The sequence below is a fragment of the Halovenus aranensis genome, assembly GCF_900100385.1.
Classification (GTDB): Archaea; Halobacteriota; Halobacteria; order Halobacteriales; family Haloarculaceae; genus Halovenus; species Halovenus aranensis.
Genome location: NZ_FNFC01000004.1, coordinates 1 through 113,708 on the forward strand (window position 1 = coordinate 1; position 113,708 = coordinate 113,708).

The window sequence follows — 113,708 nt, forward strand, 5'->3', positions numbered from 1 at the left end:
CGCTCAGGCGGGCGACCACACCGAGACCCTCGCACAGGACGCTACCACGCTGCGGGCACTGATACCGACCACAGACGACCGGCTACTCTGTTTCGAAACCGACGACGAGACGGTGACGACAGCGCTCGATACGGACCTCACAGCGCGGTGGGAGGCTGCCCTTCCGTACTCGGTAGACGTGCCGCCATACTCGCAGTTGCTTACGCTGACCGGGCAGTGTGTCGGCGAGTCTGTCGAGGCCGACTTCGAGGCGGTCATCGAACAGATGGCGGCGTTGCCTGCCGACGAGCAACCGCGACCGGTCCCGGTCGCTGTCCTTCTCGGTGCGAAGCACAACCTGTTGTTAGCGGACGTCTTCGAGTGGATGGAGACGACGACGCTTGCAACCCAGGGCACAGTCTCGAAGTTCAAACTGCAACTCGAAGAGGAGGGCTACATCCAGACCGAGGCCGAATCCAACGGTGTTGGCCGCCCACCACAGCGACTCAGACTCGGTGATTCGGACGGCTCTGCGCTGACACCTGCGGACGTGATTTCCATGGCGATGGTCTCGTCCACCTGAGGTGTCATCGCTGGCTGGGTCGTGTTCGGGACGGTGACACGATGGACAGCGGTCGCAGGCAATAGAACCGGACACGTGTCACGGTGTTGTTCTCGCTCTCGTCGGGTTGAAACGGCTCCAGTCCTCACCCCCGATATGAAGCAGGAATGGACAAAACAGCGTGTCCGCCAGCTACACGACGACCTCGTCTCGCTGTACGAGCCAGTCGACCGCGAGGAAGCACACGGAGCCGACCCCGAGGCAGAACCCGGCGCAGGGGTCCGCCAGCTCTTGACAACAATTCTTTCACAGAATGTGGCCGACGAGAACACCCGGCGAGCCGCAGAGAGTCTGTTCGAGACCTACGAAACGTACGCCGACATCGAGGCCACAGACCAGGACGAACTTGCCGAGACGATTCGCGTTGCCGGCTTACCCGACCAGAAATCTGCGCGCATCCAGCGCTCGCTCGAAGCGATTCGCGAAGAGACAGGCGGGGCGTACTCGCTTGCCTTCCTCGATGCGATGGCGACAGACGAGGCCAAACGCTGGCTCACCGACATCAAAGGCGTCGGACCGAAGACGGCAAGCGTCGTGTTGAACTTCCATTTCGGGAAGCCGACGATGGCAGTCGACACCCACGTCGAGCGTGTCTCGAAACGGTTCGGGCTCGTTCCCGACAGCGCCACCAACCAGCGTGCACACGACGTGCTCGGGGAGCAGATTCCCGACGAACTGACCTATCCGCTGCACGTTCTCCTCATCCGTCACGGTCGAACGTACTGCACGGCCCGAAACCCGGACTGTGAGAATCCGGTGTGCGAGCGGTACTGTAGCTGCGAGACCTGTTGAACACGGCAGTCACGAACCATTTTGAGAGAGGGGCCCAACAGAGAGGTATGCGCGCAGCAATCTACGGCGGACCCGGCGACATCGCCATCGAAGAGGTGCCGAAACCGACCTTGGAGACGCCTACCGGCGCGATTATCCGAGTCACACACACCGCAGTCTGTGGCTCTGACCTCTGGTTTTATCGCGGAGATAGCGACCGAGAGACGGGGTCGAGAGTCGGCCACGAGCCGATGGGTATCGTCGAGGAGACCGGCGAACAAGTCACCAGTGTCGAGCCAGGCGACCGCGTGTTCGCGCCGTTCGTGATTAGCTGTGGCAGGTGTGAGTTCTGCCGGCGAGGCCTCCATACCTCGTGTGCCAACGGCGATTCCTGGGGTGGCGACAACGGCGGCGCACAGGGCGAGCACGTCCGCGTCCCCGAGGCAGACGGCACGCTTGTCCGCGTTCCCGACCGGTACGCCGACGACGAGGACACCCTTCGGTCTATCCTCCCACTGACCGACGTGATGGGAACAGGCCATCACGCGGCTGTCAGCGCCGGCGTCGGCCCGGGTGACTCCTGTGTCGTAATCGGTGACGGTGCGGTCGGTCTCTGTGGGGTTCTCGCGGCGCGGCGACTGGGGGCCAGACGAATCGTCGCGGTCGGCCATCACGACGACCGGCTCGCTATCGCCACAGAGTTCGGCGCGACTGCGACGGTCAGCGAGCGCGGGGACGCGGCTCTCGACCGGGTGCGAGAGCTGACAGACGGGGGTGTCGACCACGTTATGGAATGTGTCGGCGCCGCGTCGGCGATGGAGATGGCAATCGAACTCTGCCGACCCGGCGGCACCGTCGGCTACGTCGGCGTCCCACACGGTGTCGACGAGGCGGGACTCGACGTGTTCTCGCTGTTCAGCGACAACATCACGCTTCAGGGAGGGGTTGCACCCGTCCGTGCATACGCAGAGGAGCTACTCGCAGACGTTCTGGGTGGCACACTCGACCCCTCGCCGATATTCACGAAGACAGTCGACCTAGCCGGTGTCCCAGAGGGGTATCGTGCGATGGACGAGCGAGAGGCCATCAAAGTGCTCGTCAGAATCGACGGCCACTCGGAGTAACGTAGCCGATAAAGTTAGCGCGTCGCTTTTGTGGATATTCGAGTGAAAAACGGGCCGGGCGCGATTTGAACACGCGGCCATCTGGTTAAAAGCCAGACGCTCTGCCAAACTGAGCTACCGGCCCTCACCCTTTCGTCAGGGGGTCAGCGATTAAGACCTTACGATTTCCGGAACAACTCGGCGATTGTGTCACCGGGCGTCTGTCCGTTCCGTGAGGCCTCCTGTCGCAACAGACAGTACGTTCTGTTTGGCAGTGTGACCGTCATCTCGCCGAGCGTGTACCCCCGCTGTTCAAGCGCCGCATCGAGCGAGTTGCCGTCGTGTACGTCGCCGACCACATCCCGCACCTCCCGGACCGACAGGTCGTGGTCTATCACCGCCCAGGCGAGGTGTAATCGGGGCGTACCCTGCAACCTGGCGATGTGTTTCGCCGTCGATGGAGCAATATCACCAGTGGCGACGTGTCGTCGCACAGCCTGTGGGAGGTCGTGCACCCGCGCCCACGTCCTGATGAAGGAAACAGTCACGTCCTCCCCTGCGCGCTCTGCCGCCGCCCTGTACGAGCCCATTCCACGCACCAGAACGGCACAGGCGGCCGCGCCACGCAGCATCGAGAGATGCGTCGCATCGTCGGGGTCCGTGTCGGCGAAGGAGCCGACGAGTTCGGCGGCGGCGTCGAGACTCTCCTGGTCGTCCGGGTCGAACTGGACCGGCTGTTCCCCGTCGGTCACCTCGCCCCGGACAACGGGGTCGCCGACCGGCGAGTTTCGGTCGGTCGGAACCTCCCCGCTGCGTTGCTCGTCGGACATGAAACGGACTACGTAGGCCAGCCGCAAAAGCGCCGGTCCTTTCGCGAATGTTGACGGGAGTTGCGACATCACGCCATCGGAGGCCAATGACCGGTAGGTGTGCTGTATTGGACTGCTATCACGAATGACCCAGCCATGTCACCCTCGCACCGCTGTCGCCGGGTGGATGTCAGTACTACTTAGTCGGAGGACGGTGATGGGCGTGGCATGCAGACAGTAATCCTTGCGGCAGGGCAGGGCACGCGAATGCGCCCGCTCACGGAGTCGGTCGCGAAACCGATGTTACCGGTGGCTGACTGTCCTCTGGTGGGACATACGGCAGATGCGGCCGTCGATGCTGGTGCGTCCGAACTCATCGTCGTCGTCGGTTACGAAGCCGAGGACGTACGGGAGTTCTTCGGCGCCGAGTACCGCGGCGTTCCCGTGACCTTCACGGAGCAGGAACACCAGCGCGGAACCGCCGACGCTGTCAGGGCAGCCCAGCCCAACCTTTCGGGACCGTTTGCGGTGCTTAACGGCGACAATCTCTACGAACCTGCCGACATCGAGGCGCTCTTCGAGGCCGGCCCGTCGATTGGGGCAATCCGTGTCGACGACCCCACCAGCTACGGCGTGCTTTCGACCGAGGACGGTCGCGTCACCGACATCGTCGAAAAGCCGTCTGACCCACCGTCGAACCTCGCCAACGCGGGGGCGTACGTCTTTCCCCCCGACGCCGCGGAGTCCCTCAATGTCGAGGAGTCCGAGCGTGGTGAGTACGAACTGACCGATGTGGTCGCCCGAACCATCGAAGCGGCGTCTGTCACGCCGGTCGAACTCGGCCAGTGGCTCGACGTCGGTCGTCCCTGGGAGTTGCTCGAAGCAAACGAGTGGAAACTCGACGAACTGGACCGTTCGGTTCGGGGCGACGTTGCTGCGTCCGCCGAAATTCGCGGCCCGGTCGTCGTCGAGGAGGGCGCAACCGTCGAATCTGGTGTCGTCATCGAAGGGCCTGCACTCCTCCGAGAGGGCGCTACCGTTGGTCCGAACGCCTACGTTCGCGGACGGACACTGCTCGGCCCGGACACCAAAGTCGGCCACGGCGTCGAGGTCAAAAACAGCGTGTTGATGACGGGAGCTCACGTTCCACACCTCTCGTATGTCGGCGACAGCGTCCTCGGCAGACATGTTAACTTCGGAGCCGGGACGAACGTCGCCAACCTCCGCCACGACGACGAACCTGTCGAGATGACCGTCAAAGGCGACCGGGTCTCGACAGAGCGCCGAAAGTTCGGTGTCGTCGCCGGTGACAACGCCAAAACGGCCATCAACACCACGCTGAATGCGGGCGTGAAACTCGCTGCTGGCGCGACAACGACACCAGGTGAGACTGTTCTGCGGGACAGATAGCTGCTCTATCGGCCGAACACGCCGTCCAGACGCCCCCGATACCGCTGTGAGAGTTCACCCACGATGAGACGGTCACGTTCGTCGAGACCGAGGAGACGGAAAGTCAACAGATACCCGCCGAGACCCAGGACGGTCCCGAGTCCGAGTGCCCCCAGCCCATGCAGGAACACGCGAACCACAAGCATCACCGCGACCATCACGACGCCTGCTGCAAGGGGCTTGAGGAAGGTCCGGTCATACGGCCACAGCCCTTCGAAACGCCTGAGTAACAGTACTTGAATCCCGTTCTGGACGGCGATAGCAAGCGACGTGCCAAGCGCTGCGCCGGCCAGACCGAACGTCACGACGAACGTGTAGGTCAACACCAGATTGAGTACGGCAAGCAGCCAGTCGAGTGCCATCCGGGCGTACTGGTGGTCTGTCATCATCAGGAGCCAGCCGGTCGCACCGACAGCACTCCCCACGAACACGCCGGCGAGATAGACGACAAGCGGCAGATACCCTTGGGTGTACGTCGACCCGAAGACGGCGAGCAACGCCTCACCGTAGACCCCGAGGACCGCAATCACGGGTAGGACCGTTATGACAATCAGACGCGTAGCGGCGGTATAGACCGCGTTGAGTGTCTGCATCTCGTCTGCCGCGTACAAATTCGAAGCGATCGGCGGGAGCAACTGATTGAACGAGAGCAACGGAATCCAGGCCACAGAGACGAGAACGAGCACGACGTTGTAGACGCCGGCCGCAACGGCTGTGAGCAGTCCACCGACCAACAGCAGGTCGAGTCGGTTCTGGAACACTTTGCCGAGACTACTCAACGCAACCGGACCAGCGTGGTTGTAGAAGCCACGAATCTCGGAGCGAACGCCACGGGCCCGTGGAACGATACCAGTCGCTCTGACCGACAGAGGGAGCGCCACGACCACGAACAACAGGGCACAGACCAGAATCGCCCCGGCAACACCGACCACCGAGTAGCCACAGAGGAGAGCGATTCCACCACCGACGAGTCGAACCCCCGGCCTGAGGAGTTTGTTTATGACCACCTCGCCGCGGGCCGACCCCGTGGCACGGAACACGCCTGCTGCAACCATCAAAACCCCCAGCAGGCCGATTAACCCACCGAACAACCGCATCGCGGGCAGAAAGGTCGCGCTCTCGACAGTTATATCGTTAATAGTCGGTGCAGCCACCCAGACGACGAGACAGAGTACAAGCCCGAAACCGACGGTTGTCGCATACCCCAAGGCGACGAGCGCGGACTGACGCGTGTCGTCGTCGCCCGACTCCGGCAGAAATCGCTGTAGCGCCGGCACGCTCCCGAAGGTAACCATCCGCATCAACACCTGGGTAATCCGCCAGGCCAGTGCATAGATGCCGTAGGAAACCGGTCCGAGTCCTCTCGCGAGGACGAACTCGGCCGCTGTCGAGAGCGCCCGCTGTGTGGAGACACCGCCCGCGGTCACGACAGCCCCGTGAGCCAGTGTAACGAGTGCTTCGCGCTCGTCGTCGTCTAACTCGCTGGGAGACTCCTCGGTCACAACACGTAGTCGGTCCCGAACGCTGTCCCAGTCTTAAAAAGCTCGATTATACAGCAGTCCTATTCGAGTGGTCTAACGGCCCGACTGACTCTCGTTTCGCGCCGTGGCTTCCTCCGCCGGGACGTATTTTATCGATGGGTTGTCACCCGGCTTGATTGGTATTCGCTGAATTACTGTCCCGTCCTCGTCCTCGATGACAATGTAGTACTCGACAGTGTCGTCGTCAGGAGCTGGCTCTGTATCGATGTCTTCGCTCCCGTTTGGCTCCTCGCCGCGGAGGAACTGCTTCACCTCGGCTGTCGAAGTGAGTGATACCGCCTCTTTGTTTGCCGAGTTCACGAAGACGTGCCGTGTGATGTCGGTACTGTCTACCGGGACTACCTTCGAGTGCCACCAGAGTTGTCCATCGACGAACACCGGGATTGGCTCGATGACGACGAAGTTGTCTCCCCACCCGGTCTGAGAGTCTTGGCTCCTGACGATTCCCATCGCTCGCTCTGGCCCGGTTAAGGTCCGATTTTTGCTCTCGAAGTACGTCGGTTTGCCGGTTCTGGAGTCGATAAACCAGACCTCGTCCAGACCGCGGGTGTCCGCCCCGTAGGGCTCCATCGCAGTCACATACGACATCCGCTCGCCCTCGAGGTCGATGACGAACGGCTGTTCGTTGCCCGCTCCCGACGGAAGGTTTGCCACTTCGACCTCGTTCTCGTGAGAGCCAATAGTACTCATCTGATTGATAATTCCCTCGCGATAGCCGAGTGATTCCATTCTCCGTTCGGTGTTGTACAGTGGATAGAGTCGCTGTCCTTCGAGAATCTCACTGTCTCGGGCTTCCTCGGGGCTGAGTTGTTCGATTGTCCCGTCTGGATGGACCAGTGCGACACCTTCCCATGTTGGTGTCGTGTGCGGAATCGGCGTCAGATGCCACTCGTGGCCCGTCTTCGGGTAGGCCATGTAAGGCTTCCCGTCGTGGACGAACTCGATTGCATCGTCCCTGTACTGCGCCCAGAAGTCAGATTTACGCAGGTTCCACGACGACCCCCGGTGTAGCAACATACCTTCACCGATGGCGAACGGCGTCTCGTCGAAGGCCTGTATCTCTTGATCATCCATACTGGTCATATCAGACAGCAAGACCCCCTGCTGGTTCTCGAGCAGCATGTTGCGAAAGCCGTCGGGCTGTATCGGATACGACCAGGCTAGCCGACCGTCTTCGGTCCGGGCAATATCGCTTGTACCGAGCCGATACTGCCGGTAGGAGACCGAGCCACGAGTCTGCACGTCAGCGACAGGCCGAGGGACGATACGCGCGTTATCGGCGTTCATCTCGGGGAAGGTATCGACCGGTTCCCCGTCGGCCATTGTCTGTTGTGCCAACGTCCGTTCCTCAACTGCATTCGCCGGCACCGAGTACAGGCCTGCCAGGACGAGCGCAACAATCACAACCCCTCCGATAACCGAGAGCTTGACCACCACCGAAGAGTTTATCTCGCCGCTGTCTGACTCCTCGAACAGCGCGGAAACGGCCGCGGCAGCCCTCGACGTGTCCGTATCGAGCGGCGGCATGAACCAGAGGACAGTCCCTGCAAGCAGCGTCAGTGTCCAGAATATCAGCGCGCCCGGTGAGTTGAGCATGTCATAGAAGATTGGATGAAAGAGCGGGCGCAATAGATACACGACAACGAGAACGATGACGAACCCGACGCCTCGTTTGAGCAGGTGACTGCGTAACGATGCGGCCATCTCAGGGACACCTCCAATTGCGTGACATGATAAAGATGTTCGAGCCAAGCTTTTCTCCGGGTATATTTAACTGTAGCTACTCGATTCAAAACATCTGATTAGAAACACGTGGCCGTGACACGGCGGGTCGGACCGGTCAGACGAGGTCGCGAAACGCGCGTGCAGGGTCGTCGAACTCTGCGACGACATCGTCGAGGTTTGCTTCTAGATTCTCGACACGCCCCTCGAGTTCTGCAACGTCTTCGTTGTCTTCGAGTTCACCGGCAGTTTTCTCAGCTCTGAGTAACTCGAGTTTCGACGATACCTCCATGTATTCTTGGACTTGGCTGTCGTACTCAGAGACAGAGAGCTGTTTCTCGATAGCTCCTGTGAGCGTATCCCTGTCGGCGGGTTTACAGATGTAATCGTCGAACGGCATCTCGACGATGTCGAAGTCGGGGTCGACGGCGGTGACCATCACGACAGAACAGTCTATGCCGCGGTCCCGGATTTCTGCCAGTACCTCGTCACCGGAGAGGTCCGGCATCCGTCTGTCTAACAACACCACGTCCACATCGTCGTCGATTTTCTCGAGCGCGGCCTCGCCACCGTAAGCTGTCCGTGTCTCGTAGTCTAACTCCAACTGGACAGCGTACGCATCGGCGACATCGCTCTCGTCGTCGACAACCATGACAGTCGTATCTTCAGGCGACGGTGGCATCTCTGGAAATTCTCCCGTATAATATGGACTTCTGGACAAAAGTTAAGCCTTGCGTACGGCCAGCATAATACGTGAACCAAATCTGCCGTTCCCGACCAGCTGTCCGTATCCGCGGTCGGCTGTGGCGGGCGCCGCGTGCCCGAATCCGTCCGCACTTAGGGCTCACACGGAGTCGTCACTCTCGTCAGAGTTGGTGACGTCGCCAGTCGTCTGCCCGCTTTCTCCCCCGTCCTCGGTGGGCCAGGTAACTCCTTCGAGAAAGGGAACACCGACCCGCTGTGCAGCCCGCGCAATCATGTGCGCTCCCGTCGGGACTGTTAAAAACAGAAACACGATACCGACGAGCGACGTGAGTCCGGCCCCGCCGGGCCCAAACTGCACGAAACCGGCGAGGAACATGGCGGCGGTACCGAGCGTCGTCGGCTTGCTGGTGGCGTGCATCCGGTTGTAGACGTTCGGGAGACGCAACAGACCAATCGTCCCCACGGTCAGGAAGAAACAGCCCACGACCACCAGACCGAGTATCGTCAGCTGGCGCGCGGTCTCGACGACACTCATGGATGCCTCCCTCCGTTGGGCAGTTGTTCTGTCACTGTTGTCTCCGTGTGATGATATCGCCTTCGGTGATGTATTTTGCGACGGTAACCGTCGAGAGGAACCCGATAATCGCGAGGACGATGGCCGACGAGACGAACAGTCCCCTGTCTGTTTTGAGCGCGAACAGCATCGCGATGGCGATGACGTTCGTGGCAATCGTGTCCAGCCCGACCACGCGGTCGGGGACTGTCGGGCCACGAATCACCCTGTAGCCACAGAGGAGACACAATCCGGCGACAAGGACGAGCGCGCCATCGACGACGAGTGTGACAGTCTGGTCAGTCATCGGTGTCCTCCCCCTGGTCGTCTCTGTCGATTTCGGTGAGGCCACCCTCCGGAACAGTCTTTGGCTCGGGCGGGTGGCCCGGCGGATGGACGGTAATCTCGGGTGCAGGCTCGGACGGCGCTGCCTCCTCGTCGAAGATGACAAGCGCGTAGTCCTCCCACTGTCGTATCGGTTCCACGATTTCCTCCGGATGTCTGCCGTCGATTGCGTGGACGTAGAGCGCGTTTTCTTCGGGGTCGTGGTCGAGCGTTATCGTCCCAGGCGTTATAGTAATACTGTTCGAGATAGTCGTGATACCGACTTCGGTTTCGACACGCAGCGGGACCAGAATCACCTGGGGCCGTAGTGGCATATTCGGCGCAAGCACCCGGTAGGCCACGTCTATGTTCGCTATCACGACCTCTTTGAGGAAGTAGCTGATATAGAGGAGGCTGTACGGAAGCGCAATCAGGATGCCACCGACTTTGACGGTCTCGGAGTAGAGCCGACGAAACACGTACGCAAGCGGAAGGCCAACAGCGAGGCCGATAATAAACGTCGCGAGTACAGACCTGGGACGGAGAGCCGGTCCCTCGACGAAGACCCACACGCCCGCAAAGAGCAGGCCGGCCGCGAGCCACCGTCTGATTTTCATTCGTCTGCACCCCCAAGGACGGCGTCGACGTAACCGTCGGTGTCCAGTGCGCTTTCGGCGGCCGCTTCCGCGAACTCATAGACCGGTTCGAATCCTACGCCGACCGCAACCACTATCACCGAGAGCGTCGCCAGTATCGCCACTTCCCCGGCGTCGACGGTGCTCGTCTGGACCGGCTCTGTCTGGTCGCCCCACACGGCACCCATCCAGGCGCGCGTCGAGTACAGTATCGTCAATAGCGCGCCGACGAGTAGGACCGCAAGAAGACAACTGGCACCTGTGACAGCCCAGAATCCGCCCGCGGTCTGGGTGGCGAACTGCCGTCCTGCGGTGTCGAAGACGAGGAACTTCCCGAAAAAGCCCGCGAGCGGCGGAATTCCGACCAGCGAGAGACTGCCGACTAGGAACACCGATGCGAACCCGGGCGAGCGCTCCCCGAGACCGCCGAGTTCGGAGAGCTGTGTCGTGCCCGCCGTATCCCGGATAACACCGGTCGCAAGGAAGAGCAATCCCTTCGTGAGCGCGTGATGCAGCGCGAAAATCAGCCCCGCAAGCAGCCCAGTCTTGCGAAGGGTTTCCGAGGCCGTCGCCGCCGCGATTCCGATTGGGACGGCAATAAATCCGATTTGCCCGATACTGGAGTACGCGAATAGCCCTTCGAGCGAGTCCCGCCCGAGTGCGCCGAATCCACCGACGACGATACTCGCCACTGCCATCACGAGCAAGACCGGTGCGAGGAAGGCAAGCGGCGTGTCACCGGCGACACCCGGCACATCTGTCGGGACACTCGCCGTCCCGAAGACAGTGAAATAGAGGCGGATTATCGCGTAGATGCCGACCTTTTTCGTCACGCCGACGAACATCGCGACGACCGGCAGCGGAGCCGCGCGATATGCGCCCGGGACCCAGAACTGGAAGGGGACCAGCCCGGCTTTCAGCGCGAAGGTGACGAACACGAGCGCAGACACGCCGACCACGGGACGCATCGCTACGCCGCCGGCCGCGAGCATCCGTGCCATGTCCGCCATGTTGAGCGTGCCAGTCGTCGCATACAGACCACCGACGCCGAGTAACATCAGCGCACTGCCGACGATGTTGAGGACGAGATATCGCATCGCAGACGCGGTGTGTATTGCGTTTCCGTAGAAGGCGACGAAGACGTAGCTCGTCATCAGCATGACCTCGAACCAGACGAAGAGGTTGAACAGGTCGCCGGTCAGGAAGGCACCGGTCGCTCCGAGCAAGAGGAACTGGAACAAGGGGTAGTAGTAGACCTGCTGGTTGTGTTCGTCGATAAAACGCACCGAGAAGACAGCGGCGTACACTGCGACCACCGCCGTCATGGCGAGCATGAACACCGAGAGGCCGTCTGCGACGAGCGTGATGCCGAATGGAGCGCGCCAGCCGCCGACCTGGTAGACAATTCGTGCCCCGTCGCTTGCGAACACGACATCCCAGCTAAGCGCGCCAACCACCCCGGCATAGCCGAGGGTGCCGGCGACGACGACCACTCGCTGTAGGCGTGGCCAGCTTCTGGCAAGCAGTGTGAAAATGCCCGTACTCAGGGCAACGAGCACCGGCGCGATTGCGGGCAGTTCGGTCATCGGTCCCACTCCGTGACGTTCATCGTCTCGTTTTCCTCGTAGGCGCGATACGACAGCGCGAGCGCGAAGGCTGTCATCCCGAAGCTGATGACGATTGCCGTCAACACCAGCGCCTGAACCACCGGGTCAGTCGTCGCCGGGAACGGCTCGTGATGGTCGGCGAGTACCGGCACAGAGTCGGTTGTCCCCTCGACGACGCCGCCCATCGTGACGAGATAGACGTTCGCGGCCTGCGAGAAAATCGCCAGCCCCCAGACGACTTTCACCAGGTCGTCCCGGAGCAACAGAAAGGTCCCGAAGGCAAACAGCGCGCCAATCGTCACCGCGAGTGCAAGCGTCACTCTGCACTCACCACCGAGAACACGGTCAGGAGGCCGCCGACGACGACACAGAAGATGCCGATGTCGAACACGAGCGCACTCGCAAGCTCTATATCCCCGAACAAGGGCAGATGGAGGTGGACGAACGACTGTGAGAGCACCGGCTGGCCGAAGACAACACCGGCGAACGCACTTAGTAGGATGACGACCAACCCGAGCATGAACAGCCGCCTGTAAGCGGCCACGCTCCGGTGTTGGCCGATACTCGCCTCTCGTTCGACCTCCCGACCGAGGACACCGGATTCGAGATAATCCAGGTTGTACGCCACATACACCAGCGCGAACGCGGCGACGGTCAAGACGCCACCGATGAAGCCACCGCCAGGCAGGTTGTGTCCCTGCAAGAACAGCGAGAACGCGACGACGAGGACAATCGGGACGACAATCCTGGCCGTCGTCCGCATGATGACCGTCGTCATCCCGTCTCACCCCAGTCACGCATCGTCAACAGGACCAGCACAGACAGCGCGGCAATAACGATAACGATGGACTCGCCGAGTGTGTCGAACGCCCGGAAGTCGGTAAGAATGACGTTGACGACGTTCGTGCCGCCGCCGCCCTCGACAGCATGGTCGATGTAGTACTGGGCAGTCTCGGTGAGTCCGTCGCTCTCGTCTCGTGCAGTGTAAAGGACCGACAGCGTCGCCGTCGCCCCGACAACTGCCGCCAACACCCCGTCCCGGGCAACGCGTCCCCAATCTGTGTCGCTGTAGAACGCAGGCATCTTTTCGAGGACGAGCAGGAAAATCAACAACAGGAGCGTCTCGACGACGAGCTGTGTGAGCGCCAGGTCGGCCCCACTCGACAGAATGTAGAATATCGCCACCATGAACCCCAGAATGCCAAGTGTCAGCACGCCGGTCACGTGGCTCTCTGTGGTCGTCACGGCGACTGCTGCGACTATCGCTACGCCGAGAACGAGCAGTATCGACAGCGGCGTGCTTGCCCCCGAAAGCGACGGCAGTCCGCCGACCGCCACAGCGTAACCGGCAACCGTGAGCGAACAGGCCGACAGCAACACCCACCAGACGTAGGTCCGAATCAGGCCGTTGTGGACGGTCCTGTCTAGACCGTTACTCAGTCGCCCGGCCAGCGCCAACACGTTGTCGTAGACGACGTTCGGATGCACTCGATGACTCAGCGTGTAGATGGTATCGAGGCGACGTCGGATATCGTCATAGAACGGGAACGATGCGAGACCGAGCGCGATTGTCACGCCGCTCATCGCGACCGGCGGAGAAAGCTCAGTCGGCAGGCCAGCGTGAACGTCGACGCTCTCGACGGCCGCGGCGGTTGCCGCATCTTCGACGACGAAATCGAGTGCGTACGCCGGTGCGACACTGACTACCGCGACTCCCACACCCAGAACGAGGGCAGGAACAGCCATCGATGCCGGCGCGCGCGTCACCGGGTCGAGGTCGTCGGGCCTGTCTCCGAGAAAGAGCCACAGGAAACGCAGCGAGTACAGCACGGTAAAGACACTCGCGAGCACCGCAGTCACTGGGTACAGCCACGCGAGCCCGCCGCTCGTCTCTCCTGCGTGCCAGGCGGCCTCGAACATGATTTCCTTGGAGTAAAAGCCCGCAAACGGCGGCAGACCTGCCATACTCAATGAGGCGACCACGGCAACAACAGCAGTCACGGGCAGTTCTCGCCACAGCCCGCCCAGTTCGTCAACGTGCCGAGTGCCGGCCTGATGTGCGAGGATGCCGGCGACGAGAAACAGCCCCGCTTTGAACAGGGCGTGATTGAACAGATGGAAGGCGCCGCCTTCCGCGCCGTAATGTGACTGAAACCCGAAGGCCGCGACCATCAGTCCGAGATGGCTCGCCGTCGAGTACGCGAGTAGTTCCTTGATATCCCGCGAGATGACAGCCAGGAGGGCACCGACGAGCATCGTCACCACGCCGAGGGTTGCGACGACGAGCGTCCACTCTGGGCCGTGATAGAGCGGGCGGAGCCGACCCAGGGCGTAGACGCCGACCTTGACCATCGTTGCAGAGTGGAGAAACGCCGACACCGGCGTCGGCGCGACCATCGCACGCGGCAGCCAAAACGAGAGTGGTACCTGTGCCGACTTCGCCGCCGCAGCGACGGTCACGAGTACGAGTGACGGGACGAAGAGCCCGTTCGCTCGGAGTTCCTCGGCGACTGTCTCACTGTTTGTAAGCACCTGCGCCAGGTCGAACGACTCCTGACCTGCCAGCCCGGCCCCCAGGGAAATCAACACAGCACCAAGCAACAGACAGAGTCCCCCACCGACAGTAATCACCATCGCCATCCTTGCCGAGTACCGCGAGGCGGCCTCGTCCGTGTGGTACCCGATGAGAACGAACGAGCAAACGCTCGTTAGCTCCCAGAACAGAAAGAGAACGACCAGGTCGGCCGCGAACGCGACCCCGAGAATCGAGCCCATGAACGCGAGCAGAGCCATATAGAACCGTCCCAGGTCGGGCTTGTCGTGCATGTACCCGCTGGCGTAGACGAAAATCAGGACGCCGATGCCGCTCGCCAGAAGCGAAAACAGGAGCGCGAGCCCGTCGACTCGGAGGCGGAGCACAATATCCAGCGACGGTATCCACGAGACCGAAACGGTGCCGTGTGTCCCCGCCTGCGTGAGAATGAGCCCGAACGAGGTGGCTGCGACGGCTACGCCGACGTAGCTGACCCGCTCGCCGACGAGTCGGTATATCCCCGGCGTCACACCTGCGGCGAGAAAGGGAAATGCGATGGCAGCGAGCAACACCCAGATGTCCGGGGCCATTACATAGACTCAGACAGAGACTTCCCTTAAGCGGTCCGGAGACTGGCTAGCTGTCTCCTCTCAAATCGGTGTCTGGCCGTCACGAACGACTCTGGCGGTCAGTCTCGGCGTTTCCGGCCGTCACAGCGCCTGCATCCTCGCCTCGGCACGGTCAGGCGACGTTCTGTTCTGTGAGCGCGTCGCCGCGCTCGAACCGGTCGTCATCGAGCATCGACACGTCAACCAGAGACGGCTCGCCGTCGACGACGAGTTCTGCGACTACCTGCCCGGTGGCGGGAGCGTGCTGGAAGCCGTGGCCCGAGAAGCCGGCCGCGGTGACGAGACCGGGGGCGCTCTGCTCGATAATCGGGTGGTGGTCCGGTGTCACCGCGTAAAGCCCCGCCCAGCCGCGTCTGATACGCGTCTCCGGGCCGAAGTACTCGGTGTAGGCTGCCGCCCGCTCGACGGCCTCGGCCGCCCAGTCGATGTCCACGTCCTCGTCGAAGCGGTCTGGGTCCTGTGGTGGGTCTGGTCCGTCGAAGTGGCCGCCGACGAGCGCGATACCGTCTCGTTCGGGCCGGAAGTACGACCCAGTTTCGAGGTCGATAGTCAGCGGGACCGACTCCCCGACAGCCTGCGAGGGGTCGACTACTGCGATCTGTCGCCGACGGGGCGAAATCGGGAGGTCGACGCCCGCCATCGCGCCGACCCGCCCGGCCCAGACGCCCGCCGCGTTGACGACGAACTCGCTGTCGTGGCGCTCAGTGTCTCCGTCGTCCTCGACGCAGACGCCGGTGACCTGCTCGCCGTCGCATTGCAGGTCGGTGACCGCTGTGCCGGTCCGAATATCGACGCCTGCCTCCCGCGCAGCACCGGCGTACCCCTGTACGGCGAGGTTCGGGTCGGCGATGCCGTCGTCGGCGTTGTAGGTGGCTCCGACGAACGGGTCGGGGTCGAGCCCCGGGCAGTACTCGGTGGCTGCATCCGGTGTGAGGAACTCGCTGTCGGCGCCACAGCGCTGTTGCATCCGAACGTTCTCCTCGAAGCGCTCGGCAATCGCCTCACTCCGTGCGAGAAAGAGATAGCCGGTCTTCCTGAGTCCGATATCGACGCCAAAGTCGGCCTCGAAGCTGTTCCAGACGGATTTGCTCGCCAGCGAGAGTTCGACGTTGACAGGCGTCGAGAACTGCGCGCGGATGCCGCCCGCGGCTCTGGCGGTACTCCCTGCGCCGAGAGAGCCCTTCTCGAAGAGAGTCACATCCGCACCTCGCGTCGCGAGATTGTACGCAGCCGAGAGGCCGACGATGCCGCCACCGATGACGCTGACGTCCATGACGGCGTATTTCTCCGGAACGGTATAAAACCTCGACCCCGTCTGGTAAACAACTAAGACCGAGCCACCCGGGGCAATCCGTATGGTGTTGTTACTGACCGAGGCCGAGGTGGAGGCGACGCTCGACGTAGGGTCACTCGTCGACGTCGTCGACGACGCACTGGTGAAACAGGAACACGGCGGCGTCGAACGGCCCGAGCGACCACACTTCGAGGTGGGTGCCGGCCTCGACTCCGAGCCGGGAACCGGTATTGCGATGCCGGCGTACATCCACGGTGACGAACAGTACGCGACGAAACTCGTCGGCGTCCACGAGGCAAACGCCGACCGCGGCATGCCGACTATCCACGCCCAGATTGTTCTGACGAGTGCACGAACTGGCGTCCCAGTCGCGTTCATGGGCGGCACGACAATCACAAACGCTCGGACCGGCTGTATCGGCGCGCTGTCTGTTCGCGAACTCGCGCCGGAGACAGCTACACTGGGCGTCATCGGAGCAGGTGCTCAGGCGCGCTGGCAGTCACGGGCTATCGCAACAGTCGCGCCTCTCGGTTCGGTCCGTATCTATTCCCCGAGTGACTCCCGTAAAGCGTGTGCCGCTGACCTGCGCGAGGAGGGTCTCCCGGCCGAGGCTGTCGACACACCGGCGGCGGCCGTTGAGGGGGCCGATACGGTCGTGACCGCGACGACTGCGACAGAGCCAGTCTTCCCGGCGTCGTCGCTGGGACAGGACGCGTTGGTCGTCGCCGTCGGCGCGTTCACGCCGGAGATGCAGGAACTCGACCCGGCAGTACTCGACCGCGCTACCGAGATAGCTGCCGACGTGCCCGAGGAGGTGGCAGAGACCGGCGACATGCTGGCTGCCGGCGTCACTGCCTCGGAACTGGTCCCGCTGGGCGAACTCGTCGCCGAGGGACGAGAGGACCACAGCGGCGTCACTGTCGTCGCAAGCGTCGGCTCCGCGACGCTCGATGCCGCTGCCAGCACGACTGTCTACGAGGATGCCCGGGACGCCGGACGCGGGACAGAACTGTCGTTATAAGGTCGTCTGGACCCGCCATGCGGTGTCTTCGAGCAACGGAACGTCGTCGGTGAACACTTCGATTGCGACCGTTCCGTCGAACCCACCGAGGTAATCGCCGAGCAGGTGGTAGTCGATTTCGCCCGCGCCGAGGGGCATGTGGGTGTCGCCGCGGCCGCGGGCGTCGTGGACGTGGAGGTGTGAGACGCGGTCGGCGTGATTGCCCAGGAAGCGGTCGACGGCGTCGTTGCCACCCTCCATGTAGGCGTGGCCGAGGTCGAAGCAGATTGGCGCGTCGACCTCGTGTGCGATATTGCCGACGACAGACAGCGGCAGGCCGCGGCGCTGGTGGCCGACGTTCTCGACGACCACCTCGACGCCGGCTTCGCGACCAACCTCGACGATTGCCGAGAGCTGGTCGGCAAATGTCGGCCGCAGGTCCGTATCACTCGGGTTTCGAACAGTGGCGTGAAGCACCGCCTTGGTCGCGCCCATCTCGCCAGCCCACGAGAGCAGTCGCCGCTGGTAGTCGAGGATACCCTCGTTGAGTTCGGGGACTGCTGTCGCGACGACCTGCTTGAACGGGAGGTGGATTGCAAGCCCTACGTCGTGGCTTTCGCAGGCCTTGCGCAGGTCGGCCTCGGTTTCCTCGGGGACGCCCGTCGACTCAGCGAGGCCGAACTCGACGAAATCGAACGAGTCGCCTGTTGCCTCGATACGGTCGACCGCGCCGCCGACGGTCACACCAAGCTCCATACGAACGCCTTCGTGAGGTGGTGTAGAAAAGTATTCGCCTCACTCGTGTCTCGGCGAGGCAAGCGCTGGTGCGCTCGCGTCGAACCCCTCCTCACGGAGTTCAGACGCAAATCCCGGACAGTTGTCGCCGTGATTGACCAGTATCGACGACTCGCGGTAGTCGTCGAGGAACGCCCGGAGCCCGTCTCGGTCTGCGTGTGCCGAGAAGTCGTACTGCTCGACCTGTGCGCTGACCGGAAGCACCCGCCCGTCGAACTCGGCGCGGCCGGTTTCGAGCAGTTCCCTCCCCGGCGTTCCCTCGACTTGATAGCCGGTCATCGCCACCTTGTTGGTCGGGTTCTGTCGAATCTCCGGGATGTAGGAGACGACCGGCCCGCCGCCCAGCATGCCGGCAGTGGTCAGAATGACCGTATTCTGCTGTGCGATGCGCTCGCGCTGGCCGTCGCGCCCGGTGACGAATCTGGCGTTCGACTTCGCGCGCCGGAGTGCGTCTGCGTCGCGGACGAAGCCGGGATACTGGCGCAGTGTTTCGGTGATATCTCTGGCCATCCCGTCGAGATAGCAGTCGATGCCGTTTGCCGCACAGACCAAGAGCAGTTCCTGTGCTCGGCCGATTGCAAAGACTGGCACCACGACAGTCCCACCCTCCCAGAGGGTCGTCTGGACGCTCTCGACGAACGACTCCTCGACGCGGGTTCGCTCCGTGTGTTCGACATCTCCGTACGTACTCTCGGCGATGACCACGTCGGCTTCTGGCCGCGCAGTCGAGCCGTCGACCAGGCGTTGTGTCGGTTCGTTATCAGGCAGCGGTCCGATATCGGCCGTATACAGTAGCGTCGTCTCACCGTCGTCGACGTGGACGTGTGCGCTGCCGGGAATGTGGCCGGCGTTGTACAGCGTCACCTCGTGGCCGGCGGCCTCGAAGGACTCGCCGTAGCCGTGTGTCTGTGACACCTGCGTCGCCCGGCGGACGTGCGTTTCGGTGAACGGGCACTGGAGCGTGTTCCCGTGGAGTTTGAGCGTGTCTTCTGCCAGTGCGAGCGCGAGGGCACGCGTCGGCGGCGTCCAGTGAACGGGCGGACGCTCCGCTCCGGTCAGCAGTGCCGGGACGGCCCCAGCGTGGTCGAGGTGGCCGTGGCTGACGACCACTGCCTCGGGGCTCGCGTCACCGACCGGATACTGCAGTGGTGTCGACGTTTCGAGGCCGTAATCGAGTAACAGCGAGTCGTTGACGAGAATCGCGCTTCTGCCGACTTCGCGCGCGCCGCCGAGAAATTCCAGCTTCATCGTGCCGGCGTCACTCGGGTGTCTCTTCCAGGTCCGGACGGACTCGGAAGCGCTGGTAATCACCGAAGGAGAGTTCGAGCGAGCCAATCCACCAATTCCACCGCTCGACGAGTGAGTGGTCGTCGGGCGCGTCGTCGAGATGCGAGATGACCGCCTCGACCGTGAGCGTGAGGTCCATATCTGCTTCGAGTCGGCCCGAGTCGGCGAGGTCCCGCGCCTGTCGGGAGACTGCGCGGTGCGTGCGCTCGGTTCCGCCGAACTCAGCTTCCAGTTCGTCGACGAGACGGGTGCGGTCCACGAAGGGAGGTGAGAGAGCCACCCTCTTGAATGTTAGTCCCGGAGGACGCCTTCGAGTTTCGCTTCGGCGATGTTTCGCCCGGTGACCGGCAACACGACTGTCTGTCCGCGGACTCGCTCGCGGTGTTCGAACGCGGCCGCGAAGACGGTCGCACACGCGCCTTCCATGATGATTCCCGACCGAACCATCATCTGTCTGAGCGCCTCGAGTGTCGCCTCGTCGTCGACGAGCGCGAAGTCGGCGAGTTTCTCGCGCAACACCTCCATCGTCATCGCGAACGGGACACGGGTCGCCAACCCCTCGGCGACGGTCTCCATCTTCTCGTGGGGTTCGAGGTGTCCCTGTTTCCAAGCGCGGTGTGCGGCCGGGGCCTGTGCCGACTGGACGCCGATGACATCGGCGCCGAGGATGTCGCCAATCGTCATCGCGAGTCCGGAGGCACAGGTGCCGCCGCCGACGGGAGCAAACGCCAGGTCGACGTCCGGCAGTTCGTCGATTATCTCCAGCCCTGCGGTCGCGACCCCGGCGACGAGTTCGGGCTCGTTGGCCGAGTGGACGTACCGGTACCCCTGTTCGGTCGCGAGCCTCTCGGCGTGGGCCCGTGCTTCGTCGTAGTCGGACCCGTAGTATTCGATGTCAGCACCGTAGCGTTTCATAGACCGCACTTTGGAGGGGTTGGCGTCCTCCGGAACACAGATGGTGACTGGGTGGTCGAACTGCATCCCAGCGAATGCGACCGACTGCCCGTGGTTCCCGGTGCTGGCCGCGATGAGGCCGTGTTCGTCGAACTCGTCGCCGAGTTGTGAGCCAAGCGCGACGCCGCCACGCACTTTGAACGCCCCCGTCGGGAGCGTATCCTCACGCTTGAGATAGACATCGGCGTCGAGTTCGGCAGAAAGCCAGTCAGAACGGACGAGCGGCGTCTCCGGTAGGTACGGCGAAATGCGCTCTCGGGCCGCGTAGATATCACTTCTGGACGGCGGTGTCAGGTCGTGATACGGAAACACCGTTGTCTCGTCCGGCGACTCGACCGGTTCGTACCCTTGTGCCATATCCACGTTCTCGGCGCTCGTTCGTATAAATCTCGGGGTGTCGTCTCGCGAGGGGAAGCTAACGCTGGTCGCGATGCTCGGCGAGTGCCTCTTCGATTGTCAGCTCACCGGACGCGACCCGTCGTGCGAGCGAGGTGCCGATGGCTCTGTTCTCGGCGCTGTGTTCGCGGGAGCGCTCTTGTATCCGCTTGAGTTCGCCCGGCGTCGGCTCCACGTCGCGACTCTCGATTTGCTCGCCTTCCATTCGCGCGATGTTGACCGCCGCAAGAATATCAGACATCCCGCGCTCGCTCGCCCCCGTACCGAGATAGGGCGTCGTTCCTGTCTCGTCGACGAGTTCGACGGGGACAGCGTCGAGTTCCTCGACGATGCGTGCGCCGATGAGTCTGGCACCGTCGCCGATGCGGACGACCGGGTCCGGTGTGTCGGCCGTCTCTTCTCGGACGATGTCGGCCACGTCGTCGGGCGCCACCTGATAGGTCGCGACCACCATCTCGCCCGAGAGGACGGCGATTCCGGGCATCTCCCCGGGGTCGATGCCGACGACTCGCCGGCCGTCCCCGCCGCGGATGACGCTGACAATCTCCTCGATTGCGCTCCGTGGGTCGCTGGGCCGTGCTCTGATGACGGGTAGTTCGGTGTCGGGCGCTGTCTCCTCGACACTCTGGACCAGAGCACTCGCCCCTGCCGGAAGGTCGTCGCCAGGCTCGACCGTGGTGAACGAAATATCGCGCTCGCGTAGCTCTGTCACCACCTCGTGGTACAGTTCGAAATCCTCGGTCGAGACGACAATCACGACCGGTTCTACAGGGCACGCGCACTTACCTGCCACGGTCACACTGGCTCGACAAACCGTAACCGTTCTATTCGATGCCCACGGGGAACGTAGATATGAGCGGAGGAGCCGCCGACCCCGCCGACGGTGCCCCCCCTGACGGCGAGGGTCCAGAGCGTGACGACGCCTCGTCCGAGCAAGACGCCGACTCGGACGAGGCGAGCGAGTCGGTGTTCGACAGGTACCAACAGCTGACGCCCGGCCGCCTCGTCGCCGCGATAACGGTCGTTGCAGTGGTCGTCCGACTCGTCACACTCGGCGAGCGGCCTGCACACTGGGACGAAGCACGAGTGGCCTACTGGGCGCATTTTTACGAGGATACCGGCTCCCTGGCGTACTACTGGGAGGAACACGGCCCATTCGCACAGCTCGCGGCCGGAAATCTGTTCGATATGTTCGGCGCGAACGACTTCACAGCGCGCCTGCCGGTCGCGCTCGTCGGAGGTCTCCTGCCCGCCGGAGCACTCCTCTACCGCGAGCACTTAGACCGAATTGAGACGGTCGCGCTGGCGCTGTTACTCGCTGGCAACACGGTACTCATCTACTACTCGCGGTTCCTGCGAAGCGACGTGCTGGTCGCGACGTTCATGTTCGTCGCACTCGGCTGTCTGGTTCGCTTCTGGGACACGCGGCGAGCCAGATACGTCCTCGGTGCTGGCGTCTTTCTCGGACTCGGCTTCGGCTCGAAAGAGAACGCGGTCATCTACTTGCTCACCTGGGCGGGCGCGGCGGCGTTACTTGTCGACCAGTTCCTCCACAGCCCGGCCAGTGACCAGAGCGGGCTGTCGTACTTGCGGGCGAACCTGGGGGCCTACTGGGACCGAGTCAAACAGGCGGCCTATCGGGCGGATTACGCGATAGGGCTGGCGCTCACCTTCGTCGTGACGCTGGTCGTGCTGTTTGCACCCCGCGGACAGGGGTTAGACCGGCGACTGGACCCCGCGACAGACGCGGACCCCGTCACACTCGGTGACACCCTCACCGACCCGACGAACGTGATGACACTGGTCGACGAATCGCTCAACGAAGCCTACAGCGGCTATATCGACTGGTTCGCCCAGTCCGAGGAGACGACACTCGACACCTACGTCTCGTTTCTCGGCGATTACGTCACGCTGTTGGTCAAGTACGCGCCGCTGCTGACAGTGTTTACACTCGTCGGCATCGCCGTCGAACGGTACGCTCGTGGCCGGTCGCGGCCGCTGGTCATGTTCATGGCCTACTGCGGCATCGCCTCGCTGGTGGGCTATCCGCTTGGCTCGCACATCGAGGGCGACTCTGCCTGGCTGTCGGTCCACGTTATCATTCCGCTACTCGTGCCCGCGGCCGTCGGCCTGGCTTGGGCCTGGCGACAGGGGAGAGACACAGTGCGAAAGAGCTCTGTCAGTCCCGCAGCCGTCGTCGTCGTCCTCATCCTACTCGTCGGCCTCTGGGCGTGGTTTATCCCGGTTCAGTCGGTCTACGTCGACGACACGGCCCCGGAGAACGACCTGGTCCAGTTCGCACAGCCGTACTCCGACCTCGACCCGCTCGTCGAGAAGATGGACGGCGTCTCTGATGACCACTCCGGGACCGATGTTCTCATCTACTACGGGGAACGCGGCGAGAGCTTCGACTCCTATGGGTCACTCTTGCCGTCGACACTCCCCGCCGACACGACCGGGATGTGGCAGGTGGCTCCCGTCTGTTCGTCCTGGGGGAGCACACAGCCGCTAAACTGGTATTTCGCGACGACCGGAACCGACGCGGACTGTGAGCGGTCGCCAGACGGCCTCGTCGAGTCGGCGTCGACCGATGCGGTACCGATAATCGTCACTATCCCCGGCGACGAGACAGTTCCCGAGGCGACTCTCGACGAATCCTACGAGAAACAGACCTACTACCTCCGGAGTCTGGGCAGAGAGACGACAGTGTACGTCCACGACTCCTATGCCGACACCTAGAGAATCGCGTCCAGTATCTCGTCGCACCCGTGACGGACAGGGTCGGTGGCTGGACTGTCTATGGCAGCCCTAAAGTCACGAATCGCCTCGTTTGCCGCCTCGTCGCCCATCCCCTGCGTGTTGAGCGAGCCAGCGTCGACGGTCGCACCGCCAAGCGGTGCGGCCATCTGCTCGTATAGTTCGACGTATTCCGGGAGCGGGGGAATCTCGAACGAGGGATAACCGCCGAACTGCTCGTTGCCTGCGACGTGACAGAACACCAGTGAGTCCGGCTGTGCACCGTGAAGAATCGCAGTCGTCACGCCCGAATACGCCGGATGTGCGAGCGCGCCCTGCCCCTCGACAAAGACGACATCGTGGTCGCCAGCCTGTGTGACGATTCGTTCGATTGCGCCGGCGGCGAAGTCAGAGATGACGCGGTCGATTGCAATTCCCCACCCCGAAATCAGAATGCCGGTCTGGCCAGTCGGCACGACGGCGGCGTCCAGCCCTCGCTTGCGGGCGGCCGTTCGTAACTCGTAGGACGTGGTCATCTTTCCCGACGAGCAGTCTGAACCAACTGTGAGAACCACCTGTGCGTCGACTTCGTCCGCGTCGCCATCGGCGACAGTCAGGTCATCGGGTGGATTCCTGACATCTCGAAGTTCGACTCCGTACTCGTCTGCCAGCTGGGAGAACTCGTCGTCGTCAGCGAGGAAGTAGTGGAGGCCGGCGATAACGTCACAACCCCGCTCGATTGCGGTTCGCACGTCGTCGCGCCAAGAGTCCTCGAAGCCGCCGCCGATTGGGGCAACGCCGATGACGAGAGCGTCACACGCAGGCACGTCTGCCATCGAATCGACAATCGGTGCGTCCTGTACGTCGGGGACGATGTCGGTAACCCGCTGGCCTGCCCGCTCGCGGTCGAGCAGGCCGACTACCTCGTGGTCGCCGTACCGGAGGATGCCCAGCGCGGTCTTCGCTCTGTCGGGAAACTTCCCGTGGGTGAGGATTGCCACGCGCATACTGTGAACGGGCGACCCCGCCGGGCAAAAGCGTACCGTTCACAGGAACATGTCTCCGGAAGAACACGCGTTTGACGCTTTCCGAACGCATTTTGGGCTGCTGTTCCGAGTAGTTCGTATGGCACCAACACCAGCAGATGTTCCGACGACAGACGGGATGCCGATGCTCGGACTCGGTACCTGGGAGAACGACGACCACGAGGCGTGTGTCCAGAGTGTCGAGACGGCCCTGGAGATGGGCTATCGCCACATCGACACGGCACAGATATACGGCAACGAGGAGGCCGTCGGCGAAGGCATCGAGACGGCAGATGTCCCGCGGGAGGATATCTTCCTCGCGACCAAGGTCTGGATTAGCAACCTCTCGTACGACGAGGTGCTGGCCACGACAGAGGAGAGCCTGGAGAAACTCGGCACCGACTACGTCGACCTGCTCTACGTCCATTGGCCGGCACGGGAGTACGCGCCTGCGGAGACGCTCAGCGCGTTCGACGAACTGTACGACGACGGCGTGATTCGGCGCGTCGGCGTTTCGAACTTCGAACCACACCACGTCGACGAGGCGCGCGAGCACCTCGACGCGCCGGTGTTTGCGAACCAGGTGGAGTGTCACCCGTTCCTCCAGCAGGACGAACTCAGGGAGTACGCCGACGAGGAGTCGCTCGAACTTGTCGCGTACTCGCCGCTGGCCCGCAGTGACGTTATCGGTGCGGAGCCGCTCACCGAAATCGCGGACAGACACGGGGCAAGCGAGCCACAGGTCGCACTCGCCTGGCTCCGCGAGAAAGGCGTCACGGCAATCCCGAAAGCGACCAGCGAGGCACACATCCGGGACAACTGGGAGAGCCTGACCCTAGAGTTGAGCGACGACGAGATAGCAACCATCGACGACATCGCGCGCAGAGACCGGAAGGTCGACCCCGACTTCGGTCCGGACGCTTGGGAGTAACGGAACGACACACCGCGGTCAGGAAAGCATATACAGAGGGGTGGCCAACTACGCTCACATGGCTGCCGGGAACGAACAGGGGTTAACCGACGCAATCAGGTACGACATCCGGGTCATGCACGAGACCTGGATGGAGATGCTGTTTCCCAGACAGCGCGGGGCAGCGGGAACCGTCTTGGGCAAATGGACGCCCGAAGAGACACGCGAAGTAATCTCCTACAGACTCTGGCACGCGCTTGGGGTGCCGGTGATAGCTATTTTCTATCCGCTCGTGTTGCTCGGCTACATCATCCGATTTCAGGCACGAAAACTCAACGTCACGGCCACCCGACTCGGCTTTTTCGGGGTCGTTCTGGTCTTTACCCTTCTCTGGGGTGGGCTGACTGGGGCGGTCTATCTGGAGTTACAGACCGCCCTCGAAGAGGGTGCAGTAACCGGTATCGGGGCTGCCAGTGGCGTCGCCGTTCTCGCTGCGGCGCTTGCGTACACGTTCTGGCGGCTCGGCGGTCGGTTCGTGACAATACTGCTCGCCTATCCGTTCGCGGTGACGGCGCTTTTCCTGCCACCCGTCGTGGCTGCGCTGTTCTGGGAACCACTCGGAGACATCATCATCGACCAGGGCGACGACCTATTTAGCTGGGCGTTCGAGACCGGACCGGACTCGATAACGGACCCGCTCGGCGAGCGCTACGACCGCGACGAGGAGGACCACGCGATTATCTGGTTCGCCATCTCCTATCCCGTCGGCTGGCTACTTGGGATTCTCGTCTCGCTGGCGAACCTCATCCGGCCCTCGGGTGACTGAGCGGCCCTTTCATGAAATCTTTTATATACTGAGTCCTCATCCCCGATATGGTTGAGTTCAACCTGCCTGTATCCGTCGGTATAATCGTCGGTATCATCGCTGTCGGCATCACCGGAATGTGGCAAGCCGACATGATGACCGAGAGCACCCTCTTCATGATGGTGTTGCCCTCGATGGTCGTCTTCGCGTTCGTGATGTTTGCAGTCGGCGTTATGCACGGCCAGTACCGCGCATCGACCGTGTGACTTCCTGGGTGACCAGCCTGTTTTCAGCCGTCGTATCGTCCGTGACGATGCAGTCGTCGTCTGACAGCTCGTCCCACTCCTGTGGCGCGCCTTCGGGGACGACAATCGGTGTTCCGGCCGCAAGGGGCGTCAACAACCCTGCGACGAAACCGCCGGGTGTTGTTACGTCGGCATCAAGAACCACATGCGCTGCCTCGTCGATGCCGTATTCGTCGACGAGGTTGCTCACGACAGCGAGGAGTTCCTCGTGTGTCCAGGTGTCACCGTCGAATCTGACCGCATCGTCTGTCGGCGTCACAGGTTCGGGCGGCTCGATTGGGTTCTCACTCCAGACCAGGCGCTCGAAGTGTGAGACAGACGGCTCTGACGGCGGGCCGCCGTAGGCCAGTCGCGTACAGCCCGCGGTCGCCTCGATATCCCAGTGGGCGGGTGCGACCAGCGCAGGGGCGTCGACGGGTTCGGCCGGCGTCATATCCGCGACACCGCCGATTATCGCTCCACCGAGAATGGCCAGCAACGGCTCTGCCGCGTCGATAGTCCCCCGCATCCCCACATCGTCTGCGTTCTCGCTTTCATCGTCGGTCCGCTTCGGGCCGACCTCGACCGCTAGCTCGCCGACCGAGTGGACGCCGTAATGCCCGAGCAGATTGCCCGCCTTCCAGACGTTCGTACAAAGTTTGTGATAGCTGTAGGGCGCGGGTCGCCGAACCACATCGAGGGCGGTCGATTCCCGGTTACGTCCTGCGGCGACGATATCTTTCAGCGTCTCGAAGTCAGATACGTCCATCTCAGAAGCTATTTTTGAGCCGGTCGAAAAAGCCTCTGTCGACCTCGACGTCTTCGCCGCCGGCCTCGGCGAACTCTTCGAGGGCCTCGCGTTGCTCCTCGTTGAGGCTGTCGGGTGTGACGACTTGGACTTGGACGTAGAGGTCGCCCTGGCCCCGCCGCCGAAGCCGCGGCATCCCCTTGCCTTTGAGTCGGAACGTCTCGCCGCTCTGTGTCCCTGCTTCGAGGTCAAACTCGACTGGGCCATCGAGCGTCTCTACCTCGATGGTATCGCCAAAGACCGCCTGTGGGAACGAGATTGGCTGGCGGGTCTTGAGGTCGTCGCCGTTGCGTTCGAAGTCGGGGTGGTCTGTGACCGAGATTTCGACGAGGAGGTCACCGTTGCGCGCCCCTCTGTCTCCGGGCGCGCCCTCACCGTCCATCCGAAGTGTCTGTCCGTCGCGGATACCGGGCGGAATCTCGACCTGGAGCGAGGCCTCGTTGCGGACGACGCCGTCGCCGCGACAGGTCGAACACGTCTCCTCGTACAGCGTCCCTTCACCGCCACAGCGTCGACACGTCGAGCGCTGTTGCATCCGACCGAATGCCGTCTGCTGGACCTGTGTCACCTGTCCTTGACCGTCACACCGCGGACAGGCCCGCGAGTCCGTCCCGGGCGGATGGCCGCGGCCGTCACACTCGTCACACGCCTCTGGTCGGTTGACTGTTAGTTCCTTGTCGGCCCCGTGATAGGCGGTTTCGAGGTCGATTTCGAGCGTCGTTTTCAGGTCCTGGCCGCTCTGTGGGCGATTGCGGGACCGACCGCCGCCACCACCACCGAAGAACTGGTCGAAAATGTCTTGGACGTCGTTGAATCCGCCGCCACCACCGAACGGGTCGCCGCCCTGCCGGCTGCCGCCGCCGACGCCGCCGCGCTTTTCGGCCTCGGAGAACCGCTCGTGGCCCATCTGGTCGTACTGGCGGCGTTTCTCCTCGTCAGTTAGCACTTCCTTTGCCTTCTTTGCTTTCTTGAACTTCTCCTCTGCGTCCGGGTCGTCGCTCACGTCCGGGTGGTACTTCCGAACTGCCTCCCGGTATGCCTCCTCTATCTCGTCTTCGGAGGCGTCCCTCGATACACCGAGAATATCGTAAAAGTCTTCGCTCATTCGTTGTCTCCAATTACTTCGTTCTCATACAAAAGCCACTCCCTTCGATTTCGAGCGACTGAGGGTGTCGTCTGGAGCCGTTCAGAACGTGAGGTGTGAGGTCGAACTCGGCCCCGAATCGTCGTCGTCGGAACTGTCGCCGCCCTTCCAGAGGAAGTCGACGGCGTCGTCGGTCAGGTACACTGACCCGTCGTCGACTGTCACGTCGACGCTGAGGAGCGTGGTATCGGCCGCCGGTCCGTTCTCGCAGCCGCCGGAACAGGAGTCGAAAATCGACCCGTGTTTAGGGCAGACGATGCCGCCATCTCGTGTTACCACGCCGATTTCGTCGCGATAGAGACGTTGGTCTTCGTGTGTACAGTTGTTCACCCAGGCGGTCACGCCGGTTTCCTCACAGGGGACGAGCATGACCTCTTGATTCGTGTCGTGGGCGTCTCGGACGGTGAACAGCCAGGCACCCTCGTCTTCGACCGTCTCGACGCTCGTCAGGCGGTGTCGATTGGTCATGGTCGTAGTTTGCAATTGTCGGGTATAACGCTCCCGAATTGACCTGTCGCCGCCGGTGTGACACCAACACTCATGCAGCCCACGCCCGTACAACCGATATGGAGCGACAGTTCCCAACACTCGGGGAATCCGTGCAGTCGATTACGGCGGCTACTCTCAAGCGACGACTCGACGACGGCGAGCAGTGGACACTCCTCGATACACGGCCCGAGAGCGCTTTCGAGGAGTGGCGGATTACCCACCCGAACCTGACCGCAGTCAACGTTCCCTTTACTGCGTTTCTCGACGACAACGACGAGCCAGCAGCAACCGTCCCCGAGGGCGTGCCTGATGGCCCGCTCGTCACCTGTTGTGCGAAGGGGATTTCGAGTCGGTACGTCGCCGGGTTTCTCGCACGCGAGGGGTGGGATGTTCTCGCCGTCGACGACGGGATGGAAGGGTGGGCGCGCCTCGACGAACTGCGACACGTTGTGACTGGCTCGGAACTCGACGTGGTCCAGTTCCATCGCCCGTCGAGTGGCTGTCTGGCGTACCTGCTGGTGTCCGGTGACGAGGCGGCTGTCGTCGACCCGTTGCGTGCGTTCGCCGGGGAGTACGTCGAACAGGCACGCAAGCGCGGTGCTGACCTCCGTTACGCGCTGGATACACACGTCCACGCCGACCACGTCAGTGGCGTCCGGGCGGCCGCTGCCGAGAGCGACGCCGAAGTCGTCGTTCCGACGCGGGCCAGAGAGCGCGGCCTCGATTTCGACGCACGGCTGGTCGCTGACGGCGAGACGCTTGCACTCGGCGAGACCGATATCGACGTGGTTTGGTTGCCGGGACACACGACCGAGATGACCGGCTATCGCGTCGACGACCTGTTGTTGACCGGGGATTCGCTGTTTCTCGACAGCGTCGCCCGCCCGGACCTCGAAGACGAAGACGCCGCGGTGGAGGCGGCAAAACAGCTCTGGAAGACCCGCCAGCGGTTCGCGACACTGCCCGACAAGACCGTGATTGCGCCCGGACACGTCGGCCCCACGACCACGCCCGGAAGCGACGGGACCTACACCACGCAACTCGCCACATTGCGCCAGGGTCTGGCTGTGTTCGACGACGACAAGAGCGCGTTCGTCGAGCGCGTGACTGCGAACCTGCCCCCACGGCCGAACAACTACGAGGAAATTATCGCGCTCAATCTGGGTCAGGAATCGGCGACCGACGACGAGATGTTCGAACTCGAACTCGGACCGAATAACTGCGCTGTCGACGGGTAGTTACTCACGACGCAGCGCCTGTATCGGGTCGACTCGCGCGGCTCGCCAGGCCGGGTACAGCCCGGAGAAGACCCCGACGAAGCCGCCGACGGCCACGGCAACGAGAATCCAGTCTATCGGATAGACCATCGGCCAGCCGGTAATCGAGACGCCGATGTAGCCGACTCCGAGACCCGCCATCACACCCAGGACTGCGCCGATTGAGCCGAGGATGACTGCCTCGACCAAGAACAGCTGGATGATGTCACGCTTGCGCGCACCGACAGCTTTCATGATGCCGATTTCACGCGTCCGCTCGGTGACACTCACAATCATGATGTTCGCGATGCCGATAGAGCCGACAATCAGCGAGATGCCCGCGATGCCGCCCAGTAACACCGCAATCTGGTTGACGATGCTCTGGAACTGGTCGACTGCGTCTTCGACTGTCTGCACGTCGATATTTTGCTCGTCACCCTTTAGCTGGCCGGCGTCAGACTCGGTATCGAAGAACTCCTGTACTCTGTCACGGGTCTCTTCGAGGTTGTCGATGTTCTCTGCGTTCAACAGCAAAAACGAGTACGCCCGCTCACGGGAGCCGTCTGGCGTCTCGATTTTGGTCTGGTAGTACTCTGTGTCGACGTGGACCCTGGGCGGAATACCGTTTCCGGTGTCGTCGTTGACGATACCCGTCACAGACACCGTCTCGGTGGTCCCGTTTTGGAAGACGAGGTCGATTTCGTCCCCGACCTCGACCGCACCGTCGTAGAGCTCGACTAGCTTCTCGTTGACGACTGCCTGACCGCGCTGCCCGTCCTCGAACGGCTCGCCCTCGACCATCTCGAAGAGGTCGTTGTCGAACCGCTCGGGTGCCGTTGCACTCACGCTGAACGAGCCGAGGCCACCCCCGCCAGTTACCGTCTCTCCGCCGTGACGTAGCTGGACGACGGACAGGTCACCGTCCGGGGCCACCCAGTCTACGCCCTCGATATCCTGTGCTGCGTCGATATCGGACTGGGTGTAGATATTGGACTGAACGGTTCCCTGGCCGATGTTACTGTCTGTCGTTGTCAACACCTGCATCGACGTGCTCTCGTCTTGCTCGAATTCACCGACGATATTCTGCTCGAAGGCACCGCCCAGCACCATGAACACGATGACGGCACCGATACCCAGCACGATACCGAGCGTCGTCAGCGTAGAGCGGAGTTTGTGGCCGGTGATAGCCCGCCAGGAGATGCGCAGGCTCTCGGTCAGTTTCATGCCGACTCACCTCCCAGTTCTTCGATTTCTTCTATCTGGCCGTCGACTAAGTGGACGATACGCTCGGCGTGTTCGGCGATGTGGCGCTCGTGAGTGACCATCAGGATAGTGCGGCCTTCCTCGTGGAGTTCTTCGAAGAGGTCCATGATTGTACTGCCCGTCTCCGTGTCGAGGTTACCGGTTGGCTCGTCGGCGAGCAAGACGGAGGGTTCGTTGACGAGTGCGCGGGCGATAGCGACGCGCTGGCGCTGGCCGCCGGACAGTTCTGGCGGCGTGTGGTCCAAGCGGTCGCCCAGCCCGACGCGGGTCAACAGCGTTTCGGCCCGCTCGCGCCGCCCCTCGTCGACGACAGTCTGGAACACCATCGGCAGCGTCACGTTCTCTGCAGCAGTCAGCCGCGGCAGGAGATTGAACTGCTGGAAGATAAATCCCAACTCCGCACCGCGCAAGCGAGCCCGTTTCCCATCCGGCAGGGCACCAACGTCCTGGCCGTCGACCGTCACCGTCCCCTCGTCGGGCGTATCCAGACAGCCAATCATGTTCATCAACGTCGACTTCCCGGAGCCGCTGGGCCCCATCACTGCAGTGAACGACCCCTCTGGCAGTGAAAGCGACACGCCATCTAACGCATCCACTGGCTCACCCAGGTAATACGTCCGTCGCACCGACTCCAGCGATACCACCGCCTCATCGCGTGCCCGTTGCTGTGATTGTGCTGGTGCCATCAGTTCGTCCCTCCCGAACTGTGCTGTCCCGTTGTTGAGCTGTGCTGTCGCGTCGATAAACGGCTGTCCCCAAGAGACTGTCCCTGATTCATTGCCCTATCTCTATTCATCAGGTGTATAGTGCTATCCGTATAGGCTAGCTATCGAGATAGTTGGACAGATTACATGCTAGTAATAAAGACACGGATTAGCGGAGGAGTGTATCGAGGCTTTCTGGTACGACGAGTACGTTGCTGTCCGGTTCGATAGCGTCGGCGATGCCAGGCGCGCTCGACATGAGACAGTCTTCGACGACCGCCGGATTCTGTGAGTTCGTCACCCAGAGGTCGTGGTCACGGAGGCTACGCGCGACGACGAAGGCCCGCTGTGCGCCGGGCTCGTACCCCTTCTGCATCTGTTTGTACAGCGAGTGCGGGTCTGTCGCAGCCGAGAGGCGCTCGTAGAAGCGCTGTTCGCCGGTCCCTTCGCCGGCTCCTTCACCGAGTGTCGCCGGGACGACGACGCGTCCCCCGGACCGGAGCGGGTTGGTCGCACCGAGGACGACGTAGGTGGCCGCTCGCGTTGTCTGGTAGAGATTGGCATCTTTCGGTGCGCCGACGCCGGCGACGACGGCGTCGTACCGGTCGTCGACTTCGACGGCGAGCGCATCGAGTGCAACTGCTGCGAGTTCGGAGACGACTGCCCGCGGGTCGCCGGCGTGAACGGCCATGATACCGTCTGGGCTCTTGGTGACGTTCAGGCAGAACTCGACACCTGCGGCGTCGCCGGCACGGTCTAAAAACGACCGGAACGGGTTGTCCGCGATACGGCCGAGACGAACGCCGTCTCGGCTCAGCAGCTCTGGACCGTGCGTGTACCGTATCTGCGACTCGCCCCCGGCGCCGATGACTGCTGTTTTCGCGCCTCCAGAGAAGCCGGCGTACTGGTGTGGCTCGACCATCCCGGTCGAAAGCAGATGGTCGGCCTCCGTGGCGGGCTCGAACAACTCGATTGGACAGCCGTCGACCGTTCCGACTTCGACGGTCTGTTCGGGGTCGTGATTCACCGCGAGGTCGGCGTACTCCCCGAGCAGTTCAGTCATCTCGGCATCGGTGAGCGGCCGGTGCAGACCGAGCCCGACGACGACAGCGATTGCGTCTCGGTCGATACCGACGGCCGTCAGCTCGTCGACGAGAACGTCGAGCAAGACTTTTTCGGGAGTCGAGCGGGTGATGTCAGTGACGACGATACAGACATCGTCTCCAGAGTCCACGCGCTCGTCGAGAGGCGGGCCGCTCGGGTTGGCAACCGCATCTCGGGCCGCAGAGGCAACATCGATTGCGTCGCGGCCCTCGGGTGTCGCGACTGTGACCGAACACGCTGGCAGTGACACGTCGATATGACCGCTTCCGAGCGGGACCTCGACCATGCCCCGGCTTTGACCGCCTGGCGAAAAGAGCTTCTGGTCAGGCGGTCGTGCGCTCGTCGCCGAGACACGGGAGATGGTCGTCCACGGCGTCGACGACAGCATCGAGGTCGTCGATTCGGCCGACATCGTGGCGGTGGTCGAGTCGCCATGGGTGGACCAGTCTGAGTTCGTCTTCGTTGACACGGTAGCCGTCGAAGCGCTGCCAGGGGATGAACCGCTTGGCGGCCGGATGCTCGATTTCGACGCCGCCCTCGTGGACGCGAAAGCGGTCAGTTCGGACGCTCATTCCGAGCAGCGAGCCACCGACGCCGCCGAGAGCAGGGGCCACAATGTGATAGCTCACCGAGAGCACAACGCCGACAACGAGGAGCAGGCCGGTACCCGCAAGGACGAATACGCCGAGAGCCATCCGTCGTCGCTTGGCGATAGTTGACGGCGCCGCCTCCCAGCCGACGACAGCGTCGACGGACGGATAGCGCGCCCTGACGTATCGCGTTCTGGCCATCATTATCACGAGAAAGCCTGGAGAGACCGTCAGTAATGTCGCAAAGACACCAGTGGCGACAGTCGACGAGTCCCAGCCCAGTAGCCACGCGAGCGCCGTGCCTGCACCGAGAACGAGACTCGGCGCGACCACCACGTACCGAGAGCGGGCCCGGCCAAGTCGCTCGGGAGCTTCCCGGATTTGTGTGATACTCACTGCCCCGAGAACTGCGCCGACGACGAACGCCGCGGCTCCGGAAGCCCCGATTATAACGGTGTCGGTGGTACCGGCGACCAGCAGGACAAAGACCAGAATACCTGTCAGTGCTGTACCCGTATATCCGCCAGCGACGAGGAGAAACGCCGAGTCAGTGCCGGAATCTGCACTTTGTACTGCTTCCGTCGACGTATTTGACATGCATCACGATTTACTGGCCAACTGGTGTAAAATCTCGTGATTTGTCGCCGTGCGGGCCGTCACTCGGCCCACTCGACCATCCGTCGGTAGCGGTCGTCCTGAGACAGCGAGTCCGCGTCACCGACCAGCACGAGTGCCTTTTTCGCCCGCGTGAGAGCCACGTTGATACGCCGGTAGTCCTCGAAAATCGGGCCATCGAGTGCGCCTGTGGTCACGAACGAAACGACGATGACCTGTTTACTCGAACCCTGGAAGCGGTCGACGGTATCGACGGTAACCCCGTCGGTGAGTTTCTTTCGGATTTCGGCTACATGCGCCCGGAACGGCGCGATAACGCCGATATCTGCGGGGTCCACGCCGGCGTCGAGATACGTCGAGACGAGGTCGGTGACGGTCTCTGCCTCCTCGGGGTTGGTGTTGCCGACCTGTGTTCCTCCGGGGTCGATAAAGCTGACGGCGTCACGCAGACGGGCAGGGAGACTGTCGACCGCAACGCCGTCGAGGTCTGCGAGGGACTGGCCAGCCACTTCGGCGGTCGCGGGCCGAAGCTGTCCGTCGTAGAACTCGGCGGACGCAAAGGCCTGGATGCGCTGAGACATCCGATACTGGCGGTCCAGCAACACACCCGCCCTGGGATAGGTTTCGATGAGGCGCTCGAACAGCGACTCCTGCAGGTCGGCTCGCAGCTGGCCGCCGTTCGCGGACCCCAAGGCGCTCTGTGTCTCGCTACTTTCGGCTTGGACGACTGGCGGTAGCTGCTGGTGGTCACCGACCAGAACGAACCGGTCGGCCCGCGCGATTGCCGCGAGCGTCCCTGGTTCGGTCAACTGCCCGGCCTCGTCGACAACAGCCACGTCGAATGCCTGCGTTTTCAGCGCGCGTGAGCCACAGGAGGCGGTGGTCGCTGCGACGACCGAAGCGTCCTGTAATTCTCCGGCACAGTCATCGGGTTCTCCCGACTGGTCGAGCCGGTAGGCCTGCATGTCTTCGCGGACGCCGCTCTCTGTCCCGTACCGGACGATGTCGGTGATTCCCTCGTCTTCGAGTGCTTCGAGGGCGTTGTCGACTGCGCGATTCGTGAACGCCGAGACGAGCACGCGCTGGTCGCGGTCGAGTAACTCCGCGACGATGCGAGCCAGCGTGTAGGTCTTGCCGGTGCCGGGCGGTCCGTGGACGAGCGCGAAATCCTCTGCCCCGACCGCCGTCCGGACGGCCTCGTTCTGTGCCTCGTTGTTGTCGACGAACGTCTCATCAGGTCTGTCGAATGTCGGGCCCCGCCGCTCGAACAGGGGGGCCTTCCACTCCGGTGGCTGTAAGAGCAAGGCGTCGTGTAGGGAGGTGAGCAAGCGGTCGGCCGACAATTCTGAGGGATACACGTCGAGCCGCCGGAGGTCGACCGGCTCGTCTGTCGTCACCACGATTTCGTCGTTGTCTGCCGACCCGAGACGCTCGACACGCGCGAGTTCGGCACCGCCGCCGATCGGGTCCCCGTCGCTTGCTAGGACGACATCGCCCGTTCGAATCTTCGAGACTGCACCGGTCCCGCGTGCGCGAAGCTCCCAGCGGCCGTCGTCGAGCTGTCGCCGCCCAGTGGGTTCGAGGTCGACGAGCGCCCGGTCGTCGTCTGCCCGCTCGTTCGGTGACTGCTCCCAGAGCTTGGCGTACTCCCGATGGACCGCTCGCCGTTCCTCCTCGATTGCCCTGTAAAAACGCTCGAAGTAGGCCCGTTCGTCCTCGGGGAGCGGGGTCCCGACCTGGCCGGCTTTCGACTCCTGGTCGAGTCGCCCCGAGACGGCCATACAGGTGTCCTGTTCGAAACAGTACTCGCATTTTGCGTCGGCCTCGTACCCGGTCGGGACATCTCCAGTGGCTTCCACCGCCGCGAGGTGGTTCCGGGCACGCAAAATAAACTGGAGGAATCCCGTCGAGATTGAAAACTCCTTTGCCGGCGAGAGGTCTCCCGACTCCTCGTCGTCGTCGACCGCGGCGTTTTTCGTGTACAGGAGCGTCCCAGTGTCCGGGCTGTGTGTGACCGAACCGTCTCCCTCGTCTGCTTGCTCGCCGAGCAACAGGGCATAACAGCCCGCCTGGACCTTGTCGTGAAAGCGGGGGTCTCGCCGCGTGTTCTTGCCAGTCTTGAGTTCGACCGGCGCGCCCCGTCTGACGGCGTCTGCCCGGCCCTTGAGTCCGTAGCGCTCGCTGACGAGCAGTTGTTCGGAGCGCCAGTTATCAGCATCAGTGAGTCGGCCCTGCTGGAGCCAGCCCTCGATGGCACTCGCGTGCTGTTTGACCGTCTCTCGCATCGAGCCGGCGTCGGCCCCGAGCAAACCGAGGTCAAGCCCCGACTCCTCGACCCGGCGGTCGACAGCCGCTTCGAGGTCAGCACCACGGAGCAGGTCACCGAACACCTCGTGGACGATTGTTCCCTTGACCAGCGGCTCGGACACGTCGGCACCGTCGAGCTTGTTGAGGTAGTACAGCCGCGGACACTGCACCCACGACCGGATGTCGGTTACGTCGACGAGAAAGTCCGGCTCGACGACGACCATCGTCTCTTTGCCGGTCGTGTACTGTGTCTCGCCTTGGTACTCCCGTTCGGTAGCGTCGTAGACCGCAAGCTCCATCCCAGGTTCGAGGTACTCTGCTGTCTCCGTCCAGTCTTCCCACAGCGTGACGGTCGTCGCTTCGCCCGCACCCCGGTCGGGCCGGACCGTGACTTCGAGAAGCTCCGACTCGCCGTAGCTCGTCGTGACTGTTTTGGATTCCGGTACGTCGACGACGACGCCGCGAATGTGCACGAACCCACTCTGGAGCGGGACTCAAAAAATCCTGTCGGTCACGTCAGAAACCGATGCGTATAATCCGCTGGAGGCCCGACTGACGGCCAGCAATGCGTATCAGAGACTGGGACGACATCCTGCGTGACGTTGTCGAGAGCGACGTCGACCCGGACGGCTGGCGAGCAGTCGGCGGCGACCGCAAGTCCGGCCTCGGCGAAGACATGTATCTCGCCCATCCGGGTGTCGGAACGTACCAGCTCAAAACGTACGCAAAGAACCCGTTTCAAGTCGAGGGAGTTGGCGCACAGGTCGCCCGCCGCGTCGACGAGGATATCGACCCACACTTCCCATCAGCGGCCGCCGAGGCGGGCCTGTTCGGCGTCCAGCAGCCTGTCGAAGACGAAGAAACTGCCACAGAGCGGGCCAAACAGCTCGAATCGGTGGTCAAGACTCACGCCGATGCACCGACGACTCCGGACGCGCTGTTCGAGGATATTATGGACGCTCTGGAGAGCCCGGCCTACGGCCCGATGGAGTTCGACCACACAGACCGTCCTGCTGGGATGGACGACCTCACTGAGACGTTCGAAGAGGCCGAGGAACTCCTCGAACAGGAGTTCGAAGACATCATCGACGAAGATGTCGAACGCGGCTTCTACTGACACCACGGGAAAGCCTCAATTGACAGCACGCCGTACCTGCCGGCAATGGACCGCCCTGGTGCCCCACTCCTGTTGGTCGCCTGTCTGTTCGCGCTCGTAGCTACCGGCGCGGCCGTCGGCAGCGACCAGCCGACAATCGTCTACCCCGAACACGAACAGCGGACCGTCGCGCCCGGCGAAACCGTCGACGTGCGCGTGTTCGTCGAGAGCGACGGCGGATACGGGGATATCGGTCTCACGAACCTGACACTCGGTGTCTCCTACGAGACTGACCTCCTCACTGTGACCGATGTCGAGACCGCGTCGTATCTCGAACAGGGCACAGAGACCGACGTGTACGACGAGACCAGTATCGACGACGACAACGGGACAGCCGTTGCCCGTCAGTGGCGAGACCCGCCACGGGACGGGTCGACTGGTATCGCACAGTTCGCGACCGTGACCGTCGACGTCGCTGACGACGCGCCCGAGACGAACACGACACTCTCGTTTGTCGACTCCCGGGCGGAGCTAGCCGGCAGCTACGAGGTGTTCGTCTACGAGCACAATGCGACGTTCGTCATCGACCACGACGCCCCTGTTGCCGACGAGTCGGCTGCTTCCGGCCCATCGACTGACGACGGGCAACAGGTGGTAGACGAGGAGATGAGGGCGCTGGGGCTTGTCGGTGTGGTCACAGTCGGCGGGCTGGCTGTACTCGTCGGCTGGCGATACCGCTAGTCTAAGCGCTTGCTGACGTAGGGACCGTCCTGTCGGAAGTCGAGTTTCTCGCGGTAGTACTCACGGACGCCGATACCGCTGAGAACGGCCAGTTTGTCGTAGCCGGCCTCGGACGCGAGCCGCTCGGCTTCTGCCAGCAGGCGGGTGCCGTACCCCTGATGCTGGTGTTGGTCGACCGGCGTCCCGTCTGTGGCCGCCTCGCCGACACCGACCTGACTGCCGTAGACGTGGAGTTCGCGGACGATGGCCGCCTCGTCGAGTTCCCGCCGAACCGGGTCGTTGGGGAATCGGAGCCGACAGAATCCGACCAGCAGGTCATTCTCGAAGTCTTCGAAGCTAATGAAATGCTCCGTGCCGCCGGCGACTTCGTAGGTGTGGATATCGAGTTCGACGTGTTCCGGCTCCTCGTCGTTGTGTCCGACCTCGCGACACCGGATGCAGTCACAGCTCCAGCCGTGGTCTTCCATGCGCTGTCTGGCAAGCTGGCGCAGGTTCGACTTCCAGACGCCGCCCTCGATAAAGTCAGCCGGAATATCGCGCTGGACACGCTGGAGCCGCGTATAGCGCGGAATCATCGACTTGATTTCGGCGACCAGCTCTGCGGCTTCCTCGTTGTCGAGCGGGTCGAAATCGCCCGTGTGCCACCAGTCGTAGACAGCGGTTCCCTCGACGACAAGCGTCGGGTAGATTTTGAGGTAGTCCGGCCGCCACTGCGAGTTCTCGAAGATGCGCCGGAAGTCCTCCAGACACATCTCCTTCGACATACCCGGCTGGCCCGGCATCATGTGGAAGCCGACCTTGAATCCGGAATCGCGGAGCCGGCGGTTCGCGTCAATCGAGTCTTGTGTGCCGTGGCCGCGGTGCATCTCGCGGTTAATTCGCTCGTAGGTCGTCTGGACGCCGACCTCGACTTTGGTACCCCCGAGGTCGAGCATCCGGTCGATTTGCTCGGGGTCACACCAGTCTGGCTTCGTCTCGAAGGTCGTCGCTATGTTTCGGACGCTGTTGACCTCGTTTTCGGCGATTACGTCCTCCAGATACCGAAAGTCGACCGACTCCGGGTCGGGCGCAAAGCTCTCTTCTTCGGCGGGTTCGGGTCGACTGTCGACGTCGTAATCGTTCATCGCTTCGAGGGCGCGCTTGACGAACCACTCCTGGTAATCGTGTGAGCGTGCCGTCATCGTCCCGCCCATGAGGATAAGCTCGACCTTGTCGACGGGGTGACCGATTTCTCGGAGTTGGTTGAGCCGCAGGGTCACCTGGCCGTACGGGTCGTAGTCGTTTTGTTCGCCGCGAGCAGCCGCCGGCTCGTGACCCGTGTAGCTCTGTGAGCTGGAGAAATCCGAGTCCGGGCCGCCGGGACAGTAGAGACATTTCCCGTGTGGACACCGCTTTGGCGATGTCATAATCGCAACTGGTGAGACGCCCGAGGCCGTTCGAACCGGCTTCCGCTGGAGGACCGATTCGAGTTCCTCTCGCTTTTCCAGCGGCGCGAAATCGAGGAGGTCCGAGTTCTGGGGGACCTTCGGCGAGGAGTATTTACCACAAACTTCCTTTTTCGCTGACTCGACGTCGTCGCGCTCTATCTCGCCGTCGAGAATGCGCTCGACGAGCTCGGCACAGGCCTGCTCGAAGGCGTCTGTCTCCTCACCAGTGTCCGTACTCATCGGTTCTATGTCCCTGCTAAACTCGAATAAGCGTGTCGCTTGCCCGTTGAATTCCTTGCGGTTCCGTGGCGACGGCGGTTACTCTGTGTCGCCGAGTTCGCGAATCGTTGTAATAAAATCGTCCTCGTCGTCGACACCGCCGAGTGTCTCGGATAGCTCCTCCCGTCGGTGCTCGATTCGTCGCCGCAGGTCGCGGTACTCCTCACTGGTTTCAAGTTCTCGCACCGGCTTGCTGGCTTCCAGAGCGGCCCGTTTCTCGACTAGGGAATAGTACTCCTGTAACACCGAGTCGTAAGCCGAGCGTTCGAGAAGGTCTCGGACGGTCGACTGGAGTCTGTCGCTTTTGACCGGCTTCTCGAGATACGAGTCGAACCCCATCTCGAGAATGTCGAAATCCGGCTCGACAGCGGTCACCATCGCGACGCGACAGTCAAGTTTACGCGACCGAATCTCTTCGAGAACGTCGCCGCCAGAGAGGCCAGGCATCCGCCTGTCGAGTAACACTACATCGACGGCGTCGTCGAGCTTCTCGAGGCCCGCGTCACCGTCCTCTGCGACACGGACGGTGTAATCTCTGGTCAGCCAGAGGCGATACGTCTCCGCAACGTCTGACTCGTCTTCGACGATAAGCACAACGGGGTCACTGGGAGCCATCAGCTCTCGGAGTTAGTTTACTCACGGAGACATATAGGCCTGTGGGCAGGTTCCCAGACTCTCGTAGGCAGGCCGGTTACGACCGGCTCGACACGATGCGGTCTGCTATCTGACGCGAAGAGAGAACCATCTCCTCGTCGGGCTCGTACGGAGAGGCCCGACAGACCCGGCAGTCGATGCCCCGCCGTCCGAGTTCCTCGGCTATCGCGTCTTCGTCGTGGTGCTGGTCGTGGCCCAGCGCGATAACGTCGGGCTCGATGTCCTCTATCGGGACGAAGATATCCTCCGGGTGACCGAGCCGTGCGTTGTCGACGGGCTTCAGCGACGCGACCATCTCGACGCGCTGGCTGTCTCCGATGACCGGGCCCTGTTTGTGGGTCACGTTCGCCGAGCGCGCGACGATGACGTAAAGCTCATCTCCCATGGCTTTTGCCTCTGTGAGGTAGTGGACGTGACCTGGGTGAAGCAGGTCGAATGTGCCCTGTGCGACGACTCGTTTCATTCCTCGTCCCCCCGTAGCTCGTTGTCGATATCCTCCTGTGTGAAATCGAAGAACTCCTCTTCGGGTGGGTCGACGTCAAGTACCGGCAGGTCGATTGGCTCGCCGTCGCGGTCGAAGGCCTGCCAGTCCTCACGGCCGTACGGCGCGCCGACGATGATATGAACGTGGTTTCGCGAGAACGTCGAGCGGTCGGCTGCGCTGGGTCTGAGTACCCCGTTCGGGTGTGAGTGAATCGAGCCTGCGGCGCTCAGGTCGTTCGGCGTGTTAATCGGCTTGAACTCGGCACTGACCGGATTCGTCTTGGTCCCGGGCACGACGAGCACCTCAGAAAGCACCGTTCCGTCTTCGGCAAGCCCGAGGTTGGACGCCTCCTCTCCACGGAGCATCCCCATATACTCGTTTGGGTGTGCTTCTTCTGAGGCGGCCAGTGCGAACTCGAGTGCGGAATCGGCAATTCCGAGTATCTCACTCGAGCGGAATAGTCCCATACACGCAACTCAACAGCGGCCACTTCTAAGGGTTCCGGAACCACTCGTTACCCGCATCTCGGCCAGCCACACGGTAGGAGAGAAACAGATGTATATCGAAGCTTAAAAACCGGCAAGTGACGTACGGAGACTATATGTCTACACCAAACGGTACCGGGGACGACGGTACCGACTTCGCTGACTCTGACGAACCGACGACCGTCTATGACCTCGCAGCCGGCTGTACGCTCGACGATATCGACTCCGGCGAGAAGTACGTCGGGACGGTCAACGGTGTCGTCGAATACGGCGTTTTCGTCGACCTCTCAGAATCTGTGTCCGGTCTCGTACACTCCTCGAATCTCATCGGGAGTTACGATGTCGGCGACGAGGTTATCGTCGAACTCGCCGAGGTGAGGCCTGACGGAGATGTCAGCTTCACCGAAGTCCAGCTCGCAGACTACGTTCGGGAACAGGTCGGCCCGGGACAGGAGGTCACCGGTGAGACGCTACCGGACGCGGTCGGTGACGAGGTCCATCTCGACGGCAAGGTCGTCCAGATAAAACAGACCGGCGGCCCGACTATCTTCCAGGTCCGGACTGCGTCGGCCGTCGTACCCTGTGCGGCGTTCGAGGAGGCAGGCGTCCGTGCCTATCCTGATATTGAGCTCGACGACGTGGTTCGGATTTCCGGCACCGCCGAGACTCGCGAGGGATACACACAGATAGAGGTCGACAGCATCGCCACTCTGGATGGCGAAGCTCGCGAGACAGTTACCGAGCGGTTCGAAAAAGCAGGTCCCGCGACCCCAGCGGATGTAGAGCCACTCATCGACTGGCCTGCCTTCGAGAAGCTTCGCGGAGACCTACAGACTGTCGCCGCTCGCCTGCGTGAGACGGTGCTCGAGGGCCGCCCGATTCGGATGCGACATCACGCTGACGGTGACGGCCTCTGTGCGAGCGTGCCGCTGCAGTACGCGCTCGAACAGTTCATCGAGGCGACCTGGGAGGACCCGGAGGCTCCGCGACACCTGCTCAAGCGCCTCCCGAGTAAGGCACCCTTCTACGAGCTCGAAGACGTGACTCGCGACCTCAATTTCGCGCTCGAAAACCGCAAGCGACACGGCCAGAAACTCCCGCTGTTCCTGATGCTTGACAACGGGAGTACCGAGGAAGATACGCCGGCCTACCGCAACCTCACACACTACGACGTGCCGATTCTCGTTGTCGACCACCACCACCCCGACCCCGAGGCAGTGGAGGGGCTGGTCGAGAAACACGTCAACCCCTACCTCTACGACGAGGATTACCGCATCACTACGGGTATGATGTCCGTCGAGATAGCCCGGATGATTGCGCCGGACGTGACCGATGACCTCCGACACGTTCCTGCCGTGGCAGGACTCGCAGACCGTTCCGATGCTGATGCGATGGATGAGTACCTCGCGCTGGCGAGCGAGGAAGGGTACGACAAACACCGCCTCGTCGATATCGGTGAGGCGCTCGATTACGCCACCTACTGGCTGAAATACAACGACGGCCGCGAACTCGTCAACGACCTGCTTAACGTCAACTGCGACGATACTGAGCGCCACGAGCGGCTGGTCGACCTCTTCACAGAACGCGCCGAGCGCGACGTGGAGACACAGCTCGATGCGGCCTTAGAACACGTAACTCGTGAAGAACTGGACAACGGGGCACACCTCTATCGAATCGACGTCGAGAGCCATGCCCGGCGGTTCACGTACCCCGCACCAGGCAAGACGACCGGCAAGATTCACGACAAGAAAGTCGAGGAGACTGGGGACCCGGTCATCACAATCGGCTACGGGCCAGACTTCGCTGTCCTGCGCTCTGACGGGGTACGCCTCGACATCCCTGAGATGGTCGCAGAACTGCAGGCAGAGGTGCCTGGCGGCGGTGTCTCTGGCGGTGGTCACCTCGTCGTCGGCTCAATCAAGTTCGTCAGCGGTATGCGCGAGGCGGTTGTCGACGCGCTCGTCGAGAAGATGGCAGACGCGGAAATCGACGAAGACCTCGGCAGTTCCGCAGTCATCTCGGAGTAGTTAGCCCTCGAACTCGATGCGCTTGCCGACAGCGAGGGCAGTTACCGCGGCGACCAGACAGGCGGCTACGTAGCCAACTGGTAGCTGGCTGTCCTCTCGTCGCCAGTCGCTCTCGAAGACGGTCCCGAAGTATTCGCCGACTGCCGCTCCGTCCAGTAACAGCCCGACCTCTCGGTTGTTCCGTAGCGAGTTGTTCCCCCAGTTGACGCTGCCAACGAATGTCTGCTGGCCGTCGACGATCAGTCCCTTCGCGTGAATTTTCCCGAATCGGCCCTCAGGGGTGGCTATCCTGACCGACAGCGGAAGGTCTCCGGCCGACGCCTGCTCCTCCAGCCAGCGTTTCATCTGGCGGTTCTCCGATTCGACGTACCACGCACCGGAGAGCAAGATTCGGACGCGGACGCCCCGTGTGGCGGCACGGAGCGTGGCCCGTAGCAACGGAACAGCCCGGTCGCTGATACGGACCTGTTTGATGTCGAGTGACTCTTCTGCCGCGTCGATAGCACGGACTAGTGACTGCTCGGCGTTGTCGGGTGCGACAAGCAGTCTCGTCCTGTTGACCGGTAGCTGTGCCGCCTCGAAGTTACGTGGAAAGTCGGGTGGTGACGGCTCGTCGTCGCTGACTGTGTCTTTGTCGACGACCTCCCAGCGTTTCGTATCGACCCATCCCGCGTCCGCGCGAAACGTCTCGACGAGCCCCGCTACGATATCCCTTTGCCTGGTGATTACCGCCCAGCCGCGGCTGTCACGTCCGCCGGTGCCCGCGGGCTTCCAGTTCTCGGTCGTCACGAGAGCGCGACCGTCGACGACGGCGTACTTCGCGTGGTGATACCGGTACCGCGCTGGCTCGCCCGCAAAGACACGGACGGAGATGCCCGCATCGGCGAGCGCGTCGAACGCGGCCGCACCATCTTCAGTCAGTCCCCCAACCGGACTACCCTCAGCGAGCACGTCTACCTCGACGCCTCGCTTGTGTGCCGCAACGAGCGCCTCGACGACTCGCTCGGAGGTAACTGTGTACCCCGCGAGGAGGATTCGTTCGGAGGCGTTCTCGAGAAAGGCAACTGCTCTGTCGGGTTCGTCAGGAAGGACGAACGCCTCGACGGTTCCGCCGGCGTCGGAGATAACCGGCCGCTGGGTGTTCCCGAGCGGTTTCCAGCTGTCGCTGCTGGCGTCGTAGGTTTCTCCCTCGGGTGCACGGCCGTAAGTCACCGCATCCACGACGGAGCCGTTGTGGATGAGTCGAACACGCTCGCCGCCGTTTGCGAGTCGTATCCCGTCTGCAATCGCGCTGACCGGCTGGTCGACAAGCGTAGCGGTACGCTGTGGGTCAGTCGAGAACGTTACTACCGACCCCGACTCCGCAGTGGACGGGGATTCGAGCCGGACGGACCTCTGCTCGTCGGCTAACCGGTACTCAGATAGGTTTGTGCTCGGCGGGACACTAAGCGTAACGAACTCGCCCTCGTCGCCGTCGGCAGCTGGATTCGGGTAGAGGCCGACAATCGCTGGTTCGGCCTCCGCTGTGGTGCCCGTCGCCAGACCCGCCGATAGGCAGACACACCCGAGCAAAACGACGGCCACTACACGGTACACGGGCCTGTTTGGTTTCGGGACGGTATATAAAATCCCGCATCACACCGACCAGGTGGGGTCTGTACTCGGAACCTTGATGACCACTGGTCTCGTGAGCGTGTTTGTATGGTGGCGATGACGAGACGTTACCCCCACTGAGCCCCTTCTGATGAGGACACTAACACCGAGCCACCATCTCCATTGTACGTGACCCAACGTGCGGTCGGACAGAATCATATATCTCTCTGAATTTACGAGAATTTTAAATATGAATCCTTCTGTAAATGACAACGAAAACTGACTTTTAGCAACGTTGTGATTTGGGGAGTGAAAATAGTTATAGAACCCCTCAAACACAGATTCAACCCACTGTCGCCGGGAAAATAAGACATTACAACTTCTCGTTAGAATTAATACCAACGAGATGAAAGTGTGTGATAGCGATGTACGACTTGACAGGATTTCAGCGTGACTTGCTGTATATAACCGCAGGGATGGACGAGCCACATGGACTCGCAATCAAAGAGGAACTCGAGGACTACTACGGGACGGAGATTCAGCACGGTCGACTGTATCCGAATCTGGATACGCTGGTCGAGAAAGGGCTCGTCGAGAAGGGGGAAATCGACAAGCGGACGAACTCTTATACCGTCACAAACCGGGGCCAGCGAGAACTCGAAGCAAGAGAGGAGTGGAAACGCGGCTACATCGAAGTATAGCACAGACCCGACCGCTGCTGTGGTCTGGATGGTCGGCGGAGATAGGGGGGATGTATACGCTGCTGATGCTTTATTGTCTCGTTTTTTACCGGTCTGGGCTGGTGAGGTTACAGCAACCTCACTCGACAACACACCCATTAAGTGCACCGGTACCACAGTCACGTGTAATCGAATGGGCTACACACCGCACGTGCTGGTAATCGGTGGTGGCGTTCTCGGAACCGGAGTCGCCAGAGACCTCGCTATCCGTGGACTCGACGTGACGCTCGTCACGGAACGTGGCCTGGGAACCGGAACGACACGAGGGCTCGGCGTCATCGAGAGCGGTGCCCGACATAGCAGCGACGAGACGCTGGCCAAACGCTTGCACAGCGAGCGCCAGAAACTGGGGCAGATAGCGGGTGACTGCATCGAAAATACCGGTGGGCTGATGGTCTCCGACAGTCCCGCGCAAGGCGAGACGCTCCGGAAGGCCGCCGATTCGGCCTCGATTCCGACAGACACTATCGAGGGCGACGACCTGCGAGAGCGAGAGCCTGGGCTGTCTGACGATGTCGGCCGGGCCGTCTCGGCTCCGGACGCGGTTGTCGACCCGTTCACGTTGACACTCGCCACCGCGAGCAGCGCCCGGGAGTACGGAGCGACTATCAGACCTCACACAACTGTGACCGGTATCGGCGTCGAGGAGGGAACACTCGATACGGTATCGCTCAGACACGACCCCGCTCCTGGGGCTCACCCCGCGGCCGTACAGCCGGTCACAGACGGGGGGAAGCCCGGTGTCCCCGGTGGTGAGCCAGACGACGCTGACCGGACGATGCCGGGTGAGGCCGCCGAGGAGGCAAAGCAGTTCACAGCGCCATCGACGGACGAAATCGACCCGGACTACGTCGTCAACGCAGTCGGCGGCCGAGCCGACGAAGTGGCCTCACTCGCCGGTCTCGAACTGGGGCGACAGACTGTTGTCGAGAGCACGCTCCTCGTCGATGCTAACCCGCCCGACACCGTCGTTACCTATCGTTCTTCGGACGGCGAGGACACCGTAGTCATGCCACGCCGTGGCCGAACCGCCATCGGAACGATGCGAAAGACCGTCACGGACGACGACGGGGCGGCTGCTTCGATTACCGACGTACGCGAACTGGAAGACCGAGCGAGCGAGGCAGTTCCGGCTCTCCAGAATGAGGAGACACTCAGAGCGGATTCTGCTCTCAGTCTCCAGTGCTCCGGCGGGGAAGCCGGTCACGACCACGAGCTACTCGACCACGGTGACCGAGACGGCTGTTGGGGCATGACGACGATTGTAGGCGGTTCGCTAACGACTCACCGATACGTCGCCGAACAGGTGGCCGACGATGTCTGTGCCAAGTTCGGTATCCGCCGCGAGTGCCAGACCGACGAGATACCGCTCCCGACGGTCGAGCCACTGGGGGCGGCGAGTGACATCACAGACGAGCGTCCGGTCGTCTGTGACTCGCTCCCGGTAACACAGGCGGAACTTGAAGCCGCGTTCGAGGCGTGTGAGTCACCAGCTATCGAGGAGGCGACACTCCGCCTGGGGACCGAGTTTGGTTCCTGGGGGGAGAGTCAATGTGCGTACAGGGTCGCAAGCGCGCTCTATCCCGAGTACGACGAATCGGTCGTCGCTACGGTTTTGCAGGCGTTCCTCGACGAGCACTGGGAGACACAGCGTCCGGTCCTCCGGGGCGAGACACTCGAAAGCGCAACGAGGACCTACCGGTCGTACGTCGAAACGATGGCGCTCGGCGACGAGGCGATACACGGAGAGGACAGCCAGGACGGCGAGGCGGCCGACCCGGGCATCGACCTCGATTCGTTCGCCGACGGGAGAGAGACCGCAAACAGGACGCGGCCACTTGCTTGCGAGCGACCGACCGGGGGTGAGCTATCGCGATGAGTCGCGTGGTCATCGTCGGCGCCGGTATCGGCGGCTGTATCGCCGCGCTTGCCGCGAAAGACGCCGACCCAAGCGCCGATGTTCACGTCCTTGCGGTCTCGCCCGAGCGATACAGACACGAACCCGGTACCATCGACGTGCTCGGCTACGTCCCCGACCAGCAAGGTCCTGTTGCCCGGCCTGCCGCCCGAATCGACTCGCTCCCGGCAGACCACCCCTACAATCTGGTCGGGGAAGACGACCTAACTCGGGCGCTCGCGTATCTCGACGACGTGTTCGCGGATAGCGACCGGTCCACCTACCGCGGTACCGACAGGAACGCACTTGCGCCGACAGTTACTGGTGGAGTGCGTCCGACCTATCGGTATCCCGTGACCGTCGCCGCGGGGCTGGTCAGCAGCCAGCGTCCCATGCATCTCGTCGGGCTGGATTGTCTCACCCACATTGATGCCGACCTCGTGGCTGACCGACTCGATTCGGTGGCACCGTTTGACGTGACCGCCTCGACCGTCGAGTTCCCGATCGATGCCACGGAGACGCCGCCATTCGAGGCGTTCGCCCGGGCACTCGACGAGAACAACGAGACTTCCGACGGAAGGCCCGTTCGGGAGGCACTCGCCCGGGCAGTCCGACCGGCGCTCGATATCGAGTCACGGGTCGGGTTCCCGCCAGTTCTCGGCGTAACCCAACACGACGAGATTCGCCGCGAACTGGAATCCCAGCTTCAGGCGGCGGTGTTCGAGTTACCGGTCGGCGAGCCGAACCTACCTGGCATCCGTCTGCGAGAGCGGCTGTTCGACCGACTCGACGAGGCCGGTATCGAGTTGACGCGAGCGACGGTAACCGAGGTCTCGTCTACGGGGGGGTCGATACAGTCAGTAAACGTCGCGACGGAGACAGAACAGCGCTCTATCGAGGGAGATAACTTCGTGCTGGCGACCGGTGGCGTGGCAAGCGGTGGTCTCGTCGGCACCGAGACCGAAGTCGTCGAACCCGCCTTCGACTGCCCGGTGGAGTCCCCCGAGAAGCACAGCGAGTGGTCTATATCCGCTCCTCTGGGAGACCACTGGTTCGCACGTGCCGGTGTCGACGTAACCTCGGAACTCAAGCCGACATCCCGAAACGGTCCGGTGTTCGAGAACCTTGTTGCGGTCGGCGGCGTTATCGGCGGCCACAATTTCGTTGAGGAACGGTCGAGAAGCGGCGTCGCGGTCGTCACCGGGTACGAGGCAGGGCGAAGCGCCGTCGACTGGTGACTACGTCTTCGGATACCAGGCCAGCGAGTGGTCGGATTTCAGCGAGACGGCGACCGGCTGGCCGTGTTCGAATGTCTCTGCGTGGTTGTGGAGACACCTGACAGTGGTACCGCTCTCCAGGGCCACCTGATAGACGAACGTCGGTCCGTTGTACTGGCGGTGGACGATGTGTCCGTCAGCAGTCGCCTCGTTACACGGCACGGCTTCGAGGTCGTCGGGCCTGACGAGCACGTCGATTTCGGCCCCATCGTAGGCGTCGACCGGCCCGTTGAGCTTCTTCGTCGTGAGGGTCCCGAGCTCTGTCTCGACGGTCTCGCCGATGACGCGACTCGGGAGGAAGCTCGCTCGCCCGAGGAAGCTCGCGACGAACCGGGACTCCGGGTTCTCGAAGACTACCTCTGGCTTGCCGACCTGTTCGAGTTTCCCGTCGTTCATAATCGCGACGCGGTCAGAAATCGACAGCGCCTCCTCTTGGTCGTGGGTGACCGAGATGGCGGTCACGCCGGCCTTCTTGAGGATACGCCGGACCTCCTCGCGCATCTCGATGCGCAGTCGCACGTCGAGATTCGAGAACGGTTCATCGAGCAAGAGTACGTCCGGCTCGGGCGCGAGCGAGCGGGCCAGCGCGACCCGCTGTTGCTGGCCGCCCGAGAGCTGGTCGGGCTTTTTCTCGCGGTGGTCCAAGAGGCCGACAAGCTCCAGCAGTTCCTCGGCGCGCTCGCGCTTTGGGTCGTCATCCCAGTCCTTGATACCGAACGTGACGTTTTCCTCGACAGTGAGATGTGGGAACAGTGCGAAGTTCTGGAAGACCAGTCCCACGTCGCGGCGCTCAGAGGGAACAAAGGCGTCGTCGTCGGCGACGGCCGAGCCGTCTATGTGAATTGTCCCCTCAGTGGGACGTTCCAGCCCCGCAATCATCCGTAGCGTTGTCGTCTTCCCACACCCGGAGGGACCGAGAAGCGTCACCAACTCCCCTTCGTCGACAGAGAGCGAGAACGCTTCGACCGCACACTCCTGCTCGTAGGTCCGCGTCAGTCCGTCGATTTCGAGAACAGTTTCCCCCGTCTCCTCGTCGTGTGACTCGACGACCGGCATCTCGGCAGCATCTGACTCAGGTTCAGTGTAGGGGTTAGTTTGACTCATATTCGGGGCAGTGCCCCCCATCCCGCGGGGCGACACGTCGTCTCTCTACACTATATTTTTAGGAGTGCCAAAAGTATCTATCGGTATTTCCCAGCGTGCAGATATCGTTCGGACCGGCGGCGTTCGGGCCTGAAAACTGCTTTGTGGAGTACCAAAACCTACACAACCGAGCGCCAGATGGGTAATGCATGGACGTTGCAGTACTCAGCGCGTCGATGACACAGTTCGGCACGCGCGAGGGGTGGGTGCGAGACCTCGCGACGGAGGCGGCTCTAGACTGTCTCGACGACACGGGTGTCGGGGCCTCGGCAGTCGACCATCTCTATCTCTCGAACATGGCAAGTGGCGAGTTCGAGGGCCAGACTGGCGTGATGAACGCACTCGCCTACGATATCGGCGCGGTCCCGGCGTACACCCAGCGAGTCGGGCAGACCTCCGCGTCCGGCGGCGCAGGACTGTACGCTGCGTGGCAGTCTATCGCGTCGGGTGCCAGTGAGATGACGCTGCTCGTCGGCGCAGAGAAGATGACACACCGGACGACCGGCGAGGCGAGCGACATCATCGCCTCGCTCACCCATCCATCCGAGTACGCCCACGGGGTGACGCTCCCGTCGTTCGCCGGGCTCGCTGCCCGGCTGTATCTCGACCGCTTCGACGCGCCACGCGAGAGTCTCGCCCACGTCGCCGTCAAGAACCACGACAACGCGCGGAACAATCCCGACGCGCAGTTTCAGAAGTCGATTGACGTTGAGACAGCCCTCGAGAGCCCGATGGTCGCGGACCCGCTTCGGCTCTATGACTACTGCCCCCTCACCGACGGGAGCGCCGCATTACTCTTCTGTCCCGCCTCGGTGGCTCGTGAGTATGCCGACGAGTTCGTCGTACTCTCTGGGGTCGCCGGCGCGACAGACACCCACGTCGTCCACGAGCGCGACGACCCGACGTGGATGGATGCCGTCGCAGCGAGCGGTGAACAGGCCTTCGAGATGGCCGGGCTCGGGCCCGACGATATCGACGTTGCGGAGTTACACGATATGGTGACGCTGCTCGAACCCCTCCAGCTTGAGGCGTTTGGCTTTGCCGAGCGCGGAGAGGGCTGGCGGTATGCGATGGACGGCACTACGACACGCGACGGGTCGCTGCCGGTGAACACCTCGGGCGGGCTAAAAGCCCGCGGCCATCCACTCGGTGCAACTGGCGTCGCACAGGCCGTCGAGATATACCGCCAGCTTCTGGGTGAAGCCGGACAGCGACAGGTCGAGGCCGAGGCTGGTCTCACCTGTAACGTCGGCGGGTTCGGAAACTGCGTGACCAGTGCAGTGCTGGAGGTGGCACGGTGAGCGACAATACCCCTCGGCTGTTGGCCCACTGCTGTGAGAACGGCCACGTCACGTATCCGTCACACCCGCGCTGTCCAGACTGTGGCGTCGAGCAGACCGAAACGGTCGACCTGACAGCCGAGACGGGAATTGTCGTCTCTTGGACGACTGTCGAGTCGACGCCTCCCGGTGTCCGGGAGCCAAATACGCTTGCACTCGTCGAATTCTCCCGCGAGAGCGGGACAGTCACCGTTCTCGGCGGAACGACAGATGCGGTAGCTGTTGGTGACGAGGTAGCGCCAGTCTACGTCGAACAGCTCCGAAATCCCGAACACAGCGTCCGCGAGGGGACTGACCAAGCCTGGCACGGGTTCCGGTTCGAGCCAGCATAACGTATCACACGGCGTTCAGTGACCAGTACACGTAAGTGCAGCCATATGCCAGAAACTCGCATGGAAGGACGAGCAGCGGCGCCGGCAGCGGGGACCGTGTTGAACGCACTAGCGACAGGAACCGGCTCGGCGTTTGCAATCGGTCCAGAGGTGACGGCGACCGTTTCGCTGGACGGTGAGTCGGTGAGTGGTTTCGTGGCAGGCGTCGAGGACGCTGACACGCGACTCGTCGAACGGTGTGTCGAACTCGTCACCGCCGAGTATGGGGACGACCAGGGAGGGACCGTCCGTACGGACAGTGAGGTCCCGCTCGCGTCGGGGCTAAAGTCCTCCAGCGCAGCAGCGAATGCGACAGTGCTTGCGACCCTCTCGGCGCTCGATGCCGTCGACGAGGTGTCACGAACGGCGGCGGCCAAACTCGGTGTTCAGGCGGCACGGGATACAGGCGTCACCGTCACAGGAGCCTTCGACGACGCAAGCGCTAGCATGCTCGGCGGTGTAACGGTGACCGACAACGACCGCGACGAACTCCTCCACCGCGAAACCCGAGCGTGGGACGTGCTGGTCTGGACACCGCCAGAACAGGCGTTCAGCAGCGACGCGCCCGTCGAGCGGTGTCGACAGATTGCGCCGGTGGCCGAGTTGGTTGCCGACCTCGCTCGTGACGGTGAGTTCAAGCGTGCGATGACGGTCAATGGTCTCGCGTTCTGTGGCGCGCTCGGGTTCTCTGTCGAGCCGATGCTTGAGGCCATGCCCGATGTGGCTGGCGTCTCGCTGTCGGGAACGGGACCGAGTTTCGTCGCCGTCGGCGACGGTGACGACTTGGCGGCGGTCCAAGAACGCTGGGACGACCGTCAGGGGACCACACTGCTTACTACGACGCAGAGTGAGGGTGCACGTATCCATGACTGAGACAAACAGTAACGTCGACCCGGAAGAGATGACGCTAGACGAACTCCGCGCAGAAATCCGGAGTATCGACCGCGAGCTCGTCGAGCTAATCGCCCAACGGACATACGTCGCTGACACGATTGCCGATGTCAAAGCACAGCAGGGATTGCCAACTGTCGACGAGGAACAGGAACAGGAGGTGATGGACCGCGCGGGCGAGAACGCCGAGCGGTTCGACGTCGACGCTAACCTCGTCAAGGCAATCTTTCGCCTGCTCATCGAGTTGAACAAAGTAGAGCAACGCGAGAGCCGGTAGCTTCCAGTAGGATTTTCTCCCGGGCCGTCCTTGCCTCGTGTATGAAGGCCGTTCAGTTCACCGACCACGGCGAGCGGGATGTTATCGAGTACGGCGAGTTCTACCCTGAAGAGCCCGGACGCGGCGAGGTCCGCGTCGAGATGCGTGCCGGTGCGTTGAACCATCTGGACGTCTGGACGCGGCGCGGACTGCCGGGACTCGACCTCGACCTGCCGCACATCCCCGGGAGTGACGGCGCTGGTGTCGTCGAGGCGGTCGGCGACGGGGTCGACCGATTCGAGTCCGGCGACCGCGTCGCGGTATCGGCCGGCGTCAGCTGTGGCGACTGTGAGTTCTGCCGACGCGGCGAGCCGACGCTGTGTGTGAACTACCACATCATCGGCGAACACGTCCGTGGTGTCCACGCCGAGCAGGCGGTCGTTCCGGCGGACAACCTCGTTCCGGTTCCTGAACACGTCGACTGGGAGACGGCAGCGGCCGCGCCGCTGGTCTTTCAGACGGCCTGGCGGATGCTGTTGACCCGCGGCGACCTCTCTGCCGGCGAATCAGTCCTCGTCCTCGGCGCGAGTGGCGGCGTCGGTCACGCGGCAGTCCAGGTTGCCGACTACGCCGGCGCGGAGGTGTACGCTACCGCGAGTACCGACGAGAAGCTGTCCTACGCGAGCGAGATCGGTGCCGACCACGTCATCAACTACGAGGAAGAAGACTTCGCGGCCGAAATCCGGGACCGGACCGGGAACCGCGGCGTCGACATGGTAGTCGACCACGTCGGCGCAGCGACCTGGCACGACTCCATCAAGAGCCTCGCCCGCGGCGGCCGTATCGTCACCTGTGGGGCGACGACCGGCGGCCGACCCGAAACAGATATCGACCGCATCTTCTGGAACCAGCTCGACATCATCGGGTCGACGATGGCCACACCCGGTGAGGTCGACGACGTGCTCGGCCTCGTCTGGGACGGCACCTTCGAACCCCGCATCCGCGCGACGCTGCCGATGAGCGAGACGGCCGAGGCACACCGGCTGCTCGAAGAACGTAAGGGTTTTGGCAAGGTAGTCGTAAATCCGGACAAGTTGTATGACGTATAATCCACCGGAGTCGACGGACGACTCGCCGTCTGGCGGCGAGAGCGAGCACCCGTCAGAATATCCCAGCTACCGCCCACCCGACCAAGAGGAGTTCGACTGGCGCGGCTGGCTGCTGGTCGGCGTCATCGTCGTCTCGTTCCTCGTCGTGCCGGCTGCCGTGCTCTATCTGCCCTACGCACAGGATTTCATCGCTGAAATCGGCATCGGCTGGCGACAGGCCTATCTCACGCTGCCGATGATTCCGGCGCTGTTGCTCGGCGGCGTCTCAATCTGGGCTGCGGTTAGCTCGCGTCGAGAAAAGTAAGCCGCTCAGTTACTCGTCGTTCTCGTCCTCGTCGTCGACATCCTCGAAGTCTGCGTCGACGTACTCCTCGCCGGCATCTGCGCCAGCGCCAGCACCGGGTCCGCCGGCAGCGCCGCCCATGCCGCCTGGTCCGCCAGCGGCACCGCCCATGCCGCCGGGGCCGCCTGCCGCACCGGCCTCACCGGCCTGCTCTTGGTACATCTGCTTGCCGATTTCCTGAAGTTCCTCGGAAAGGTCCTCGGCGGCGTCTTCGAGTTCCTCTTTGGTCGCGTCCTCGTCGTCGACGACTTCCTGCAGGTCCTCGATTGCGGATTCGATTGTCTCGCGGAGGTCGTCGTCGACGGCCTCCTCGTTCTCGTCGAGCAGGGTCTCCGCGCGCTGGATGGTGGCCTCGGCCTCGTTGCGGGCCTCGATGCGCTCGCGGCGTTTCTCGTCTTCCTCGGCGTGTTTCTCGGCTTCTTCCTGCATCTCTTCGATTTCCTCGTCAGAGAGGCCAGCGCCACCCTCGATGGTGATTTCCTCGCTCTCGCCGGAGCCTTTGTCCTCAGCACCCACGTTGACGATACCGTTCTCGTCGATTTCGAAGGTGACCTCAATCTGTGGCGTGCCAGCAGGTGCGGGCGGAATGCCGGTCAGGCTGAACTCGCCGAGGAGTTCGTTCTCTTCGGCGATTTCACGCTCGCCCTGGAAAACGCGAATCTGGACCATCGTCTGGTTGTCTTGGGCGGTGGTGAAGATTTTCGACTCCTCTGTCGGGATAGAGGTGTTCTTCTCGATAAGGCGCTCGAAGAGCCCGCCCTTGACCTCGACGCCGAGCGAGAGCGGCGTCACGTCGACGAGCACGATGTCGTCGACATCGCCCGCCAGCACGCCGCCCTGAATGGCCGCGCCGAGTGCCACGGCCTCGTCGGGGTTGACGTTCTTTTTGGGCTCTTTGCCGGTCATCTCGTCGACTTTCTCCTGTATCATCGGCATCCGGGTCGACCCGCCGACGAGAATGACTTCGTCGATGTCGGATTTTGTCAGCCCTGCGTCGTCGAGGGCCGTTTCCGTCGGGCCGACGGTCCGTTCGACGAGGTCGCTCGTCAGGGACTCGAATTTCGCACGGGTCAGCGAGGCTTCGAGGTCTTTCGGCCCTTCGTCGTCTGCCGCGATAAACGGAAGGTTAATCGTCGTCTCCTTCCGGGTCGAGAGCTCGATTTTCGCCTCTTCGGCGGCTTCGGTGAGGCGCTGGAGGGCCTGACGGTCCTCCCGCAGGTCGATACCGTGTTCGTCCTCGAAGTCGTCGGCCAGCCAGTCGATAATCGCCCGGTCCCAGTCGTCGCCCCCGAGGCCGTTGTCGCCGTTCGTGGCGACCACTTCGTAGACACCGCCGCCGAGTTCGAGAATAGAGACGTCGAAGGTCCCGCCACCGAGGTCGTAGACGAGCACCGTCTGGTCGGACTCGTCGTCGAGACCGTATGCCATCGCTGCGGCCGTCGGCTCGTTGACGATGCGTTCGACCTCGAAGCCAGCGATTTCGCCGGCGTCTTTAGTTGCCTGGCGCTGTCGGTCAGAGAAATACGCCGGGACGGTGATGACCGCACGCTCGATTTCCTCGCCGAGGTAGTCCTCGGCGTCGCGCTTGATTTTCTGGAGCGTCATCGCCGACACCTGTTCGGGGGTGTACTCCTCGCCGTCGAGGTCGACGGTGTAGTCGTCGTCCCCCATGTGTCGCTTTATTGACTCGATTGTGTTGTCGGGGTTCTGGACGGCCTGATTTTTCGCCGGTTTGCCCACAATCTGTTCCCCGTCAGAGAACGCGACGACGGAGGGTGTCGTCCGCTCGCCTTCGCTGTTGACGATAATCTCCGGGTCACCGCCCTCCATGACCGCGAACGCGCTGTTCGTGGTCCCGAGGTCGATACCGAGAATTTTGTTGCTTGCCATGTTATCAGTAACTACCCGATTCCATCGGTTAAAAGTTGCTAGATGCGCCGGACGTGCGTCGGCCACACAAGCCGTCATCCCGTGGATTTAGACCGGAGCAGTCCTCGCTCCCCAAAGATTATAGTCGTACCGCAAATCCACCGTTACTCCGACCCTGCTTGCTCGTCGAGCGAGCCGTCACTGACGGCGACCTGTGCGGGCCGAAGGACTTTCTCGCCCATCACATAGCCCGGACGGTGGACCTGCGCGACGGTATCTTCGGGCTGGTCCGAGGCGATGGTGGCCAGCACCTCGTGCCTTCGGGGGTCGGTCTCCGCTCCGACTTCGGGTTCGATTGGTTCGACGTTCTCGCGCTCGAGTTGTTGGTCGAACTGGTCGAGCGTCGATTCGACACCGCTCCTGATGTCTGTGTCCTCGTCTTGTTCCAGGGCGCGTTCGAGGTTATCGCGTACGTCGAGCAGACGCGTGACGAAATCCTCGGTCGCGCGCTGTTTTTCTTCTTCGAGGCGCTTTTTCTGGCGTTTCTTGTAGTTCTGGAAGTCAGCTTGCTTGCGCGCAAGCCGAGACTCCAGGTCGTCTGCCTCTGCCCTCGTGTCGGCAAGCTCTGTGTCGAGTCTGTCGACTTCCGCCCGCAAGACGGCGACCGTTCGCGCCAGCTGTTCGGTCTGCATAGATTCGAGCTCTGCCACGAGGTCGTCGTCGACCACCATCTCGGCAGGGTCAGCCGTGCTGTCGGTATCCGTATCCGTGTCGTCGGCGTCCTCGGCGACGATATCGGCGAGGACCTCGTCGACATCTTCCTCGGGTGCCTCTGCTATCTCAGAGAGGAACTCCGTCGCCGAGTCGGCTGTCGTCTCGTCGTGATGGGTTTCTTGATTGGCAGTCTCCTCTTGACCCTGTTCGGGAGTTTCCTGCTCCGTATGCTCGTCTTCTGTGTCCTGCTCGGTCATATCTGCTAGAAATCAGTGCGTGGGTATAAAGAGAACGACCTCCACTGTCCGGGAGTGATACGGCCGCTGTGGTCGGTATCGGGAGACAACGAACGGATTACACTCGCCGATATCGGACAGGAACACGACCCAAAGACGGACTACAGCGAGGGCGCCGGATACCGATCGAGCGGTGTCCCTCGACGCTACTTATAAAGCGCACCTTACAACGCATGGCGAAATACTAACTCCCCGACAGCGCTTGAGAGAGACGATGTCTGACAGAGTTCGGGACACAGAGACGGGGTATGACCCAACTGCGGAAGCGACCGGGAGATACATTATCGCGTTTATCGATGCCGCAGGAGAGGTTTCGCCAGTGTTCGCACAGAAGGTCGAACGGATTTTCGAAGCGAAGATTGGCGACGTCTCTGCCGAGGAGTACTACCGACACGACAAAGTCAAAGAAGGATTCGAGGCCGTCCTCGTCGAGGTGGGGCCGAAAACGATGACTGAGGGCGGAATAGCCACCGCAAAAGAGCTTCCGTTCCCCGACGATACCACGATACAGGAAGCACTCGAGATGCTTCGCGACGAACATTCTGTGGGGAACTCCTACAGAAACACTGACAGCGACCGTCCGGCCGGGCAGTACACGTTCGATTTGTCGGGCACTGCCGGGCATTTCGGAGCGACGAACGGATATCCTTACACCAAGCCGTACGTGAAGGGGATTTATCAGGGTATCATAGAGAAATACGGCCCAAGACGGGCACGCCCCGAGTTTACCGAAACGACCCCAAAACCGAACGAGAAGTTCGCCTGGCACGTGGAGTGGTGACGGAAGTACACCGCAGTGACGAGACGGTCGTTCAGGAAGACTGTGCTTTTTACAAACAGCACCGATATATCAGCATATGCAGACCCATATCGTCCCGGTCGGCTTCGACTACGACCGGGTCATCGCGCCGCTGGTGCGCGAGCAGTTGGATGTCGACCACGTCGTCCTGCTCAAAGGCGACGTCGGGAGTCAGGCCAACGTCGAGTACTCCCGACAGCTCGCCGAGAAGCTCGAACAGGACTTCCGGAGCCTGCTCGGCGCGGAGACCGAGCAGTACGTCATCGGCGACGTCTACGACTACGACGGCGCCTTCGAGCAGGCCTACGACCTCATCCTCCAAGAACTCGACCGCGGCGACAGCGGCGACAGCGAGGTCTGGGTGAACATCTCAGCGATGCCCCGGACCGTCTCGTTTGCGTTTGCGACGGCGGCACACTCTATCATGGTCGAGCGCGAGTCCGACCGCGACCGTATTCACACCTACTACACGGTACCCGAGAAGTACCTCGAAACCGAACTCGCCGAGGAGTTGCGTGCCCAGCGTGACCTGCTCGAAGACCTCAAGAACGGCGAGCAGCCCGACGGGGGAATGGCCGACCGTATCACCGACCGGCTCGACAGCGCACAGGAACTGCTCTCGGAGTTCGACGAACGCGGGACGACGATTGGAGCCAAGGAAATCGGCGGCAGCCACGTCGTCGAACTGCCGGTTGCGTTGTTCTCGAACGTCAAGCCGTTCGAAGAGGTGATTCTGTTCACGCTGGGTGAACACGGGGCGTTCGACTCGGTGTCGGAGTTAGCACAGCAACTCGCCCGAGAACTGGGCGAGGAATACACTGACTCCTTTCGTTCCAAGGTCATCTACACCGTCGACAGGCTCGGTCCCGGCGGAAAAGGATACATCGAACAGGAGTCCGACGGCAAGTCCTATCATACGACGCTCTCACGGATTGGCCGTCTGTGGGTCCGTGCACACTCCGGACGCGACAGAGACGGTCAGGAGCGGTCGCTGTAGAGTCGACGGGCGGGAGCGAAGCGACCAAGCTAACAGCACAGGGACACTGCTGGGGAGCGAAACCGAAGAGGTTAATCTGTCGGGCGTAACACAGTGGCGTAATGGCGCGTCGAGTGACTGCGACGCTGGTTTTCGTCTCTCCCGTAGTAGGGGCGTTTCTGCCCCACTAAACCACACCCCTCGGCGCTCGTACAGCTATCAACTACCGACGTTCCGTTCACAGGGACGGCTCCCTCTCGAACAGGAACAGTCACTGTCACACATGAGCGAGACAGACCACTCATCGAACGAGGAATCGCCCGCAAACAACGACCGAGACGGCCTTAGCGGTGAATACGACCCCGAGGCGGTCGAGCCAACCTGGCAACAGCGCTGGGTGGACGAGGAGACGTACGCCTACCAAGGCGACCTCGACACACAGTACAGCATCGACACCCCGCCGCCGACGGTCTCGGGTGACCTGCACATGGGACACCTCTATGGCCTCACCCTGATGGACTTCGTTGCCCGATTCAAGCGGATGTACGGCGACGATGTCTATTTCCCCTTCGGCTACGACGACAACGGCATCGCCTCCGAGCGACTGACAGAGCGCGAATTGGGTATCAATCACGGCGATTTCACCCGTCGCGAATTTCAGGAGAAGTGCCGCGATGTCTGTCAGGACTACGAGGCGGAGTTCACCGACGACGTGCAGTCACTGGCTATCTCAATCGATTGGGAGAACACATACAAGACCATCTCCCCGCAGGTCCAGCGCACCTCACAGCTGTCGTTTCTCGACCTCTACGACCAGGGACGAGAGTACCGACAGCGGGCGCCGACCATCTGGTGTCCCGACTGTGAGACCGCTATCTCGCAGGTCGAACAGGAGGACCTGACAAAGCAGACGAAGTTCAACGACATCGACTTCGAGTTGGTCGAAGCCGGCGACGGCGAGACCACACAGGAGACGTTCACCATCTCGACGACGCGGCCCGAACTGCTGCCGGCCTGTGTCTCGGTGTTCGTCCACCCCGACGACGACGCGAACCAGCACCTCGTCGGTGGAACCGCACGCGTGCCGCTGTTCGGTCAGGAAGTCCCGATTCTCGAAGACGACCGCGTCGACCTCGAAACTGGCAGTGGGCTAGTGATGTGTTGTACGTTCGGCGACCAGACAGACATCGAGTGGTACCAGGCCCACGACCTCGATTTGCGTATCGCCATCGACGAGTCGGGGACGATGACCGACCTCGCAGACGAGTACGAGGGACTGAGCACCGCCGACGCCCGAGCGGCAATCATCGAAGACCTCGACGAGGCCGGCTACCTGCTCGAATCCCGCGACCACGAACACACGGTGCAGGTCCACGAGCGGTGTGACGAGGAAGTCGAGTACCTGGTCACCGAACAGTGGTACGTCGAGATACTCGACAAGAAAGACGAGTACCTCGACGCCGGCCGGGAAATCGACTGGCACCCCGAGAAGATGTTCACCCGGTACAAACACTGGATTGAAGGACTCGAATGGGACTGGTGTATCTCCCGACAGCGCGACTCGGGTATCCCGTTCCCGGTCTGGTACTGTCAAGAGTGTGACGAGGCTATCACCGCCGACCGCGAGGCCCTTCCAGTCGACCCAATCGAAGACGAGCCGCCTGTCGACGCCTGTCCTGACTGTGGCCACGACGAGTTCGCGCCCGACAAGGACGTGTTCGACACCTGGGCGACTTCGTCACTGACGCCGCTCGTCAACGCCGGCTGGGACTGGGACGCCGACGTGGGCGAGCTACGGATGGAACAGCCCGAGCTGTACCCGATGAACCTTCGGCCACAGGGCCACGATATTATCTCGTTTTGGCTGTTCCACACGGTAGTGAAATGTTACGAACACACCGGCGAGGCCCCCTTCGAAGATGTCATCATCCACGGGATGGTGCTGGACGAGAACCGCGAGGCGATGTCGAAGTCCAAGGGGAACTTCATTGCACCCAGTGAGGTCATCGACGAATACCCCATCGACGCGACCCGCTACTGGACGGCAAGCGCCTCAATTGGCGACGACTTCCCGTACCGCGAGAACGCACTGGAGGCCGGCGAGCGCCTCCTCCAGAAGCTCTGGAACGCCTCCCGGTTAGTCGACCAGCTCACCGAGGACGTGGACCGCTCGATACTGGACGAGGAAAGACCGGAGTCCGAGCTGGCCGACATCGACCGATGGTTCCTCGCTCGGCTCGACGAGACAATCGAATCCTTGACCGAGCGCTTCGATAACTACGAATTTGCAAAGGCACGCGACGACCTCCGGACCTTCTTCTGGTCGACGTTCTGTGACGACTACCTCGAAATCGCCAAACAGCGTCTCTCAGGAGGTGGCGACGAATCCACGGAGTACACGCTTTTGCGCGCTCACAACACGTTCCTCAAACTGTGGGCGCCGCTGTTGCCCCACGTCACCGAAGAACTCTACCAGCGCCTCTACGACCCCGAGGAGTCGCTGCACCGCCAGGCTTGGCCCGAGCCGGCCGGCTACGACGCCGACCTCGCGGCCGGCGAGACGGCCATGGAGGTTATCGGTGCGCTGCGACGGTACAAGACAGAAGAGGGACTTCCGCTGAACGAGCGCCTCGAAGCCGTTGACATATACGGCCACGTCGGCGGGTTTAGCGACGCTATCAGCGACGTGATGCACGTTACGCGAATCGAGACGTTCGACGACGAGCCCGAGGTGACGACCGAAATTAGCGATATCGACCTCGATTACTCGCTCGTCGGTCCTGAGTTCGGTTCCGATGTGGGGGCAATCGACGACGCCATCGAGTCTGGCGAGTTCGAGGTGAGCGGCGACACGCTCTATCTTGCCGACGGCCAGTTCGAACTCGACGACGAGATGTTCGAGATAGAGAAGTCCCGGACGTATTCGGGCGAGGGACAGATGATAGAGACTGAGCGGGCGGTCGTCATCGTGCGATAGGCTCGGCCGCAAGTTCTGTCGCCGTGGGTACATTTTTTACCTGATGTCCGGTAGTACGTATCACGATGGTCACCGTCGAGACGAGTGCACGCCTGCACGTCGGCTTTCAGAATCTCTCACTGGCACACGACCGGCTCTACGGCGGCATCGGCCTCGGACTCGACGAGCCACACATCAGTATCGAGGTGTCACAGGCCGAGCACCTCGACTATGATGACGACTGCGTCCAGGGCTACGCTGAGACTGCCCTCGACGTGCTCGACGTCCCCGGCGCTCGGCTCACTGTCGACGAGCGATACGACCGACACGTCGGCCTCGGCAGCGGAACACAGCTTGCGCTGGCCTGTCTGGTCGGCATTGCGAAAGCGTATGGGAAATCTGTCGACCCGCGAGAGGCGGCCCCGGAGATGGGACGGGGCGGTCGTAGCGGCGTCGGGGTCGCAACGTTCGAGACCGGCGGCTTCGTCGTGGACGCGGGTCACCCGACAGAGCGGTTCACCACCAGCCCGCCGGCCCCCGGCAACTGGGAGGTCCCGGCCCCTATCGTCGCGACACCACTCCCAGAAGACTGGCGGTTCGTCGTCGTGACGCCGGCGGCCGAGTCTGGACAGAGCGGGTCGAACGAGGACGCGAGCATGCAGTCGGCCGTCGACGGCGCGAACCCGACTGTTGCAGACGACATCGCGGCCGTTCTCACGCGCGAGTTGCTACCCGCCATCGCCGAAGGAAACATCGAGGCGTTCGGTGACGCGGTCGAGCGTATCGGTCGCCTCAACGGAACCTGGTACGCCGACGAGCAGGGTGGCGTCTACCGACCACCTGCCGGCGACGTCATCGAACGACTCTCACAGAGTGAGGGGGTTTTCGGGACCGGACAGTCATCTTGGGGGCCGACCGTTTACGGGGTCACCGACGTCGCCAGGGCTACGCAGGCAAGAGAGGCAGCGACGGCCGCACTCGGGGGACAAGTCCCGGACGGCACCGTCAGAGTTGTCGAACCGAGCGCTTCGGGCTACTCGCTCACTCGCGAGTAACTACACCTACAACGCCGCCCGGAGCGCTACCGGCCGGTCAACTCGTCGAGGCGCTCGAAATAGGTCTGGCGAGGGACCTGATAGAGGTCGCGGTAAGACACCTCTCCCCGAGAGAACTCATCTGCGAGGTCCATCGCACCCGCTGTGGCGGCTCCCTGGGATTCGAATGCCCGTTCGTCGAGGTTGACCTCGGGTTCCAGGTAGAGTGTGATATACCAGGGGTCCTCTGGGTCGGGAACATCGCGCCCGGGACGGCGGCCGCGCCGGCCTTTTGTCACGTAAATAGTTGGGAGACATTCGGGTGGGAACTCCTGGCTGTCGAACACGTCAGGCCGGTACGCGAGCACCGCCTTGGTCGACTCCAGACTCCAGACCTCCCAAGCATCGTCGAGTCCCTCGAATTCCATAGCTTCAGTTTGCTGTCCAGAAATATAAACGACAGTGTTCGGCCTTCGTTGGCCGTTTTCACCGCGCCACGTATAAATCCCTGTCACGTGATGTACGATATCCGAACGGTTCTGTCGCCCTCGTGGTGGTATTGTAGCGTTTTGTGTGGCGATCTATCGGGTAGGGTAACCCAATCACAGTGAGATTTATATGTGAGTAGAAGTACTATACTAAAAGGATGCGGAACAGATCGACAATCGAAGGTCCCCCCCGTCCTGACGGAACCGGTCCAGAACTGACGGCAAGTCGGCACCGAGACAGACCACACGCGACGGTCGCGCCCACGAGAGGCTGCCACCAGACCAACGGAGATAACAATGAGTGAACACGAACGCACCCTGGAATCGCTGAGCGAGGAGTACAAAGACACGATACCGAGTGACCTGCGCAAGCCGCGGTCGTTCGACTGGTACCTCGCCGAACTCTACGACGAGCCACGCATCGCCCGCGGAGCACACCAGCGCGTCGCCGACATGTTCGACTACTACGGAACGACATACGACGAAGACCAGGGCGTCGTCGAGTACCAGCTCGCCTCAGAAGACCCGCTGAACGAGGGTGAAAACACCTTCTACGGTCGAATCATTCACGAGGCAATCCACGAGTTCGTGAACAAGGTCAAATCTGGGGCTCGGGGGCTCGGCCCGGAGCGACGTATCCTCCTGTTACTCGGGCCGGTCGGCTCGGGAAAATCGGCCTTCGACTCCCAGGTGCGGCAATACTTCGAGGACTACACCACGCGAGACGAGGGGCGGATGTACACGTTCCGGTGGACGAATCTCTGTAGCGTTATCCCAGACCAGGACCCCGCTGACGATGTTGTCCGCTCGCCGATGAATCAGGACCCTATCGTGTTGCTCCCCCAAGAACAGCGCGAACAGGTCATCGACGACATCAACGAGCGGCTGGACGCGCCCTACACTATCGAAAACGAGCAGTCCCTCGACCCGGCGAGCGAGTTCTACATGGACCGCCTGCTCGCACACTACGACGACGACCTCCAGGCGGTTCTCGAAAACCACGTCGAGGTGGTCCGGCTGCTCGCCGACGAGAACAAGCGACAGGCGATCGAGACCTTCGAGCCAAAAGACAAGAAAAACCAAGACGAGACGGAGCTCACGGGCGATGTCAACTACTCGAAAATCGCCGTCTACGGTGAGTCTGACCCGCGTGCCTTCGATTACTCCGGAGCGTTCTGTAACTCCAATCGGGGCATCTTCTCTGGTGAGGAACTGCTGAAACTCCAGCGGGAGTTCCTCTATGACTTCCTGCACGCGACCCAGGAGAAGACGATAAAGCCAAAGAACAACCCCAGAATCGACATCGACCAGGTCATCGTTGGCCGGACGAACATGCCCGAGTACCGGGACAAGAAAGGCGACGAGAAGATGGAGGCGTTCAACGACCGGACCAAGCGCATCGACTTCCCGTACGTCCTCTCCTACGAGGACGAAGCGCACATCTACCGGAAGATGCTCCAGAACGCGGACCTCCCTGATATCGGTGTCGAGCCACACACCCTGGAGATGGCGGGTCTGTTCGGCGTCTTGACCCGTATCGAAGAGCCGGACGCCGGTGGTATCGACCTACTACAGAAAGCCAAGGCATACAACGGTGAAATCGACGAGACCGAAGATATCGACGTGAAGAAACTCCGGGAGGAGGCCGCCGAGAAAGTCGAAATCGGCGAGGGGATGGACGGAGTCTCGCCACGGTTTATCGGCGACGAAATCGCCGAGGCCATCATGGACTCGATGCACCGGTCGCGGTCGTTCCTCTCGCCGCTGACGACATTCAACCATCTGGAAGGAAACCTCGAAAACCACGGCTCAATCTCGTCGGACATGTTCGAGACGTATTACCGTTATCTCGAACTCGTCCGCGAGGAGTACAAAGAGCGGGCAATCGAAGACGTTCGCCACGCGCTGGCCTACGATGTCGACGAGATTCAGCGCCAGGGCGAGAAGTACATGGACCACGTTATGGCGTACATCGACGACGATACCGTCGAAGACGAGATAACGGGCCGTGAACAGGAGCCAGACGAGCAGTTCCTGCGCAGCGTCGAAGAGAAACTCAACCTGCCAGAGGACCGCAAAGACGACTTTCGGCAGGAAGTGGCAAACTGGGTGTCCCGGCGGGCACGCGAGGGGGTGTCCTTCGAGCCACAGGACAACGACAGGCTGCGGCGGGCACTCGAACGCAAGCTCTGGGAAGACAAGAAACACAACATCAACTTCTCGGCGCTGGTCACCAGCGGCGACATGGACGACGACGAGCGCAACGAGTGGATAGACGCGCTCATCGAGCAGGGGTACTCCGAAGAGGGTGCCAAAGAGGTGCTCGAATTCGCCGGCGCCGAGGTGGCAAAGAGCGAAATGGAGGAATAACTGATGAACGGAAAGGCCAATGAGCGGTAACGACTACATCGAAGCCGCAGACAGGACGCTCGATGCGACCTACGAGGAGCCGATGAGCCTCGAAGAGTACGTCGAAACGCTGCTGACAGCGCCACACCGCGGCGCTCACGCGCCCAAGTATCTGCTCGCGGCCATCGAGTCTGCCGGTACGCGAACCGTTATCGAAGAGGGCGATGAAAAGGAGCGGTATCGCTTCTTCGACGACCCCTGGAACGACGGCGAACACGCAATCTTGGGCAATACAGAGGTACTCAACCGCTTTGTCGACGACCTCCGCTCGATTGCGGCAGGCCGCGGCAAAGAAGAGAAAATCCTCTGGCTCGACGGCCCGACCGCGACGGGAAAATCTGAGCTCAAGCGCTGTCTGGTCAACGGCCTCCGGGAGTTCTCGAAGACAGAAGAGGGACGACGATACACAATGGAGTGGAACGTCGCGGGTCTCGACAGTTCCCCCGGGCTGACCTACAGCGACGAGGGGACGATGGGCGACGAGGACGACTGGTACGAGAGTCCGGTCCAGTCTCACCCCCTGACGGTGTTCCCGGAAGACGTACGCCAGGAACTGGTGATGGAGTTGAACGAGCGACTCGACGACCACATCCCGGTCCGGGTCGACGGTGAAATCGACCCATTCTGCCGAGAGGCATACGACTACCTCGAAGAGCAGTACCGACGAGAGGGAGTCGAGGACCTCTTTTCGGCCGCGACGGACCGCCAGCACCTACGCATCAAGAACTTCGTGGTCGACGTCGGCAGGGGAATCGGTATCCTGCACTCCGAGGACGAAGGAACGCCCAAAGAGCGACTGGTCGGCTCGTGGATGCACGGAATGTTGCGCGAACTCGATTCGCGCGGTCGCAAGAACCCGCAGGCGTTCTCCTACGACGGCGTCCTCTCACAGGGGAACGGCCTGCTGACAATCGTCGAAGACGCCTCCCAGCACGCCGACCTGCTCCAGAAGCTTCTGAATGTGCCAGACGAGGGCCGGGTCAAGCTCGATAAGGGAATCGGCATGGATATCGACACCCAGCTGGTCATCATCTCGAACCCAGACCTCGAAGGCCAGCTGAACCAGCACGTCGAACGCGAGGGCCAGGACCCCCTGAAAGCGTTGAAACGGCGGCTCGACCGCCACCGGTTCACGTACCTCACGAACCTCTCGCTGGAGGCCGAACTGTTGCGCCGGGAGCTGACCGACGAGACGAGCGTCTGGGACGCGAACACCTGGGACCAGCTCGAGGAGTGGATTCGCGCACCGCTTTCCATGCAGGTTCGCCGCGCCGACAAGACGGTCCGAGAGCGCGAACTGGCACCACACGCACTGAAAGCGGCCGCGATGTACGCCGTCGTCTCACGGCTAGATACGACTGACCTGCCCGACGACATCTCCATCGTCGACAAGGCCCTGCTGTTCGACCGCGGCTACCTGCAAGACGGTGACGAGCGCATCGACATCGAGGACGTGGAGTTCGAAGGGACGAGTGCAAACGGCGAACACGGCATCCCCGTTACGTACACCCGAGATATCATCGCGGACCTGCTCCACGAGGAATCCGACAGATTCCACCAGGAGTTCGACGTCGAGTCGGTCATCATGCCCAGAGACGTGTTGAACGCGATGGCCGAGCGGCTCGCCGACGCGCCCGTCTTCTCGACGACAGAGGCCGCAGAGTTCGAGGAGCGAATCGCGCCTGTCAAGGAGTACACCTTCACCCAGCAAGAGGAGGACGTGCTAAACGCGATGATGCGCGATAAACGCGTCGACGAGGCGACCGTCGAAGAGTACGTCGGACACGTCTACGCGTGGGCACAGGGCGAGAAACTCGAAAACGACCGCGGCGAGCGCGTCGACCCGGACCCCCTGAAGATGAAGGTGTTCGAAATCGAGCACCTGGGGCGGTTCACCGAAAGCGACTACACCGGGAACCAGCCCGACGACGTGGTCGCGGAGTTCAGAACCGAGCAGATAATCACCGCGCTCAACCGCCACGCGTGGCGCAATCGCGACGAGGAGTTCCGGGTCTCGGCGGTCAATCCAAAGGAGATACCGGCCATCAAGGCGGTGCTCGGGAACTACGATTGGGAGGATATCAAGCGGACCTACGAGGACTTCGACCCACACCAGTGGGACAACCCTCCGACCGAAACCCAGACCGAGCGCCTCAAAGAGGAGACGATACGCAACATGCAGGAACTGTACGACTACAGCGAGGCAACAGCGGAGTTGACCAGCCGGCACGTCATGAGCCAGGTGAGCTACAAATGGAGCTAACTGGAGGGTGGTACCGATGGGACTGAAAGACGACCTCGACAGGTACAGAGAGGTGGGCGAACAGCGCCGCCAGGACCTCGAAGAGTTCATTCAATACGGCGACCTCGGCGAGAGTCGCCGCGACGAGGTCCGCATCCCAATCAAGATTATCGACCTTCCTGAGTTCGCCTACGACCAGCGCGAGATGGGCGGCGTCGGCCAGGGACAAGACGGGACACCAGAGCCAGGTGACCCAGTTGGCGAGCCAGAACCCGGCGACGGCGACGAGGAAGGTGACCCCGGCGAAGAGGGCGGCGACCACGAGTACTACGAGATGGACCCCGAGGAGTTCGCCGAGGAGCTAGACGAGCAACTCGGACTCGACCTCGACCCAAAGGGCAAGAAAGTAATCGAGGAAGTCGAAGGCGACTTCACCGATATCACCCGAACCGGTCCGACTGGCACACTTGACTTCGAGCGGCTGTTCAAAGAGGGTCTCAAGCGCAAGCTGGCGATGGACTTCGACCGGGATTATGTCCGCGCGGCGCTACAAATCGACGGCTGGGGACCAGCACGCGTCTTCGAGTGGGCGCGGAGCGACGAGAATCTTCCAGTCTCGCGGGTGTGGATAGAGAACGCGTACGACGAGATTCCTGCTGACGACCGGACGGTCTATGAAAGTCTCGACGAGATGGAAGCGAACGTCGAGCGAACCGATACGGCACAGCGGATACGCCGGGAAGGCGTCGATCAGGTTCCGTTCCGTCGCGAAGACGAGCGGTACCGGTACCCCGAAGTCGTCGAGGAGCGCGAACGCAACGTGGTCGTCGTCAACATCAGAGACGTGTCCGGGAGTATGCGCCAGAAGAAACGCGAACTCGTCGAGCGGACGTTCACCCCGCTTGACTGGTATCTCCAGGGGAAATACGACAACGCCGAGTTCGTCTATATCGCCCACGACGCCGACGCCTGGGAGGTCGAGCGCGAGGATTTCTTCGGCATCCGCTCGGGCGGCGGGACCCGCATCTCCAGTGCTTACGAACTGGCGCTGGAGCGACTGGACGAGGAGTATCCGTGGGCAGACTGGAACCGCTACGTCTTCGCCGCGGGCGACTCCGAAAACTCCTCGAACGATACGGAAAAAAACGTCATCCCGTTGATGGAGCGAATCGACGCCAACCTCCACGCTTACGTCGAAACCCAGCCATCGGGCAACGCAATCAACGCGACTCACGCCGAGGAAGTCGAGAACCACTTCGGCGACGACGACAACGTGGCGGTGGCGTACGTGACCCGTCCGGCAGACGTGACCGAGGGCATCTACGAGATACTGAGCACGGAGGAGTCAGATGACTACGAGTGACACGACGCGGAGGGACAGCCAATGAAATCACCCGACGACATCCGAATGCAGCGGGAGGCACAGTCACTGCAGGGACCGGTCGAAGCGGCGAACGACCTCGCCCAGCGGCTCGGACTCGAACCCTACGACGTGAACTACTGGGTCGTCGATTACGACGACATGAACGAACTCATCGCTTACGGCGGCTTCCAGAGCCGGTATCCACACTGGCGCTGGGGAATGAGCTACGACCGCCAGCAAAAACAGAGCCAGTTCCTCGGCGGGAAGGCATTCGAAATCGTCAACAACGACAACCCCGCACACGCCTTCTTACAGATGTCGAACAGCCGCTCAGACCAGAAGGCTGTCATCACCCACGTCGAGGCCCACTCTGATTTCTTCGCGAACAACGAGTGGTTCGGCATGTTCAGTCGCGACCCAGACGCGGCGGCCATGCTCTCTCGGCACGCCGAGTCAATCGAGGAGTTCATGCAGGACACCGATATCAAGCGCGCCGAGGTCGAGCGGTTTATCGACCACGTCCTCTGTCTCGAAGACAATATCGACCAGTACCAGCCCTACGAGCCAATTGACGAGACCGACGCCGCCGAGGCCGACATCGAGTACGGCGACGTGAGCGAAGAGCTGGGCGACCTCGACCTCTCCGAGGAGGTCCAACAGCAGGTGTTCGACGACGAGTGGCTCGAAACCCAGCGCGAAGACGACGATACGGTGAGATTCCCGATAGAGCCCGAGAAAGACATCCTCGCGTTCCTCCGCAAACACGGCAAGCAGTACGACGAAGACGCCGAGAAAGCTGTCGAACTCACCGACTGGCAGCAGGATGTACTCGAAATCCTCCGAACCGAGGCCTACTACTTCGCGCCACAGAAAATGACGAAAATCATGAACGAGGGGTGGGCCTCCTACTGGGAGTCGCTGATGATGGCCGACGAGAACTTCGCGGGGGCCGACGAGTTCATCACCTACGCCGACCACATGTCGAAGGTGCTTGGCTCTGGTGGGATGAACCCGTACAGTCTGGGGCTGGAGCTGTGGGAGTACATCGAAAACACCGAAAACCGCCGCCACGTCGTCGAGGCGTTGCTCTGTACCGAGGGTATTACCTGGCGGAACTTCCACGATACCGTCGACTTCGAGGCGGTACTCGACTTGCTCGAACCGGACCCGCTGGTGGCAGCAGTCGACGCCGAGGCGCTCGAGGAAGTGCCTGCCGAGGACCCACGAATCGACGCGGAATCGCTCGAAGCCGCCCGAGACGGCGACGTTAACCTCGAAAAGTACCCCTGGAAGCTGTTCACGTACGAGGGACTGGCAGAACGCCACTACTCGCTTGTCAAGCCCGCAAACCGGGGGTACATCGCCCGAATTTCGATGGAAGAACTGGAGCGGATTTCGCGGTACATGTTCGACACCGAGCGCTACGCGACCATCGAGGAGGCGCTTGCAGACGTGGACTACACCGTCGGCTGGCATCGGATGCGCGAGATTCGCGAGAGCCACAACGACGTTACCTTCGTCGACGAGTTCCTCACCCAGGAGTTCGTCGACGAGCAGAATTACTTCACCTACGAGTACATGCGCTCCTCTGGGGACTATCGGGCCACGTCGACCGACTACGAAGACGTGAAAAAGAAGCTCATGCTACAGCTGACGAACTTCGGTAAGCCGACGATTGTGGTTGCAGACGGCAACTATCGCAACCGCAACGAGCTACTGCTCGAACATCGGTACAACGGCGTTGCCCTCGATATCCAGCAGGCGAAAGACACGCTCGAACGAGTCTTCCAGCTCTGGGGTCGCCCGGTTGCGCTGCGGACCATCGAAACCACCTACGACGACCACGACATCGAAGTTGCGCGTCGCCGCGACCGCGAACCCGAGCCCGAAGAAACTGGACGAGAGCTTCGATACGACGGCACGGAGTTCGAGGAGGTCGAACTCGACTGGTCAGCTGTCGACCATCTGGCCGCCACCGACATCGATTACGACACGAAACCCGACGAGTGGCTCGCCTAGACACTGATACCATCCCCGGTCGAAGCAGTCGTATGGAGCGTTTCGACGTACAAACCGACGGCCATCTCGACGTTATCGACGTGACCGAACGCGTCAGTACCGCTGTACCCCCGTCTGTGACTGGGACCGTGACAGTGTTCGTCCAGCACACGACCGCAGGCGTGACAGTCAACGAGGGCGAACCGCGACTGCTGGGCGATATCGAGAGCGCGCTCTCGGAACTGGTGGCTGATTCTGGGTGGGACCACGACAGCATCGACGACAACGCGCCCGCGCACCTCCGGGCGATGCTCGTCGGCCCTGACGTGACGCTCCCGGTCGAGGACGGAGCGTTACAACTCGGCACCTGGCAGTCTGTGCTGTTCGTCGAGTGTGACGGTCCACGCACACGACGCGTCACGGTGACCGTCGACTGACGGCCGCTACTCGTCGCTGTAGATTTCGTCGACTCTGTCCTGATACGCTTCGAGAATTGTTCGGCGTTTCTTTTTCATCGAGGGCGTCAGCAGGTCGTTCTCTGGCGTCCACTCCTCTGGGACCAGCGCGAACTTCTTTATTTGTTCGTGTTCGCTGAACTGCTCGTTCCCTCGGGCGATTGTCTCCTGTACCCAGGAGACGACGCGGTCGTCGTTTGCCAGTTTCTCGGGGTCGTCTGGCAGGGCAATGTCGTTCGATTCTGCCCACGAACGGAGGCGCTCGAAGTTCGGAACCACGAGCGCACCGACGAATTTCCGGTTGTCGCCGAGGACCATTATCTGCTCGATGCGGTCCTCGGTCGCAAACACGTCTTCGAGGGGCTGTGGGGCGACATTTTTGCCTGTGTCCAGCACGAATACCTGCTTGATGCGGTCGTGAAAAACGAGAAAACCCTCGGGCGTTCGCTCTACTAGGTCGCCCGTCCTGAACCAGTCACCGCTGGCCGTTAGCTCACCGGGGGCGACGACCTGGTCGCTCTCCTCGAAGGGGTCTTCCGTGAACGACCGCTCGGTAGCCCCCGGCTTGTTCCAGTATCCGCTGGTGACGTTGTCTCCACGGACCAGTAACTCGCCGACGAGTGAGTCGCTGCGTTCGAGTTCCTCTTCGAGTTCGGCCGACTGGTCGATAGCAACGTCGATACCCTCCAGCGGGACACCCAGCGTCCCAGGACGGATATCGTCGGGTGAGTTTACCGAGATGACCGGTGACGTTTCAGTCAGTCCGTACCCTTCGAGGATAGTGATGCCCATACCATTGAATATCTGACAGAGGTCTTTGCTGAGGCTCCCGCCCCCAGAGACCATGAGTTCGATATTGCCGCCGAGGTTCTCTTTGACATCACTGTAGACTAGCCTATCGGCGAGTCCGTGTTTGAGCCTGAGCAACGCTCCGGGGTCGTCGGCTATCTGGTACTCCTTTGCCACGTCGAGTGCCCAGTTGAATATCCGCTGTTTGACCGCCCCACCGGAGCCTTCGCTTGCCTGCTCGCGCATGCTGTCGAAGATACGCTCGTACACTCGCGGAACACTGCCGCCTGCGGTTGGTTTGAGTCGGAAGATGTCGTCGGCGATAGTGTCGGTACTCTCGGCGTAGCCGACCGACGCGCCCGACCCGAACATCAGGAAATGGCCGGCGAGGCGCTCGAAAACGTGTGCGAGCGGGAGAAAGGAAATAGCCGTCGTATGGTCGTCGATTGAAAGGCGGTCGGGTTCTGCGTCACGGGGACCGATTCGTCGTCGAATCTGGTGTACGTTCGATCGAAAGTTCCAGTGTGTCAGTCGTACGCCCTTTGGCTTTCCTGTTGTCCCCGAGGTGTATATCAGGCTCGCGAGGTCTTCAGGGTGTGTCTCGTCGAGCCACTCGTCGTAGGTCTCTTTCTCGAAGTTCTCGGCTCCCAGCTCGTGGACATCCGCAAGCGTGTATAGTGACTCCCGGTCGTAGCTCTCGGTCGGTTCGTCGATGAGAACGATAGTCTCCAGGTCGAGACTCTCCTCGACCTCGAAGAAGCGGTCGAGGAGCTGCTCGTTTTCGACGACGACTGCTGAAGCCTCGGGGTCAGAGAGGAGGTACTCGACCTGTTGTGGCGAAGAATCAGTGTAAACTGTCGTGATAACACAACCCGCAGCGAGCAATCCGAAGTCAGCCTGCGCCCACTCCATTCGCGTGTTCGAAAAGAGGCCGACCCTGTCTTCGGCCCCCAAGCCGAGCTCTCGGAACCCGGTTGCGAGGTTCCTGACGATATCGCGCATCTCCCGGTACGAAATCGTCGCAAATTCGTCGTCAGAGGCGGCTGGAAGAACACCGCTCTCGACCAGTGACCGGTCGTATACACCACCTTTATACAGCTGTGCGTCGCTGTCGAGTTGTCGCTTGGCACTTCGCTCGAACAACTCCGGAATCGTTCCGTACCGTTCTAACTCGTCGTCGTATGCCCGCTCTCGTGTCAGCCACTCGGGCTCCTGTTGTTTGCTCATTTGAATGCTCCCTGTGTGGTTACTTGTTACACAGGACGTTCATAAAAAAGACCGGTGAACCCCGAACAATTGGCTCCCAGTTCAAAGCACACCCATCCAGCAGTTGATACGTGCTCTACCCCGTGAGTACTATCTCAGACACAGCCGACACGAGCCGTTCTGTACTCGGTATGCAGCAGACAGGTCAACTACTGAATACTGGCGGGTCGCTTGTTCGCCGAACTATATTCCGACTGGTATCTCTCAGACGATACATACCAGGCTTTGTCTCTCCTCTCGTCAGGAACTGCGTTGGACATCACGCGAGTGAGAACTCACCCATTTGCTGATACGTTCGGGCTCGGAGAGAAACAGAATCGATGCCCGGCCCTGCTCGTCGACCATCGGCACTGTGCCGTCAGTCAATTCGAGCGTGACACTCCCGGCGTCCAGCCACGCTGGACTGTGAAACAGCCCTCTTTTGACGGCGACGCCCTCGATAGTCTCGTACGGAATCGACCACTGTGGCTCATCGAGACGCCTGTCGTATGCGATGATAGCCGACTCGTAGAACCGATACTCAATCTTGCCAAACGCCAACTCCATGTGGAGCGTACCCAGCAGCCAGACGACAACAGCGAAGACGGCCACACCGACGAGTAGAATCTGGAACCCGACCGAGCCGGTCACAGCGGCGAGGGCTCCTGGGACTAACACGAACAGCAGGTACACTCGGAGATGCAAGCCAGCATCACTAAACTGTCCGTCGACGACTCCCCCCGTCGTGAGGACATTGACAGCCCCTGCCGCGAGCGCCGACCCTGACACCGGCTGTGCGGTTTCGAGTGGTTTTCCCTCCGGTACCAGCGGTTGCGTCGGCGCCGACGTGGGTTGGCTGTCCGGCAGTACAGCGTTGACTCGACTGAACAACTCGGGTTTGGCCGAGCGCGGACGTGACACGTACACGGCGTAGATGAGGCGAGCTACGACCACCCCGAATACAAGAGAGACTACCGCCTCTCTCATCTCTGGCTCTGTGAGCGCGGCGGTAGTAATATCAGTGACGAGATACAGCAATGGCGCGTACAACAGCACGAGCAGTTGCCTCTTTGTGGCGACGAGCCCTGAGCCACGGCCATTGACACTGTTGTCGGTGTAGACCAGCCACGATTTTGCCGCTGTTGCGACCCCACCGCCCACGAGTACGAGCGGCGTCATCGGGTCGGTCCAGAACCGTGCCGGGGCGCTCACAGTGAGGACAACAGCCGTGCTGAGGGCTGAAACAGCCAGTATGCTCGTGCTGAACAACACTGTTGGCAGACTCCGCAAATATACGGGCGGCAGACGCTCGGAAACAGTCAGTGTTCCGCGCTTGTCCTCGAGTAACCGGAACTGTGGGAGCGCTCTGGGTGGTTGCAGGACTGGTGTCTCAGCCTCGACGAGGTGTCGCATTATCGCCCGGACAGTCACGAATGCAAGGTCGAGCCAGTAGATGACGGCAACAGCTACCAGCGAGCCTGCACCGTATACGGGAACCGTAGCTACTACCACAGCCTCGACACAGAGTGTCGCGAGAAGTATCCGCCAGCGCCAGCCCATAAAAAGGTTACCTGCCTGAGAGTGATTTAGTCCGCTGATTCGTGGCTGTCACATCCACCACGATGTCCATCTTACACAAAAATTTAGCACGACTGTTTCCACGACAGAGTGTCCGGTCGGGGCTATCGTGTTAGTCTTCAAGGGCGTCCGCGATGCGGTCCAGCGAGCGGCGCACGTCGTGTACTTCGTCGCGCAGCTTTCGAATCTCGCGAATCATCTCCTCGTCGTCACCGCCGGATTCCTGGCCGCGGCCGGGAGCACCGCCCATCGGACCGCCTGCACCGCCGCCCGGGCCGCCGCCCATCATGCCGCCCATCATCTGTGCGAAGGGGTTGCCGCCCATGCCGCCACCGCCGCCCATCATTCCCTCGGGTGGCTCGGGCCGCCCTTCTCCGTCTTCGTCCTCACGTTCGGCACGCTGCTCTCGAATCTCCTCGACGCGCTCTCGGAAGGACTTCTCCTCTTCCTCGCCGTCTCCCTGTTCCTCACTGACTTCGTTTTCCTCAGTATCTTCGGCCATACGACCGGTTTTTGGGTCACGCCCGAAAAGCCTTCCGTCCCAGTACAGTTGCGCCGCCACGCTGGACGGTATCCGCAGGGCGATCAGGGACCGGCCTGTGACTCCTCGAAGGTCCGGTCGGCCTCGACCAGATACTCGGCGATATTGCCCACGAACACGTCGTTATCGGCACGCAGTGTGTTCTCCGGGGTCATGAACTGCGTGTCGCCGATGAGGGCGACGTTACCGTTGCGGACAAGGACCGGTTTCTCGGTCTCGGCTCTGGTGACCGACAGTTCGGTTCCGTCAATCGGTGCAAGACGCTCGTCGACGGTCGCTGCCTGAACCGGCGTCGCGCTGTCGAAGACGACTCTCTCGACATCGGCAGTCAGCATCGCATCACCGCCGGGTTCGGCAAAGATACGCTGGTAGTTCAGGTCGTTCTCTTCGAGGTTGTAGACGTAGCCTGGCTCGGTGTATGCGTCGAGTGTACTGTACGCCTCAGAGAGACCCCCGCTGAACGCAAACCCCTGACCGGGGTCGACAGCCATCACCACTCTGCCGCCGCTCTCGACGAAGTCGCCGATTGCGTCGAGTTGCTCGTCTTCGTATGTGTTGACACCGACGCTGATGAACCCGTGGGCAGTTTCCAGTGCCGAACTCAGTTCGGACTGGCTACCCCGGACCTGTGTGGTCCGCTGGCTAACTCTCTCCACATTGGAGAAGCCAGCGACTGGTCCCGGTCCGCCCGTGAAGCCACTGGAGATGACAGTGACGTTGTGGCCGTTCCCCACGAGTGCATTCACCAGCGGCGTAACCGAACGCTTGGTGGCGGTTCCGCCCATATGGACCACGACGTTGCGCTCGGTCGCGTCACTGTCCATATCGACAGTCGCCGTGCCGGGCGTTCCGTCACTGCCCAGACGGTCAGCGTCGTACTGCGGATTGTCGACCTCGACGTGCTCTGGTGCGACGTTCGACTCGGAATCTTCTCCAATGGTGAACCCGACGACCACACCGCCAGCCACCACGGTAGCGAACACCACGATGAACGACAGGACGCCCGCGGTTCTGGCTTTCATGGCTGTTCACCCTCTTTCTCGTCACTTACCGCCTGTGAAACGACATCATCGAGGCTTGGCGATGCGACTGCTTCGAGTTCGCTGAGGTGTGGGATTGCTGGTTTGTACACCATCGCAGTATCGACCGGTCGGATGTCCGCGACCGACGGATTCTCGTCGTAGATAGCGACGATTCCGTGTTCGGTCTGGGCGAAAATCGGGAGGACGTTGAGTCCACCGACGTTGCGCTCGGCGATACGATACTCGTCGAGACCCGCACTCTCTGCAGCGTCGTCGATTGCGTCGTCGAGCGAGCCAAGTTTGTCGGCATAGCCGTTTTCGACGCTGTTGACGCCGAGAAACAGCTTCGCAGTCGAGACCTCTGCGCGGCTGAGCTCGATGCGGTCGCCGCGTTGCTCCATGACGGTATCGATGAAGATGTTACCGAGCGTCTCCTGTCGAGCCCAGGCCTGAATGACGTTCGAACCGCGCTTGTCTGGGCCACTCGGCCCGCGGACTGGCGGCTGTGGCCGCGGTGCGCTGGCAGCGAGTCCGACACTCCCAACCTGTGACGACGGTAATACGTAGATGTCCTCGGCGGGGAGCATCATGTAATACCCAGCGGACGCACTCAACCCCTGGACGCTTGCGATGACAGGCATCTCCTTGCTGGTGCGCTGTATCGCCATGTACATTCGTTCGGTCGGCTGTGGAGAGCCGCCGGGCGTGTTCATCTTCAGCACCACCGCGTCGATGGAGTCGTTGGCCCGGATATCCCGGAGCTCGCTCTCTAAGTTCTCACCAATCGGTTCTGCAATCGGCCCCTCAATCGAGACGACTGCGACGGTTCCGTCGGCACTCGACCCGCCAGCAACGCCGAAGACCAGCGTCAAGACGACGATGCCGGCGAGGACGGCGGCGACCGCCGCCACCAGTACGACCGGGAACTGGCGCGGCGAGCCTGTCGACGGACGACCCTCGGGTGCGTTCTCGGAGGGCTGAGCCGCAGGGGAGTCATTTCCCTCGGCCGAATCTTCCGAACTCATTCCAGACGGTGGTTCGGAGAGACACTATTTATAAGTTGGTAGCAAGCCAGTTTCGCTCGCCAGACGGATTCGAACCCCTTTTTGCGCGAACTACCCATTCACGGCATAATGGAGACACTCATCGTCGGCGCCGGTGCGATGGGTCAGTGGGTCGGTGCCACACTCACAGACCCAACGGCGTCAGTGAGCCCGCCGGGGTCGGCGGCGTCTTGCACCGTCAGCTACTACGACCAGGACCCCGCGGCCGCAGAGCAGGCCGCATCTGCGACGGGCACGCGGGCCGTCACCACACCTGACGAGAGCTACGACCTCGTGTGTATCGCAGTGCCGATACCGGCGGCCGCGACGGCTATCGCGGCACACGCCTCGCGGGCGCAGGCGGCCGCAATCGACCTCACTGGAACCATGACTGAGCCGGTGGACGCGCTGGCCCAACACGCCGCGGGCGTCGAGCGGGCGAGCTTCCATCCGCTCTTCTCGCCGGACAACGAACCCGGGAACGTCCCCGTCGTCGTCGACGCGGACGGACCGACCGTGGCGTTCGTCCGGGACCGGCTCACCGAGCGCGACAACGAGGTGTTCGAGACGACTGCCGCCGAACACGACGAGGCGATGGAGACGGTACAGAGCCAGGCACACGCTGCAATCCTGGCCTACGCACTCGCGGGGGAGTCGGCCCCGGACCGGTTTCAGACGACGGTCTCCCGGCAACTGGACTCACTCGTCGAGCAGGTCACGGGCGGCGAGTCTCGCGTCTACGCCGACATACAGGCGGCGTTCGACGGAGCCGACGAAGTGGCAGACGCGGCCGCAAGCATCGCAGATGCCGACCGAGAGACGTTCGAGAAGCTGTACGACCAGATAAGATGAACGAAAACCAACGAGAGGCAGTCAGAGACAACGCGAAGTACCTGCGAGGAGTGCGCCCGGTTGACCCTGAAGAAATCTACGAGTACGTCGAGGGGACGCCCCATCCCGCCGCGGTGAAACAGGTGCTTCGCGAGCAGGCACCGTCACTCGGCCTCGTCGAGCGCGACGACGGCATGTTCGAACCGGTCGACGACGAGCCGGTGTCGGTTCCGTTCCACGGCGTCGACTCGCTTCCCGACACGCTGACACGGGCAGTCGAGAACTGTCTGGTCGAGCGGTTCGGCGCAGGCTGGCCCGACGGCGACTCCGGCGCGACACTTCGCTCGAAGATACGAGATTTCAAGCGGCGGTATCTCTCTGGTGCGCCCGTCACGTACGACGAGGAGACCGCACTCGGATACGCGATTTATCACCTCCCGGCGTATTTCGCCGCCGTCCAGTACGTCCTGTCTGACCTCGCCGAGGATGGTCGCGTCTCGACACATCTTCGCGTCCTCGATATTGGTGCCGGCGTCGGTGGTCCCGCGCTCGGACTGGACGAGTTCATGCCATCGGAGTCGCTGGTCGACTACCACGCTGTCGAGCCGAGCGAGGCCGTTACGGTGCTTCGACCACTTCTCGAAACGACAGGCGAGAACTTCCATACAGCCGTTCATGAACAGCAGGTCGAATCCTTCGACGCCGACGAACGCTTCGACCTGATTCTGTTCGGAAACGTTCTCTCCGAGCTTGCAGAGCCGAGCGAAACCGTCCAGACGGCGCTGGAGTGGCTCGCCTCCGACGGGACGGTGGCACTGCTCGCCCCTGCGGACAGAAACACCGCAATACAGCTCAGGAAAGTCGAGCGACGAGTCGAGGATGAGACAGACACGACAGTGTATGCCCCGACAGTCAGGCTGTGGCCCGGCGAGTCGCCAGAGGGCGAGTCCTGGTCGTTCCGGTCTCACCCCGAGATTTCGGTTCCCAGCTTCCAGCGCCAATTGGACGAAGGCGAGCGCACACCGGACGAGCGGTCGCCCGACCGAGACCGGCCCGGCTCCGGCGAGTTCGTCAACGCCGACGTTCAGTACGCTTACTCTCTCCTGAGACGTGACGGCGAGTCGGCAGTCGCCGTGCGTCCTGACAGGAGTCAGGTGGCGAAACTCGGCGAGACAGAGCGCCACGTAACCGACCGCATCGATTGTCTGGTGCTCAAACTGAGCCACGACCTCGCTGAGGGGGGCCACCCGCTGTTCCTTGTCGGCGACGGCAGCCAGAAAATCGACCACTTCGCCGTCTTGACGAAGGAGACGGCGCTAAACGCCGACCTTCAGACCGCCGCGTACGGTGAGCCACTTTTTATCGAGAACGTCCTCGTCCTGTGGAACGACGACGAGCAGGCGTACAACCTGGTCGTCGACGAGGAGACAATCATCGACCGGATTCCGGAGTAACGGCGAATACCGGGCCGGTATCGACCCCGGAACGAGTCTGGCTATTTAACAACAGCTTTTTTAGACTCAGTTGGCCTACCGGAGACATGGACAAACTCAGTGACTCGTTGCTCGATGCGCCGATTATCGAGAAAGACGGCTACCATTACTTCGTCCATCCAGTAAGCGACGGCGTTCCGATGCTAGAACCGGGGCTTCTGCGCGAGATTGTCGTCCGTATCGTTCGCAAGGCCGACCTCGTCAACGTGGACAAAATAATTGCCCCTGAGGCGATGGGCATCCACATCTCGACGGCAGTCTCGCTCGCGACTGACATTCCGCTCGTCGTCGTTCGCAAACGGCAGTACGGCCTCGAAGGCGAGGTCCCCATCTCGCAGGTCACCGGCTACTCGGAAAACGAGATGTACATCAACCGCGTCTCGGAAGGCGACCGCGTGCTCGTGTTAGACGACGTACTCTCGACGGGCGGGACGCTGTCTGCGCTCCTGACAGCACTTGAGGGGCTCGGTGCAGAGGTCGTCGACACCGTGGCAGTAATCAAGAAAGTTGGCGGCGAGAACAAGGTCGAAGACGACGGGTTCGACGTGAAAACACTGGTCAACGTCGACGTGGTCGACGGTGAGGTCGTCATTGTCGACCCGGAAGGGGATGGGTGATGGACGAAGTAGACCACCTCCTCTCGTCGCTCGAAGACCACCTCCGCGCGGCGACCGAGAAGTCGACTGCACGTGACGTCGAGTCGGCCCTCGACGACGCGAAGACCACCGTCTCGGAACTTGCAGACGCCGGCCAGAGCCAGGAAGACCTCGCCCAGGACATCGACGACCTCCTCGACCGTCTCGACGAGATTGGCACCGACGACATCGAACAGCCGGAAGTCGAGAAACACATCGACGCAGCGCGACGGGCGGCCAGACGGGTCCGAGACCGGTAACGGCTCTCTCGGCCGTCGACGAGACTGCTAGTTTAAACGACGTACCCATCAGGTATTTGACCGCCACTGTCGTAAATCGAGGTATCCATGAGTCCTCTCATGGCATCAACATCATCATTCTCCTTCACAGGAGGGGTCACACATGCAATCTTCAGCGAAATACCTTATTCACGCGACAGTACGGACGAGCGGGGTGGTCGAACGAAGTGATGTCGTCGGCGCAATTTTCGGCCAGACAGAAGGACTTCTCGGGGACGACCTCGATTTGCGAGAGCTACAGGAGTCCTCGAAGCTCGGCCGCATCGACGTCGATATCGATTCAGAAGGGGGCCGGTCGGTCGGCCAGGTGACGATTTCGAGCGGGCTCGACAGAGTCGAGACGGCAGTGCTGGCGGCCGCTCTCGAAACCATGGACCGCGTCGGTCCGTGCCGGGCCGAGTGTACCGTCACGTCTATCGAAGACGCCAGGGCGGCAAAGCGCCGCGAACTCGTCGAGCGGGCGACGGAGTTGCTCACGACCCTCGAGGACACCACGGTAACGAGCGACGAAATCGTTCAGGAGGTCCGAAAACAGGCCCGCGTCGAAGAGATAACCGAGTACAGGGGGTTGCCGGCCGGCCCGCGGGCTGCAAGCAGTGACGCCATCATCGTCGTCGAGGGGCGAGCGGACGTTCGTCGCCTGCTCAAGTACGGAATCAGAAACGCTATCGCGGTCGAGGGGACCGATATTCCGGCCGAGATAGCAGAGTTGACTCGCGACCGAAATACGACGGCGTTTCTCGACGGCGACCGCGGCGGTGACCTGATACTCCGTGAACTCCAACAGGTGGGACAACTCGACTACGTCGCGTTCGCGCCCACAGACCAGTCTGTCGAAGACCTCGGCAGAACCGCTATCCAGTCTGCACTTCGGCGAAAGGTCCCGCTCGAACAGGTGACGGACGGACAGACAGCGCGTGAGGCTTTCGGTCCGACTGCGACCGAGCCGGATGTCATCGAGGATGCCGCCATAGACACCGAGGCCATCCCAGACGAGCAGCCGGCTGAGACACCCACTGTCACGGATGCAGAGGAACCGGCCGAGGCGGCCGATGACTCCCCGGATGTCGAGCCATCCCCGGAGACAACTGCCGAACAGACAGAGACTGCCGACGAGGCAGAGCCAGCAGCGCCGACAACGCTTGTCGGACACGTCGAAGCTGTCATCGACGCCGAGACAGATTCGATTAGATTCCTCGACGACGAGTTCGATACTGTCGAGCAGGCCGACGCTGAAGAGGCCTTCGACGCACTCGCGGCGGCTGACACCGTGCCGTCGTCACTCGTCATCGACGGGACTCTCACACAGCGGTTGCTCGACCTCGCCGCACAGCGCGGCGTCGGCCAGATAATCGCGGCCGAGACCGGCGAGTTCGTTAAACAGCCGACCGACGTGCGGGTCCGAACGGCCGCCGACCTGAAAACCGGCGCGTAGCTTCCCCACGAATAAGTAGGCTCCGGCCACCGGTCTAGGTATGAAACTCACGTTTCTTGGCACCGGGAGCGCGATGCCGACTGGACAGCGCCTCCAGACTGGATTACTACTCGAAGACGGCGACGAGGCGCTGCTCGTCGACTGTGGGAGCGGCGTCTTGCACGGGCTCGCGACGACCGAAGTAGGGTACGAGGGCGTCGAGACGGTGCTGCTGACACACCACCACCTCGACCACGTCTCAGACCTGCTGGTTCTGATAAAGGCCAGATGGCTCGCTGGCGAGGAGGGGCTAGAAATCGTCGGGCCGCCCGGAACCGAGGAGATGGTGACGGGGTTGCTCGACGTTCACGAGTACATGCAGGACCGTCTCGACCTCCAGATTCGGGAACTCGAACCCGCAGAGACACCGACGACAGTGGCCGGATTCGACGTGTCGGCGATGTGGACCCGGCACTCGATGTCGTGTCTGGCATACCGCTTCGAGCGCGGTGATGGCCCCGCTTTCGTCTTCAGCGCCGACAGCGAGGCGTTCGAGGAGTTAGCCGAGTTCGCCGACGGCGCTGCGCTTCTCGTCCACGACTGCTCGTTTCCCGACGAAGTCGATGTCTCGAACCATCCGACACCGACACAGCTCGGGCGCACGCTTGCGTCAGCAGACAGCGAACTCGGCCGCGTCTACCTGACACATCTCTATCCACACACCGAGGGAAACCACGACGAGATGCTCGAGGCGCTCGGTGACCACTACGACGGGTCGGTCAGGTTCGCCGAGGACGGCATGACCGTCGACGTCTCCTGACCCGTCACGCGAGGTCGAGCGTGATACGGAAGTCGGCACCGCCCCGGTCGCTCTCTGTGACGGTGATACTGCCGCCGTAGGACTCGACGAGCGTCTTCGCGAGACCGAGACCGAATCCGGTACCATCGCTGTCGGGCCCTTTTTTGCCCATCTCGAAGATGTCTTCGACCATCCCCGTGGCGATGCCAGTGCCATCGTCTGCGATACCGATGACGACCGTATCCGGGGTCGGTTCCTCGGCGTAGAGCCTGACGGTTACTGGGCCGGTGTTATGAACGGCCGCATTCGAGAGAATGTTGGTGAAAACTGAGTCGATGAGGTCACCCGCGTACGCTCTGTATTCGAAGGCGTCGGAGTCGTACTCGACCGAGAGCGACCCGTATTTTGTCTCGACGTCGTCGACGACCTCGGTGAGAATCGGCCGGATTTCACGCGGCTCCGCCTGGCCCTGCTCCCGAATGGTCCGGACCGTCTCACCAACGGTATCGATGAGTTCGGCGGCGCTGTTCGAGGTGCTGAAAATCTTGTCGGCGTACTCCTGTGCCTGGTCGCCCTCGTCGAGGATGTCGACCAGCGCATCCGAGAAGCCGGTGATGACCTGCAGGTCGTTACCGAGGTCGTGTCGCAGCAGGCGCTCGTAGACCTCTATCATCTCCTTTCGCTTTGCGAGGTCGTTTCGCGCCCGTTCGAGTCGCTCGCGCGAGCGGATGTTGACGATAGCTGTCGCGACGTGTTCCGCCAAGTAGTCCACCGGCTTGACGTGGTGTTTCTGGACCGTCTCCAGCCCGTCCCACTGGACGAGTAACACAGCACCGGAGTCACCGACTTCATCTGAGTACACCGTCGGTGCGGCGAGTGTGACGCTCCCGTCGTGACTGCCCGCCTCCGCCGGGGTGAGGCGTGTCATCGCCTCGCTGTCGTAGGCCACTTCTACGTCTTCTCCCGCACAGAGCATGAGCTGCTCGTCTTCGTAGGCACGCTCTGTGAGGACGCCCGGGTCGTCGCCTGTATCGACACCGGCAATCATGCTTTCGAGCACCCGCAACCCGTCGCCGCGAATCTCGACGACTGCAGGAGATGGGTATCCCTCGATGACGTGTGGCACCGCTTCGAGGGTAATCATCGCCACCTCCTCGACGGAGTCGAGGTTGTAGATTTCCCGACTGTACTTGACAATCTGCCCGGCAGTCTTGATTGTCTTTTCTTCGGTGTCGGGCCGGCCTGCTGTATCTTCCTGTCCCATTATTTCTCCGTATCTTCCCTGATATCGTATGTCGGAGACCACACAAAAAACCGTTTCGCCCGCTATTCGATGCGATATCGGAGCAGTGCTGCGATACCGCCGAGATTTGCGAGCTGCTGGCCGGGGTCGAACTCGCTGGAGAAGACGGTCACGTCGCCGCCTTTCTGCTCTGTCGTCTCGATGACTGCGTCGACATCTATCTCCCAGTCGCCCTCGCCGGTCCGCTCGGTCCGCAGGTCAGAGTCGAGGACGAGCAGTTCCTCGATTGCGCCGAACTCGGCGGCCTCGGCGACCTGGCTGGGGCCGTAGGCAATCCTGTTACCCTCGGCGATGCGTTCCATGAGCTCGTCGATAAGGGCCGACTCGTCGGCGATGCGTGTCTGTTGTTGAACCTCCTCGACCGCACCGCGTTTGAGTACCTCGTGGACGCCCCGGTCCCCGACACTGCTGGTATCAACAGTCGTGACCGCTTCTGCGACTGCCGGTGCGTTCTCCTCGATGTGTTCGAGCGCGTCCTGCTTGGTAAAGCCCGGTCCTGCGAGGATAACGGCGTCGACGTCCATCCGTTTCAACACTGCTGTCAGCTCCTCGAACAGCTCTGCTCGCGGCCGGGCGTAGTCTCCCTTACCTGTTGGCCCCGTAATCGAGGCCCGCTCTTCTGTCCCGAACTGCTCGACAGTGTGGACGTGAGCCTCACCCTCGCCGACGGTTGCGACGGTTACGTCGGGGCTGTCTGTCGCCTCGACGGCTTCCTCGATGCGCTCGCGCTGGTCTGGCTTCCAGTGTTTCTCGACTTCGATTTCGTCGTGTTCCTCGACGTTGACCGTGTGATGGAGGCCAAGCTGGTCTTCCCGGGAACAGTCCTCGATGACCCCGCTCACGCGCAGACGGTTCGCAAACCGGGCGAACTCCACGTCGTCGACACAGAGTTCGACCCACAGGTGTTCGCGCTCGCCGCCAGTGTCCCGTAGCTGGTCGTCGTTGCGCTGGATGCGCCGTGTCGTGTCCCCGGCGACGCGGTCGTCTGGCTCGATGACGTGCGAGATGTGCCAGAGGTCGTCGACAGTCTCGGGGACGAGCGTGTACCGCTCTTTGCCGCCCTCGACCTGATACCGGTCGGCGATTCGCATACCGGTCACTCCGTCCCGGTCAGATAAGTGCGTGCTGATGTGGCCCGAATCGCTCAAGTTCGTTCCGTCCCTGACTATCCGACGATGACCGACGACCCGACCGCCGACGAGGCGATTGCCGCGCTGCGAGCGGACGACACACTCGAACCGTACATCCGCGAACACGGGACAGTCGCCATCAGTCCCGCCGACGACCTCTATCAGCGGCTGGTCGTCTCGTTGCTTCGCCAGCAGGTGTCGATAGATGCGGCCGATGCTGTTCGCGACCGCCTGTTCGAGCAGTTCGAGGTGACGCCCGAGGCGATTGCGGCCACGAAGCCGGACCGCCTCACCGACGTCGGACTGTCGAGTGCGAAAGCCGAGTACGCCAGGGCCGCCGCCGAGGCGTTCAGAGACCGGGAATACACCCTGGAGTCGTTCGAAGGTCTCGACGACGAGGCCGTAATAGATGAACTGACGACGATACGCGGCGTCGGTCCCTGGACAGCGAAGATGTTCTTGCTCTATGGGCTGGGTCGGACAGATGTCTTCCCTGTCGAAGACCTGGGCATCCGCAGAGGAATGGAAATCGTCTGCGGGCCGGAGCTGACTCGCGGCGAGATGGTCGAACGGGCACAGGAGTGGGCACCGTATCGCTCGTATGCGTCACTGTACCTCTGGCGGGCCTACGAGGGGTAGTCACTAGCTTGATACCGCCAGCCGACGAATACCAACACAGATGAGCCGCTACGAGACGGTTATCGAGGATGACACCATCTACGTCGGCTCTCCTGACGGGCTCATCGAGGTCGGGGAAACCGACGCGGCGCTCGCAGTGGTAGGCGGTCATTCCTGGGAGATTACGTACTCACAGGACCTGACACAGCGCCACCCGGAACTTGACACATCAGACGAGGGACTCATCGTCGACGTGGTCGACATCATGCACACGATGACTCACTCCCGGCGGTTCGTGGAGACGCTTGCCGCCCAGCCAGTCGAAGCGACCGACGGCGACGAGGTCTCGCCGCGGCTCGGCCTGTTCGTCGGAAAGCTCCTCGAAGACCTCGAAACAGGGGTCTCCTGACCTACAACAGCGTCTCGACGGCATCGACGACATCCGCAGCGACATCGGCCTCCGGCCTGCTGGCGTCGAGGCGGACGAACCGTTCTGGCTCCTCGGCGATGAGTCGTTCGTAGTTCTCCTGGACTGTTTCGAGGTGGCTGACGGTCTCGAATTTGTTGGTTGCGCCGCTTCGCTCTGCGGCCGTCTCGGGGTCGATATCCAAATAGAGTGTCGCGTCTGGTGAGCGGGTCCAGGGCTCGTGAATCTCTCTGACAAAGCCCATCGCGTCCTCGAAGCGGTCGGACAACGTCGCGCCCTGGTAGGCGTACCGAGAGTCCGAGTAGCGGTCAGAGACAACGGGCGTACCAGCCGACAGCGCCGGCTCGATGGTGTTCGTCACGTGGTCGGCGTGGTCAGCGGTGTAGAGAAACAGCTCCGCCAGCGAGTCGGCGTCGTCGTCGTCGATAGACCGACGGACTGCTTCGCCGTACCACGAATGTGTCGGCTCGCGCGTGAAGACGGTATCGTCGGGCAGAGAGGCGGCCGACCTGAGGGCCTCGATACAGGTCGTCTTGCCGCTCCCGTCCAGACCTTCAAGCGTCACCAGCATACTCGCAGGTCGTGTGGGGTCTATGTAAACGCGCCGATGCAGTCGAGCCGAGATGACAAACATTCATCTCTCGGCGGTCCCCACGTCCGCGTATGAGTGGAGTACTCGACCACACGATGATGCGCGTCAGCGACCTGGAAGCGTCAGTCGATTGGTACGCCTCGAACCTCGAATACGAGGAGAAAGACCGGTTCGACGGCGACGGCTTCACCATCGTTTACATGGGTCCCGAAGAGATGCACGAGAACGCGGCGATGCTCGAACTCACCAGCAACGCGGGCGAGGACGACCTGGAGGTGGGCGACGCCTGGGGCCACATCGCCGTCCGCGTCGAGGACGTCCACGACGCCTACTACGAACTGATGGACAGAGGTGTCGAGGACTACCGCCGGCCCGAAGACAACCCCGGCTACGCATTCGTCAAAGACCCCGATGGCCACGAAATCGAAATCGTCGAGCGCGACTTCGGCGCGCGCTGGAGCATCGACCACACGATGATTCGCGTCGAGGACGCCGACGAGGCGCTTGGCTACTGGACGCGAAAATTCGAGTACGTCGAGACCGGCCGCTGGGAGGCCGACTCCTTTGCAAACTACTTCATGCGACCCGAAGACGCCGCGAAAGAGGCGATGGCGCTCGAACTCACCTACAACTACGACGGGCGGAGCTACACCATGGGCGACGCCTGGGGGCACCTCTGTGTCCGCGTCGACGACCTCGCCGAGGACTGGGACAAACTCCAGACCCGCGAGGCCCCGGACTACCGTGACCCCGAGTCCTGTGACGACCTCTACGCGTTCACGAAAGACCCGGACGGCCACGAAATCGAACTCATCGAGCGCGACCCCGACGCTGACTCGCTGTTTCCCTTCTGATTACTCGGTCTGGGGGAGTGACCTGGCCGCGAGCACGAACAAAACTGCGGCGAACAGACAGAGAACCCCCAGGTCGAAATACGGATTCGACGCCGGGAATTGTGCCAGAATAACTCCCTCTTCCATTGTTCCGTCGTACGTGACGGCCCTGAGACCGCGCGTGAGATAGGTCATCGGCGACAGTTCAAGCGGGAGCCAGCCCGGCAGCATCTCGCTCGAAACGAACGCCTCAGAGAGGAACAACAACGGCACCGCCAGCCCGTTACTGGCCGCGATAACGCCGTCACGTGAGTCTGAGAAGCTCCCGAGCATCGCGCCGACCGCACAGAACAGTGCGGTGCCAACGACGACGAAGGGGACGACCAGCCAGAGCTCCGCCGTCAGCACAATCGAGGCGCTGGTGCCGGCAACGAGCAAGCCGAGCAACAGGAACGACGCCAGCCCGATGACAGTGGTGTTGACGACGGTCTGAGCGAGCAGCCACTCCCAGCGCCTGAGCGGCGTCGTGGCGAGTTTCTCGAACTGGCTCCCGTCGCGCTGGCGACTCACTTCACTACCCACTCGCGAGAGGGGCGTAAAGAGGACGACGACCGCGATGTAGCCGGCGATATACCAGCTCGGCGGCTCGGCGAAGAGACCGCCGCCGCCGGATTGGGTCTGGACGAGGACGCCAAAGATAACGACAATTATTGCTGGGAAGAAGAACGTGAAAAACACGGCCGTCCGCCGACGGAGAAAGCTGTGCCAGCCCGCTCGCGTCGCCGCCGTGATGCGGCTCGTGCGACTCATTGGCTCGTCACCTCCGCGGCCGCCGCCTCGACGGAACGTCGCTCGGTGACGTTCTGGTCCGTGAGTTCGAGATAGACGTCTTCGAGGTCGGGGTCAGTCCAGGTCAGGGAATCCACCGTAGCGCCGGCCGCTTCAGCCTCTGTGACAATCCGGCCGATATCCTCCGGCGGGACGTTCCGGAGTGTGAGCTGCCCGTCCGCGAGCGAACACTCATACTCGACCCGTCCCGTAACGTCGTCCTCGAACTCTCCGTCGATATACAGCAGGCTATCGCCGCCGTAGGTCTCGATGAGTGCCGACGGCGTATCCAGAGCGACGAGTTCACCGTTAGCTAACAGCCCGACACGGTCAGCCAGTTCTTCGGCCTCTTCCATATAGTGTGTCGTGATGAAGATAGTCGTCCCGTCGGCGGCCAGCTCTTCGAGGAGCTGCCAGAGCTGTCGCCGGCCCGCTGGGTCGATACCGGTCGTCGGTTCGTCGACGACGAGCAGTTCTGGGTCGTTGACCAGCGCCGTGGCGACGCAGGTCCGGCGCTGTTGTCCCCCTGAAAGGTTCTCGTAGTAGGTGTCTGCGTTCGCTTCCATCCCGACGGCTTCGAGCAAGGCATCTGCCGGCTCGGGGTCGTCGTAGAGGCCGCCGAAATACGCCAGCAACTCTCGCGCCGTGAGCCGCTCGGGCGGGTCGAAATCCTGCGGGAGGAGACCGATACGCTCGCCATCTACCGACTGTGGCGATGTGCCAAACAGCTCGACGTGCCCGTCAACCTCGGTCGTACCGGTCAGCGCCCGGACGAGCGTGGTCTTTCCAGCCCCGTTCGGGCCGACCAGACCGAAGATTTCCCCCTCTGATACGTCGAGAGAGACGCCGTCGAGGGCGACAGTGTCGCCGTACCTCCGAGAGACATCGTCTGCGACGAGGACAGCCATATCTGACCGTTCGTACGGGTGCCAAAAGGTGATTCGATTGTCTGGCGTTAGACGGCCGAACGAACGTCCCGGGCAATTTCGTCGACGTCGAACTCGTCGTCTTCCTTGTCGAAGACCGTCTCGCCGTCGACGTGTACTGTGAAGACACCGTGGTCACCCATGACCAGTGAGAGTTCCTCCAGTTCTCCCTCGACGGCGTTGAGGATTGCTTCCTGAACGTCAAGCGCGCGGTCTCTGAATCCACACGGAACGCAGTACTCGATGGTAACCTCTGACATGACAGGCGTCAGTTGCCACGGCACAGCAAACAATGTTGTGTCTCGTTACGACTCCATCGGTGTCGAACACCGCATACAGAGGACGCTATCGCCGACCCAGTTGACATCCGTCGCGTCGCAGGCGGGACAGGTGTAGGTCGCGTTGTTGTACTCGGTCGTGCCACGCGGTGCGGCGAGATATCCGTCGTCGACGGCCGACTCGACTAACGTCGGGAAGCGCTGTCGCTTCAGCTTCGCCCTGTGTGCGAGAAACTGGCCCGGTGACGAGGGGTCACCGCCGTGGAGGTCATCCCACGTTATCGGAATTTCGCCGTTTGCCGTGCTCCGGGCGACCTGCTGGAGCACTGTCGTCGCCGCCTGAAACAGCGGCGTTGTCGACCGGAACTGTGGGTCCTCTGTCGCTCGTCCCGCCTCGCGGTATGCCTCGACTGCCTCGGCGTATGTGTCTGCCGTCTCGCCGAGGTCTCCTGCCGTGTGGGCGTCTGCGACCAGTTCCAGCAGACAGGCCTGCTGGGCTGGATGGTCGAGAACTGCCCGGAAGTCTGTGGCGACAGCGCGCGCTTCGGTCGCGCGGTCGGTCGCCCGCATCGCGTTACCGGCGACACGATAACAGAGCGCGCTCGTCACCAGATGGCCGAGTCCTTTACCGACCCAGCCTTTTGAGTCAGCCACAAAGGGGTCCCGTTCTGGTCGCGGCTCCGCGAGTATCTGCCACCCAGCGCGTGCGTATTGGTCGCCCGCAGTTTCGTATTCGCGGGCCGCAAGGGAAGCAACAGCCTCGTCGTAGACGTCTGTCGTACTCATGTCTCATAGTCGGTGTCCTGCAACACAAGTGTTCCCGTTCAGGGCCGACGCTACAGCGCCATCGCGTCGACAACAATAGCGATGAGGAACAGTCCGAGATAGGCGTTCGAGGCATGGAAGGCCTTGAACGCGGCCGCCTCGGTCTGCTCGCGGTGGAGCCTGACAACCATCGCCAGGAAGACAGTGCCGACGATAACTGTCGTGGCAGCGGTTAGCCAGCCCAGGTCCGCCACCCAGATGAGCATGCTCCCGACGGCGAGGGTCGCTCCAAGCCAGAAGAGGATGTGTTTGCGAGTGGTCGTCTCGCCGCGGACGACCGGCATCATCGGGAAGCCGCCGCGCTCGTAGTCGTCTCTGTAGGCGAGCGCGAGGTTATAGAAGTGCGAGGGGGTCCAAACGAAGATGAGACCAGCCAACAACAGCGCCGCTACGTCGATGCGGCCGGTGACGGCGGTCCAGCCGATGAGCGCCGGTAACGAGCCCGCCGCGCCGCCAAGCACCGTGTTCTGGACTGTATTTGGTTTCAGGATGAGCGTGTAGACGATGCTGTAAAACAGGATTGCGACCAGGCCAAGCGCCGCCGCGAGCACGTTCGTCTGCAGGAAGACGAATACAGAGAGTCCTGTCAGAAGGAAGCCGAACGCGAGCGCGTTGCGCTCGGGGACCTGGTGCGTCGCCAGCGGCCGGTCGTTCGTCCGCGACATCCGCTTGTCGCGGTCGCGTTCGAGCACGTGATTGAACGTCCCGCTCGCGCCGATAGAGAGAACGCCACCGCCGAGCGTGTAGACGATAGTCGGAACGTCAACTGACCAGCCGCTTGCGGCAGCCAGCGCTATCGCCGCGGCGGCGACGAGTGAGAGCAGCCACATGAGCCGTGGCTTCATCAGCCGGAAGTACGCGAACGCCCGCTCCCGGAGGCGAACACTCAGGGAGCGCTGGGTGAGCGGTGTCACCGGCTCCTCGGAAGTGTCGTCGTCTTCGATCGGGGCCGGTTCGAGGTCCTCGGTCGGGATACCGGCCTCGCTGTCGCCAGTCTCGGATTCGAGATGCCAGGCCAGCGAGAGCAACAGTGTGCCGAAGATAGCGATGCCGACAAGCAGGTGTAGTCCGGGCGCGAACGCCAGCGAGGGCGATGTCGCCATGAACGCGCCGACAGCGACCTGGGCGGGGTACAAGATGAGTGCGAGTGCCGCCGTCGCCCGCGTGCGCCGGTCACCACCTGATTTGAGTATCGCGACGCCCGCAATCAACACGATAAATCCGACAACACCCGCGAGTATCCGGTGGCCGAGGGCGACTGCGACCGCCGGGTCGGTGAGAGCGCCGCTACAGGCCGGCCACGTCGAACAGGCTGCTGCGGCGTCCGCGAGTGACGCCGTTGCACCCACGACGACCAGCACGTAGACACCGACGACAGCCATCGAAAGCCATCCCGTCGGTGTCGGCGGCCCAGACGGTACGAGAGACGAAAATCGTGACGAGAGCCCACCAGTAGCCATTGCTAGCTACTTCGGGAGGAACTACTTATGCGGTGCGTTTTTTCCCGGTGAGTTGGAACGGATACCGCCGTCTAGTTGCTCGGTAACAGCTGTCACGAGCGCGGGCACAGCGGTGTCGTCCACCCGGCCACCGTCGACGCGCGCGGCGACTGAGCCGTGGCCCTCGGCACGTACCTGTACCGTGCTATCGGTGGCTTCGGCAACCAACTGGCCCCCAGGGCCGTCTGTCACGACGACCGCCTCTGCGGCTCGGGCGTTTGTTAGCGCATCATCGAGTGCCTCGCCGGGCTGTCGGAACGCGGGGGCTGTCGTCACCTCGATATAGAGCTGGTCACACAGCGAGACGACCGCGTCCCCTGCGGGGACTGGGCCGGCGGTCACGTCGAACCCGGCCTTCCAAAGTGACCTCACCGCCTCGACTCCCGGCTCGCCGCCTCCAGCGACGTGTACGTGGCTGTCGCGGTCGGGACGGTCCGACAGCGCGGCGACGGTCGGAGTGCCAGTCACAGGGTTGCGAGTCACGGCGGTCTCGGTCTCGAATGCGTCGGCCAGTTGGCTGTCTCGGAGCACCGTCTCAGGTGGTCCTTGTGCGGCGATAGTCCCGTCGTGCAAAAGCACCAGCCTGTCACAGAAGCGGGCCGCCAAATCGAGGTCGTGAATCGCGGCGAGTGCCGCCCGACCTTCCTCGACCAAGTCCGCGACGAGATTCAGCACGCGCACCTGATGGTTGATATCGAGACTCGCCGTCGGCTCGTCCAGCAGGAGTGCGTCCGGTTCCTGGGCGAGTGCGCGAGCGAGCAGGACCCGCTGGCGTTCGCCGCCACTGAGGTCGTCGACCCGGCGGTCCCGGAGGTGGGTCGTCTCCGTCCGTTCGAGTGCCGCCTCGACCGGGTCACCGTCGTCAGACCAGTCCAGACGGGACCGGTGTGGGGTCCGACCCATCTCGATTATCTCTTCTGCGCGGAACGAGAAGCCGACGTGCGTGTCCTGTGGCACAGTCGCCAGCCGACGGCTGACGGCGCGCGAGGAGAGCTCGGACAGTGGGTCACCGTCGAGAGTAACCTCTCCCTCGTCTGGGTCGAGCAGGCCGTTAATGACCCTGAGCAGCGTCGTCTTGCCTGCACCGTTCGGACCGACCAGAGCGACGAACTCACCGGGGTCGACGCGCAGGTCGATATCTTCGAGCACCGATACCTCCCCGAACGTCCGGGCGGCGCTGTCGACGCGAATCACAGAGAATGCACCTCGCGTTGCCGGAGCAAAAAGAGAAAGAAGGGCGCGCCGACCGCAGCAGTGACGATACCGACCGGCACCTCGGCTGGACCGGCACGAGCGACTGTGTCAGCGAGCACGAGGAAGGTCGCGCCGGCGAGCGCGCTCGTTGGGATGAGAATCCGGTGGTCGGGACCGACGATGAGACGCATCACGTGTGGGACCACCAGACCGACGAAGCCGATTGGGCCGGCGACGGCAACGCCGGCGGCCGTAATCACGGCCGAGCCGCCGAGCAGTATCCGTTTCGTCCACTCGACATCGATACCCAGCGCGTGTGCGTCTTCCTCGCCGAGCAACATCACGTTCAGGTCTCGGGCGTAGGCGAGCAGTGCCACGAACAGGAGTACTGTCAGCGGGAGCGTTATCTCGACTTCGCTCCACTGGCTGTTACTCAGATGGCCCATGAGCCAGACGACGACCTGCTCCATGCTGTTGCCTGACTGCAAGAGCATATACGAAATGGCCGCGCCGAGGAACGTCTGGATAGCTACCCCCGCGAGCAACAGCGTTGCCACCGGCGTTCGACCGTTCTCTGTTGCGATGACGTAGACGGCGAAGGCGGTGACGATCGCACTGGCAAACGCCGCGGCCTGGAGCGGTGCCGACAGCGAGAAGGCGATGACTGCGACCGCGCCGACCGCTGCGCCCGAGGAGACGCCGATTATCGAGGGGTCGGCCATCGGATTCCTGAAAAAGCCCTGCATGACGGTCCCAGCCGTCGAGAGGCCGAAGCCGACGACGGCTCCCAGAACGATTCGCGGGAGCCGAAGGCGGCCCACAATCAACTGTTCGGTCTCGGGAACGTCGAACGAGAAAAGGCCGGTGTAAGATACGTCGACGCTGGGGACCGGAACCGAGAGACCGGCCAGAGCGGCGTCACTGAGGCCGACCGAGAGGCCTGCAGGGACCGCAACCGTGTTCAGTGTCGCGCGTGCAACCGTCGGCACGTCGACCCTGACAGGACCCAGACCGGCACTCACCAGAATCGTCGCGCACAACAGTGCGAACAGGCCACCGGACCAGACGACCGCTCGCGTCGCGACTCGCATTACTCGCAAGTGGATTTGCTTTAGATAAATATTTGTTGCATAGACACCGAGGGCGAGATATGCATCGAACAGATGTGTTTGTGTTGGTGGCTGTCGTCGCAGGCCTGGTACTGGCCGGCGGCGTCGTCGCCGCAGATAGCGGACCAGAGACGAGTACAACGACACAGCTATCCTGTGAGTTCCCACAGGAGGTCGAAGACGGCGGGGGTGAGACGGTCACGGTCGAACAAGAGCCAGAGGACGTGGTCGTCCTCGCGCCGAACAACGCCCAGCACATGTGGGAGATTGGGGCCAAAGACAAAGTCGTCGGGATGCCGGTGAATCAGTTCACCTCCTACCTCAACGGGAGCGAGGAGCGGACGAACGTCGTCGACGAGCGGGGCTTCCCCGTCACAGAAGAGGTCGTTAACCTCGAACCAGACCTCGTCATCGCGGCAGATATCATCTCTGAGGACACTGTCACACAGCTCCGTAATGCCGGCCTCACGGTCTACCAGTCACCGCTGTTGACTGGTGTCGAGGACATGCTGAGCGAGGTCGAGCGGGTCGGCCAGCTCGTCGGCGAGTGTGAGGGCGCGTCCGAGACCGTCGAGGAGACACGCCAGCGCATGAGCGAGATTGCAAACGCCGTCGCCGACGAGGAGGCTCCCACGGTCTACTACGACCTTGGGTTCCCGTTTACGGTCGGTGAGGGGACACTCGAAAACGAACTCATCACGATGGCCGGCGGCGACAACATCGCCAGCGAGGCCGGCGAGAGCTACTTCCAGATTAGCGAGGAAGTCGTCGCAACGAACGACCCCGAGTGGCTCGTCTTGCGGCAGGGCGCACCGATTCCGGACGTGACGGCAATCCAGGAGTCGACCGCGGTGCAGGAAGACCAGATTATCCGTGTCAATCCGAACTACATCAGCCAACACGGCCCCCGTAACGTGATTCCGCTGCGGCAGATGGCCGAGGCGTTCCACCCAGACGCGATGGCAGAGCTGGACGCCACGCCGACACCGACACCGACGGCGACGCCCACTGCGTCGCCAACTGCGACCGCAACTGAAGCGACGACCCCAGAGCCAACGGCGACCGAGACGCCGATGGAGTCGGCTACAGCCACGATGACGCCGACAGAAAGCGGTGACGCGGACGGCGACGGTGCCGGATTTGCCGTCGTCAGCGCGGTGATGGCACTACTGACGGTCTCGCTGTTCGCCCGCTACCGACGCTAACCGCATAGCGGTGTCTACTTTTTTCTGGACACCGATGGCACGTCTATGCACACGTTCGAGGACGTGACACCAGGCGAAACCCGGGAGTTCGGTTCCTACGAGGTGACTCGCGAGGAGATTCGCTCGTTCGCCGAGCAGTACGACCCACAGCCGTTTCACCTCGGTGACGACCACCACGCCAGCTACGAGTCGGTCATCGCGAGCGGCTGGCACACCGCCGCGATGACGATGCGGATGCTGGTCGAAGAGTACCTCAACGAGGCGAAGACGCTCGGCTCACCAGGGCTTGAGAGCCTCCAGTGGCGGACACCAGTGACGCCCGGTGACACGCTGTCGGTCCGGTTGACCTTCGGCGAGACGGAACCGTGGGACGACTCCCGCGGACTGGTGACCCAAGAGATAGAGACCCTCAACCAAGACGGTGAGGCGGTGATGCAGATGGATGCACAGGTGCTGTACAGCCGTGACAACGCGTAGTAACAGCCCCGACGGCATCTGTCGCAATCACCCGGACGCTTCGAAATCCTTTTACGCGAAATAGTGCCAACGTAAAGTAAGACTATGGAGATCACGATACTGGACGAAGACGAGAATCCGATGTTGCACAGGAAAGACGTTCACTTCGAGATGACCCACGAAGAGGCCACGCCAGAGCGGCTCTCGGTTCGGGACTCGCTGGCGGCAAAGATGAACAAAGACTCGAAAGAGGTCGTCGTCCGCGAACTCGACACCAAGTTCGGGATGCGCAAGACGCTGGGCCAGGCGAAGGTTTACGAGTCCCCGGACGTGGCCCGCGACGTCGAACAGGACCACATGCTCGACCGGAACAAAATCGACAGCGAGGAGACCGAGGCGGACGCTGAGGAGGCATAAGATGGCACACTACGAACTGTACGACGACGACGGCAGCACCGACCACGAACAGTGTCAGCGATGTGGCGACTCCTTCCTCGCGGACCACGGCGACCGGCTCCACTGTGGCAAGTGTGGCTACATGGAGTGGGCCTGACGGAGGTATCGTCTCGTTTCCTGACTGCACGTACCGATAGCTAGCTGTGCAGTTACTTCGTCCGCCTGATGAACTCGTTGACTGCGTCGTCACTCCCGGCGACAATGAGGGTGTCTTCGGGCATCGCGGTGTATTCTGGTCCAATGTTCGTCAGTAGCTCGTCGCCACGCTCGACGGCCACCACGGTCGCGCCCGTGATGTCGCCGATGTCGGTCTCCCCGAGGCTACTGCCTTCGAGTTTCGGGGCAGAGGTGCGGATGATTTCGAACTGCAGGTCTGGGCTCAACACCTCCTCTTCCTCGATGAGTACCGACGAGAGCATCCGGCCGGTAACCGTAGACAGCGCGAGGACGTACTCCGCGCCGGCCCGATAGAGCTTGGTCGTGTTCTCGACCTCGTTTGCGCGGGCGATGACCTCGGGGTCCGAGGCGAACTGTTCGAGCGCGACCGTCGAGTACATCGTCGTCGTGTCGTCGTCGAGGGCAAGCACGACGAACTTGGCATCGTCGACGTCGGCCTTCTGGAGCGTTTCCGGGTCGTTTACGTCACCGACTATGTCGACGCCTTCGGTGTCGGCCGCGTCGACCACCGTGTTCGAGACGCCTGCCTCTTCGAGCTCGGCCACGACGCTCTGTCCGACGACGCCGTATCCGGCGACGACGACTCGGTCGTCGCCAGAGGCTTTCGGCGCGATTGTTCGGCTGTTGACCTGCTGGAGTTGCTGGTGGCTGCCGGCGACGAGCAGGATAGAGTTGCCGTCGATTCGACGGCCTGGCTCTGGAATCGGGATGAACTCGCCGTTTGTCCACATGCCGATAACAGTCGCGCCGATTGTGTCCCGCAGCCCCGATTCGGCGACGGTCTGTCCGGCCAGTTCGCTGCCGGGTTTGACCAGTAGCTCCGACAGCTCGAAGTCGCCGCCAAGTTCGAGTGTTTCGCGTAGCTCCTGTGTTATCGACAGGGTAGCCTTCCTCGCCAGGCTTCGGCCGAGCGCCTCTCGCGGCCGTATCACCCTGTCTGCTCCTGCGTACCGGTGATACACTGCGTCTTGTGCGCTCTCGGCGACGCTGATAATATCCAACTCCTCGTGGAGTTCCCTGGCGGTGAGGATAACCGGGACGTTCTCCTCGTCAGAGACGTCCGCGACAACCGCGCGAGCCTGGCCGACGTTCGCTGCCCGAAAGGTTTCCTCCGACTCGGGGTCGCCCAGAATTGCCTCGATGCCGTCGCTGTTGAGTTCGAGGACCGTTTCGGGGTCCTTTTCGATGACGACGCGGGGAACGTCTGCCGCTTCGAGTTCCGAGCGGAGCACGTCCTCCCGCGAGTTGTACGAACAGATGATGACGTGGTCCGTCAGGTCGGTCGACTCCTGTGGCCTCTCTTCGAGTGCCTGCTGAAACAATGGCACCACGAACAGCGGAAGGGCCAGGAAGACGAGCAACACCCCCGTGAGGTTCATCCCAACGACGACGGCGTTCATCGCGTTCGTGTTCCAGTGTTGTGTGTCGCCGCCGAATCCAGCCGTCGTGAAGGCTTCGACGACGACTTGCAGGGATTCGAATACGGTTATCTCGACGCCCTCGAAGGTCATCATCGACCATCGGTAGATGAAGGTGTAGACGACGACGAGCCCGACCACCCCGAGCAACGCGCCCGCGATTCGGCGACGCCAGCCAGTCATATAGCCGACGTTCGCCGGGTAGAATTAAAGAGGTTACTGGATGGGTGCTGGCTCACCGGCCTGAATCCCGCAGTCCGGCGACAAACAGCGCCAGCACGGGCACGATTTCGAGCCTGCCGAACCACATCAGTACGGTCATCAGAAGCTTCGAGCTCTCCGGGAAAAACAGGTAGTTCCCGAACGGCCCCAAATCGCCGAATCCCGGCCCGATGTTGCCGATAGTCGCCAGCGATGCACTCATCGCTTCGAGCACTGTCAGGTCGACACCAATACGGGCCGAGTCGAGCATAATGAATACTGCGGCAACCCCAAAGAGGAGGATGTACAACATGGTGAACACCATGATACCGCGAATCGTGTCCTCGTCGACGACGTTGCCGCCGAGTCGGACCGGCTCGATAACGTCCGGGTGGGCACTGGTGTACAGTTCTCGTCGAATCGCCTTGAAAACCACGAGCCATCTGATGACTTTGATACCACCGCCGGTCGACCCGGCCGAGCCGCCGATGAACATCGCGAACAGCAAGACGAGCTGTGCCTCGGTGCCGCCCTCAGCCCACTGTGCGAAATCCGCCGTCGCGTATCCCGTCGAGTTCAGCAACGACCCAATCTGGAAGGCGGCCTGTCGCAGCGCGTTCTCGGTGACGCCTTCCGTCACTCCGCCGGGGTCGGTCTTCGGGACGGCACCGCCGAACAGCAAGACAGCGAGGACCGCAAACAGCGCCGCGAGCAGTCCGGCATACGTCCGGAACTCGGTGTTCTCGAGCATCACCCGAGCTTCGCCACGGAACACGTGCCAGAACAGCGCGAAGTTCACACCAGCCACCACCATGAACGGGATGATAACCCACTGGACGAGCGCCGAGAAGGCCGCAATACTGTCGGCCTGTGGCGAGAATCCGCCTGTCGGGAGCGTGGTAAAGGCGTGGGCCACCGCGTTGTAGAGGTTCATATTCGGCGCGAGGTCAGCGTCGATGACCGTTCCCGTCAGGTGGAGGCCATAGAGGATAGCGACGAGCAGAACTGTGAATCCAAAGTAGATAATCCACAGCGCACGCGCCGTTTCGGCGATTTTCGGCGTGAGCTTCTGGAGGTCCGGACCGGGTGCCTCCGAGCGCATCAGCTCGGCACCGTTGACGGCTACCTCCGGCAAAATCGCAATCATCAGCACAATAATCCCCATTCCGCCGAGCCACTGGGTGAGCTGTCGCCACATCATCACCGCGTGGGAGTGTTGTTCTAAGCTAATTTCCCCCAGAACGGTCGCCCCGGTGGTCGTGAAGCCGCTGGTTGACTCGAACAGAGCGTTCACGAACGACTCGACGGCCGCACCGAGTGAACTAGTCTGCAGGCCGACGGTCGACTCGGTGCCAAAGCCAGCGAGCAGGTACGGAATCGTCCCCACAATCGGCGCGGCTATCCAGGCCAGTGCGACTAGCAACAGCGCCTCCTGTGGGCCGAGGTCTGGCTCTGGGTCCAGTCGTTTCAGGCCGAAACCGAGAATAACGACAAGCAGTATCGAGACCACGAACACCCAGATGTCTTCCATATACACGACTGCCACAGCCAGCGGCACGAGCATCGTCAGCGCGAGGTAAGTGAGTACTGTCCCCAGCACACCCAGACTCGCCCGCCAGTCAATTCGCCATACCATCTGAGACTCTGCCGTTACCTGGGTTGCCCATGGGAGTGGCTTGAGTCCTTCGGTTGGAACTGCCAGAGGACGCGAAGCGCATACACCACTCAGAACAGCACCCGCTCAGGCGAGACAGGTAAGTTCTCCAACGAATTCGGTCTCGACGAAGACGACAATGTGGTCGCCCGCCTGGAGTACCGTATCGCCCCGTGGCGGAATGAATGCCCCGTTGCGCGTCAGCGCACCGACTACGAGCGGGAAGTCGGTCTCGGCGTCGAGTTCCTGAATCGATGTGCCGACTAGCTCGCTGTCGTCGTCGAGTTCGTATTCGAGCACCTCGGCCTGGTCGTGTTCGAGCACAGAGAGGTTCTCAGCGACACTCTCGAAGCTGAAGCGGATGATTTCTTCTGCGGTGACCTCTCGCGGGTTGACCGCAACGTCGATACCAATTTCCTCGAAGAGGTCGACATAATCCAGATTCTCGACGACGGCGACGACGCGGTTGATACCGAGTCGCTTTGCCAGGACAGCGACGAGCAAGTTCTGCTCGTCAGGGTCTTTTGCCGCCAGCAGAACGTCGGCTTCGTCGAGGTGTTCCCGGACGAGGAAATCCGTATCAGTCGCATCGTGTTGCATGACGAGCGTCTCGGGTAACTCCTCGGAGAGGTGGCGGGCACGGGATTCGTCTTCCTCGACGAGCGTCGGGCTGAAGCCGCGTTCTTCGAGCAGGCGGGCGGTGTGGTATCCGATTTCGCTCCCGCCCGCGATGACTATTTCGTCGGCGCCTCCGGGGGTCGTCTCGGGCGCGATATCGAGCGCGAACGACTGGACGCTCTCGGGGCTACCGATGACGACGGCCCTGTCGCCAGCCTCGATACGTGTCTCACCGCTGGGGATGAGTATCTCGTCGTCGCGGAACAGCCCCGCAAACGTGAGCGATTCGAACCGGTCGGCCTCGGCAATGGTCTGGCCGGTGACCGGACTGCTCTCCGAAATTTCGAACTCTGCCATCTGGACGAGACCGCCAGCGAACTGGTCGATATCGACTGCTGCGGGCAGGCCGATGACACGAACGATGTCCTCGGCAGTGAGCAAGTCCGAACAGACCAGAAAGTCGACACCGAAAGCCGACCGATTGCGCTCCCACGTGTGGAGGTACTCGATGCTTTTTGCCCGTGCAATCGTAAACGGCGTTCCCAGCGTCTTCGCCGTCCCACAGGCGATGAGATTCGCTCGGTCGTCGTCGGTACAAGCGATAAACAGGTCTGCAGACCCTGTGTCGGCCGTCTCCAGTGTCTCCAGCGAAGTACCGTCGCCCTGGAGAGTCAGCACGTCGAGCTGGTATGTCAGGTCCTCGGCGCGCTCTGGGTCTTTCTCGACGACGACCACGTCGTGTTCATCAGCCAAGTCTTCGGCGATGGCGGTTCCGACTTCACCGGCTCCGATGATGACGACGCGCATTGCTGGAAGCCTCACGGTCGATGAATTAAGTCGTTTCCCTTTCACACAGGCCCCAGACGGGCAAAACCTCTCCCAAAAGCCTTTCATCGTGTGCACGACACTATCCAGCGATGCGCTGGTACGGCGTTTCGATGCGTGGGTTGCTGGTCGCACTCGTCGGGTTTGGTCTCACCCGGTTTACTGTGACGCTTGCGACGACCGAAACGACACGCGAGTTCCTCCTGACTGGCCTGATACCTCTTGTTCTGGGACTTTCGCTGACTGCCTTTGGCGTTATTCTGGCCGTCGGTGCGTACGACGAACTGCTCGTTCGGAAGACGCTTCGGTGGTGTCTGCTCGGCACCGGAGCGATGGGTGCCCTTGTCGTCGTGACGGTGGTCGGCGTCGAGCCGGACGTACTGAGCGACCCGATGGCGGTCCAAGACCAGACCTACCTCTCGAATTTCCTCATCGGCGGCTCTGTCGGCGGCACGCTCACAGGCGTCTACGCAGCACGGGCGGCCAGACAGCGCGAGACGCTGACACAGCAAACCAACCGACTGGTCGTGCTAAATCGCCTCCTGCGCGACAAAGTCATCAACTCGGCAATGGCAATCAAAGGCCACGCAGACGTGCTTCAGACCGGCCACAGTGACGACTCTATCGAGGTCGTCGGTCGACAAGCCGACGACATCGTCCAAGTCATCGAGAACGTGAAATATCTCTCTGAGACTGCTGACACGGACGATATCTCGCTCGGGACAGTCGACCTGAGAGAGTGTGTCGAGGCCGAACTCGAAGACAGCAAACAGGCAAATCCCAGCGCGGCCTACACGTTCGAGGCCCCGGCGGAGTCGGTCGACGTGCGAGCCAACTCCCAGCTCGCGGAGGTGTTTCGGCACCTCTTCGAGAACGCTATCGACTACAGCGACGCCGAGACGCCAGAGCTAACCGTCTCAATCGAGCGGTCACGCACGACGGTGACAGTCAACGTCAGCGACAACGGCCCGGGGCTCTCCGAGGCCCAGCAGGCACTGCTCGAACACGGTGAAATCGCCGAGTTCGACGACCCGACAACCGGGTTTGGACTGAACATCGTTCGCCTCCTCGTCGAAGGGTTCGAGGGGTCCATCGAGACGACGGTGAGTGACGCCGGGACGACGGTGTCGGTACAGCTTCCTCGGGTCGCCGAGGGAACCGGAACAACGGAGCCATCGACCACGGGAGTGACGCCATCGCACACGGCTCTTGCCGTCCCCGTCGGGCTGGTGGCGGCGGTGACGATGGGTGTAGCGATGGACCTCGTCGGGTTCGACTTCCAGGCCATCGGCGCGCTCTATGGCATCGAGAACTTCGTGGTCGCGATGCTGACACACGAGTTCCACAGCGTCGTTTTCGTGTTGTTCTACGCGGCCGTTCTCGTCGTCGTCCCACCGCCGTACGGGGAGAAACTCTCTTCGCGTCTCGGCATCGGAATCGTGTTCGGTCTCAGCCTCTGGGTGGTTGCCGCGGGGCTCGTGATGCCGCTCTGGCTCCGCCTTGTGGGGATAGCGGCCCCGCTGCCAAACATTCCGCTCTCCTCGCTGGTCGGTCACGTCGTCTGGGGCGGGACAACTGCGCTCCTCTTTCATGCCGGCGACCGATTCCTCTCAGCCCGGTAGGCCGTTCACGCCGACAGCGTCGCAGTTGCGAGATAGTAGCCGATGACGCCGCGTTCGACGAAGTCGTGGATGCTCGAATGTGCGTCGAACGCATCTACCTGGGTCGAGGAGACCGTGCCGAGCGTGTCGAGCACTTTCCCGACGGGACCGGCGACTTTCGAGAACTGCTGTCGGCGCTTGGTCGACTTCCGGATACCATCGGTCATATTCCGAATCGACACCTCGGTGAAACCGGTCGATTCGAGTGTTTCGTCAAACGCCGAAATCGGTCCGATTCGGATACCGAGCGCGTCGTTTATCTGGGCCAACTGGCGCTTGTCGTCCTCTGATAGCGAGCCGGCGCCCGGGCGCAGAAAGATATCGGTAAACGCGACCCGACCGCCGGCTTCGAGGACACGCCGTGCCTGTTCGAGCGCCACTGCCCTGTCGTGAGAGTGTGAGAGCGCTTCGAGTCCCCAGACCACGTCGACCGCGTCGTCCTCGACCGTCGAGAGTTCGTGAAAGTCGTCGTATCGGAAGTCGGTCAGCTCCGCGACATCGTGGTTACGAGCGTTTTCCCGGGCCAATTCGAGCTGTTGTTCGGAGATGTTGACACCGATAACTGTCGCACCGTGTGCACGGGCGTTCCAGACCGAGTCTTCGCCGGCGCCACAGCCGATGTTCAACACCGTGTCCGATTCGGTGATGCCGGCGGCGTTCGAGAGAATCCGCATCGTGTTCATCGCCGCGCTCCCGGGCTCGGTGTGGTCGTCGTCGTAGTAGCCGAGGTGGAGGCTCCGGTGGCCCTGGTGGTCCCACTGCTTCTTGTAAGTCTGCAGCAACTCGTCGTAGATAGCGGCAACCTCGTCGGTGTCGAGCGCGTCGTCCGCCATTCCCGATAGCTAACGGCGTCGACTGAATAAGCGTTTGCAAACTTCGGACCGTATCTACAAATGTCAGGCGTGAGGAGACGCAGGTATGTACGAGACAGTGCTGGTCGCCACGGACGGCAGCGACGCCGCACACGCCGCGGTCGAACACGCCTTCGAGTTGGCTGTGGCTGGCGGCTCGACAGTGCACGTCCTAACTGTCGTCGAGAGTCAGAATCCGATACAGTTCGGTGTCGCCGAAGTCGACGAACTCGAAGACGCCGCCAGAGCAGTCGTCGCGGATATCGCTACGGCAGACGACCACGACATCGAGGTCCACGGCGAGGTGCGTCGGGGCAAACCGGTCTCGGCGGTTCTCGACTACGCCCGAGATATCGGCGCAGACGCAATCGTCGCCGGCCAACACGGCGACGACGGACTCTCAGAGATATTTCTCGGTAGCACCACCGAACGCCTCGCAGAACGAGCGGACGTTCCACTGGTCATCGTCCCCGCAGACGGCAAATCAGCTTAGTCGCCGTCCTCGGCCGGTGTGTCCGGTCCCACCGACGCGAATTTGACGATTACGTCAAAATGCTCAACTGCGAATCGCTCGCCGTCAGTGATGCCACGAGCATCGTGTGAGGCGAGTTCGCGCTCGACGAATCGCCGGGCTACCAGCGCCAGACGGCCGTTGCCCGCTTCGAGTTCTGTCTGTGCCTGGGTGAGCAACAGCGCACCGGTAAACACGTCGAAGATGTAGTTCGCCAGGCGCTTCGCCGAAAGCTGTGCGTACTCCTCGTCTCTGCCCGCGAGGTCGGCCATCGCACTGAGCAGGTCGTGGTATTCGGACTCGACGGTCTCGGCGGCGTCTGCGAGAGTCGGATGGTCGACGGTATCGAGATAGGCCTGAACCACCTCTGCAAAGGGTTCGTGTGCGCCTTCGCGGTCCAGGGCGCGAATCACGTCGAGTGAGAGGACGTTTTCGGTTCCCTCCCAGATTGGTAACACCTGAGCGTCTCTGAGGAGTCGCTCGGTCACAGCCTCCTCGACGTAGCCGTCACCGCCGCGAATCTCCATCGCGTAGGAGGCGGTGTCGATTGCCATCCTTGCGGTCCGGAGCTTGGCGACCGGGGTCAGCAACCGCATCATCTTGGCTGCGGTTTCGGCCTCCTCGCCGTCACGCCGGGCACGCTCGCGCTCTGAGAAGTATCGGACAGCCTCGAAGGTAAAGACGGTCGCTGCCTCGTGGTCGACGGCCATATCCACCAAGTCGGCTTGCAACAGCGGAAACTCCGCGATTGGCTGACCGAAGGCCTCGCGGGTGGCCGCGTGTATCTTGCTCTCCAACAGCGCCCGCCCCATGATACCGCAGGCACCAACTGCGTTCGAGAGTCGTTCGAGGTTGAGCATCTCGGCCATCTGCTCGAATCCACGCTCCTTTTGGCCGACGAGATACGCCTTCGTCCCCTCGAACTCCACCTCGCCGGTTGGGACGTTTGTCGTCCCGAGTTTATCTTTCAGTCGTCGGTATCGCTGGCGGTTGAGCACCGCTGCGGGTGGATTCCCGTCGAACGCCTCGCGGTCACCTTTCGTCAGAGCGCCCCTCTCGGGGTCGCCGTGTGGGACCAGAAACATCGAAAGTCCCGCCGTTCCCTCGGGCGCGTCGGGCGTCCGGGCCAGCGCGAGTGTGCCCTCGGCGTCGACGTTCGAGCAGAACCACTTCTCCCCGGTGAGTCGCCAGCAGTCGCTTTCCTCGTCGTACTCGGCAGTGGTCTCGATTGCGCCCACATCACTGCCGCCCTGCTTTTCGGTCAGAAACATGGCACCCTCGATGAGGTCGTCGTGGTCCCGGCTGGTCAGCCCCTCGTAGTACGCCTCGAGGTCGCCGTCGTCGAACAGTTCGAGGACGTGGGCCACCCCGGCGGTCATCGCGGCCGGACAGACAAATCCCGACGTTTCGGCGTACGACAGGAGATACAGCATGCCGAAGTAATGGCTGTGTGAGAGTGGTTCGACCCGTCCGGGCGGTGCCTCGAAGGCGTCGGCGACGACACCGGCCTCGTATGCCAGGCGCTCTGTCTCCTTGAGCGAGGCCGGGTAGTCGACGTAGTTCTGAACGTTTCCCTCTCGGTCGTAGGTGCGGAGTTCCGGGCCGTGTTCGTCCGCGTGGTCGGCGTTCTCGGCGATGGTGTGCCCGACGACAGCACCGAACTCCCGGAGTCGAGAGGTCGCCCACCCGAACTCGTCGTTGGGGTAGATTCGCTCAAGCTCGCGCTGGAGTGTCCTGTCGAGTTCCCAGTAGTTGCAGTACCGCCCTCGGTCGTAGTCCGTGTAATCGACGCCGTCCATACAGCCCCCTCGTCGGCCTCCCTCTAAAAACTGGAGCCGAGTCGACGGAGCTAAACCCTCATTGCCACCAGCTTCGGGTATGCGTCAGTTCATCGTCGTCGGCCAGAACGCGCCGACAACTGCGGAGTTCAACTTGGACGCGCTGCCCGGTGCAGGCCGGATGGATTTGCTCGCCCGCTGTGTGACGGCCTCGTTTCTGCTCTCGCATGGCATCCGCGAGAACGTCCGGACTCATCTGGTGCTCGACGACACGGTCACCGTCCACTTCGAGGGGAGCGAGCTCCGCCGGCTCAATCCCGACGAGCGCTCGACGGCGGCGCTGATACGCACCGCCCTCGAACAGCGAGACGAAGCAGTCGGACACATGGCAGTCGAGACCTCGCCCGGCGTCTCGCTCTCCCGGCTCGATTTCGAGGCTGTCCTCGAACGCGTCGCTGACGAATCGACAATCGTCCAGCTTCACGAGGATGGAGCGTCCGCCGTCGAAGCAGACGCGCCCGCGGAGCCGGCATTCGTGCTCTCGAACCACGTCGACCTCGAATCGAAGTACAGCGAGGCCGTCGAAGCGGTCAGCGACCGGAAACTCTCGCTGGGTCCCGAACCACTCCACGCTGACCACGCCATCACGGTCGCCCACAACTGGCTGGACACCAGTGGAGTCGGGCCGTAACTCACCTGACGAGGTACGGGTCACTGCCGGGAATGAACCGCCCGAGGTCAGATATCTGCTCGTAATCGGGACCATCGAGGGCGCCGATTCGAGCCACCAGTCGGTCGCCGTCGCTGTCGTCCCAGCGGTCTGGGCTTTTGACTGGGATAATCAGCCAGCCCGAGCCGCGCAGTTCCTCAGCGTGGCGCTTCTCCATCGCTGGCGGGTCTGACGGTACCCGGGCCGTGTAGTTCCGAAGGACGTGGGCGGTTGCAGTCGGGCCGACAGGGAGAAGTACGTGAGCGGTAATCGCCCGTAACTCCGCGTCGAAAAACGGCTCCATTTGAGCGTACGAATCGGCGTCTGGCTCGCCGTCTCCCGGGTCGCACATGTGGAGATAAGAGAGAAACGTCCGGGAGTCGGCCACTGTCTCGGCGGTCGGGTCGGCGTCCCGGAGTAGTCCCGCCTGACACAGCGTCTCGAAAAAGCGGTCAGACCACGGCTGGCCGGCAAACGGGATGCCGGAGTCGATGCCACCGTGGACCCCAGGGTGGTCGCCGATGACGTGGAAATCGGCGTTCACGTCCCCATAGCCACACACTGCACGGTCACACGGCGGTGAGAACCCGAACGGATTCTGCGTCGCCTCGGAAACGTATTCCACGGCGGTCTTTACGAGGGGGGTGCCAATAAGATTGCGAATTTACGGGACCACTCGCGAGTATCGAGCTGTCGGTAGACGCCCGGAAAATAAAATCGAGGTCGTGGTTGTCGTTACTCGGAGGCGATGACGTCGTCGATGCGGATAATCATCGTCGCGGCCTCGGTGGCGCTCTGGACGGCCTCCCGCTTGACTGCGGCGGGGTCAAGAATGCCGTACTCGACGGGTTCGTCGACGACGCCGGTCTCGTCAGCGGCGATGATGCCGGCGAACGTGCCAGCTTCGTGTTCGCTGCGGAGGTCGACCAGCGCGTCGATGGGGTCCATACCGGTGTTCTCGGCGAGCGTGCGCGGCAGCACGTCGACGGCATCGGCGAAGGCTTCGGCGGCCAGCTGGCGACGGCCCTCGACGCCGGCTGCCTCCTCGCGGACGTAGTTAGCGACGGCAATCTCGGTCGCGCCGGCACCGTAGACGACACCGCCAGCATCGACTGCTGCGGTGACGACATCCAGCGAGTCCGAGAGTGCGCGTTCGAGTTCGTCGACGACGTGCTCGGTGCCGCCGCGGGCAAAGATTGTCACAGCCTGAGCGGCAGAGCCACCCTCGATGAAGGCGAGGTCGTCGTCGCCGAACTTCTCGACGCTGACGGTGTCTGCGTGGCCGAGGTCGTCGTCTTCGAGCGTGTCGATAGAGCCGACGCGGGAAGCACCGGTGGCAGCAGAGACCGACTCGGTGTCGTCGGAGCTAATGCTGTCGAACGTCAGCAGCCCCTCGTCGGCAAGCGACGTGGTGACGCGGTCGTCGACATCGCCGGTGATGAAGACGACATCGGCACCGGTCGCGGCCAGGTCCTCTGCGTAGGACTGGAGCTGGTCGTTCTCTGCCTCGATAGCGGCGTTGAGCTGGTCGACGTTCGAGACCTGGTACTCGGCGTCGATGTTGCTCTCCTGAATCTCGAGGTCGTCGTCGAGGATGGCGACAGTCGCGTCCTCGACGGTGCGGGGCATCCCATCGGCACCGGGACCCTCGTCGACGATGACGCCCTCGATGAGTTCCGTCGCGCTGGAGGAGGACCCGACCTGTGTGTGGATGCTGATGTTGTCGCGGTCGACGCCGTCTTCACCTTCGACGTAGTCGATGGTGTCGACGACCGTCTGGGCGAGGTCCTCGGCGGTGACGCCGCCGGTGCCCTTGCCGGTCATGCTCGACTCGGCGACCTTGATGAGCTGGTCTCTGTCGAGGTCGGTCTCGACGACCTCCTCCTCGATTGCTTCCAGTGCCAGCTCGGCGGCCTCGTGGTACCCCTCGACGATAGTCGTCGGGTGCACCTCGTCGTCGAGAAGCGACTCTGCTTCCTTGAGCAACTCGCCGGCGAGAATCGAGGCAGTGGTCGTCCCGTCGCCGACTTCGTCTTCCTGTGTTTCGGCGACCTCGACGAGCATCTGCGCCGCAGGCTGTTCGATATCCATCTCGTCGAGGATGGTCGCTCCGTCGTTCGTGATGACGACGTCGCCGTCGTCAGAGACGAGCATCTTATCCATCCCGCGAGGGCCGAGCGTCGTCCGTACGGCTTCGCTCACGGCCTTGCCCGCTGCGATGTTCGACGACTGTGCGTCGTCACCGCGTGTCCGTTCCGTATCTTCACTGAGAATAAACATCGGCTGTCCGCCCATGCGTCGCTGTTCAGACTGTGACATTGTGTATTACCTCAGTTAAAAGGTCGTTTGCAGTTCTATATAAATGTTGCTACTCGGATGGTCCCGCGAGAGCCGCTCACATGCCCCGAGACCTCGACAGAGGCGAAGCAAATTAGGTGGTGCCGGTCCGACGGGTGGAGTAGATGCTGGAGCTGGAGCACGGGTTCCGCGTCGTGGACGTTCACGTGGCGCTTGAGCCCGACGAGAGCCGTCGACCACGGGGGATGGGTGACCCAGAGCAGATAGAACGCGAGATGCACCAGGCGGGTATCGTGGAGTCGCTTGCACTGCCAGAGACTCGTGAGAACGGCTATCTCCGGGTGAACAACGCTGCTGCGCGGGTCGCTGTCGACAGACCGCTCACGGCGGTCGCTCGTATCAACGGCGTTCGCGAGCCGGGGACTGGAACCGGGTCGCGGCTCCGTAACGTCGCCCGGTCGCGCGGCGACCACCACACGTCTCCCGACGAGATCGAGAAATACGCGTATGAGGGTCGCTTTGGGGGATTTGTTATCGACCCGGTCGCGGATGGTCTCCCCGATGCCGAGGTACTGGAGGCACTCGAAGCGGTCGACCGTCCTGTCATCACCTACGGCGGGAACGGTTTCCCGCCCGAGACAATCGAGGAAACGCTGTTGACGTACGATTTCCCGCTCATTATCGCACACTGTGGCGGCTACGCGCTGGATGAGGAGCTGACAAACCGGACTATCGACCTGCTCGACAGTCACGACACCTGTTATGTCGATACCAGTTTCGTCAGGCTCCGGGACCCACTGGAGCGGGCAGTGATGGAACACCCGGATAGAGTGCTCTTTGGCAGCGGTGCACCCGCCGCGCACCCGAACGTCGCGGTGATGGAGATTCTCACGCTGGACGTGCCCGAGGACGCGATGCGGAAGGTATTCTCGAAAAACGCCGCACGCGTTATCGACTCGCTGGCACCTTAACGCCAGTCGTAGATAGCGACCGCGCGGTCGGTTCGTGCCGAGCGACCGCTGGGGTTGCGTCTGCTCGTCCGGTCACGGCGACGCGCCCCGAACCCTTCTTTCAGTCCTGCGGCCATGTTTGCCAGCACGTTCTTGCCGGTCCCCAGCCACTCCGAGGGCCGGGTATCGCCTCGACTGACCGCCTGTAGCTCCGTGAGACAGTCACCACCTGCGTGCGAGACGAGCCGCCTGAAAACAGTGGGTCGGACGCTGTAGTTTTTGACGAGACGGTACGCGAGTGAGCGGTACTTCCAACTCCAGTCCGTTCGACGTTCGCCGCCGTCTGTCCCGACTGTCCGGCGCAGTTCCATCCCGTCGCTCCATCCGACCTCGTATGACCGTCCCGCAATTCGGTGAGCGAGGTCGCGCGACGCCCCGATTTCCAGATACTCGTCGTATCCGTCGAGTTCGTCGAGGACAGCCCGGTCGAAGGCGACGTTACCGGGGTTGAAATAGGAGACGTGTCTGCCGGCGATGGTTCGAGATTCGGGGCCCGTGACACCGTCGTCACCGTCGGCCTGCGAGACAGTCGGTCCGGTGGCGACCGCTGCCGAGTCGAGGGCCCGCTCGATAGCCCCGTGCCATCCCTCGGTGACTGCCGCCGTGTGGTCGACGAAGGCGACAACGTCGCCGCTTGCCCGGTCGATACCCGCGTTTCGTGCCGTGGCAATCCGTCTGTCCGCGAGTTCGACGAGCACGTCGACATCGTCTCTGTCGCGGACCATCCCCGTCGTTCCGTCCGAGGACGGGCCGTTGACGACTATGAGTTCTGCCCCGGGGGCGTGGTCGGTGAGTGCGTCCAGACAGCCCGTCAGCTGGTCGCGGGCGTTGAGCGTCGGGACCACTACCGAGATGTCCATATATCTCTGTAGCGGCCTGGGGGTATATAATATCGGTGGGCTCGACTCGAGGGGACTGACCGGGGACGGAGGGAAATTCCGAGTGACTGGAAATGACAGCCAGGGTTTTTGTACCCAGTCTGAAAATTGAGGAGCAATTATGAGTGAAACAGTCTCGACGGAATCGACCGCAGCGTTTGACATTCAGCGAGTGCTCGACATCATCAATCTTCCTTCGTTCGCCCTCGACGCGGAGGGGACAGTAATCGCCTGGGACGACCAGATTGCAGACCTGCTCGGCGTCTCCGCGACTCAGGTACTCGGTGAACGAGACCTCGGCTACCGCCTCTACGACGACCAGGCTCGAAAGACGCTCGCGGAACGTGTCCTCGAATCGCCGCGTGACGCCCACGAGCGCCACGACGGTGTCTCTCTCGCAGACGAGGAGTACGCGCTGCTCAGCGTCGACTCCGAAAACGTCTACGAAGACAAGAGCACACTTCAGGGACAGGACATCTGGTTCATCGCCGCACCGGTCTTCGAGAACGGCGAACTGGTCGGTGTCATCGAAATCGTCCAAGACGTTGCCGACTCCGCCCGACACCAGCGAGAGCTAGAGGAGCTGTTCGACGCGGTCATCGCCACGATGCAGGAGTACGAGATGGGGAACCTCGGTGCTACCGTCGACTTCGACAGGCGAGACACGATTCTGGGAGACGAGTTCCTCCGCATCGTCGACGGTGTCGAGGAGATGGGCACACAGATTGAAGGACTCATCGGTGAGGTACAGGTGGACGTGGCAGAACTCGACCGCGCGGCCGACGACGTTGCCGACTCCGCGCAGGAAATCGACCGGCTCACGAGCGAACAGGTCGAGGATGTCGGTCAAATTTCCTCTGAAGTGAGTAATCTGAGTGCGACTGTCGAGGAGATTGCCTCGACGGCAGAACAGGTCGAGCAGACGAGTACGCGCGCGGAACAGCTCGCTACTCAGGGGAGCCAGTCCGCCAGCCAGGCAGTCAACACGATGGAGACCGTCGGCGCCTCTGCCCACGACGTTGCGAGCGATGTCGACACGCTGGAAGAGCGGATGGCGGAAATCGACGAAGTCGTCGAAGTCATCAACGACATCGCCGAGCAGACCAACATGCTCGCGTTGAACGCCTCCATCGAGGCAGCACGCGCCGGTGAGGCCGGCGAAGGGTTTGCCGTCGTCGCAGACGAGGTCAAGTCACTCGCCGAAGAGTCACAGCAACACGCAAACGACATCGAAGAGATGGTCACCGACAT

Annotated in this window: 106 protein-coding genes, 1 tRNA gene and 1 pseudogene (1 of these 108 running past the window's edge); 49 read left to right on the forward strand and 59 right to left on the reverse strand. The window is 62.1% G+C overall.

The window, feature by feature from the left end:
• From BLR34_RS16880 to BLR34_RS04815, 3 genes and pseudogenes are all read left to right on the forward strand, one after another.
• Nucleotides 1-562: pseudogene (locus tag BLR34_RS16880) on the forward strand (transcriptional regulator TbsP domain-containing protein); the annotation flags it as partial.
• A 135-nt stretch (nt 563-697) separates the two neighbouring features.
• The gene (locus BLR34_RS04810; RefSeq protein WP_092700006.1) at nt 698-1,393 is read left to right on the forward strand and encodes an endonuclease III domain-containing protein; all 696 of its coding nucleotides are present in this window, start codon (nt 698-700) and stop codon (nt 1,391-1,393) included.
• A gap of 47 nt (nt 1,394-1,440) precedes the next feature.
• Complete coding sequence (locus BLR34_RS04815; protein WP_092700008.1) at nt 1,441-2,496, forward strand: zinc-dependent alcohol dehydrogenase family protein; 1,056 nt, start codon at nt 1,441-1,443, stop codon at nt 2,494-2,496.
• A gap of 50 nt (nt 2,497-2,546) precedes the next feature.
• Here the strand turns inward: BLR34_RS04815 and BLR34_RS04820 are convergent.
• Nucleotides 2,547-2,620, reverse strand: a tRNA-Lys gene (locus BLR34_RS04820).
• Between the two features lie 34 nt (nt 2,621-2,654).
• Complete coding sequence (locus BLR34_RS04825; RefSeq protein ID WP_092700010.1) at nt 2,655-3,305, reverse strand: DUF7119 family protein; 651 nt, start codon at nt 3,303-3,305, stop codon at nt 2,655-2,657.
• A 207-nt stretch (nt 3,306-3,512) separates the two neighbouring features.
• On the opposite strand from BLR34_RS04825, the gene glmU reads away from it, so the two are divergent.
• Complete coding sequence (glmU, locus tag BLR34_RS04830) at nt 3,513-4,694, forward strand: bifunctional sugar-1-phosphate nucleotidylyltransferase/acetyltransferase (protein ID WP_092700012.1); 1,182 nt, start codon at nt 3,513-3,515, stop codon at nt 4,692-4,694.
• 5 nt (nt 4,695-4,699) lie between these two features.
• On the opposite strand, the gene BLR34_RS04835 is transcribed toward glmU, so the two are convergent.
• From BLR34_RS04835 to BLR34_RS04885, 11 genes are all read right to left on the reverse strand, one after another.
• Entirely contained in the window at nt 4,700-6,235 is a 1,536-nt protein-coding gene (locus BLR34_RS04835; protein ID WP_092700014.1) for a lipopolysaccharide biosynthesis protein, read from the reverse strand.
• 72 nt (nt 6,236-6,307) lie between these two features.
• Nucleotides 6,308-7,978 (reverse strand): hypothetical protein, encoded by a 1,671-nt coding sequence (locus tag BLR34_RS04840; protein ID WP_092700016.1) that lies wholly within the window; start codon nt 7,976-7,978, stop codon nt 6,308-6,310.
• Between the two features lie 136 nt (nt 7,979-8,114).
• Nucleotides 8,115-8,678 carry a HalX domain-containing protein gene (locus BLR34_RS04845; protein WP_092700018.1) on the reverse strand — a complete coding sequence of 188 codons (564 nt, stop codon included), beginning with the start codon at nt 8,676-8,678 and terminating at the stop codon, nt 8,115-8,117.
• A 162-nt stretch (nt 8,679-8,840) separates the two neighbouring features.
• A complete protein-coding gene (gene mnhG, locus BLR34_RS04850; RefSeq protein WP_092700020.1) occupies nt 8,841-9,236 on the reverse strand; it encodes a monovalent cation/H(+) antiporter subunit G in 396 nt (131 codons plus the stop codon).
• A 31-nt stretch (nt 9,237-9,267) separates the two neighbouring features.
• Nucleotides 9,268-9,561: an MrpF/PhaF family protein gene (locus tag BLR34_RS04855; protein ID WP_092700022.1), complete on the reverse strand. Its 294-nt coding sequence runs from the start codon at nt 9,559-9,561 to the stop codon at nt 9,268-9,270.
• Entirely contained in the window at nt 9,554-10,195 is a 642-nt protein-coding gene (locus tag BLR34_RS04860) for a Na+/H+ antiporter subunit E (protein ID WP_092700024.1), read from the reverse strand. Before BLR34_RS04860 ends, BLR34_RS04855 begins: the two co-directional genes overlap by 8 nt.
• Nucleotides 10,192-11,799: a complex I subunit 5 family protein gene (locus BLR34_RS04865; RefSeq protein ID WP_092700026.1), complete on the reverse strand. Its 1,608-nt coding sequence runs from the start codon at nt 11,797-11,799 to the stop codon at nt 10,192-10,194. The genes BLR34_RS04860 and BLR34_RS04865 overlap by 4 nt, the downstream gene beginning before the upstream one ends.
• Nucleotides 11,796-12,140, reverse strand: coding sequence for a sodium:proton antiporter (locus tag BLR34_RS04870; protein WP_092700028.1), 345 nt, complete (start codon nt 12,138-12,140; stop codon nt 11,796-11,798). Before BLR34_RS04870 ends, BLR34_RS04865 begins: the two co-directional genes overlap by 4 nt.
• Nucleotides 12,137-12,598 (reverse strand): MnhB domain-containing protein, encoded by a 462-nt coding sequence (locus tag BLR34_RS04875; protein WP_092700030.1) that lies wholly within the window; start codon nt 12,596-12,598, stop codon nt 12,137-12,139. The genes BLR34_RS04870 and BLR34_RS04875 overlap by 4 nt, the downstream gene beginning before the upstream one ends.
• Nucleotides 12,595-14,943, reverse strand: coding sequence for a hydrogen gas-evolving membrane-bound hydrogenase subunit E (gene mbhE, locus BLR34_RS04880; protein ID WP_092700032.1), 2,349 nt, complete (start codon nt 14,941-14,943; stop codon nt 12,595-12,597). Before mbhE ends, BLR34_RS04875 begins: the two co-directional genes overlap by 4 nt.
• A 151-nt stretch (nt 14,944-15,094) precedes the next feature.
• Nucleotides 15,095-16,255 (reverse strand): NAD(P)/FAD-dependent oxidoreductase, encoded by a 1,161-nt coding sequence (locus BLR34_RS04885; RefSeq protein ID WP_092700034.1) that lies wholly within the window; start codon nt 16,253-16,255, stop codon nt 15,095-15,097.
• 82 nt (nt 16,256-16,337) lie between these two features.
• On the opposite strand from BLR34_RS04885, the gene BLR34_RS04890 reads away from it, so the two are divergent.
• Nucleotides 16,338-17,297, forward strand: coding sequence for an ornithine cyclodeaminase family protein (locus BLR34_RS04890; protein ID WP_092700036.1), 960 nt, complete (start codon nt 16,338-16,340; stop codon nt 17,295-17,297).
• Here BLR34_RS04890 and BLR34_RS04895 read toward each other — a convergent pair.
• The 5 genes from BLR34_RS04895 to BLR34_RS04915 are packed head-to-tail and all read right to left on the reverse strand — an operon-like array spanning nt 17,292 to nt 21,465.
• Nucleotides 17,292-18,032, reverse strand: coding sequence for a sugar phosphate isomerase/epimerase family protein (locus BLR34_RS04895; protein WP_092700038.1), 741 nt, complete (start codon nt 18,030-18,032; stop codon nt 17,292-17,294). The genes BLR34_RS04890 and BLR34_RS04895 overlap by 6 nt on opposite strands.
• 39 nt (nt 18,033-18,071) lie before the next feature.
• Nucleotides 18,072-19,319, reverse strand: a complete 1,248-nt coding sequence (locus BLR34_RS04900; RefSeq protein WP_092700040.1) for an MBL fold metallo-hydrolase — start codon at nt 19,317-19,319, stop codon at nt 18,072-18,074.
• A 10-nt stretch (nt 19,320-19,329) separates the two neighbouring features.
• On the reverse strand, nt 19,330-19,617 hold the full coding sequence (locus tag BLR34_RS04905; RefSeq protein ID WP_092700041.1) for a WNWW family protein: 288 nt from the start codon (nt 19,615-19,617) through the stop codon (nt 19,330-19,332).
• 32 nt (nt 19,618-19,649) lie between these two features.
• Nucleotides 19,650-20,669, reverse strand: a complete 1,020-nt coding sequence (locus BLR34_RS04910; RefSeq protein ID WP_092700043.1) for a threonine ammonia-lyase — start codon at nt 20,667-20,669, stop codon at nt 19,650-19,652.
• A 58-nt stretch (nt 20,670-20,727) separates the two neighbouring features.
• Nucleotides 20,728-21,465 (reverse strand): RuvC family protein, encoded by a 738-nt coding sequence (locus BLR34_RS04915; protein WP_092700045.1) that lies wholly within the window; start codon nt 21,463-21,465, stop codon nt 20,728-20,730.
• Nucleotides 21,466-21,560: 95 nt separating this feature from the next.
• Here BLR34_RS04915 and BLR34_RS04920 point away from each other — a divergent pair, with 95 nt between their 5' ends.
• Nucleotides 21,561-23,447 (forward strand): flippase activity-associated protein Agl23, encoded by a 1,887-nt coding sequence (locus BLR34_RS04920; protein ID WP_176765240.1) that lies wholly within the window; start codon nt 21,561-21,563, stop codon nt 23,445-23,447.
• On the opposite strand, the gene BLR34_RS04925 is transcribed toward BLR34_RS04920, so the two are convergent.
• Complete coding sequence (locus BLR34_RS04925; RefSeq protein ID WP_092700049.1) at nt 23,444-24,451, reverse strand: N-acetyltransferase DgcN family protein; 1,008 nt, start codon at nt 24,449-24,451, stop codon at nt 23,444-23,446. The genes BLR34_RS04920 and BLR34_RS04925 overlap by 4 nt on opposite strands.
• Before the next feature lie 157 nt (nt 24,452-24,608).
• Here BLR34_RS04925 and BLR34_RS04930 point away from each other — a divergent pair, with 157 nt between their 5' ends.
• Genes BLR34_RS04930 through BLR34_RS04940 form a run of 3 tightly spaced genes read left to right on the forward strand, consistent with a single transcriptional unit; the run spans nt 24,609 to nt 26,450 of the window.
• Nucleotides 24,609-25,400 (forward strand): aldo/keto reductase, encoded by a 792-nt coding sequence (locus BLR34_RS04930; protein WP_092700628.1) that lies wholly within the window; start codon nt 24,609-24,611, stop codon nt 25,398-25,400.
• 58 nt (nt 25,401-25,458) lie between these two features.
• On the forward strand, nt 25,459-26,205 hold the full coding sequence (locus BLR34_RS04935) for a hypothetical protein (protein ID WP_092700051.1): 747 nt from the start codon (nt 25,459-25,461) through the stop codon (nt 26,203-26,205).
• A 47-nt stretch (nt 26,206-26,252) separates the two neighbouring features.
• The gene (locus tag BLR34_RS04940; protein WP_092700053.1) at nt 26,253-26,450 is read left to right on the forward strand and encodes a DUF7333 family protein; all 198 of its coding nucleotides are present in this window, start codon (nt 26,253-26,255) and stop codon (nt 26,448-26,450) included.
• Here BLR34_RS04940 and BLR34_RS04945 read toward each other — a convergent pair.
• The 3 genes from BLR34_RS04945 to BLR34_RS04955 all read right to left on the reverse strand — a co-directional run bounded on the left by BLR34_RS04945 (nt 26,416) and on the right by BLR34_RS04955 (nt 28,888).
• Entirely contained in the window at nt 26,416-27,237 is an 822-nt protein-coding gene (locus BLR34_RS04945) for a hypothetical protein (RefSeq protein ID WP_092700055.1), read from the reverse strand. The two genes, BLR34_RS04940 and BLR34_RS04945, sit on opposite strands and share 35 nt — an antisense overlap.
• Nucleotide 27,238: 1 nt before the next feature.
• Complete coding sequence (gene dnaJ / locus BLR34_RS04950) at nt 27,239-28,381, reverse strand: molecular chaperone DnaJ (RefSeq protein WP_092700057.1); 1,143 nt, start codon at nt 28,379-28,381, stop codon at nt 27,239-27,241.
• 81 nt (nt 28,382-28,462) lie between these two features.
• Nucleotides 28,463-28,888 carry a Rieske (2Fe-2S) protein gene (locus BLR34_RS04955; RefSeq protein ID WP_092700059.1) on the reverse strand — a complete coding sequence of 142 codons (426 nt, stop codon included), beginning with the start codon at nt 28,886-28,888 and terminating at the stop codon, nt 28,463-28,465.
• 98 nt (nt 28,889-28,986) lie between these two features.
• Here BLR34_RS04955 and BLR34_RS04960 point away from each other — a divergent pair, with 98 nt between their 5' ends.
• Entirely contained in the window at nt 28,987-30,147 is a 1,161-nt protein-coding gene (locus tag BLR34_RS04960; protein WP_092700061.1) for an MBL fold metallo-hydrolase, read from the forward strand.
• On the opposite strand, the gene BLR34_RS04965 is transcribed toward BLR34_RS04960, so the two are convergent.
• The 5 genes from BLR34_RS04965 to BLR34_RS04985 form a co-directional block, all read right to left on the reverse strand.
• A complete protein-coding gene (locus BLR34_RS04965; RefSeq protein WP_092700063.1) occupies nt 30,148-31,389 on the reverse strand; it encodes an ABC transporter permease in 1,242 nt (413 codons plus the stop codon). It lies immediately after the preceding gene.
• Nucleotides 31,386-32,114, reverse strand: coding sequence for an ABC transporter ATP-binding protein (locus BLR34_RS04970; protein WP_092700065.1), 729 nt, complete (start codon nt 32,112-32,114; stop codon nt 31,386-31,388). The genes BLR34_RS04965 and BLR34_RS04970 overlap by 4 nt, the downstream gene beginning before the upstream one ends.
• A 187-nt stretch (nt 32,115-32,301) precedes the next feature.
• Complete coding sequence (locus tag BLR34_RS04975) at nt 32,302-33,522, reverse strand: lactate racemase domain-containing protein (protein WP_092700067.1); 1,221 nt, start codon at nt 33,520-33,522, stop codon at nt 32,302-32,304.
• 37 nt (nt 33,523-33,559) lie between these two features.
• Nucleotides 33,560-34,423: a hypothetical protein gene (locus tag BLR34_RS04980; protein WP_092700069.1), complete on the reverse strand. Its 864-nt coding sequence runs from the start codon at nt 34,421-34,423 to the stop codon at nt 33,560-33,562.
• A 59-nt stretch (nt 34,424-34,482) separates the two neighbouring features.
• Nucleotides 34,483-37,221 (reverse strand): AAA domain-containing protein, encoded by a 2,739-nt coding sequence (locus tag BLR34_RS04985; protein WP_092700071.1) that lies wholly within the window; start codon nt 37,219-37,221, stop codon nt 34,483-34,485.
• 92 nt (nt 37,222-37,313) lie between these two features.
• Here BLR34_RS04985 and BLR34_RS04990 point away from each other — a divergent pair, with 92 nt between their 5' ends.
• The gene (locus BLR34_RS04990; RefSeq protein ID WP_092700073.1) at nt 37,314-37,865 is read left to right on the forward strand and encodes a hypothetical protein; all 552 of its coding nucleotides are present in this window, start codon (nt 37,314-37,316) and stop codon (nt 37,863-37,865) included.
• Between the two features lie 45 nt (nt 37,866-37,910).
• Nucleotides 37,911-38,585 (forward strand): cohesin domain-containing protein, encoded by a 675-nt coding sequence (locus BLR34_RS04995; protein WP_092700075.1) that lies wholly within the window; start codon nt 37,911-37,913, stop codon nt 38,583-38,585.
• Here the strand turns inward: BLR34_RS04995 and BLR34_RS05000 are convergent.
• From BLR34_RS05000 to BLR34_RS05015, 4 genes are all read right to left on the reverse strand, one after another.
• Nucleotides 38,582-40,252 (reverse strand): tRNA uridine(34) 5-carboxymethylaminomethyl modification radical SAM/GNAT enzyme Elp3, encoded by a 1,671-nt coding sequence (locus BLR34_RS05000; RefSeq protein WP_092700077.1) that lies wholly within the window; start codon nt 40,250-40,252, stop codon nt 38,582-38,584. The two genes, BLR34_RS04995 and BLR34_RS05000, sit on opposite strands and share 4 nt — an antisense overlap.
• A gap of 78 nt (nt 40,253-40,330) precedes the next feature.
• Entirely contained in the window at nt 40,331-40,906 is a 576-nt protein-coding gene (locus BLR34_RS05005; protein WP_092700079.1) for a response regulator transcription factor, read from the reverse strand.
• 76 nt (nt 40,907-40,982) lie between these two features.
• Entirely contained in the window at nt 40,983-41,408 is a 426-nt protein-coding gene (locus tag BLR34_RS05010; RefSeq protein ID WP_092700081.1) for an FAD synthase family protein, read from the reverse strand.
• A complete protein-coding gene (locus BLR34_RS05015) occupies nt 41,405-41,896 on the reverse strand; it encodes a Mov34/MPN/PAD-1 family protein (protein ID WP_092700083.1) in 492 nt (163 codons plus the stop codon). The genes BLR34_RS05010 and BLR34_RS05015 overlap by 4 nt, the downstream gene beginning before the upstream one ends.
• Before the next feature lie 134 nt (nt 41,897-42,030).
• Here BLR34_RS05015 and BLR34_RS05020 point away from each other — a divergent pair, with 134 nt between their 5' ends.
• Nucleotides 42,031-43,941 carry a Hef-associated nuclease gene (locus tag BLR34_RS05020; RefSeq protein ID WP_092700631.1) on the forward strand — a complete coding sequence of 637 codons (1,911 nt, stop codon included), beginning with the start codon at nt 42,031-42,033 and terminating at the stop codon, nt 43,939-43,941.
• Here the strand turns inward: BLR34_RS05020 and BLR34_RS05025 are convergent, their stop codons facing one another.
• Nucleotides 43,942-45,537 carry a phospholipase D-like domain-containing protein gene (locus BLR34_RS05025; protein WP_092700085.1) on the reverse strand — a complete coding sequence of 532 codons (1,596 nt, stop codon included), beginning with the start codon at nt 45,535-45,537 and terminating at the stop codon, nt 43,942-43,944.
• A gap of 422 nt (nt 45,538-45,959) precedes the next feature.
• Here BLR34_RS05025 and BLR34_RS05030 point away from each other — a divergent pair, with 422 nt between their 5' ends.
• From BLR34_RS05030 to glpB, 3 genes are all read left to right on the forward strand, one after another.
• Nucleotides 45,960-46,235 (forward strand): helix-turn-helix transcriptional regulator, encoded by a 276-nt coding sequence (locus BLR34_RS05030; protein ID WP_092700087.1) that lies wholly within the window; start codon nt 45,960-45,962, stop codon nt 46,233-46,235.
• A 172-nt stretch (nt 46,236-46,407) separates the two neighbouring features.
• Nucleotides 46,408-48,153 carry an FAD-dependent oxidoreductase gene (locus BLR34_RS05035; RefSeq protein WP_176765241.1) on the forward strand — a complete coding sequence of 582 codons (1,746 nt, stop codon included), beginning with the start codon at nt 46,408-46,410 and terminating at the stop codon, nt 48,151-48,153.
• Nucleotides 48,150-49,409: a glycerol-3-phosphate dehydrogenase subunit GlpB gene (gene glpB / locus BLR34_RS05040; RefSeq protein ID WP_092700092.1), complete on the forward strand. Its 1,260-nt coding sequence runs from the start codon at nt 48,150-48,152 to the stop codon at nt 49,407-49,409. Before BLR34_RS05035 ends, glpB begins: the two co-directional genes overlap by 4 nt.
• On the opposite strand, the gene BLR34_RS05045 is transcribed toward glpB, so the two are convergent.
• On the reverse strand, nt 49,410-50,504 hold the full coding sequence (locus BLR34_RS05045) for an ABC transporter ATP-binding protein (protein WP_245683183.1): 1,095 nt from the start codon (nt 50,502-50,504) through the stop codon (nt 49,410-49,412). It lies immediately after the preceding gene.
• 236 nt (nt 50,505-50,740) lie between these two features.
• Between BLR34_RS05045 and BLR34_RS05050 the strand changes: the two genes are divergently transcribed.
• From BLR34_RS05050 to BLR34_RS05075, 6 genes are read left to right on the forward strand one after another with little or no spacing between them, the layout of a single operon-like run.
• Nucleotides 50,741-51,892 carry a thiolase family protein gene (locus BLR34_RS05050; RefSeq protein WP_092700094.1) on the forward strand — a complete coding sequence of 384 codons (1,152 nt, stop codon included), beginning with the start codon at nt 50,741-50,743 and terminating at the stop codon, nt 51,890-51,892.
• Nucleotides 51,889-52,263 carry a Zn-ribbon domain-containing OB-fold protein gene (locus BLR34_RS05055; RefSeq protein ID WP_092700096.1) on the forward strand — a complete coding sequence of 125 codons (375 nt, stop codon included), beginning with the start codon at nt 51,889-51,891 and terminating at the stop codon, nt 52,261-52,263. The genes BLR34_RS05050 and BLR34_RS05055 overlap by 4 nt, the downstream gene beginning before the upstream one ends.
• Before the next feature lie 60 nt (nt 52,264-52,323).
• The gene (locus BLR34_RS05060) at nt 52,324-53,175 is read left to right on the forward strand and encodes a shikimate kinase (protein WP_092700098.1); all 852 of its coding nucleotides are present in this window, start codon (nt 52,324-52,326) and stop codon (nt 53,173-53,175) included.
• Nucleotides 53,168-53,470: a chorismate mutase gene (locus tag BLR34_RS05065; protein ID WP_092700100.1), complete on the forward strand. Its 303-nt coding sequence runs from the start codon at nt 53,168-53,170 to the stop codon at nt 53,468-53,470. Before BLR34_RS05060 ends, BLR34_RS05065 begins: the two co-directional genes overlap by 8 nt.
• A 41-nt stretch (nt 53,471-53,511) precedes the next feature.
• Nucleotides 53,512-54,558, forward strand: coding sequence for a zinc-binding dehydrogenase (locus BLR34_RS05070; RefSeq protein ID WP_092700102.1), 1,047 nt, complete (start codon nt 53,512-53,514; stop codon nt 54,556-54,558).
• Complete coding sequence (locus BLR34_RS05075; protein ID WP_092700104.1) at nt 54,548-54,862, forward strand: DUF7977 family protein; 315 nt, start codon at nt 54,548-54,550, stop codon at nt 54,860-54,862. The genes BLR34_RS05070 and BLR34_RS05075 overlap by 11 nt, the downstream gene beginning before the upstream one ends.
• Before the next feature lie 9 nt (nt 54,863-54,871).
• Here BLR34_RS05075 and dnaK read toward each other — a convergent pair whose 3' ends face one another.
• Together dnaK and grpE are read right to left on the reverse strand one after the other, a co-directional pair.
• Complete coding sequence (gene dnaK, locus BLR34_RS05080; protein WP_092700106.1) at nt 54,872-56,791, reverse strand: molecular chaperone DnaK; 1,920 nt, start codon at nt 56,789-56,791, stop codon at nt 54,872-54,874.
• Between the two features lie 143 nt (nt 56,792-56,934).
• Nucleotides 56,935-57,741, reverse strand: a complete 807-nt coding sequence (grpE, locus tag BLR34_RS05085; protein WP_092700108.1) for a nucleotide exchange factor GrpE — start codon at nt 57,739-57,741, stop codon at nt 56,935-56,937.
• Nucleotides 57,742-57,994: 253 nt separating this feature from the next.
• Between grpE and BLR34_RS05090 the strand changes: the two genes are divergently transcribed.
• From BLR34_RS05090 to BLR34_RS05105, 4 genes are all read left to right on the forward strand, one after another.
• Entirely contained in the window at nt 57,995-58,561 is a 567-nt protein-coding gene (locus BLR34_RS05090; protein ID WP_092700110.1) for a hypothetical protein, read from the forward strand.
• A 76-nt stretch (nt 58,562-58,637) separates the two neighbouring features.
• The gene (locus BLR34_RS05095) at nt 58,638-59,576 is read left to right on the forward strand and encodes an HFX_2341 family transcriptional regulator (protein WP_092700112.1); all 939 of its coding nucleotides are present in this window, start codon (nt 58,638-58,640) and stop codon (nt 59,574-59,576) included.
• 262 nt (nt 59,577-59,838) lie between these two features.
• Nucleotides 59,839-62,532: a valine--tRNA ligase gene (locus BLR34_RS05100; protein ID WP_092700114.1), complete on the forward strand. Its 2,694-nt coding sequence runs from the start codon at nt 59,839-59,841 to the stop codon at nt 62,530-62,532.
• Between the two features lie 65 nt (nt 62,533-62,597).
• Nucleotides 62,598-63,566, forward strand: a complete 969-nt coding sequence (locus BLR34_RS05105; RefSeq protein WP_092700116.1) for a beta-ribofuranosylaminobenzene 5'-phosphate synthase family protein — start codon at nt 62,598-62,600, stop codon at nt 63,564-63,566.
• 26 nt (nt 63,567-63,592) lie between these two features.
• Here BLR34_RS05105 and BLR34_RS05110 read toward each other — a convergent pair whose 3' ends face one another.
• Complete coding sequence (locus BLR34_RS05110; RefSeq protein WP_092700118.1) at nt 63,593-63,973, reverse strand: DUF5820 family protein; 381 nt, start codon at nt 63,971-63,973, stop codon at nt 63,593-63,595.
• Between the two features lie 357 nt (nt 63,974-64,330).
• Between BLR34_RS05110 and BLR34_RS05115 the strand changes: the two genes are divergently transcribed.
• From BLR34_RS05115 to BLR34_RS05135, 5 genes are read left to right on the forward strand one after another with little or no spacing between them, the layout of a single operon-like run.
• Nucleotides 64,331-66,403 carry a PrkA family serine protein kinase gene (locus tag BLR34_RS05115; RefSeq protein ID WP_092700120.1) on the forward strand — a complete coding sequence of 691 codons (2,073 nt, stop codon included), beginning with the start codon at nt 64,331-64,333 and terminating at the stop codon, nt 66,401-66,403.
• Between the two features lie 19 nt (nt 66,404-66,422).
• Nucleotides 66,423-68,705, forward strand: coding sequence for a PrkA family serine protein kinase (locus BLR34_RS05120; protein WP_092700122.1), 2,283 nt, complete (start codon nt 66,423-66,425; stop codon nt 68,703-68,705).
• A gap of 16 nt (nt 68,706-68,721) precedes the next feature.
• On the forward strand, nt 68,722-70,047 hold the full coding sequence (locus BLR34_RS05125) for a YeaH/YhbH family protein (RefSeq protein ID WP_092700124.1): 1,326 nt from the start codon (nt 68,722-68,724) through the stop codon (nt 70,045-70,047).
• Nucleotides 70,048-70,068: 21 nt separating this feature from the next.
• Nucleotides 70,069-72,066, forward strand: coding sequence for a SpoVR family protein (locus BLR34_RS05130; RefSeq protein WP_092700126.1), 1,998 nt, complete (start codon nt 70,069-70,071; stop codon nt 72,064-72,066).
• A 32-nt stretch (nt 72,067-72,098) separates the two neighbouring features.
• Nucleotides 72,099-72,482 (forward strand): secondary thiamine-phosphate synthase enzyme YjbQ, encoded by a 384-nt coding sequence (locus tag BLR34_RS05135; RefSeq protein WP_092700128.1) that lies wholly within the window; start codon nt 72,099-72,101, stop codon nt 72,480-72,482.
• A 6-nt stretch (nt 72,483-72,488) separates the two neighbouring features.
• On the opposite strand, the gene BLR34_RS05140 is transcribed toward BLR34_RS05135, so the two are convergent.
• The 5 genes from BLR34_RS05140 to BLR34_RS05160 form a co-directional block, all read right to left on the reverse strand.
• Complete coding sequence (locus BLR34_RS05140) at nt 72,489-74,516, reverse strand: AMP-dependent synthetase/ligase (protein ID WP_092700130.1); 2,028 nt, start codon at nt 74,514-74,516, stop codon at nt 72,489-72,491.
• A gap of 279 nt (nt 74,517-74,795) precedes the next feature.
• Complete coding sequence (locus BLR34_RS05145; RefSeq protein ID WP_092700132.1) at nt 74,796-76,094, reverse strand: hypothetical protein; 1,299 nt, start codon at nt 76,092-76,094, stop codon at nt 74,796-74,798.
• 130 nt (nt 76,095-76,224) lie between these two features.
• Nucleotides 76,225-76,614 (reverse strand): hypothetical protein, encoded by a 390-nt coding sequence (locus BLR34_RS05150; RefSeq protein WP_092700134.1) that lies wholly within the window; start codon nt 76,612-76,614, stop codon nt 76,225-76,227.
• A gap of 83 nt (nt 76,615-76,697) precedes the next feature.
• Nucleotides 76,698-77,675 (reverse strand): DUF4350 domain-containing protein, encoded by a 978-nt coding sequence (locus tag BLR34_RS05155; protein WP_092700136.1) that lies wholly within the window; start codon nt 77,673-77,675, stop codon nt 76,698-76,700.
• Nucleotides 77,672-78,700, reverse strand: coding sequence for a S49 family peptidase (locus BLR34_RS05160; RefSeq protein ID WP_092700138.1), 1,029 nt, complete (start codon nt 78,698-78,700; stop codon nt 77,672-77,674). The genes BLR34_RS05155 and BLR34_RS05160 overlap by 4 nt, the downstream gene beginning before the upstream one ends.
• A gap of 108 nt (nt 78,701-78,808) precedes the next feature.
• Here BLR34_RS05160 and BLR34_RS05165 point away from each other — a divergent pair, with 108 nt between their 5' ends.
• From BLR34_RS05165 to BLR34_RS05190, 6 genes are all read left to right on the forward strand, one after another.
• Nucleotides 78,809-79,570, forward strand: coding sequence for a prephenate dehydrogenase/arogenate dehydrogenase family protein (locus tag BLR34_RS05165; protein ID WP_092700140.1), 762 nt, complete (start codon nt 78,809-78,811; stop codon nt 79,568-79,570).
• On the forward strand, nt 79,567-81,003 hold the full coding sequence (locus BLR34_RS05170) for a small ribosomal subunit Rsm22 family protein (RefSeq protein ID WP_092700142.1): 1,437 nt from the start codon (nt 79,567-79,569) through the stop codon (nt 81,001-81,003). The genes BLR34_RS05165 and BLR34_RS05170 overlap by 4 nt, the downstream gene beginning before the upstream one ends.
• An 86-nt stretch (nt 81,004-81,089) precedes the next feature.
• On the forward strand, nt 81,090-81,659 hold the full coding sequence (hpt, locus tag BLR34_RS05175) for a hypoxanthine/guanine phosphoribosyltransferase (RefSeq protein ID WP_092700144.1): 570 nt from the start codon (nt 81,090-81,092) through the stop codon (nt 81,657-81,659).
• Complete coding sequence (locus BLR34_RS05180) at nt 81,659-81,937, forward strand: hypothetical protein (protein WP_092700146.1); 279 nt, start codon at nt 81,659-81,661, stop codon at nt 81,935-81,937. The genes hpt and BLR34_RS05180 overlap by 1 nt, the downstream gene beginning before the upstream one ends.
• 142 nt (nt 81,938-82,079) lie before the next feature.
• Nucleotides 82,080-83,411, forward strand: coding sequence for a DNA primase DnaG (dnaG, locus tag BLR34_RS05185; RefSeq protein ID WP_092700148.1), 1,332 nt, complete (start codon nt 82,080-82,082; stop codon nt 83,409-83,411).
• Nucleotides 83,412-83,451: 40 nt separating this feature from the next.
• Nucleotides 83,452-84,210, forward strand: a complete 759-nt coding sequence (locus BLR34_RS05190) for an MBL fold metallo-hydrolase (protein WP_092700150.1) — start codon at nt 83,452-83,454, stop codon at nt 84,208-84,210.
• Between the two features lie 4 nt (nt 84,211-84,214).
• Here the strand turns inward: BLR34_RS05190 and BLR34_RS05195 are convergent, their stop codons facing one another.
• Both BLR34_RS05195 and BLR34_RS05200 read right to left on the reverse strand, forming a co-directional pair.
• Entirely contained in the window at nt 84,215-85,453 is a 1,239-nt protein-coding gene (locus BLR34_RS05195) for a sensor histidine kinase (RefSeq protein WP_092700152.1), read from the reverse strand.
• A 62-nt stretch (nt 85,454-85,515) separates the two neighbouring features.
• Nucleotides 85,516-86,583, reverse strand: coding sequence for an mRNA surveillance protein pelota (locus BLR34_RS05200; RefSeq protein WP_092700154.1), 1,068 nt, complete (start codon nt 86,581-86,583; stop codon nt 85,516-85,518).
• 84 nt (nt 86,584-86,667) lie between these two features.
• Between BLR34_RS05200 and BLR34_RS05205 the strand changes: the two genes are divergently transcribed.
• The gene (locus BLR34_RS05205) at nt 86,668-87,261 is read left to right on the forward strand and encodes a DNA-3-methyladenine glycosylase family protein (RefSeq protein WP_092700156.1); all 594 of its coding nucleotides are present in this window, start codon (nt 86,668-86,670) and stop codon (nt 87,259-87,261) included.
• Between the two features lie 40 nt (nt 87,262-87,301).
• Nucleotides 87,302-87,649, forward strand: a complete 348-nt coding sequence (locus BLR34_RS05210; RefSeq protein ID WP_092700158.1) for a hypothetical protein — start codon at nt 87,302-87,304, stop codon at nt 87,647-87,649.
• A gap of 1 nt (nt 87,650) precedes the next feature.
• On the opposite strand, the gene tmk is transcribed toward BLR34_RS05210, so the two are convergent.
• A complete protein-coding gene (gene tmk, locus BLR34_RS05215; protein WP_092700160.1) occupies nt 87,651-88,238 on the reverse strand; it encodes a dTMP kinase in 588 nt (195 codons plus the stop codon).
• Nucleotides 88,239-88,330: 92 nt separating this feature from the next.
• Here tmk and BLR34_RS05220 point away from each other — a divergent pair, with 92 nt between their 5' ends.
• The gene (locus BLR34_RS05220) at nt 88,331-89,113 is read left to right on the forward strand and encodes a VOC family protein (protein WP_092700162.1); all 783 of its coding nucleotides are present in this window, start codon (nt 88,331-88,333) and stop codon (nt 89,111-89,113) included.
• Here the strand turns inward: BLR34_RS05220 and BLR34_RS05225 are convergent, their stop codons facing one another.
• From BLR34_RS05225 to btuC, 7 genes are all read right to left on the reverse strand, one after another.
• Nucleotides 89,114-89,902, reverse strand: a complete 789-nt coding sequence (locus BLR34_RS05225) for an ABC transporter permease (protein WP_092700164.1) — start codon at nt 89,900-89,902, stop codon at nt 89,114-89,116.
• Nucleotides 89,899-90,828, reverse strand: coding sequence for an ABC transporter ATP-binding protein (locus tag BLR34_RS05230; RefSeq protein WP_092700166.1), 930 nt, complete (start codon nt 90,826-90,828; stop codon nt 89,899-89,901). Before BLR34_RS05230 ends, BLR34_RS05225 begins: the two co-directional genes overlap by 4 nt.
• Before the next feature lie 47 nt (nt 90,829-90,875).
• The gene (locus BLR34_RS05235; RefSeq protein WP_092700168.1) at nt 90,876-91,106 is read right to left on the reverse strand and encodes a SelT/SelW/SelH family protein; all 231 of its coding nucleotides are present in this window, start codon (nt 91,104-91,106) and stop codon (nt 90,876-90,878) included.
• Nucleotides 91,107-91,151: 45 nt separating this feature from the next.
• On the reverse strand, nt 91,152-91,910 hold the full coding sequence (locus BLR34_RS05240) for a hypothetical protein (protein WP_092700170.1): 759 nt from the start codon (nt 91,908-91,910) through the stop codon (nt 91,152-91,154).
• A 50-nt stretch (nt 91,911-91,960) separates the two neighbouring features.
• Nucleotides 91,961-93,331, reverse strand: a complete 1,371-nt coding sequence (locus BLR34_RS05245; protein WP_368086073.1) for a heme o synthase — start codon at nt 93,329-93,331, stop codon at nt 91,961-91,963.
• Nucleotides 93,332-93,430: 99 nt separating this feature from the next.
• Nucleotides 93,431-94,642 (reverse strand): heme ABC transporter ATP-binding protein, encoded by a 1,212-nt coding sequence (locus BLR34_RS05250; protein WP_092700174.1) that lies wholly within the window; start codon nt 94,640-94,642, stop codon nt 93,431-93,433.
• Entirely contained in the window at nt 94,639-95,733 is a 1,095-nt protein-coding gene (gene btuC / locus BLR34_RS05255) for a vitamin B12 ABC transporter permease BtuC (RefSeq protein WP_092700176.1), read from the reverse strand. The genes BLR34_RS05250 and btuC overlap by 4 nt, the downstream gene beginning before the upstream one ends.
• 59 nt (nt 95,734-95,792) lie before the next feature.
• Here btuC and BLR34_RS05260 point away from each other — a divergent pair, with 59 nt between their 5' ends.
• From BLR34_RS05260 to BLR34_RS05275, 4 genes are all read left to right on the forward strand, one after another.
• Nucleotides 95,793-96,956, forward strand: coding sequence for a PGF-CTERM-anchored ABC transporter substrate-binding protein (locus tag BLR34_RS05260; protein ID WP_092700178.1), 1,164 nt, complete (start codon nt 95,793-95,795; stop codon nt 96,954-96,956).
• Between the two features lie 45 nt (nt 96,957-97,001).
• Nucleotides 97,002-97,433 carry a MaoC/PaaZ C-terminal domain-containing protein gene (locus BLR34_RS05265; protein WP_092700180.1) on the forward strand — a complete coding sequence of 144 codons (432 nt, stop codon included), beginning with the start codon at nt 97,002-97,004 and terminating at the stop codon, nt 97,431-97,433.
• An 84-nt stretch (nt 97,434-97,517) separates the two neighbouring features.
• A complete protein-coding gene (locus BLR34_RS05270) occupies nt 97,518-97,829 on the forward strand; it encodes a 30S ribosomal protein S24e (protein WP_092700182.1) in 312 nt (103 codons plus the stop codon).
• Between the two features lies 1 nt (nt 97,830).
• Nucleotides 97,831-97,965, forward strand: coding sequence for a 30S ribosomal protein S27ae (locus BLR34_RS05275; protein WP_092700184.1), 135 nt, complete (start codon nt 97,831-97,833; stop codon nt 97,963-97,965).
• A gap of 52 nt (nt 97,966-98,017) precedes the next feature.
• Here BLR34_RS05275 and BLR34_RS05280 read toward each other — a convergent pair whose 3' ends face one another.
• From BLR34_RS05280 to trkA, 3 genes are all read right to left on the reverse strand, one after another.
• Entirely contained in the window at nt 98,018-99,646 is a 1,629-nt protein-coding gene (locus BLR34_RS05280; protein ID WP_092700186.1) for a potassium channel family protein, read from the reverse strand.
• A gap of 52 nt (nt 99,647-99,698) precedes the next feature.
• Entirely contained in the window at nt 99,699-101,300 is a 1,602-nt protein-coding gene (locus tag BLR34_RS05285) for a TrkH family potassium uptake protein (RefSeq protein WP_092700188.1), read from the reverse strand.
• A gap of 105 nt (nt 101,301-101,405) precedes the next feature.
• Complete coding sequence (gene trkA, locus BLR34_RS05290) at nt 101,406-102,743, reverse strand: Trk system potassium transporter TrkA (RefSeq protein WP_092700190.1); 1,338 nt, start codon at nt 102,741-102,743, stop codon at nt 101,406-101,408.
• Between the two features lie 110 nt (nt 102,744-102,853).
• Between trkA and BLR34_RS05295 the strand changes: the two genes are divergently transcribed.
• Entirely contained in the window at nt 102,854-104,383 is a 1,530-nt protein-coding gene (locus tag BLR34_RS05295; RefSeq protein WP_092700192.1) for an ATP-binding protein, read from the forward strand.
• Nucleotides 104,384-104,388: 5 nt separating this feature from the next.
• On the opposite strand, the gene BLR34_RS05300 is transcribed toward BLR34_RS05295, so the two are convergent.
• Nucleotides 104,389-105,255 carry an SAM-dependent methyltransferase gene (locus BLR34_RS05300; protein ID WP_092700194.1) on the reverse strand — a complete coding sequence of 289 codons (867 nt, stop codon included), beginning with the start codon at nt 105,253-105,255 and terminating at the stop codon, nt 104,389-104,391.
• Between the two features lie 85 nt (nt 105,256-105,340).
• Between BLR34_RS05300 and BLR34_RS05305 the strand changes: the two genes are divergently transcribed.
• Complete coding sequence (locus BLR34_RS05305) at nt 105,341-105,766, forward strand: universal stress protein (protein ID WP_092700196.1); 426 nt, start codon at nt 105,341-105,343, stop codon at nt 105,764-105,766.
• Here BLR34_RS05305 and BLR34_RS05310 read toward each other — a convergent pair.
• Nucleotides 105,763-107,583, reverse strand: coding sequence for an acyl-CoA dehydrogenase family protein (locus BLR34_RS05310; protein WP_092700198.1), 1,821 nt, complete (start codon nt 107,581-107,583; stop codon nt 105,763-105,765). The genes BLR34_RS05305 and BLR34_RS05310 overlap by 4 nt on opposite strands.
• Nucleotides 107,584-107,662: 79 nt before the next feature.
• Between BLR34_RS05310 and trmY the strand changes: the two genes are divergently transcribed.
• Nucleotides 107,663-108,253: a tRNA (pseudouridine(54)-N(1))-methyltransferase TrmY gene (gene trmY, locus BLR34_RS05315; protein ID WP_092700200.1), complete on the forward strand. Its 591-nt coding sequence runs from the start codon at nt 107,663-107,665 to the stop codon at nt 108,251-108,253.
• A gap of 1 nt (nt 108,254) precedes the next feature.
• Here trmY and BLR34_RS05320 read toward each other — a convergent pair whose 3' ends face one another.
• Entirely contained in the window at nt 108,255-108,896 is a 642-nt protein-coding gene (locus tag BLR34_RS05320; protein ID WP_092700202.1) for a uracil-DNA glycosylase family protein, read from the reverse strand.
• Between the two features lie 110 nt (nt 108,897-109,006).
• Nucleotides 109,007-110,566, reverse strand: a complete 1,560-nt coding sequence (gene thsA, locus BLR34_RS05325) for a thermosome subunit alpha (protein ID WP_092700205.1) — start codon at nt 110,564-110,566, stop codon at nt 109,007-109,009.
• A gap of 167 nt (nt 110,567-110,733) precedes the next feature.
• Here thsA and BLR34_RS05330 point away from each other — a divergent pair, with 167 nt between their 5' ends.
• Complete coding sequence (locus tag BLR34_RS05330) at nt 110,734-111,540, forward strand: amidohydrolase family protein (protein ID WP_092700208.1); 807 nt, start codon at nt 110,734-110,736, stop codon at nt 111,538-111,540.
• On the opposite strand, the gene BLR34_RS05335 is transcribed toward BLR34_RS05330, so the two are convergent.
• Nucleotides 111,537-112,439, reverse strand: coding sequence for a glycosyltransferase family 2 protein (locus BLR34_RS05335; protein WP_092700211.1), 903 nt, complete (start codon nt 112,437-112,439; stop codon nt 111,537-111,539). The two genes, BLR34_RS05330 and BLR34_RS05335, sit on opposite strands and share 4 nt — an antisense overlap.
• A 139-nt stretch (nt 112,440-112,578) precedes the next feature.
• On the opposite strand from BLR34_RS05335, the gene BLR34_RS05340 reads away from it, so the two are divergent.
• Nucleotides 112,579-113,708, forward strand: the 5' portion of a protein-coding gene (locus BLR34_RS05340; RefSeq protein ID WP_092700214.1) for a methyl-accepting chemotaxis protein. 328 nt of this gene lie beyond the right edge of the window; only the first 1,130 of its 1,458 coding nucleotides appear in the window; it begins with the start codon at nt 112,579-112,581; its stop codon lies beyond the right edge, outside the window.

Bases quoted from the DNA above. Each gene is read 5' to 3' on its own strand.
- BLR34_RS04810 (WP_092700006.1), top strand. From the start codon at position 698: ATGAAGCAGGAATGGACAAAACAGCGTGTCCGCCAGCTACACGACGAC.
- BLR34_RS04815 (WP_092700008.1), top strand. From the start codon at position 1,441: ATGCGCGCAGCAATCTACGGCGGACCCGGCGACATCGCCATCGAAGAG.
- BLR34_RS04825 (WP_092700010.1), bottom strand. From the start codon at position 3,305: ATGTCCGACGAGCAACGCAGCGGGGAGGTTCCGACCGACCGAAACTCG.
- glmU (WP_092700012.1), top strand. From the start codon at position 3,513: ATGCAGACAGTAATCCTTGCGGCAGGGCAGGGCACGCGAATGCGCCCG.
- BLR34_RS04840 (WP_092700016.1), bottom strand. From the start codon at position 7,978: ATGGCCGCATCGTTACGCAGTCACCTGCTCAAACGAGGCGTCGGGTTC.
- BLR34_RS04845 (WP_092700018.1), bottom strand. From the start codon at position 8,678: ATGCCACCGTCGCCTGAAGATACGACTGTCATGGTTGTCGACGACGAG.
- mnhG (WP_092700020.1), bottom strand. From the start codon at position 9,236: ATGAGTGTCGTCGAGACCGCGCGCCAGCTGACGATACTCGGTCTGGTG.
- BLR34_RS04855 (WP_092700022.1), bottom strand. From the start codon at position 9,561: ATGACTGACCAGACTGTCACACTCGTCGTCGATGGCGCGCTCGTCCTT.
- BLR34_RS04860 (WP_092700024.1), bottom strand. From the start codon at position 10,195: ATGAAAATCAGACGGTGGCTCGCGGCCGGCCTGCTCTTTGCGGGCGTG.
- BLR34_RS04865 (WP_092700026.1), bottom strand. From the start codon at position 11,799: ATGACCGAACTGCCCGCAATCGCGCCGGTGCTCGTTGCCCTGAGTACG.
- BLR34_RS04875 (WP_092700030.1), bottom strand. From the start codon at position 12,598: ATGACGACGGTCATCATGCGGACGACGGCCAGGATTGTCGTCCCGATT.
- mbhE (WP_092700032.1), bottom strand. From the start codon at position 14,943: ATGGCCCCGGACATCTGGGTGTTGCTCGCTGCCATCGCATTTCCCTTT.
- BLR34_RS04885 (WP_092700034.1), bottom strand. From the start codon at position 16,255: ATGGACGTCAGCGTCATCGGTGGCGGCATCGTCGGCCTCTCGGCTGCG.
- BLR34_RS04890 (WP_092700036.1), top strand. From the start codon at position 16,338: ATGGTGTTGTTACTGACCGAGGCCGAGGTGGAGGCGACGCTCGACGTA.
- BLR34_RS04895 (WP_092700038.1), bottom strand. From the start codon at position 18,032: ATGGAGCTTGGTGTGACCGTCGGCGGCGCGGTCGACCGTATCGAGGCA.
- BLR34_RS04900 (WP_092700040.1), bottom strand. From the start codon at position 19,319: ATGAAGCTGGAATTTCTCGGCGGCGCGCGCGAAGTCGGCAGAAGCGCG.
- BLR34_RS04910 (WP_092700043.1), bottom strand. From the start codon at position 20,669: ATGGCACAAGGGTACGAACCGGTCGAGTCGCCGGACGAGACAACGGTG.
- BLR34_RS04920 (WP_176765240.1), top strand. From the start codon at position 21,561: ATGAGCGGAGGAGCCGCCGACCCCGCCGACGGTGCCCCCCCTGACGGC.
- BLR34_RS04925 (WP_092700049.1), bottom strand. From the start codon at position 24,451: ATGCGCGTGGCAATCCTCACCCACGGGAAGTTTCCCGACAGAGCGAAG.
- BLR34_RS04930 (WP_092700628.1), top strand. From the start codon at position 24,609: ATGCCGATGCTCGGACTCGGTACCTGGGAGAACGACGACCACGAGGCG.
- BLR34_RS04935 (WP_092700051.1), top strand. From the start codon at position 25,459: ATGGCTGCCGGGAACGAACAGGGGTTAACCGACGCAATCAGGTACGAC.
- BLR34_RS04940 (WP_092700053.1), top strand. From the start codon at position 26,253: ATGGTTGAGTTCAACCTGCCTGTATCCGTCGGTATAATCGTCGGTATC.
- BLR34_RS04945 (WP_092700055.1), bottom strand. From the start codon at position 27,237: ATGGACGTATCTGACTTCGAGACGCTGAAAGATATCGTCGCCGCAGGA.
- dnaJ (WP_092700057.1), bottom strand. From the start codon at position 28,381: ATGAGCGAAGACTTTTACGATATTCTCGGTGTATCGAGGGACGCCTCC.
- BLR34_RS04955 (WP_092700059.1), bottom strand. From the start codon at position 28,888: ATGACCAATCGACACCGCCTGACGAGCGTCGAGACGGTCGAAGACGAG.
- BLR34_RS04960 (WP_092700061.1), top strand. From the start codon at position 28,987: ATGGAGCGACAGTTCCCAACACTCGGGGAATCCGTGCAGTCGATTACG.
- BLR34_RS04965 (WP_092700063.1), bottom strand. From the start codon at position 31,389: ATGAAACTGACCGAGAGCCTGCGCATCTCCTGGCGGGCTATCACCGGC.
- BLR34_RS04970 (WP_092700065.1), bottom strand. From the start codon at position 32,114: ATGGCACCAGCACAATCACAGCAACGGGCACGCGATGAGGCGGTGGTA.
- BLR34_RS04975 (WP_092700067.1), bottom strand. From the start codon at position 33,522: ATGGTCGAGGTCCCGCTCGGAAGCGGTCATATCGACGTGTCACTGCCA.
- BLR34_RS04980 (WP_092700069.1), bottom strand. From the start codon at position 34,423: ATGTCAAATACGTCGACGGAAGCAGTACAAAGTGCAGATTCCGGCACT.
- BLR34_RS04990 (WP_092700073.1), top strand. From the start codon at position 37,314: ATGCGTATCAGAGACTGGGACGACATCCTGCGTGACGTTGTCGAGAGC.
- BLR34_RS04995 (WP_092700075.1), top strand. From the start codon at position 37,911: ATGGACCGCCCTGGTGCCCCACTCCTGTTGGTCGCCTGTCTGTTCGCG.
- BLR34_RS05000 (WP_092700077.1), bottom strand. From the start codon at position 40,252: ATGAGTACGGACACTGGTGAGGAGACAGACGCCTTCGAGCAGGCCTGT.
- BLR34_RS05005 (WP_092700079.1), bottom strand. From the start codon at position 40,906: ATGGCTCCCAGTGACCCCGTTGTGCTTATCGTCGAAGACGAGTCAGAC.
- BLR34_RS05010 (WP_092700081.1), bottom strand. From the start codon at position 41,408: ATGAAACGAGTCGTCGCACAGGGCACATTCGACCTGCTTCACCCAGGT.
- BLR34_RS05015 (WP_092700083.1), bottom strand. From the start codon at position 41,896: ATGGGACTATTCCGCTCGAGTGAGATACTCGGAATTGCCGATTCCGCA.
- BLR34_RS05020 (WP_092700631.1), top strand. From the start codon at position 42,031: ATGTCTACACCAAACGGTACCGGGGACGACGGTACCGACTTCGCTGAC.
- BLR34_RS05030 (WP_092700087.1), top strand. From the start codon at position 45,960: ATGTACGACTTGACAGGATTTCAGCGTGACTTGCTGTATATAACCGCA.
- BLR34_RS05035 (WP_176765241.1), top strand. From the start codon at position 46,408: ATGGGCTACACACCGCACGTGCTGGTAATCGGTGGTGGCGTTCTCGGA.
- glpB (WP_092700092.1), top strand. From the start codon at position 48,150: ATGAGTCGCGTGGTCATCGTCGGCGCCGGTATCGGCGGCTGTATCGCC.
- BLR34_RS05045 (WP_245683183.1), bottom strand. From the start codon at position 50,504: ATGCCGGTCGTCGAGTCACACGACGAGGAGACGGGGGAAACTGTTCTC.
- BLR34_RS05050 (WP_092700094.1), top strand. From the start codon at position 50,741: ATGGACGTTGCAGTACTCAGCGCGTCGATGACACAGTTCGGCACGCGC.
- BLR34_RS05060 (WP_092700098.1), top strand. From the start codon at position 52,324: ATGGAAGGACGAGCAGCGGCGCCGGCAGCGGGGACCGTGTTGAACGCA.
- BLR34_RS05065 (WP_092700100.1), top strand. From the start codon at position 53,168: ATGACTGAGACAAACAGTAACGTCGACCCGGAAGAGATGACGCTAGAC.
- BLR34_RS05070 (WP_092700102.1), top strand. From the start codon at position 53,512: ATGAAGGCCGTTCAGTTCACCGACCACGGCGAGCGGGATGTTATCGAG.
- BLR34_RS05075 (WP_092700104.1), top strand. From the start codon at position 54,548: ATGACGTATAATCCACCGGAGTCGACGGACGACTCGCCGTCTGGCGGC.
- dnaK (WP_092700106.1), bottom strand. From the start codon at position 56,791: ATGGCAAGCAACAAAATTCTCGGTATCGACCTCGGGACCACGAACAGC.
- grpE (WP_092700108.1), bottom strand. From the start codon at position 57,741: ATGACCGAGCAGGACACAGAAGACGAGCATACGGAGCAGGAAACTCCC.
- BLR34_RS05090 (WP_092700110.1), top strand. From the start codon at position 57,995: ATGTCTGACAGAGTTCGGGACACAGAGACGGGGTATGACCCAACTGCG.
- BLR34_RS05095 (WP_092700112.1), top strand. From the start codon at position 58,638: ATGCAGACCCATATCGTCCCGGTCGGCTTCGACTACGACCGGGTCATC.
- BLR34_RS05100 (WP_092700114.1), top strand. From the start codon at position 59,839: ATGAGCGAGACAGACCACTCATCGAACGAGGAATCGCCCGCAAACAAC.
- BLR34_RS05105 (WP_092700116.1), top strand. From the start codon at position 62,598: ATGGTCACCGTCGAGACGAGTGCACGCCTGCACGTCGGCTTTCAGAAT.
- BLR34_RS05110 (WP_092700118.1), bottom strand. From the start codon at position 63,973: ATGGAATTCGAGGGACTCGACGATGCTTGGGAGGTCTGGAGTCTGGAG.
- BLR34_RS05115 (WP_092700120.1), top strand. From the start codon at position 64,331: ATGAGTGAACACGAACGCACCCTGGAATCGCTGAGCGAGGAGTACAAA.
- BLR34_RS05120 (WP_092700122.1), top strand. From the start codon at position 66,423: ATGAGCGGTAACGACTACATCGAAGCCGCAGACAGGACGCTCGATGCG.
- BLR34_RS05125 (WP_092700124.1), top strand. From the start codon at position 68,722: ATGGGACTGAAAGACGACCTCGACAGGTACAGAGAGGTGGGCGAACAG.
- BLR34_RS05130 (WP_092700126.1), top strand. From the start codon at position 70,069: ATGAAATCACCCGACGACATCCGAATGCAGCGGGAGGCACAGTCACTG.
- BLR34_RS05135 (WP_092700128.1), top strand. From the start codon at position 72,099: ATGGAGCGTTTCGACGTACAAACCGACGGCCATCTCGACGTTATCGAC.
- BLR34_RS05140 (WP_092700130.1), bottom strand. From the start codon at position 74,516: ATGAGCAAACAACAGGAGCCCGAGTGGCTGACACGAGAGCGGGCATAC.
- BLR34_RS05145 (WP_092700132.1), bottom strand. From the start codon at position 76,094: ATGGGCTGGCGCTGGCGGATACTTCTCGCGACACTCTGTGTCGAGGCT.
- BLR34_RS05150 (WP_092700134.1), bottom strand. From the start codon at position 76,614: ATGGCCGAAGATACTGAGGAAAACGAAGTCAGTGAGGAACAGGGAGAC.
- BLR34_RS05155 (WP_092700136.1), bottom strand. From the start codon at position 77,675: ATGAAAGCCAGAACCGCGGGCGTCCTGTCGTTCATCGTGGTGTTCGCT.
- BLR34_RS05160 (WP_092700138.1), bottom strand. From the start codon at position 78,700: ATGAGTTCGGAAGATTCGGCCGAGGGAAATGACTCCCCTGCGGCTCAG.
- BLR34_RS05165 (WP_092700140.1), top strand. From the start codon at position 78,809: ATGGAGACACTCATCGTCGGCGCCGGTGCGATGGGTCAGTGGGTCGGT.
- BLR34_RS05170 (WP_092700142.1), top strand. From the start codon at position 79,567: ATGAACGAAAACCAACGAGAGGCAGTCAGAGACAACGCGAAGTACCTG.
- hpt (WP_092700144.1), top strand. From the start codon at position 81,090: ATGGACAAACTCAGTGACTCGTTGCTCGATGCGCCGATTATCGAGAAA.
- BLR34_RS05180 (WP_092700146.1), top strand. From the start codon at position 81,659: ATGGACGAAGTAGACCACCTCCTCTCGTCGCTCGAAGACCACCTCCGC.
- dnaG (WP_092700148.1), top strand. From the start codon at position 82,080: ATGCAATCTTCAGCGAAATACCTTATTCACGCGACAGTACGGACGAGC.
- BLR34_RS05190 (WP_092700150.1), top strand. From the start codon at position 83,452: ATGAAACTCACGTTTCTTGGCACCGGGAGCGCGATGCCGACTGGACAG.
- BLR34_RS05195 (WP_092700152.1), bottom strand. From the start codon at position 85,453: ATGGGACAGGAAGATACAGCAGGCCGGCCCGACACCGAAGAAAAGACA.
- BLR34_RS05200 (WP_092700154.1), bottom strand. From the start codon at position 86,583: ATGCGAATCGCCGACCGGTATCAGGTCGAGGGCGGCAAAGAGCGGTAC.
- BLR34_RS05205 (WP_092700156.1), top strand. From the start codon at position 86,668: ATGACCGACGACCCGACCGCCGACGAGGCGATTGCCGCGCTGCGAGCG.
- BLR34_RS05210 (WP_092700158.1), top strand. From the start codon at position 87,302: ATGAGCCGCTACGAGACGGTTATCGAGGATGACACCATCTACGTCGGC.
- tmk (WP_092700160.1), bottom strand. From the start codon at position 88,238: ATGCTGGTGACGCTTGAAGGTCTGGACGGGAGCGGCAAGACGACCTGT.
- BLR34_RS05220 (WP_092700162.1), top strand. From the start codon at position 88,331: ATGAGTGGAGTACTCGACCACACGATGATGCGCGTCAGCGACCTGGAA.
- BLR34_RS05225 (WP_092700164.1), bottom strand. From the start codon at position 89,902: ATGAGTCGCACGAGCCGCATCACGGCGGCGACGCGAGCGGGCTGGCAC.
- BLR34_RS05230 (WP_092700166.1), bottom strand. From the start codon at position 90,828: ATGGCTGTCCTCGTCGCAGACGATGTCTCTCGGAGGTACGGCGACACT.
- BLR34_RS05235 (WP_092700168.1), bottom strand. From the start codon at position 91,106: ATGTCAGAGGTTACCATCGAGTACTGCGTTCCGTGTGGATTCAGAGAC.
- BLR34_RS05240 (WP_092700170.1), bottom strand. From the start codon at position 91,910: ATGAGTACGACAGACGTCTACGACGAGGCTGTTGCTTCCCTTGCGGCC.
- BLR34_RS05245 (WP_368086073.1), bottom strand. From the start codon at position 93,331: ATGGCTGTCGTCGGTGTCTACGTGCTGGTCGTCGTGGGTGCAACGGCG.
- btuC (WP_092700176.1), bottom strand. From the start codon at position 95,733: ATGCGAGTCGCGACGCGAGCGGTCGTCTGGTCCGGTGGCCTGTTCGCA.
- BLR34_RS05260 (WP_092700178.1), top strand. From the start codon at position 95,793: ATGCATCGAACAGATGTGTTTGTGTTGGTGGCTGTCGTCGCAGGCCTG.
- BLR34_RS05265 (WP_092700180.1), top strand. From the start codon at position 97,002: ATGCACACGTTCGAGGACGTGACACCAGGCGAAACCCGGGAGTTCGGT.
- BLR34_RS05270 (WP_092700182.1), top strand. From the start codon at position 97,518: ATGGAGATCACGATACTGGACGAAGACGAGAATCCGATGTTGCACAGG.
- BLR34_RS05275 (WP_092700184.1), top strand. From the start codon at position 97,831: ATGGCACACTACGAACTGTACGACGACGACGGCAGCACCGACCACGAA.
- BLR34_RS05280 (WP_092700186.1), bottom strand. From the start codon at position 99,646: ATGACTGGCTGGCGTCGCCGAATCGCGGGCGCGTTGCTCGGGGTGGTC.
- BLR34_RS05285 (WP_092700188.1), bottom strand. From the start codon at position 101,300: ATGGTATGGCGAATTGACTGGCGGGCGAGTCTGGGTGTGCTGGGGACA.
- trkA (WP_092700190.1), bottom strand. From the start codon at position 102,743: ATGCGCGTCGTCATCATCGGAGCCGGTGAAGTCGGAACCGCCATCGCC.
- BLR34_RS05295 (WP_092700192.1), top strand. From the start codon at position 102,854: ATGCGCTGGTACGGCGTTTCGATGCGTGGGTTGCTGGTCGCACTCGTC.
- BLR34_RS05300 (WP_092700194.1), bottom strand. From the start codon at position 105,255: ATGGCGGACGACGCGCTCGACACCGACGAGGTTGCCGCTATCTACGAC.
- BLR34_RS05305 (WP_092700196.1), top strand. From the start codon at position 105,341: ATGTACGAGACAGTGCTGGTCGCCACGGACGGCAGCGACGCCGCACAC.
- BLR34_RS05310 (WP_092700198.1), bottom strand. From the start codon at position 107,583: ATGGACGGCGTCGATTACACGGACTACGACCGAGGGCGGTACTGCAAC.
- trmY (WP_092700200.1), top strand. From the start codon at position 107,663: ATGCGTCAGTTCATCGTCGTCGGCCAGAACGCGCCGACAACTGCGGAG.
- thsA (WP_092700205.1), bottom strand. From the start codon at position 110,566: ATGGGCGGACAGCCGATGTTTATTCTCAGTGAAGATACGGAACGGACA.
- BLR34_RS05330 (WP_092700208.1), top strand. From the start codon at position 110,734: ATGCTGGAGCTGGAGCACGGGTTCCGCGTCGTGGACGTTCACGTGGCG.
- BLR34_RS05335 (WP_092700211.1), bottom strand. From the start codon at position 112,439: ATGGACATCTCGGTAGTGGTCCCGACGCTCAACGCCCGCGACCAGCTG.